Raw genomic sequence first — 115,343 nt, 5'->3', positions numbered from 1 at the left:
GTGGGGGAGTGGGTAAATTTGTTAAGAAATAAATATGGGGTAAGCAAATTTTGAGTAAAAGACATAATTTTTTAACTTTTAAAAAAATATTGACAATTAATACTGATATCAATAATATTATTTTTAAGGACATGCAAAAGTTCATATTGACAGGCAAAGGCGCCTTGTTTGCAGAGTTTTTCCATCTCTGCGCAAGGTGCTTTTTTGTTTTCAAAAGGAGGTGGAACTTAAGTGATTGGGGATCCGATTCGTGCAAAAGTATTAGCAAGTCGAGTTATTCCTAACATAGACGAGGGATTAGCTAAGAAACTCAATATTGCCCCTCATGTTAGAAGCCTAGCTTTAGTGACATTAACAATTGACGATGTTGGATACACAGCGCTTGATGAAGCAACTAAAAAAGCGGCTGTAGAAGTAGTATACGCAAAGTCGTTTTATGCAGGTTCTGCTCATGCATCAGGACCCCTTTCAGGTGAGTTTATTGGCATTTTAGGTGGAGAGAGTCCTTCTGATGTAAAAAGTGGATTAGAAGCCGTTTTCGAAACGATTGAAAGTGGGCCATGTTTTTATTCACTAAACGAGGACGGCAGCCATGCATATTATGCGTACACGGTATCGAGAACAGGGAATTATTTGTCAAAGCTTGCTGGTATACAGCCAGGCGAACCATTGGCCTACTTAATTGCCCCTCCTCTTGAAGCGATGTATGGATTGGATGCTGCATTAAAGGCTTCCAACGTGAGAATTTGTGAACTATATGCCCCACCAACAGAAACAAATTTTGGAGGAGGATTATTGACAGGAAGCCAGTCTGCATGTACCGCTGCTGCACAAGCATTTGCAGAAGCCGTTCAGAATGTTGCAAGGAACCCTCACAAATCTTTTTAGAAAAGAGGGAGCGAGACAATGAAATATCATTACGCACTTGGCATGATTGAAACAATTGGACTAACTTCGCTAATCGCCGCCGCTGATGAAGCAATAAAAACAGCAGATGTTCGAATCATTACATATGAAAAGCCAGATGCAGGGATCGTAACTGTTTATTTTGTAGGTGATGTAGCAGCTGTACAGGAAGCTGTTGCAGCAGGAACTAAAAAAGCAAAGGAATTAGGGGAATATCGTTCCTCGAATGTAATACCCCGGCTTGATAAAAACGTCCTTAATCACTTAACATCTAATCCTTTCAAAAAAAGAGAAAGAAAGAGAACGGTGAAACAAGAGCATACGGAAAAAAAACTGGGACTAAATCATGACCAAGGAAGTGAACAGTAATCCATGATATTAGATTTTGACTTATTATCCGTCCAAGAAGCGAGAAATCTCCTTCAAAAAGCAAAAGAGGCACAAAAAAAGTTAGTGAAGCTAAATCAAGAACAGGTCGATCGAATTGTAAAAAATATGGCGCTAAAAGCTGAGAAAGATGCACGTCGCTTAGCTAAAATAGCTACTGAAGAAACAGGATTTGGAAATGAGTTTGATAAAATGACAAAAAACCTTTTCGCAGCGAAAGAAGTATACGAAGCGATTAAAGATATGAAAACAGTTGGAATCATCAATATTGATGATCAAAAGCAAGTTTGGGAGATAGCGGAACCAGTAGGTATAATAGCTGGGATCGTTCCTTCAACAAATCCAACTTCTACTATTATTTTTAAATCTCTTATTGCCATAAAATCACGAAACGCTATCGTTTTCAGTCCACATCCTTCAGCACTTAAATGTTCATTAGAAGCAGCAAAAATAATGGCGAAAGCTGCGGAAGAAGCAGGGGCACCAGCAAACGTTATTCAGTGCATGGAACATCCTTCATTACCAGGAACAAATGAATTGATGTCACATAGCATAACAGATTTAATTCTAGCTACAGGTGGACCTGGAATGGTAAAAGCAGCTTATAGCTGCGGAAAGCCTGCATATGGGGTTGGTCCTGGAAATGTTCCTGTGTATGTCCATGAGAGTGCAAACTTAGAATCGGCTGCTCAATCTATTGTTAAAAGTAAATCGTTTGATTACGGAACAATTTGTGCTTCTGAACAAGCAGTGATCGTAGATAAGAAAATTAAACAAGCTTTTATCCATCAGCTTCAAAAACATGGAGCGTACTTATTATCGGAAACGGAAAAGGCAAAAGTAGCTTCTGTGATATTGAGAGGAGGCTCTTTAAATTCTCGAATTGTAGGAAAGTCACCACGAGCTATAGGCGAGATGGTAGGATTATCTTTTCCAGAAAACATAAAAGTTTTAATCGGAGAAGAAAAAGAAATAGGAAAAAACATTCCTTTTGCCGTTGAAAAGCTTTCCCCAATATTAGCGTTGTATACTGTAGAAAACTGGGAAGAAGGATGTGATGTGAGCATTCAGCTATTGGAAGTAGGGGGGCTTGGTCATACATTAGGCATCCACTCTCAAGATCGTGAAGTAATCAAAGCGTTTGCTTTAAAAAAACCAGCTTCCAGAATCATTGTAAATTCTGGAACAACATTTGGCGGAATCGGAGCAACAACAGGAATTTTTCCATCCCTAACGCTCGGTTGTGGTTCTTATGGAAACAATATTACTTCCGATAATATTGGGCCGCAACACTTATTGAATATTAAACGGGTAGCGTTTGGTATAAGAGAAATGAATGCTGAGCATGTGCAACCATCTAAGACAATTGAGGAAGAAAACAAAATCTTATCCAATATAGCTATTAATCAAGAAGAAATTGTTAAAATCGTTAAACGAATTCTTGAAGAAATAAAATAAATGAGATGATGGAGGTTATCTGTTATGGCAAGAGAGTTTTCTGCGTTAGGAATGATCGAAACAAAAGGATTAGTTGGAGCGATTGAAGCGGCTGATGCAATGGTAAAAGCAGCAGATGTGAAGTTGATTGGCAAAGTCCAAGTCGGTGGAGGATTGGTAACGGTCTTAGTAAGAGGAGATGTCGGCGCGGTAAAAGCGGCAACTGACGCTGGGGCTGCAGCAGCAGAAAAAGTAGGAGAACTAATTTCTGTTCATGTCATCCCTCGACCTCATGCTGATATTGAACTCCTTCTACCAAAAGCAGGAGAGTAGGGAAAAGATAAATGGCAGTAATTACCGAATCGCATTTAAGAACAGAAATGCTGAAAGGAACCTTGTCAAATCCCTATTTTGTTTCGAACAACCATCGGTTAACACCCGCTGCATATGATTTTTTGCGGGATCGGGGGATACGTGTAAAAAAACTAGATAATCATTTAATAGAACAAGGCGTTCAGAAACAAGCACTGAGTATTCCTGTAGGGGTTTCGAATCGGCATGTTCATTTATCGAGCGATCATGTGGAAGTATTGTTCGGAAAAGGTTATAAATTGACCCCATACCGATCGCTTTCACAGCCTGGTCAATTTGCTGCTGAGGAAACGGTGGTGCTTGTCGGGCCTAAAGGTTCCTTGTCAAGAGTAAGAGTTCTAGGCCCAGCGCGTGATCTTACACAAATAGAAATATCTCGTTCAGATGGCTTCATTGTCGGAATTCATCCTCCGGTTCGACTTTCGGGAGCAATTGATGGGACGCCTGGCATCACGATTGTTGGAAATGTTGGTTCTATTACCGTTTCGCAGGGGGTAATTATCGCTAAAAATCATGTTCATATGTCACCAAATGATGCTCGACAGTTCGAAGTAAAGGATGGGGATTGCTTGATTGTTCAAGCTACTACCGATCGACCAGTGATCTTCTCAGAGGTTGTCGTTCGAGTGAATGAGCGATTTTCCTTGGACTTTCATATTGATATTGACGAAGCGAATGCCGCAAATTTAAAAACAGGAGATTTGGTAAAAGTTATAGGGAAAAATGGAAAGTTATTTGGCTGAAATGTTTAGAGGTGATGAAATGGGTCACGATATCAACCGAGAAGCAGAATTAAGCAAATTGGTAGAAGCGATTGTACGTGATCTTTTAGCAAACGCTACAAAGGAAAAAAAAGAATGCAAGAAAGTTTTATTCATTTTTTGTGATAGTTCAGCGCATGAACGATATACAGATTCATTAATACAACTGAGAAACGAGGGAATAGATTACGATTTTTTGTTTTTAGACGGAGAAACGTCTGGATGGCTTGGTCTTCATAAAATTGAATCAACAAACGGTACAAAAGTATTAGCAGAGGATGAATTTGCTCCTGCCCCGTTAGAACTTCCAAAAGAATATGAGGCAATAGTAATTCCAGAAATTGACTTAGATAACATCGCAAGGATATCGCTTGGATTAAAAGGATCGATTAAAGCGGAAATTGTATTTGCTGCATTAGTCCTAGAAAAGTCCGTTATTATAGGCGAAGATGTTCCGGGAATCAAACGCTCGGACAGAAGAACATTAAAAAGGGTAGCGTTACCACCTGCTTATCAAAAACTTTTTATCCAATATAAGGAAGAATTAAAGAGAATGGGAATTACTTTTATAAAACAAGAGATGCTGCACGAAGCCGTTTTAGAAAAAATTAAAGGCATTTCAGTAGTATCGCGGTCTATAAATAAAGAAAAACATTTTCACGGCAATGTGTTAACTGCGGGATGGGTTGATTCACAATTGAAAAGAAACGATTTACTAATAATGAAAAAAACAGCATTAATTACCCCGAAAGCAAAGGATATGTTACTGGAAAAACAGATCGAGGTCAAATATGTATAGAGGTGATCCTCTTTGTTTCTTGGGCGAGTAATAGGAAGTGTCTGGGCCACTCAAAAAGAGTCAGGGATGGAAAACTTAAAACTTTTACTTGTTCAACCTATTCATGCTGACGGCACAGATGCAGGCGCACAAGTTATATGTGCAGATAGGATAGGAGCAGGTCAAGGAGAAACAGTCATTGTTTCACGCGGGAGTTCTGCTAGGGTGCTAATTAACAAAGACTCTCCTGTTGATGCAGTTATTGTGGGAATTGTAGATTCTTTTGAATATCGTCACTAGAGGGAGGGAAGGGATGGAAAAAAAAGAGCGTGTAATTCAGGAGTATGTGCCAGGAAAGCAATTGAACTTGGCTCATATCATTGCAAACCCTGATGAGTCGTTGTATACCCGTCTCGGGATAAATGATGCTGGAGCCATCGGGATTTTAACGGTTACCCCTACAGAGACAGCTATTATTGCTGCCGACATTGCTACGAAATCAGCAAATGTAGAAATAGGTTATTTAGATCGTTTCACAGGCTCTTTAGTGATTGTCGGGAGTGTTGCTAATGTGGAAACAGCCATTCAAAATATTAATGAATTTTTTGTTAAAACTTTAAAATTTTCAACTGCGGAGATTACACGATCATGAAGAAAGGAAAAGTACTAGTTATTGGCCCAATTGGATCAGGAAAATCGACGTTAATAAAAATATTACTCGGTATTAAGGAGCGACCTGTAACAAAAACGCAAGCTCTTGAGTATGCAAATTGGATTATCGATTCTCCAGGAGAGTACAGTCAAAACCCTATGTATTATCGAACTTTAATGGCAACAGCTTTGGAGGCGAAAGTATTACTAATTATTCAAGATTCTACACGAAAAGACGTTGTGTTACCACCAAATTTTGCATCTGGGTTCCCATTAGTACCTATTGGTGTAGTAACGAAAATTGATCATCCTAACGCAGATATACAAACAGCGACCCAGTTGTTAAGAACAATATTGCCTGTGGGAGAAATTTATTATACTTCTTCTGTGACATTTGCAGGGATAGAAGAACTGAAAAGGCGAATTTTGTCGTATCTTTAGTGAATATTGTCTAATAAGTTTTCTTTACTATATAGTGTATTAAATGAAAAAATAAAGATACGAAATTAATTGAAGGGGAGTTGAAAATTGTTGATAAATGTATCTGCGTTAGCATGTTTTTTAAGAAAAGAAGATGTCAACATTATCGAAGAAATGTCGAAATATTTGCCGTTGTTTGCTAATTTATCGCAAGCAGATGTGTTTATTGACTGCTTATTACCTGGGGGAGAGGAAGCTATTGTTGTCGCTGAGGCACATCCGACAACAGGTAAATCACTCTATATTGAACCTGTTGTAGGGAAAGTTGCTTATAAAGAAAATGAGCCGGGGGTGTTCTTTTGTTTTAAAACGGGGAAGCCTGTAATTGGATCGCGCGGAGTTTCCCAAGAAAATGTGATGATGCAACAAAACGTAATTCCTATCCGAAATGAATTAGGGCAAATCATAGGTGTATTAATTATGGAACAAGACATTACTGAAAAAATACAGCAAGAAAAAAATGTAGAAATATTAATGGAAACAACTGAGCAATTAAGCGAGACTCTTTATCATGTGGCTATGTCAGAATCTACAATTCCAGATCTCATGCATGAAGGATTGTTATTGTTTGATCGTGATTACTATATAACATTTGCCAATGATCGTGCAGAGGAAATGTTTGCAGACAGTGGTTCGTTAATTGGTCAGAAAATAGACTTTTTGCCGTTTGGTTTAATTATCAAGGAGGAGATAGAGTCAAAAAAAGGGGTGTTTTTTCATGAATTCGAATTAGGAAAACATTTTCTTCAGCTAAAAGCTGTTTCGATTCAGCGAAATAACCGTACAGTAGGGGGAGTACTACTTTTGCGAGATTTATCCGAATTAAAAGAAAAAGAAAAACAGTTAACGATCAAATCAGCTGTTATCCGCGAAATACACCATCGTGTGAAAAATAACCTACAAACTATAGCAAGCCTACTACGGCTACAAATGAGACGAATCGAATCTCACGAAGTGGAAAAAATTTTTCGTGAGATCATCAATCGGATTACGAGCATCTCCATTATCCATGAAGTTCTCTCCTTAGAGGGAACTGATATGATTGAATGTAAAGAAGTAATTGAACTTGTGTCGAACGCCATTATTTCTTCGATGAAACAATCAGAGCAGAAGATTAGTATTCAAGTTGATGGAAATTTGCTTTATTTACCTTCCCAAAAAGCGAGCTCCTTAGCTCTTGTTGTTAACGAGTTAGTACAAAATGCAATTAACCATGCGTTTGTCGACCGAGAAGAAGGAACGATACGAATTTATTTAAAAGAGCAAAACCAAATTGTAAGTATTATTTTAACGGATGATGGTGTAGGGTTTGATCATGAAAAAGCACAGCAAAGAGGTCATCTAGGATTGCAAATATGTAATACGTTAGTCTCCGAAGACTTAGAAGGAATTTTAGAATTTGAAAACAATTGCCTAGGCACGAAAATTATCATTACTTTTCCACTTCCGAAAGAGGGGATTATGGCATGAATAAATTAAAAATTATCGTTGTTGACGACGATCCAATCACACGAATGGACATAAAAGAAATGCTCATTCAAGCTGGCTACGAGGTAATGGGTGATGGGAAAAACGGGGAGGAAGCTATAGAATTAGCACACCGGTTTAGGCCGGATATTGTAATAATGGATATAAAAATGCCGAAACTAGATGGTATAAAGGCAGCTAATATTATCAGAAAATTCAAACACACTCCTGTTATTTTGTTAACGGCATATAGTCAACGTGAACTTATAAACGATGCGAAAGAAGCAGGAGTAGTTGGTTACTTAGTAAAGCCTGTTTCAGAGGAAGATTTAATTCCAGCTATCGAGATTGCGAGAAGTCAACAAGAGCAATTCCAATTATTAGAAAGAGATATTCAGATCTTAAAAAAATCTATAGAAGAGAGGAAAATTATTGAACAAGCAAAAGGAAAAATAATGACAAGATTTTCTTGTACGGAGGAAAAAGCTTATGAGTGGATGAGAAAAAAGAGCATGGAATACCGGATTTCAATGTTTAAATTAGCGGAAAAGATTCTTGAAAAATATGAGACTGTCACAAATAACTAAAGATTTTTTAGGATGTGAAACGATTGGAAGATCGCCCAATTATTAGTGTAGGAATAGATATTGGAACAAGTACAACTAAATTTATCGTTAGTCATTTAAAATATGCCAAAGTATCTAATCGTTTTTCTTTACCCCGTTATGAAATTGTTGAGCGAAAGATCGTATATGAAAGCCCGATGTACCCAACGCCACTAAGAGAAAAGCGTAACGAAATTAACTTGGAAGTTCTTAAAACGTGGCTAGAGGAACAATATGAAGAAGCAGGGATAAATGTATCAGACATAAAATCAGGTGCTGTAATTATAACTGGTGAAACTGCCACGAAAAAAAATGCACAAAATATAGTTCATTATTTGGCTGAAAAAGCGGGAGATTTCGTTGTCGCTGTCGCCGGTGCTAGTTTAGAAGGGGTGCTTGCTGGTAAAGGATCTGGTGCTTTTTCACGATCTCGAGAAGTAAGAGAGATAATTGCTAACATTGATATCGGTGGCGGAACTGCGAATGTAGCCATTTTTCATAGAGGGAAAGTATTAGGAACGATCACTTATCACGTCGGAGGAAGGTTGATTGAGTTAAATCGAGATGGAGAGATTACATTCATATCTCCGTCTATTGAGCCTTGGTTACGTTCAAAAAATTACCTATTATCTGTAAAACAAAAACTTGATTTTAGACATATCCAACAAATAGCTCGAGAAATGTGCAATGATATGTTAAATTCGCTCACAGGTCAGAAGCCAATTTCTGTAGATGATCCATTAATTCACAGTGCAAGCATGCAAATGATTCCTGACATTGATGAAGTAATGATCTCCGGAGGAATAGGTTTGTTGCTGGAAAAAGAAGCGCCGAAGACAATCAATGATGTTACAATCTACGGAGATGTTGGTCCGCTACTTGCGCATGAACTAATAACCCAACTTAAAAAGTTCCCATTTATAAAATTAAACAAAGCATTGCAAACATCTCGTGCAACAGTGATTGGAGCGGGAATGCAAAGTACAGAAATTAGCGGAGCCACTATATGTGTTACTTCGTCGCGTCTTCCTCTTCGCAATCTTCCTATTATGATACTTGAACTGAACAATGAACAACTAAGAAATAGAGAGTACATGTATAAGCAAATTACGGACTCACTGACTGAATGGAGCAACTATTTTCTAGAAGAACAAGAAACTCCCTTCGCAGTCCATATTCGCGGAATTGCGAGTTGCTCTTATGCAGAGTTAAAAGAATTGGCTCAGTCACTATTTTTTTGTTATAAACAATATTTTCCACACAACTCTTTTTTAGTAGTGATTTGTGAAAACGATATTGCGAAAGCGCTAGGACAATTGCTAATGCTTCAATCTAACAATAAAGTAGATATTATTTCAATCGATCAAATTACAGTAGAACAAGGGGATTACATTGATATAGGTGAAGTGATTAACCAAAGTGTGGTGCCTGTAATCGTTAAAACATTAGCTTTTATGAAAAACTAGGGAGGTGATTGGATGTGAAAACAAGTGTTAGATTGATGGGAAAAACATATCAATTTCAAAGTTTAAAAGAAATTATGGCAAAAGCGAATGAGGAGAAATCTGGGGATCAATTAGCAGGAATACATGCGCAAGATACACAAGAACGTATTGCGGCAAGACATGTTTTATCGGAGCTTACGTTGGCTGATATTCGTAACAATCCACTTCTACCACCGGAAGAAGATGAAGTGTCACGCGTGATCGAAGAAGGAGTAAATGAAAAAATTTATGCGTCGATCCGAAATTGGACGGTTGCAGAACTTCGTGAATATCTTTTATCGCCGAATGTAACTAACAATGAAATTTCCCATATTCGCAGAGGTTTGACAAGTGAAATGATTGCAGCTGTAACAAAGATTATGACAAACTTAGATTTAATTCAAGCCGCGTCCAAAATTACAGTGGAAACCCGTTGTAATACAACGATTGGACAAAAAGGCAGGCTGGCAGGTAGAGCACAACCAAACCATCCTAATGACTCTCTTCAAGGGATAAAAGCAGCTATTTTCGAAGCGCTTAGTTATGGGGTCGGAGATGCCGTTATTGGAATAAACCCTGTTATTGATACGGTAGAGAGTGTGAAAGCTATTTTAAACATGACAAAAGAGTTAATGGATAAATGGGACATCCCGACACAAAATTGCGTCTTAGCTCACGTCACAACGCAAATGAGAGCGATTAAGCAAGGAGGAACAGCGGATTTATTGTTTCAAAGTTTAGCAGGAACAGAACTTGGGAACAAGGCGTTTGGTATCAGCGTTGATTTATTAGACGAAGCGAACGAACTAATTCTCAAAGAAGGGACAGCAGCAGGGCCAAATGTATGGTATTTCGAAACAGGACAGGGATCGGAATTATCAGCAGATGCCCATCATGGGATCGATCAATTAACGCTAGAATCAAGATGTTATGGGTTAGCAAAACGTTATAACCCATTTATGGTAAATACCGTTGTTGGATTTATTGGACCGGAGTACTTATATAACAGTAAACAAGTGATTCGGGCAGGACTAGAAGATCACTTTATGGGGAAATTACATGGATTGCCTATGGGAGTGGACGTTTGTTATACCAATCATATGAAAGCCGATCAGAACGATATGGAAAATTTAGCAGTTTTGTTAGCGGCAGCAGGAGTCAATTTTTTAATTGGTGTAGCGATGGCAGATGATTGTATGTTGAATTACCAGTCTACGAGTTTTCATGATATCGCAACATTAAGAGAAGTCTTAAGTTTACGTCCGGCTCCTGAGTTTGAGAAATGGCTTGAAAAAATGGGCATTATGGAACATGGAAAGCTAACATCGATTGCCGGAGATCCTACGTTTTTCTTATAGACAACAGCATGGAGGGGGATGTGCATGAGTGAGGTAGATATCCAACGTATTGTTGAAAAAGTTTTGGTGGAGTTGCGGAATAGAATGGAAGAAAAGCAACAACTCGAGGAACAACATGAGAGAGAAGTTGAATCTGAAAACGAACAACTTTTTAGCTATGACGTAATGGACTGGGTCACAAATGTTCCAACCCCTAAATTTCCTAAGGGGATTGAAGAACTCAGAAAAGCAACGCCAGCCCGTATAGGAGTATGGAGAACAGGAACACGCCCTCTTACGAAAACCATTTTAAAATTACAGCTCGATCATGCGGCAGCAGTAGATGCGGTTAGCGGGGAAGTTTTAGATAGTTTACTTAAGGAATTTAATTTATTTACTGTTGAAACTTGCTATGAAAATAAAGAAGTTTATTTAAAAAGACCGGATAAGGGACGAATTCTTACAGAAGAGGCAGTGAAAACAATTAAGGAAAGATGTATAAAAAACCCTCAAGTACAAATTGTTGTTTCTGATGGATTAAGCGCGAGTGCGATTGAGGCTAATCTTAGAGATATTTATCCTTCATTGCTTGATTCATTAAAGGTTAATGGACTTACTCAAGGAACGCCGTTTTTTGTAAAAGGTGGAAGAGTAGCATGTATGGATCATATCGGCGAAATTTTGCAGCCGGAGGTACTTGTTCTTTTGATCGGAGAAAGACCAGGTCTTGTTTCTGCGAACTCAATGAGTGCTTATATGTGTTATAGGCCAAGAAAAGGGATTGTAGAGTCAGAGCGAACAGTAATTTCTAATATTCATTCAGGAGGCACCTCTCCTATTGAAGCAGGCGCACATATCGGAACAATTTTAAGGAAGATGATTGAGCAAAAAGCTAGCGGGGTGCATTTAGAACTTTAATAACAAACGGAGGATAGAGCGTATGGAGAATAAAACTCACCATTTACAAAAAGCATTAAAGCCGATTCATTTATGGGGGATTGCTGTAGGGATGGTAATCTCGGGGCAATATTTTGGTTGGAATTACGGATTTGAACAAGGAGGGACAATAGGGTTAGCTATTGCGTCGATCATTGTTACGATTTTCTATACTACATTCATATTTAGCTATTCAGAACTTTCTACGTCAATTCCACATGCTGGAGGACCGTCTGCCTATGCAAGGAAGGCGATGGGACCGTACATGGGGTTCATGACAGGGTTAGCTTGTTTATTGGAGTTTGTTTTCGCACCTCCTGCAATTGCTGTTGCAACGGGTGCTTACATTAATTTTTTAATTCCAAGTATTAATGCTGTGTATGCAACAGTGGCTGTATTTATATTTTTTATTTTAATTAACCTAATTGGGGTAAAGGGAGCAGCTGTTATTGAGCTTATTGCTACTATTTTAGCGTTAATTGGTTTAAGTATTTATTATGTAGCTGGATTACCACATATAAAGAGCGAAGCGATATTTAACGATATGTCCTTTTTAAATGGTTGGACGGGTGTGTTTGCTTCTATTCCTTTTGCTATTTGGTTTTTCCTTGCTATTGAAGGGGGAGCAATGGCAGCAGAAGAAGTACGTAACCCAAAAAAGGATATACCAAAAGGGTTCATTTCAGGTATCTTAACGTTAGCCGTTGCAACCGTCCTCACACTCCTTGTTACAGCGGGGCTAGGTGGAGGAGAAGGAAAACCAGCTGACTATCCGCTGCCACAAGCGCTTGCTAGCGTATACGGAGATAATCATATACTTCCTATCACGGTGGCCATTATTGGATTATTCGGATTGATCGCCAGCTTACATGGGATTATTATCGGATATTCTCGCCAAACGTTCGCATTGGCGAGGGCTGGGTATTTACCAAAATTCCTTTCTAACTTATCGAGAAGAGGAGTACCGCATTGGGGGTTAATTGTCCCAGGAATTATCGGAGTAATCAGCGCTGGTTCAGCGAGCTTTGCTAATGCCTTAATTATTCTATCTGTATTTGGTGCTATTACAATGTATTGTTTAAGCCTCTTATCACTATTTGTTTTACGAAAAAAAGAACCTCATATGGAACGACCTTTTAAAGTTAGCTATCCTGTCATTCCTGGTATTGCTCTTTTGCTTGGTGTCATCTCATTCTTTTGTGTATTAAAATATAGTGTGCTTACAACTAGCTTACCTCTTTTCGGAATAGAAATTCCACTGATTGTTGTTATTTTATTTGTATTTGGTGTTGGAAGTATCTACTATTTCTTGGTTGGAGTAAAAAATCTACGCCCGATTACTGAGGAATTTGTGTCGATTGAAGATATAACGTCTAGTCACAGTGATATTAGTTTGTGATTATTGGAAAAAAGACTGGTTTTAAGGCTATTCTACGTCTATAGACCAGTCTTTTTATGTGAAGAAGGGAAAATTAAAATATATCTCGTGTGAAAAATGCTCACTTCGTCCCCAGCGCTGGTTTGTCAACGTCGGTCACGCGGTGGCGATGACCGGCATCCCCTGACGTATAAAAATCGTAATAGTGAACGTGCACCCCGTTCCCGACCGGAATGACTGGTCCTGAATAGGCGCGATAATAATGAGTATGGCCGTCTTCGTACAATACGTAACCCCCGATATAATGAATATGACTTCCATCCTCCGTAGGAATCGGTGGGGATGTGACATCTAAACATTGATGGACATGCCCACCTTCAACGGATGTGTAATCGACCGATCCGTGATTATGATTTGGAACAAACCCGGAAACAAAATCGTCCTTTCCGGTTTTCTTCATTAAGAAGGTTTCCCCATTCGAGAAATATAGTCACATTACTATATGAAAGATCGAAACAAATGATGGTATCTCACAATTTTGTTGTATATTTTCCTCTTTTTGTTAAAAAATAAGGAAGACATTTTTAAGACGAGGGAGGAAGAAATGACAACAACGGAAAAACGACTACTACTCTTCTCGTTCCTTGCAATCGCTCTGTTTGTGTCGCCGTATTTCATTTTAGGCGAGAATGCGCATATGCGCGTGCACGATAACTTAGACTCCAATATTGCGTGGTACAAAGTGTTAGCAAAAAGCGGAGAGTTGTTCGGCCCTCTTCATGCGGTCATTCCGCAAATCATTAATGGATTGCCGAGAAATGCGTTCGGAACAGAGTTTAGCGGCATCGTTTGGCTTCATGCGCTTCTACCGTCCATTTACGCTTACGGAGCCAGCCAAGCGATAACGCGGGTATTTGCGTTTATCGGAATGTATTTATTATTGAAAAAACATGTCATTCAAGCATCGGAGTGGGTGTGGATCCGCATCGGAGTATCGCTCGCTTTTGCGTTAACCCCGTTTTGGCCATCCGGGATGTTGAGCACGCTCGGCATGCCGCTGGCGTTATGGGCGTTTTTAAACATTCGTGCCGGAGAGCGTTCATGGGTGAACTACGTTGCGCTGACGTTGTTGCCGTTCTATTCAAGTCTTGTGCTCGGCTTTTTCTTTTTTCTCAGCGCGATGGGCATATGGTGGCTTGTCGATGCCATTCGCCAAAAAAGATGGAATATCCGTTTTTTATTGGCGATTGTGTACATGACGTCGATCTATATCGTCATCGAGTATCGCCTTGTCCATTCGCTTTTATTTTCGGAAGAGCCGACGAGCCGCGATGAATATTTTCATGCTCGTTTATCGCTTTGGCGTGCCGTTCGGCTAACGTTTAAAAACTATATTCTCGGTCATACGCATGTGATGACCGTACACGGGCTTGTCATTTTGCCAGTGACGTTGCTGGCGCTGTATATCGTTTGGAAAAAGAAATGGTGGAGGCAAGAAAAAACATTTTTGTTTCTTCACGTTTTAAACTTCGCTCTTTCCACGTGGTATGCGTTCTGGTTTTATAAAGGCTGGCTTCCATTGACCGAGCGGTTTGACCTTCTCGACAAATTTAATTTCGCTCGCTACCACTTTTTGCGCCCGATGGTCATTTACGTCTTGTTTGCCCTTTCGTTAAAAATCATATGGAAGCAAGGAAAAACATGGCGAACCATCGACTTCATCGCACTGGCGGCGCAAATCATTGTATTGACAGCGTTTAACGAAGAAATCATCTATCGAAACAAACCGTCGTTTCAACAATTTTATGCGGAAAAACAATTTGCGGAAATTAAACGGTATATCGGGCTTCCGGTCGATACATACCGCGTCGCCAGCATCGGCATCCACCCTGCGATTGCCCAATATAACGGGTTTTATACGTTAGATACGTACAATAACTTTTATCCGCTTGCGTATAAACACCAATTTCGCCAAATCATTGCGCACGAACTGGCGAAAAATCCAACATTGCGCGAGTACTTTGATGAATGGGGCGGGCGTTGCTACATATTTGTCGACGAGCTTGGCAAGCATTATATGTTTAAAAAAGATTCAAAGAAAAAAATTAAGCATTTACAGCTCAACACAGATGTCTTCCGCGAAATGGGAGGGCGCTATATCTTTTCCACGATTCCGATTGAAAATGCGTCAAGCAATCAATTAAAACTTGAAAAAGTATTTCATTCGAAACAATCCGTATGGAACATTTACTTATATAAAGTGATACCTTAAGGAGGCAAACATCATGAATGAACCCGTTCTGACCATTGTCGTCCCATGTTATAACGAACAAGAAGTGCTCCCCGAAACGATTCGGCAGTTGCGCCAACTGCGCGAACAGCTCATTGCACAACAGCTCATATCGGGACGAAGCGCCCTGTTGTTTGTCGATGACGGAAGCCGCGATGCGACGTGGACGATCATTTATAAAGCCAGTTTGCGCTACCCGGAAGTCAAAGGAGTAAAACTCGCCCGCAATGCCGGTCACCAAAACGCCTTGTTAGCCGGGATTTTTTCCGCGAAAACGCGTTCAGATTGCATCGTTTCCATTGATGCCGATTTGCAAGACGATCTGTCGGTTATTCGTGAATTTGTGAAAAAATTTCACGAAGGATACGAAATTGTGTACGGAGTACGGAACAGAAGAGATACGGACCCATTTTTTAAGCGCCACACTGCTCAAGGATTTTACAAATTAATGAAAGTGATGGGCGTTCATCTCGTCTACAACCATGCCGATTACCGCCTCATGAGCAGGCGCGCGGTGGAAGAGTTGGAACGGTTTGAGGAAGCGAATTTGTTTTTGCGCGGCATCGTCCCATTGCTCGGATTCCGTTCGACGACTGTTTCCTATGACCGAAAAGAACGGTTAGCCGGCGAAACAAAATATCCGCTCAAAAAAATGGTCGCTTTTGCACTTGATGGCATTACCTCTTTCAGTATTACGCCCATTCGGCTTATTTCGCTTGTTGGCTTTCTCTCTTTTTTTGTCAGCATACTATTCGGGGCGTATTTTCTCTTTTTAAAATTTACTGGTCATGCGCAAACAGGCTGGACATCGCTCATTACTTCCATTTGGCTGTTAGGCGGTTTGCAGCTGATCGCCTTCGGTTTAATAGGAGAATATATCGGAAAAATTTACAAAGAAACAAAACGGCGGCCACGCTATATTATTGATTTAGATTTATTTAACTTGCCTATCCCAGTTTCGTTTTTTGGCGAAGAAGTGAAAATGACAGATCAAAAGAAGCGAGTGTAACGATTTTTCGCTTGCATTCTTTTTCAAGAAGGGGTAGACTGTGCTTGTAAATAATATGTAAGCGGGAGCCTGTGGAATCAGGCTGAGAGTACGGCTAATCCGCCGTTGACCGTTTGAACCTGTTGGGTAATGCCAGCGCAGGGAAAGTGGAAAAAGAAAAAGGTGCACTTTGCCTATTGCGCAAAGTGCCTTTTTATTTACAAGCACATAAATAAGGGAGAGGATGAAGAGGATGGACATGCAACGTGTCGCAGAACTGCTAGACAAGGTGCGAAAGGCGAATCCGCTCGTCCACAACATTACCAACGTCGTAGTGACGAATTTTACGGCCAACGGCTTGCTTGCGTTAGGTGCTTCGCCGGTTATGGCCTATGCGAAAGAAGAAGTGGCGGATATGGCCAAAATAGCGGGAGCGCTTGTGTTAAATATTGGCACATTAAACGAAACGGAAATCGAAGCGATGCTCATTGCCGGAAAGTCAGCAAACGAACACGGAGTTCCGGTTATTTTTGATCCGGTTGGAGCTGGTGCGACATGTTATCGGACTGAAACCGCGCGAAAAATCATCCGCGAATTAAACGTTTCAATCATTCGTGGCAACGCGGCAGAAATCGCGAACGTCATTGGAGAACATTGGACGATTAAAGGCGTCGATGCAGGGGAAGGAAACGGAGATGTAGTAGCATTAGCAAAAAAAGCGGCGCAACAACTTGGAACGGTCGTGGCGATTACCGGCAAAGACGATGTCGTCACGAACGGAAGCACAACTTATATCATTCACAACGGCCATCCGCTTTTAACGAAAGTAACGGGAACGGGATGCCTTGTCACATCCGTCATCGGGGCGTTTGCCGCGGTCGAAAAAAACTTTGTACACGCAGCAACATCCGCGCTTATAAGCTACGGAGTGGCAGCGGAAATGGCGGCGAACGAAGTGGGAGAACAGGGGCCTGGAAGCTTTCAAATCGCCTTTTTAAATCAGCTCGCGAAAATCGGAACAGATGACATTGTTCGCTACGGTTCTATGGAAAATATCGAATAAAAGGAAGTGGAAAGATGAACGTGTATAAAGCGTTGACCATTGCCGGATCTGATAGCGGTGGAGGAGCCGGCATTCAGGCAGATTTAAAAACGTTTCAAGAATTGCAAGTGTTTGGAATGTCCGCGATCACAGCGGTGACAGCGCAAAATACGCTTGGCGTGCAAGGAGTGTATCCGCTTCCAGTGGAAGCGATTGAAAAGCAAATTGAATCTGTCGGAACGGATTTAGGAGCGGACGCCGTCAAAACAGGAATGTTGTTCAGCGCCGACATTATTCAAGCCGTTGCAAACAAAGTGAAACAGTTTGGCTGGAGCCGGCTCGTCGTCGACCCGGTGATGATCGCGAAAGGCGGCGCACCGCTTTTACAAGAAGAAGCCGTTCAAGCGTTAAAAACGTATTTGCTTCCGCTGGCGATGGTTGTCACACCGAATATTCCAGAAGCAGAAGTGTTGACAGGTATGACGATCCACACGTTAAACGACCGTCGTGAAGCAGCGAAACGCCTCCATGACCTTGGTGTTCAATATGTAGTCATCAAAGGTGGCCATGACGATGATGGAGAAGAAGCGGTTGATTTGTTGTATGACGGTGATGAATTTTCGTATTTTACAAGCAAGCGAATTGAAACAAAGCATACGCACGGAACAGGCTGCACGTTTGCCGCGGCGGTGACAGCCGAACTTGCAAAAGGCCGCACCGTCAAAGAAGCTGTTGAAACAGCGAAAGCATTTATTCAAGCCGCGATCGAAGAGGAATTAGGCATTGGTCACGGGCACGGACCGACGAACCATTGGGCGTATCGCAGGAAATTTTTTGAATAGGTGATGGACAGTGGCACGAATTTCAACGAAACAGCTGCAAGAAAAGTTGCGTGTATATTTTATTATGGGAAGCAATAATTGCCAAAAAGATCCTTTTGCTGTGCTGACAGAAGCGATCGAAGGCGGCATTACTCTTTTTCAATTTCGCGAAAAAGGACAAGGGGCTTTGTCGGGAAAAGAAAAATACGACTTCGCAAAAGAACTGCAAGCAATTTGTCGAAAGCACCGCATTCCGTTTATCGTCAATGATGACGTCGAATTAGCGCTTGAACTTGATGCGGACGGTGTACATATCGGGCAAGAGGATGAGCGAGCAGATCTTGTGCGCAAAAAAATCGGCGATAAAATTCTTGGCGTTTCTGCCCACAACCTTGAAGAAGCGAGACGCGCGATCAAGCAGGGGGCAGACTACCTTGGCGTCGGCCCGATTTTTCCAACTAGCACGAAAGAAGATGCAAAAGAAGCGCAAGGGGTGGCGGTACTTCGCACATTGCGAGAACATGGCCTTTCGATTCCAATCGTTGGAATTGGCGGCATCACTCCGCATAATACGAAAGAAGTCATCGTTGCCGGAGCTGACGGAGTTTCAGTCATTAGCGCCATCAGCTTAGCCGCTTCTCCTAGAGAAAATGCGCGGATGCTTGCAAAAGCCGTTCGTGAAGCATTGAATAAGGATGTCTGACGAACGATCAACAAGAAAAAATGGCTCCTTACGTTCGTCTATGATATAATGATAAGGGAAATAGACGATAAAACGAACGTATGGAGTGAATGATATGAACATCGGATTTGGCGAAATTGCACTGATCGTGTTTTTTGCCCTTTTGATTTTTGGACCGAAAAAATTGCCTGAACTTGGACAGGCTGCGGGAAAAACGCTTCGCGAATTTAAAAATGCCACAAAAGGAATTATTGACGACGAAGAACAAAAAACGAAAAAACAAGATTAATCAACTGCTTGGTATCGTGCCAAGCTGTTTTTTTATGGACGAAGGCAGACAAGTCCTGTTCAACTCTCCATATATTAGTATAAAGCGAAAAAAATCGAGGTGGCCATCATGGTAAAAAAAGCCGCGGCAATCGGAGTGGGGAGTTTTTTGTTAGCTATAGGCATTAACGTTTTTTTAGTGCCGCATCATTTATTAGATGGAGGAATCATTGGTATTGGTCTTATTGTTAAATACATATGGAACATTAAAGTAGGCGCCACAATCATTTGCTTAAGCGTGCCGCTTTATATCATTGCGTGGTTTTATTACCGCCCATTTTTTTACAACAGTTTGCATGGGTTGTTGTTTTCATCGTTGATGATTGATATTGGTTCTGTGCTTCGCGGCATTGTCAAATTAGATTCGCTCACGAGTTCGATTATCGGAGGAATGTTCGTCGGTGCAGGCATCGGTATCATGTTACGCGAAGATACGAGCACAGGCGGAACAGACTTACTCGCTCAATTTATTGCGAAGCTTACCAATTGGAATGTTGGGATTATCATTTTTGTGATTGATATGGTGGTCATCGCGATCGGGAGTCAAGTTGTTCCAACTGCATCCTTTGTTCATTCTCTCATCGTTGTCACCGTCGTCGGAACGGTCACCACGATGTTGACCTATATGAATCATGAAAAAAAGGATTTACGGATATGAATCGTGAATCCTTTATGATGCTTATGAGTCATTTGTACAAGCTTTTTCGACAGCCACAACACGAATTCTAGTTCAATTGTGATACCGCCGATTAAGCCGAAGAGAATAATACTTAAAAGATAGCCAATCAACGATCGATACGTTACGATAAAAAAGAAGGAGGAAGCGGAAATTGAAGAAATACATATTTTGTTTTCTTTCTGTTCTTGTCACTTTTATTTTGGCCGGATGCCAGCCATCGTCTTCTAAAATTCCAGCTGTCGTTGAGCGAGTCGTTGATGGCGACACATTAAAAGTGAAAATCGGAAAGAGGGAGGAAACGGTACGCTTGTTGCTCATCGATACGCCAGAATCGGTCCATCCGACAAAGCCGGTGCAGCCGTTTGGGCTTGAAGCAAGCCGCTATGTCAAAAAATTATTGCCGCCGGGAACGAAGATCGAGCTCGAACTCGATGTGCGCGAGAGGGATCAATACGGTCGTTTGCTTGCGTATGTGTGGCTTGGTCATCAGATGGTCAATGAATTGTTATTGGAAAAAGGCTATGCCCGTGTCGCATATGTATTTGAACCGAATACGAAATATGTAGATAAATTTCGACAAATTCAAGAGAAGGCGAGAAAAAAGCGGCTCAACATTTGGTCAATTGAAGATTATGCAACAGACCATGGATTTCGTGATGAAGTGGGCCGTAAATCAGAGTCAGAAAAAAGTCAATCGTGCGCAAAACCAATGATTAAGGGCAATGTTTCGAAAAACGGGGAAAAAATTTATCACGTTCCCGGCAGTCCGCAATATGACGTGACAAAAGCAGAAGTGATGTTTTGTAGCGAAAAAGAAGCACAAGCAGCTGGATTTCGCAAACCGCTGCGTTAAATAACTCTCTCCTAAACAGGGAGAGAGTTTCTTTTTTCGTGAGGCAATGAAATAAAAAACGAAGTAATGCGTTCGTCAGACGTACACGTAATTTGTCCACCGTGGTCTTCAATAATTTTTTTGCATACATATAACCCGATTCCAGTTCCGAGCTTTTTTGTTGTGAAAAATGGCTCAAAAATGGCTTGAACGGTTTCAGGTGGGATCATCGGTCCGTTATTGGAAATTTCAATGAGAACCTCTTCATGGCGGGACAATGCTTGAATATGGATGTGACGAGGTTTCTCTTTTTCTTTTACCGCTTCAATCGAGTTTAAGAGAATATTCATGAACACTTGTTTCAATTGGTCTTTATATGCGAAAACGCGCGCTTTTGGATCGATAGTTGTGGAAACATCAACATCTCCATCAACAAAGCTTGGATATAAAAACGACACAGTTTCTTGAAATAGTTGTTCAAGGAAAATGGGTTCTTTCTCTCTTTCTTCCATTTCTTTTCTTGAAATGTGAAGAAATTGAGAAATACGGAATTTTAGTTGTTGCAATTCATGATCGATAATATCTAAATATTTTAAGTTCGGATGTTCAAATTTTAGCAATTGCACGAACCCCATAATCGCGGTTAACGGGTTGCGAAATTCATGGACGAAACTGGAAGACATTTGTCCAAGCAGCGTAAGCCGGTCTTTATGAGATTGCGAGATAAATGAATTTTTTTCTTGAATTTCGGCGTTTTTGAGCTCTGTATATTTCGTCACCGCATAAAACAAAAATTGATCAAACAAACCATTAATGTTATCAATTAACGGCTGAAGCTCTTCGATCGAAAGTCCTGATTTGAGCGCATATCGAATGATTAAGCTTCGCCCGAGATTTGTATTATACACAAATTCGCCGATGTTAATATTCGCTTCCGCCCGTTCTTTCGCAATTTTTTCTGCTAGCGCTTGAATGTCATTTAAGCAAAGATGTCGGCTTAACGTTTTTTTCACTAGCTGAAAGACAGATAGTCCGTTATGTTCAACACGATCGATGTATTTATCGTTATCGGCAATATACATATGTTTTCGCCAATATGTAAGAAAATCCGATAAGTGTTCTTCTAAAAATGCAATCAGTTTTTCCCTTGAAGACTTCAAATCGATTCACCTCGTTTATCCGTTCACCATCGCATGATATTATTATAAAAGGAAACAACTAAAATACGAAAGGGGTATATTGCTAAAAATGTTATTTTAGCATAAAAGAGTACATGGATACGAAAAAATTTGAACATTTTTTACAAGTTTATGGCTCTTCACCAAAAGTTGTGCTTGATTTTGAATAAAAGCTGATTTGATATTTTTTATACATAACTGCAAATAAAAGTTAAATAAATAGTAAGCGGTATCCTTCGCTTCACAACATTACTTGCTTGTCAAGTACATTTTGTGGTGATGAACCCGTTTATCACAATATTTACTTAACAATGTTTAGGGTAGAAAAGAGTGATATCTCCAACCTTTTCTATATGTTTTATGAGTTCATCATAAATGAAAATGTGTGCAACGATATAAGAGATTCAAGTATGAAATGTTGAAAGAAAATCTTGAAAGCTCTATAATCAATAGAGAATCATTGGACAAAGGTTGGCGATGTTTGTGAAACGATACGACTCTATTTTAGATTTAATCGGCAATACGCCGGTTGTGAAATTAAACCGAATTCCTGACCCTAACGGAGCGGAAGTGTATATCAAACTGGAATCGTTTAATCCAGGAGGAAGCGTGAAAGACCGCGCTGCATTTCAAATGATTCGCCGCGCCGAAGAGGAAGGAAAGATTACACCGGGAAAAAGCACGATCATTGAGCCGACTTCAGGCAATACCGGAATCGGCTTAGCGATGGTATGTGCGGCTAAAGGTTATCGCTGCATCATTACGATGCCTGATAATGCAACGATTGAGCGGGTGAAGATTTTAAAAGCATATGGGGCGGAGGTGCATTTAACTCCAGCTTCGCTTCGCATGCAAGGAGCGATTGATGAAGCGAATCGGCTTGCCGCGGAAATTCCTCATAGCTTTATCCCGATGCAATTTGAAAACAAAGCGAACCCAGATGCCCATCGCCATAGTACGGCGATTGAAATTTTAGAGGCGTTTGATGGACAGCTTGATGCCTTTGTGTTAACGGCCGGAACAGGCGGAACGGTGACAGGAACAGGGGAAGAGTTAAAAAAACACATTCCTCACTTGCGAATTTATGTCGTCGAACCATATGGATCGCCTGTGTTGTCAGGTGGAAAACCAGGTCCTCATAAAATTCCAGGAACGGGTCCCGGGTTTATTCCGAAAATATTGAATCGCGACATTTACGATGAGATTTTGTTAATTAAAGATGAGGATGCGCAGATGATGGCGCGTCGTTTGGCCGCAGAAGAAGGCATTTTCGTCGGCGCTTCAGCCGGTGCCGCTGCCCATTATGCTGTGGAAATAGCGAAACGTATGCCGCCATCCGCCCGTGTTCTCTGCATAGCTCCAGATTCCGGCGAGCGATATTTGTCGTCCGATTTGTTTGAAGGTTAATCACGAAAAACGGCTACTATTTAAAAAAGGTAGCCGTTTTGTGATATTTATCCATATCGTTTTTGTCGTTTTTTGCTAAACACTCACGTTTGAGGGGCAATCACTATATAAGCTTGAAAGAAAAAATGCACGGTTTTTCGTGCATTTTTTCTTTGAAAACGAACGGCTCTTCTCTAAAATAAAACATAGGTAGGTGAGCAACATTGTTGAAAAAACGAAAAACATTGCCAGAGATCGTCGAGGAATGGAAGAAAAATGAACATGTCGTTCATTGGCATACAATTCCGGAAAGGGAAGCTAAAACCGTTCCGTTTCCCGAGTCGCTTCATCCGCGCTTAAAGCACGCATTACAAAAGCGAGGCATTTCTTCTTTATATACACATCAAAAAGAAGCATACGAAGCGGTAGAAGCAGGAAAAAACGTTGTAGCCGTCACGCCGACGGCATCGGGAAAAACGTTGTGCTACAATTTGCCCGTTTTACAAACGATGCTTCATCGTCCGGAAGCGCGGGCGCTTTATTTATTTCCGACAAAAGCGCTCGCACAGGATCAAAAAAGCGCCTTAAATGAGATCATTGGGGAAATGGAGACGATGATTTATTGCGATACGTACGACGGAGATACGTCGCCGACCATTCGTCAAAAGATAAGGAAAGCAGGCAATATTGTCATTACCAATCCGGATATGCTACATTCAGGGATTTTACCGCATCACACGAAATGGGTTGCCTTGTTTGAAAATTTGCAGTTTGTTGTCATCGATGAACTTCATACGTACCGCGGGGTGTTTGGCAGCCATGTTGCCAACGTCATTCGCCGGTTAAAACGAATTTGCCGGTTTTACGGAAGCGAACCGCAATTTATTTGCACATCGGCCACGATTGCCAATCCGAAGGAACTAGCGGAAACGCTAACCGGAAACAAAATGGTGTTGATTGACCGAAACGGCGCCCCGTCCGGAAAAAAACATTTCGTCTTTTATAACCCGCCGGTTGTTAACCGAGCGTTGAACATTCGAAAAAGTGCCACATTGGAAGTGAAGAAACTCGCTAGCGAACTGTTAAAACATCATATTCAAACGATCGTATTTGCCAAAAGCCGTGTTCGGGTCGAAATTTTGCTTTCGTATTTAAAACAGTTAGTGAAATATGAGCTTGGAGAAACGTCCATCCGCGCCTATCGCGGCGGCTATTTGCCGAGCGAGCGCCGAGCGATTGAAAAAGGGTTGCGAAACGGGGAAATTCGTGGGGTCGTAAGCACGAACGCGCTCGAGTTAGGCGTCGATATCGGGCAATTACAAGCGTGCATCATCACGGGCTACCCCGGCACGATCGCTAGCACATGGCAGCAAGCAGGGCGCGCCGGGCGGCGGCAAGAAGAGTCGATCGTTGTCATCGTCGCAAGTTCAAGCCCATTGGATCAATATATCATTCAGCACCCTTCATATTTTCTCGAAAGAAGCCCGGAAACGGCCCGTTTAAATCCGGATAACCTCGTGATTTTAGTAGACCACATGAAATGTGCAGCGTTCGAGCTGCCGTTTCGTCAAGGCGAAACGTTCGATGGCGTCGACGTAGAAGAGATTTTGGAATTTTTAACGGACGAGCGCGTGCTTTATCGGAAAGGAGAAAAATGGTACTGGATGAGTGACTCCTTCCCAGCCCATACGATTAGCTTACGCTCTGCTTCGCAAGAAAATGTCGTCATTATCGATATTTCCGAAACAGGAGCGCATCGCGTGATTGGTGAAATGGATCGCTTTAGTGCGATGACGCTTCTCCATGAAGAAGCGATTTATTTGCATCAAGGCGTGCAATATCAAGTCGAAAAGCTCGATTGGGAAGAGAAAAAAGCGTATGTTCGGCAAGTTGATGTCGAATATTTTACCGATGCGAATCTCGCGGTCGAGCTCAAAGTATTGGAAGAAGACCGCAAGCGAGAAACAACCGCTGCCGAAATCGGATTTGGCGATGTGATGGTGCTAGCGAAAGCAACGATTTTTAAAAAAATAAAATTAGAAACACACGAAAATATCGGATCAGGGCCGATTTATTTACCGGAAGAAGAATTGCATACAAACGCTACATGGATCAGTCTCAAACGGGAATCACTGAACCATTGGAACGACGAGCGCATTGAACAAGGATTGTTAGGTGTTGCCCACATCCTTCAATGTGTTGCGCCGTTGTTTGTCATGTGTGACCCGTCTGATTTGCATGTCGTCGCCCAAGTGAAAGCGGTGCATAACGAACAACCGACGATTTTCTTTTATGACCGCTATCCGGGCGGCATCGGGTTGAGCGATGCGCTATATCACGTGATGGAACAAGTGCTAGAGGAAGCGAAACAAATCATCGAGCGGTGTCCGTGTGAATCCGGATGCCCATCTTGCATCGGCACAGATGTAGGAACCTATCACGCGAAAAGCGATGCGCTTCGTTTAATGGGGATGTTCACTGATGGAAGGATTGAACAAGATGACAATTAAACAAAAACTCGCAAGGCTAAAAGGTCATATATCCACCCATCCATCGATTTGCGAACGCGAAGAAGAAACAGATATTCCTTATTTAGAGCGATGGCGTGATCTGAACGCTGAGCCATTCTTTTTTGACGGTGACTATTGCTTCGTTCGCGAAGTGGTTTATTCGCTAGACGACCGTCACGGCATGTACCGGTTTGGCGAATTGCATGTCATTCACGAAATGTGGCAGCGCACGAACCTTTCTCATCCGCTTTCAAGCAAAGGACATGACGTAAGTGATCTGTTTTTCTTTGACACAGAAACGACAGGATTAGGCAGTGGGGCAGGAAATACTATTTTTTTGCTTGGCCATGCCCGCGTATATGATGACCGCGTAGTCGTACGGCAGCACTTTTTACCCCATCCAGGCGCGGAAGTGGCGCTTTATCAAAGTTTTTTGTCGGAAGTTGATTACACGACGCTCGTCACCTATAACGGAAAAGCGTTCGATTGGCCGGTAGTCAAAACACGCCACACGCTTATTCGCGACACTGTACCGAAACTGCCTTCGTTCGGACACTTTGACTTGTATCATGCCGCGCGAAGAATATGGAAATATCGGCTCGAGTCCGTCCGGTTAGCTCACGTGGAAAAAGAGATTCTCGGGGTGGAACGGACGGAAGATATTCCTGGCTTTTTAGCACCGATGATGTATTTTGATTTTCTTTCATCCAAACATCCAGATGGGATTGCTGGAGTATTGAAGCACAATGAAATGGATGTGCTGTCGCTCATTGTGTTATACATTCATCTTTCAAAGCAAATTTTACAGGCTCAAGAAATCGACCACACCACTGATCAGTTCGAAATGGCGCGCTGGTTTGCTTCCATCGGAGAAGTAGGCGAAGCGAAAAAAGTATACAAACAAGTAGCCGAGGGCAATGAGCAGGAAGCGGCGAAAGCTAAATGGAATCTTTCGCTCATTTACAAAAAAGAAAAAAAATACGACGAAGCGATTGCAATTTGGCAAGAATTACTGCAAAGTGGCCATGACGGATGGAACGTCAAAGCGGCCATCGAATTAGCGAAAATATATGAACATCTTTTCCGGCAGCCGGAACGGGCGTATCAATACGCGCAGACAGCGTATCGTGCGTGGAAAGGGATCGCTCGCACCCATCGGTCCAACGAATCGCCGCACGAATTGCTGAAACGGCTCGAAAGGCTTGAACGGAAAATAAAGAAATAACTATTTCCTTGGAAAGCGCAAAATACGACAGAAAATACAGAAAATTTATTTTTTCGAAGCGAAACTTGTAGAAAAAGCGAAGAATGTGTACAATTATATATTGTGAGTGGAACGCATAAAAAGCGATGGATGGGGAGACAAGCCGTGAAAAGCATGTATAAAAAAATTTTATATTTGTTTTTTGTCGTTGTCGGTTTAACGATGGTTTTGTTTACAAACTTAACATAATGGATCGCAACAGTAGAAAAATGGGTTTCTGCACTAGTACGTGTCCGCTCCTTTCATCATAGGCTAGTATTGTCAAACAGCTTATGACAAAAGGAGAGATGTATATGCATTGCAGACCACATGTCGTGGCACCAATTGTTCATCCGCCAAAATGCTGTGTACAACATCATTTACACGCAACGATTGTGCCACATATCCATCCGTCCCATACGACTCATGTAAATCATCATCTTTACCAACATCAACACTATTTCCCGCACACCGAATCGGTAGTGAATGAAGTAGCGAACCAGCAACTCTTTTGCGGCGGCCCTGCCCCGATGCCGTGGGGCTATTAAGTGGTGAGAAAACAGGAACTGAATCTCAGTTCCTGTTTTCTTGTAAGGAGGAAAAGGCGTTGTTAAAAGTGTTGGCGGTGACAGGTTATAAACCGCATGAACTGAATATTTTTACAAACGATCATCCGGCGGTTGCTTATATCAAAAAAGCGATCGAAAAACGCCTTATTGCGCTTTTAGAGGAAGGATTGGAGTGGGTTGTGATTAGCGGTCAATTAGGGGTAGAGCTGTGGGCGGCGGAAGTGGTGTATGAATTGCAGGAAGTGTACCCTCATTTGCAGTTGGCGGTGTTAGCGCCATTTTTGCATCAAGAAGAGCGGTGGAAGGAAGAAAATCGCGAATATTACGAACTCATCGTTTCCCAAGCCGATTTTTTTGACTATATTACGAAGCGGCCATACGAAAACTCCGCACAGTTTCGGCTGAAAAACGAGTTCATCCTTACCAAAAGTGATGGGCTGTTAATCGTTTATGACGAAGAAAGAGAAGGCACGCCGAAATTTATGCTCCATATGGCCAAGAAAAAAGAACATTACCCGATTTTTTCGATTTCGTTTGCCGATTTGCAAGCGATCGTAGAAGAGGAACAATGGTAAATTGACAATCGCTCGACTTTCTGAAAAAATAAAGAAAAGGATAGCGGATTGGAATAGGGGTGAAAACGATGTTGGCAGGTCGTGTGAAATTAACAGCGAAAGACATTTTGGAAAAGGAATTTAAAGTAAGTATGCGCGGGTATAACCAAGACGAAGTCGATCAATTTTTAGACATGATTATTAAAGACTACGAAGTGTTCCATCAGGAAATTGAAGAGTTACAACAAGAAAATATGCGGTTGAAACGCCAAGTAGAGGAACTGCAAAAGCGACAAGCAATGCCGGCGGGCACAACGAACTTTGACATTTTACAACGTTTGTCTAATTTAGAAAAGCACGTATTCGGAAACAAACTGTACGAATAATGTACATAAAGAAAAAAATTCCCATTGCAGCGAGCAGAAAAATCGACTATACTACATTATGCAAAGATGAAGGCATTAATAATGTTCGGGTAATCGCTGCGACACTTTGGTCGTAGAGGAAAGTCCATGCTCGCACGGTGCTGAGATGCCCGTAGTGTTCGTGCCTAGCGAAACAATAAGCTAGGGCAGTCTGGCGCAAGGCTGGGCTGACGGCGGGGAAAGAACCTACGTCCTTATGGATATGGTTCGATTACCCTGAAAGTGCCACAGTGACGGAGCTCTAAGGGAAACCTTAGGGGTGGAACGCGGTAAACCCCACGAGCGAGAAACCCAAATAATGGTAGGGGCACCTTCCCGAAGGAAATGAACGGAGGGAAGGACAGATGAACTTTCATCTGTAGATAGATGATTACCGCCGGAGTACGAGGCGAAAAGCCGCTTGCAGTACGAAGGAACAAAACATGGCTTACAGAACATTATTAATGCCGAAAGAAAAGGGCTCTCGGTTTATAGAGAGTCTTTTTTTTTGTCAAAAACGTGTCACAAAATATCGCTTGAATGAAAGAGAAAAGAAATAGTATAAAAATGATATAAGCATCTTATTTATGATGCTTTATTTTGAAGCGATTATCGTTTTTCACACGGTGAAGCCGAAGAGGAGATGAAGTGGCATGGGGAATGATTGCTCGAAGCTATTACAGCAAACCATATTTATAAACATTGCCAACAAGGTTATGAAACATATCAATGAAGGGATTATGGTCACAGATCGGGAAGGAAGTATTATATGGGTGAATCCGGCTTTTGAGATCGTAACCGGTTATCATCAAGAAGAAATCATCGGCCAAAATCCGCGGTTTTTACAATCTGGGTTGCATGATAAAGCGTTTTATAAAAGTATGTGGAAAGAGATTATTGAGAACGGTGTTTGGAAAGGAGAAATATGGAATAAAAGAAAGGACGGAGAGTTGTTTTTAGAATGGCTGACCGTCATTTCGATTCGGGACAGGAAGGGGAATATTACCAATTATTTAGCGATTTTTTCCGATATTACTGTACAAAAAAGAAATATTGAACAGCTAAAGAAACTTGCGCATTACGACATGTTGACGGGCGTGCCAAACCGCTATTTGTTTACGAAAAGATTGGAGGATTTGATTGAAACATCCCACCGGCACCGGCAACTATTTGCTGTGATGTTTTTAGACTTAGATCGGTTTAAATATGTGAATGACACGCTAGGTCACCATGCTGGAGATTCGTTGTTACAGAAAGTTGCTCAGCGATTAAAGGGGATTTTGCAAAAAAAAGATACGCTCGCGAGGTTTGGAGGAGATGAATTTGTCATTATTCTTCCTAATCTCAAACATATTCGTGAGGCCGCTCGAATAGCGAAAACGATCATTGACGTGCTAAAAGCTCCGTTTTCTATAGAAGGCCAAGATATATATGTCACAGCAAGTATAGGAGTCAGTTTTTACCCCCATAATGGCGAAAATGTTGAAGTGCTCATCCGCAATGCTGATCGCGCGATGCATAGCGCAAAAAAGAAAGGAAAAAACCGTTTTGAATTATATAACAGTCACGAGCATGGCCGCGATGAGCAAGATTTGGTGTTAGAAAACGACCTTCACAAAGCGTTGGAGTGTGGGGAGTTGCTATTGTACTATCAACCTCAGCTCGATCTCCGTACCAATCAAATTTCCGGAGTTGAAGCGTTAGTGCGCTGGAAACATCCTGAGCGCGGACTTGTTTCTCCTGTTGCCTTTATTCCGCTTGCCGAAGAAACCGGTCTCATTATACCAATGAGCGAATGGGTGCTAGAAGAAGCATGTCGGCAGTTAAAACAGTTACATCTTGCGTATCCAAAGTTAAAAATGAGCGTCAATATTTCAGCTGTTCATTTTCTACAAAATGAATTAGTTGAAACAATTGATCGTATCCTTCAAAAAACAGCTGTTGATCCGCGTTATCTTGAGTTAGAATTGACAGAAAGCACGCTAATGCCGAATGCGCCATTCGCCATTGAGTGGCTTGTTCAAATGAAGCAACGACAAATCAAAATCGCGATTGATGATTTCGGAACAGGATTTTCGTCGCTAAGCTACTTGCATCGTTTTCCGATTGACACATTAAAAATTGACAAAAGCTTCATTCGTCATTTATCTTCGTATCGTGGAGAAGCATCAATCGTCAAAGCGATCATTGAGATGGGACGTAGTTTGAATGTTTCGGTAGTGGCTGAAGGGGTGGAAACGGAAAAGCAATATAAATTTTTAAAAGAACAAAGGTGTGACTACGCGCAAGGATATTATATTTCCAAGCCGCTTCTGTTTGATGAGTTGCAGCAATTTTTACGGGAATGGAATACAGAATAGGAGATGTCAATATGAGCAAACTTACGATTATCGCCACAGCGGCGATGGGCATTGAATCGATCGTCGCCGATGAAGTGCGGAGTCTCGGCTATGAATGTACCGTAGATAATGGTAAAGTCACGTTTGAGGCGGACGAATTGGCGGTTTGCCGCGCTAATTTATGGCTGCGCACCGCAGACCGCATCAAGCTCAAAATCGGAGAGTTTAAAGCGACGACATTTGAGGAGTTGTTTGAGCAAACGAAAACGCTTCCATGGGCGGATTACATTCCGGTTCATGCGGAGTTTCCTGTGATCGGAAAATCGGTGAAGTCGCAGTTGTTCAGCGTTTCAGATTGTCAAGCGATCGTAAAAAAAGCGGTCGTTGAAAGCTTAAAGCAGCATTATCGCGTGTCATGGTTCGAGGAAACAGGCCCTCTCTACCGCATCGAAGTCGCGCTCCATAAAGATATCGCGACATTAACGATCGACACAAGCGGTGCAGGCCTGCATAAGCGCGGCTATCGCGTGGCACAAGGCGAAGCTCCGCTCAAAGAAACGTTAGCTGCCGCACTCATTCAATTGACGAACTGGACGCCGGATCGGCCGTTTGTCGATCCGTTTTGCGGTTCGGGAACGATTCCGATTGAAGCGGCGCTTATCGGTCAAAATATCGCTCCCGGATTCAACCGCGATTTCGTGTCAGAACAGTGGGAATGGATTGGAAAACATAAGTGGGAACGGGCGCGTGAAGAAGCGGAAGATGTGGCGAACTACGATCAGCCGCTTGATATTTCTGGCTTTGATATCAACCACCGCATGGTTCAAGTCGCCAAAGAAAATGCGCTCGAAGCAGGGCTTGGCGATCTCATTACCTTTAAGCAAATGCAAGCGAAAGATTTTACGACGAAAAAACAATACGGGGTCATCGTCGGCAATCCGCCGTACGGAGAGCGGCTTGGCGAGCGGAAAGAAGTTGAAAAAATGTATAAGGAAATGGGAAAAACGTTTGCCGCATTGGATACATGGTCGGTTTACATATTAACGGCAAATAAAGAATTTGAAAAATATTACGGCAAACCTGCAACAAAGCGCCGGAAGCTGTTTAACGGTTTTATCGAAACGCATTACTATCAATATTGGGGCTTGCGGCCGCCGAAAAAATGTTGAAGTATCAAGGGTTTGAACGATTTTTTGTAAAGTGGCTTGTAAAAAAGAATTTGGCTTAAATATGCGTCACACTTTCTTTTCAGATATTGAAAAGGAGGTGTGGTTTTTTTGTTATTAAAATATGCCATTAAAGATTTTCCTGAAGATCGGGAATTTAAAAACCTATCTAAACACACAATCGAAAGTTACATACATACGCTGAAAGAAACTCAAGAGTTTTGTGAAAAGAGCTTTTTGCGATGTTGATTTTTTCAAGGAACATTGTACAACTCGATGCTTCTCTTCCTATGCTCATCCAGTATTCCTTTCGTCTTTTTCCTATATAAATGCAATTTGGAACTTTAACGTTTTCGTCTTTTATGGAGTAATCGGTATGTTTCGACTGTCGGGTGACCAAACAACACCGCTTCCAGACAAATGCATTTGTCTGTGAAGCGGTTGGGTGTTCGGTCCTCTGTCACGCGAAGGCGTGACGAAGGCAAGTCACAGACTTGCCTCCGACAGTCGAAAAAATGCAGAAAAGATTGTGTTCAGCCATATGATTCTATGTTTTTTAGTAAAATAATGGATAATCAACACTCATGCATTTTCATAGGAGATTAGCGATATATTGATGCAAATTAAATGAATTTTGTGGTATAATCTCCTTAAAATAAGCATATACTAACCTCTTAAGGGAGGTGTAGTGTATGTGTGATAAGGAGGAGAAGGATATGGCGATTGCTCAAAGAAATGATAGTGAAAAATTATCATTTATGGACGACATAAAATCGATCATTCGAACGAATATGAAGAAAAGGGGTTTAACGCCTGCTGAAGCGAGGAAGTCTTTAGGCATTAAAAAGTATGAAAAGAAACAACGTTAAAACAGAGGTTCTTGATACAAATATTTTTATTGCGGCTTGGTTCGAAGAATCTATATCATGCGAAAAAATATTGGAATTAGTAAAAAATAAAAAGATAAGGCTTCTCTTCGCTCAGGATACTATTGGGGAATTGATTTATTTGGTTAAAAATTTTGCTCGTCATAACATTGATTGTGTGTCTGATAGGATTATATTGTTAAAAAGTATTGCAGAACTTTTTTATCATTCATTATCAGTTAATACGATGAATGTTGAAATTGAAAAATCTAACGATAAATATGATGATATGTTTTTGAAATGCGCCATTGCAGGTAATGCAGATTATTTAATAACTGACGATATGAAACATGGTTTGCATGAAAGAGAATTTGATCATTTAAAAGTATATACATCAGAAAATTTTATAAAACAATATGAAGAAGAACATGGAGAGATAAAAATTCAATCGTCTTAAGATGGTTTTTTATTTTTGTGTTTATATAAGTATATGATTATATATTTATATAATGTATTGTATGGTGGTAAGTAGTATAGGTGGGAAATGAGTGCAAACCTGCGGACAAATGTAGACATATTAAAAAGGAAAAATAGGATATTTTGTAGAATGAAAAGGAAAAATCTAAATGAGGAAGAGGGAAAAATGATGGAAAAATTAGGTGTGTTGATGAACCAATAAAAACAAGTTGACATCGCGCTATTCCCAGTTTTTCTTCTGTGTAATTCTGTGTTTTTTTGTAAAATAATAGATAATCAACACTCGTGTGGAAAAATATCTAGGCAGTACACGATCACGTTGCACGTTCAAAAGGAATTTTTGTAAAAAATCCGACAGATGCAATGATGAAGGCACAAGAAAGTAGCACACTTAATATTGACATGAATGAATTATTATTAGAAATAATTGGTAGTGAATTAGAAGTTGTCGATGAAAGAATGAATCACTGCCTTTTGGCATACAAATACAAAAGGGGTGATGAGCATTGAAACCAATTGATTTATTCAAAATTTCGCAAGCGCTCGATAATACGTATATGATGTTAGAAGCGCACGAGGCCGAAGGATTGGAACGGATCGAAACAGCGAAACACGAATGGAAGCAGGCAGTTGTATACATGCTCTCTAGTGTGTTTCGCGCATAGTAAAAAACGCTCCGGCTTTTCCCCTCCTCATTGACTTCTTTCATCATATAGGGGATAATATTAGTTTGTTACTGTTATTATGTTGGAGGGTTTGGAACGATGAGCCGTGAGCGATATCCTTTTTCATTAGAGAAAAATGAAAGTTTTTTTGATAAATTGGGCGAGTGGATTGGCGATGTGTTTTACGATATTTTGCCAGAGGCCGGATTTGAATTGCGTGACGAGCAAGTATATATGGCGTTTCAGCTCGAACGTGCTTTTAAAGAAAAAAAAGTGATGTTTGCGGAAGCGGGGGTAGGAACGGGAAAAACGATCGTGTATTTGCTGTATGCGATTTGTTATGCCCGCTATACGGGAAAGCCGGCGATCATTGCCTGTGCGGACGAAACACTCATCGAGCAGCTCGTTAAAAAAGAAGGCGATATCGCCAAAATCTCACAAGTACTTGATTTACATATTGATGTGCGTCTTGCTAAATCGCAAGACCAATATTTATGTTTGAATAAATTGGATCAAGTGTTAATGACCAATGAAGATGACATCGAACTTTATGAGCAAATTTTTGATGAGCTCCCGGAGTTTGTTCATGACCATCGGACATTGCAATCGTTTTATCACTACGGTGACCGAAAAGAATATGCCCATTTAAGCGATGAACAGTGGCAAAAAATTGCGTGGGACCCGTTTCAGGATTGTTTTGCATGTGAAAAGCGCCATCGTTGCGGGCAAACGTTATCGCGCGAACATTACCGGAAAGCCGCCGATTTAATCGTCTGTTCGCACGATTTTTATATGGAACATGTTTGGACATATGAGGCACGCAAACGAGAAGGGCAACTGCCGCTTTTGCCAGAGGCGAGCTGTGTTGTCTTTGACGAAGGGCATTTATTAGAATTTGCCGCACAAAAAGCGTTGACATACCGCATGAAAGAAACGACGCTCGAAACGTTGTTAACTCGTTTATTAGAAAATGACATTCGCGAGGAATTAGCTTATTTAATTGAAGAAACTCTCCAAGTGAGCGATCGTTTTTTCGCTGAATTGACGCTGTGTTCGACGGAAGTAGTTGGCTCGAACCGCCAAGAAATCGCGTTTTCTCCTCAGCTTGTTCGTCTAGCGAAAGAATTGCGTGGAAAAATCGGCGAAATCGGTAACGAACTCGTTTTTGAAAGCGAGACGTATACGATCGACCATTATCAATTAAATATTGTCGATGAGTATTTAGACCAAATGGAGTATTCGTTGCATCTATTCATCCATAATCGTGAAGCGATTACGTGGTTAGAAGCGTCGAAGGAAGGAAAAACACTTGTCATTATGCCGCGCACGGTACAAGAAGTGTTGCGCGAAAAAGTGTTTAACAAAAAAATGCCGTTCATTTTTTCGTCGGCAACGTTATCAAACCGCAAATCGTTTGACTATATCGCCGCAAGTTTAGGGATCGATGACTACTTATCGTTCAGCGTCGATTCACCGTTTGACTATAACGAGCAAATGACGATTTATATGCCGACCTTTACGAACGATGATACGCTATTTGCGCAAAAATACCGCTATGCGTTGCAAAAAATTCGTGAAACGGAGGGGCGGGCACTCGTTTTATTCCCTTCGAAACAAGAATTACAGCAGTTTAAGCAGGTAGCTGAAAAAGAATATGAATTTTCCTTTTTGTTTGAAGGGGACCGGGAAATTAGCGAGTTAGTCGCTGCGTTCCAAAGAGAAGAAGAGACGGTTTTATGCGCGGAACATTTATGGGAAGGATTAGATATTCCAGGACCATCGTTATCGAACGTCATCATTTGGTCGCTTCCTTATCCGCCGAACGATCCGGTGTTTCAAGCGAAACGGAAAGCTTATGCTGATCCGTTTTGGCAAGTCGATGTTCCGTATATGCTCTTGCGTTTGCGCCAAGGAGTTGGTCGCCTCATTCGCACGCATGAAGACCACGGCATCGTATCGATTTTTGTAACCAATGACGAAAACAAAAACGTGATCGAAGCGATCAAAGGTGTATTGCCTATTGATGTAAGGGAAGAATAATTTCTAGGGAAGAATAATTTCTTCCCTATTTTTCTCATAAAAAGAGGAGATTTTTCATTTGAATGGAAATATATATGGGCAAGCAAAGTAATAGGGGGATTGACATGTTCAAAGACATCGAACAACAATTTTTACGTTATGTTAAAAAAATGATGAGCTACAATGAAGCCATTCAAGTCATGTATTGGGATATGCGGACCGGGGCACCGGAAAAAGGGCTGGAGCAACGTTCAGAAGTGATTGGCGTTCTTTCTCAAGAAGTGTTTAAAATGTCGATATCAGAAGAGATGGCCGCATATATTGCGAAGCTTTCGCCAAGCGATGTACAAGAACAATTATCTGACGTAGCGCGTCATACATTGGCGGAATGTAAAAAAGGGTATGAGCGAAATAAAAAAATTCCAGAAGAGGAATATAGAGAATACGTCGTGTTACAATCGAAAGCTGAAAACGTATGGGAAAAAGCGAGAGAGGCATCCGACTTTAACATGTTTCGTCCATATTTAGAGAAGCTTGTTGCGTTTAACAAAAAATTTATTGACTATTGGGGCTATGACGGCAATCCGTACAATACGCTACTTGATTTATACGAACCGGGAATGACTGTCGAGGTGTTAGACGACGTATTTGCTAAGCTGCGCGAACGCATCGTCCCGCTCGTTCAAGCGGTCGTTTCATCCCGCCATCAACCCGACACATCGTTTTTGTTTCACCCGTTTCCGAAAGAAAAGCAGCGTGCCTTCAGTTTAGAACTGCTGCGTGAGCTTGGCTACGATTTTTCAGCAGGGCGGTTAGATGAAACGGTTCACCCGTTTGCGATCGGTTTAAACCCTGGCGACGTCCGCATTACGACGCGATACGATGAACGCGATTTTCGCACGGCGCTATTTGGAACGATTCACGAATGCGGCCATGCGCTGTATGAACAGAACATTTCAAAAGAACTGATCGGCACACCGTTATGCACAGGCACATCGATGGGAATTCATGAATCGCAATCGCTGTTTTATGAAAACTTCATCGGCCGTCATTATTGCTACTGGAAGCGCAACTATCCACTTCTTCAGCAATATGCGCCAGAGCAATTCGCCAACGTATCGCTTGATGAGTTTTACCGGGCGATTAACGAAGCGAAACCGTCTTTGATTCGCATTGAGGCAGATGAATTAACGTATTCTTTACATATTATGATCCGCTATGAAATTGAAAAAGGATTGTTCAACGGAACGATCGCGGTAAAAGATTTGCCAGATATTTGGAACGATAAATATGAAGAATATCTCGGCATTCGTCCACATTGCGATGCGGTTGGGGTGTTGCAAGACGTGCATTGGTCGGGAGGAAGTTTTGGCTATTTTCCTTCTTACGCGCTCGGCTATATGTATGCGGCGCAATTGAAGCAGGCGATGCTGAAAGACCTTCCATATTTCGATGAACTGCTCGAAACAGGAGAACTTCTTCCAATTCGAAACTGGCTGACGGAAAAAGTTCATCGTTTCGGAAAAACGAAAAAGCCGCTTGATATTTTACACGAAGCGACAGGAGAAGGATTGAATGCCGGTTATTTGATTCGGTATTTAGAGGAAAAATATAAAGCGATTTATCAACTATAAAAACGAAGGTGGCCCATTTTCGGACCACCTTCGTTTTTTTACCACAGTTTGTAACCTTTCGAACCCGGCGGTGCGTTTTGAATCATATCGATAAACGGAATCGTATAAGCGATTAAAATCAGTGCAACCGTAATGCTGATCAAAAGTTTCCAGTTTTCCATTGCAAGCGGTGTGCGCTCTGCAGTTTCAGCCACTTCGCCGACAGGGAATTCGGTTTCTCCTTTTGGTGCGAAGAACGCTAAGTTTGTGACGATGACAAGCACTAAAATAATGCCGATGAACAGAATCGTTCCACCAACCGCTTGGGCGATTTGATATGGAATCCACTCAAGCGCCTGTGGCGAGTTGCCGTACGTTGAAAACGCTGAGCGGCGTGGTGCGCCAAGCAATCCTGCAAAGTGCATCGAACCAGACATAAATGCCATCCCGATGGCCCAGACGATCGTTTGAATAATTGCTAAACGGTTCATTGCTTTCGTCATCACACGTCCGCTTAAATGCGGAATGAGCCAGTAAGCGGCACCGAAAAATGTAAGAACGACGGTTGTTGCCAATGTTAAATGGAAGTGCCCTGTAACCCAAATCGTATTATGCACAACTTGGTTTAATTGGTGGGAAGCGTTCACAAGCCCACCAGCTCCCGCAGGAATGAAAAAGAGCATTCCGACAAACGGCGCAAAGAAACGTGCATCTCCCCAAGGAAGTTTGCGCAACCATCCGAAAAGCCCTGTTGCTCCTTTTGAGCGTCCATACATTTCAAATGTTGCAAACATCGCAAACGCAGTCATTAACGATGGAATTGCCACCATAAACGTTAACACAACTTGCACGTATTTCCAGAATGGCTCAACTCCTGGTTCCATTAATTGATGGTGAAAACCAACCGGAATGGAGAAAAATAAGAATAAGATAAAGGACAGACGCGCTAACGAATCCGAGAAAATTTTTCCACCAATAATTTTTGGAATGATCGCATACCAAATCATATAAGCCGGTAATAACCAGAAATAAACGAGCGGATGGCCAAAATACCAGAATAGCGTTCGGCTCACTAATACGTTAATGCGATCGACAAGCCCTAATGACCAAGGCAGCAATTGAATCAATACAGTTGCGGCAACTCCTAGTGAGCAAACAAGCCATAACACCATGTTCACAACCGCCATAAAGGTGAGAAGAGGACTCACTTGGCTTGGATGTTCTTTTTTCCAACGTGCATAATGTGCGAAAATCGCAAATCCGCTAATCCAGCTGCCGACGACAACGAGCGTCAAACCGAGATAAAAGCCTGGATGCGCTTGCAATGGCGCATAAAACGTATAAAGGACAGATGCTTCGCCAATTAAAATAAAGAACGCGGTCATAGCTGTACCGATCGTCATTAACCAAAAGCCAATCCAGCCCCAAAAACGAACGCGGTCAGAAAACGTTCCGGCTGTGCGGCTCACAGCTGCAAATTGAAAACCGATAATAAAAAACGTAGTTAATACAAGTCCGAGCAATACCCCATGAGTTGTTAAAATCGTATAATAGCTAATATTGGCTGGAAGAGTAAACTTTCCGGAACGCACTAACGTTTGCAATAATCCGGCTAATCCACCTAATGCTAACGCGATAAAAGCGACATAAATATGGGCGAGTGCCAATTTCGCATCGCGGCGATCCACTTTTAATGTTTCGTTCATCTTAATCCACCACCTTAATTCGTGCCGTCATCATATGGTGTCCGGCACCGCAATATTCGTTGCATAAAATCGTATATTCTCCGGTTTTATCAAATGTCTTTGTGAATGAGTTCACATAACCGGGTTCAACCATCATATTAATATTCGTTCCGACAACTTCAAAACCGTGAATGACGTCTTTCGTCGTAACGTTAATCGTTACTTTTGCCCCTTTTGGAATTTCCACTTGGGCTGGTGTATAGCTAAATGCCGAAGCAACCATGTTGAGTTGGTATTCGTTATCTCCTGTTTTGACTAATCCTGGTTTGTTAAATGGAGGCGTTTGATCTACCTTTTCGGGATCAATCGTTGTTAAGCCACTTGGCGGCTGGTTGCCTTTTGCAAACGCACTTACACCAACAATCGTTAAAAATATGAATAAAGAACCAATTCCGAAAATAAGCCAAATTTTTTCATATTTGTGTATGTGCATACCGTCTGTTCTCTCCTTTCTTTTATAGACGTTCTAAAAATAAAAAATATACGCTAACCCACGTGAAAATAAGGAAAAAACCTAACAAAAAAACTGAAGCAAGCGTTCCTTTTAAATTGCTATTCTCCGTTGCTTTCCCTTTTATTTTTTCATTTGCCATCCTCCCATACCTCCTTTCTTTCATCCCCAAAACGAATCATTACACTTTCATAATACAAAACAAACAATAATTTGGTAGGGGATTTTCACCATTTCACAAATTGTTCATTACTTACTTTATCACTATAATAACAGTAAGAAATTGATGTGACAGTGATTTTTGTCACATCAAGCCGTTCGAATTTGTGAAAAAAATGTGAACGAACAATCCCAAAAAAGGAATTGAAAGCGTTTTAATTTTAGTATAGCAATGGTTTCATGGGGAATAGTATGAATAACACGTTCGATCATCGAGGTGGAAGTATGCCAGCGATTCTTTCAGTCGGGACAGCGTCACTGCCTTATAAAGTAAAGCAGGAAGAAGTATGTCGATACGTTAAACAATTATTTGAACATTCATTTCCCCATATCGATCGGTTGCTAACAATCTTTGATAACGGTGAAATTCAATCACGGTTTTTTGCTCAACCGCTTGATTGGTATCAAAAAGACCACAGTTTTTCTGAAAAAAATGATGTATATATTGAAAGTGCGGTTCATTATGGATGCGAAGCGATTCAAAACTGTTTGCAAAATGATTTGTTTTTAGAAAAACCGATTGCTTACGAGGAAGTAGAAGCGATTTTTTACATATCAACGACCGGCATTGCCACACCAAGTGTGGAAGCGCGAATCATGAACCGGCTTCCTTTTTCTCCTTATACGAAGCGCATACCGATCTGGGGATTAGGATGTGCGGGAGGAGTAGCGGGATTGGCACGCGCCTATGAATATTGCTTAGCGTTTCCGAATGCAACAGTGCTTGTGATTGCGGCGGAATTTTGCAGTTTAACGTTTCAACCGCACGACCGTTCGAAAAGTAATATGATCGGCACATCGTTGTTCGCTGATGGAGTGGCATGCCTTTGTGTCGCAGGAGATGGAACGATTGATGCGCGCATTCGTCCGCGTATCGTCGCGACACAATCTATATTCATGCCTCATTCCGAAGAGGTGATGGGATGGGACATTCGCGATGAAGGACTCTTTGTTATTTTCTCAAAAAACATTCCTTCGCTCATTCAGGCGTGGCTTCAACCGAATGTCGAAGCGTTTTTGCAAAAAAACGGCCTTGCGATGAACGATATTCGTCATTTCATTGCCCATCCAGGCGGCAAAAAAGTGATCATGGCCTACCAAGAAGCACTAAAAATCGGCGAACAAAAAACGAAAATTTCATTTGATATTTTACGGAATTTCGGAAATATGTCGTCGGCAACGGTCTACTTTGTCCTTGAGCAATTTATGAAACAACCTATTCCAAAAGGGGATTACGGATTAATGGTCGCCCTCGGTCCGGGATTTAGCGCAGAGTTTACTTTATTGCATTGGGAGTGAGCGAATTGAAGTTTTATGCGTTCTTTTTTTCCGTTGTTGGCATGCGGATGGCTGAACTCATAATCGCCAAACGAAATGAACGGGCATTAAAGGCGATGGGGGCAAAAGAATTCGGCAAGCTGCACTATCGGTGGATGGTGATCATGCATGTGCTTTTTTTGCTTTCTTTTTTGCTTGAAGCATTATACAAAGGAGCGCGGCTTTCACGATGGTGGTCGCTTTTTTTACCCATGTTTCTCATTGTTCAAGTGCTGCGCATCTGGACCATTTTTTCATTAGGGACGTTTTGGAATACAAAAATTCTCGTCTTGCCAAACGTACCTGTCGTTGTTAAAGGACCGTATCGCTTTTTGCGTCATCCGAACTATCTCGTTGTCACGTTGGAAATTATACTTATTCCTTTGTTGTTTCAAGCGTATGGGACGGCGGTGGTGTTTTCGATTTTGAACGCATACACGTTATCGATCCGCATTTCCCTTGAAGAAAAAACGCTGATGTCGATGACGAATTATGGACATGCTTTTCAAAAGAGGCCGCGCTTTTTTCCATTTTTCCCCGCCAGATAGATGGCGGGATTTTTTTGCAATTTTTTGTATTGGGAAATGTGCGTAAATACAGTAAAATAGGTATATATCATGCAAACGTAAGGGGTTTTGGTATATGGTGCAAGTGACACAACATTCATCATTGCGTCTGTGGTGTGAAAAGTTAGCGTATCTTCACGACGAATGGATGAGCAAAGGGGATGAAGAAAACGCAAAAAAAGCGCAACAGCTGTTGCAAAAAGTGGCGAATGAAGAATTTACAATCGCTTTTTGCGGCCATTTTTCAGCAGGGAAATCGAGCCTGATTAATGAGTTGCTCGGGGAGCCGCTGTTGCCGTCGAGTCCGATTCCGACAAGCGCCAATCTTGTCAAAGTCAAAGCGGGAAGAGAATATGCGCGCGTCTTTTATAAGCACGAGCCGCCGATCGAATATGCGGCGCCGTATGATTATGAACAAATTCGTTCGTATTGCAAAAACGGCGATGAAATTGAAGCGATCGAAATTAGCCGTCAGACGACGCACATTCCGGAGGGAGTGGCAATCATGGATACGCCGGGCATCGACTCAACGGACGATGCGCATCGGCTCGCTACTGAATCGGCGCTTCATTTGGCCGACGTCGTGTTTTATATGATGGATTATAATCATGTTCAGTCTGAATTAAATTTTCAATTTACGAAAGAATTAACGAGTTACGGAAAATCGCTGTATCTCATCGTGAATCAAATCGATAAACATCGCGACGGAGAATTGCCGTTTCCCGAGTTTCAGCAGTCGGTATGGCAGGCATTCCGCAATTGGAACGTCCAGGTTGCGCGCATCTTTTTTACATCGCTAAAAGAACGGCAACATCCGTTTAATGAATTGAACGAGCTCATTCATTTTTTACAGTTGTTGTTTGCCGAGAAAGAAACGCGGCTCGCAAAAGGAGTGGAAGTGGCGGCAAAGCAGCTTGTGAACGACCACCTCGCTTATTTAGAAAGCAATGACGCCAAAGAGGAAGAAGCGATTCGCGCTCGATTGGCTCATCTGCCAAAAACAGCCGCACAAGATGCCGGCGATCTTCAGCAAAAGCTACAAACGATTGCGGCACTTGTTGCGGAAACGGAAACAACATTTCAAAAAGAATTGGACAATTTATTAGAGCATGCATACGTGATGCCGTTTGAAACGCGCGAATTGGCGCAAGCGTATTTGCAGTCCGTGCAGCCGGATTTTAAAGTCGGTTTTCTTTTTAGCAAATCGAAAACAGAACAAGAGCGAAAAGCGCGATTAGAGGCGTTTTATCAAAACTTAAAAGAAAAAGCGACATCACAAATTGAATGGCATGTTCGCGAACATCTCATCCGCTTTTTAAAGGAACACGGCATTCAAGATGCTCGATTGATGAGCGAATGCCAACAGCTGTCGGTATCATGGGATGAACGATTGTTAGCCGATCTTGTGAAAAAAGGGGCCGGCGTCACCGGAGAATATGTGTTAAACTATACGAACGATGTCGCAACAGAATTAAAAAAGCGATACCGGAATGAAGCGATGCGTGTGTTTGCCGCCATTTTTGCAAAATGGCAGGAAACGATGCAGCAAGAACGCCAACAGCTTATAGCCGAACTTGAAACCGAACTTGAAAAGCAACGGCTCATTCATGAACTGAACGAACGGAAGCAGCGCCGCGAAATCATTTATGCGCAGCAACTTTTTATGATAGAAACAGACGAACGGCTTCAAAACGTAAGCGATGAACGAATTGATGCGCTTATCCATGGCGTGGTGCCTGTTCGAATTGAAACTGCTCGTTCTCATCCAAAAAGTGAACAGCAAGCCGAATCACCGCGGCCAAAAAGCGAAGAAAAACGAAGCGAGCCCGCTTCTTCTAGCGATCAAGTTGGACAAAAAGCGGCAAAAACGATCGTCCATTTGCACAAAGCAGCGCAACTTGCAGCTGGGATTCCGGGAATGAACCGCTTTGTTCAAGAACTGACTGAAAAAGCAAAACGGCTCGAAAACCGCATCTTTACTGTTGCATTGTTTGGAGCGTTCAGCGCAGGGAAATCATCGTTTGCTAACGCCTTAATGGGAGAGCGTGTGCTCCCGTCGTCACCGAATCCGACGACTGCAACGATTAACAAAATCGTGCCGCCAACAACGGACAGGCCGCACGGCACGGTGATCATACAGATGAAAACAGCCGGGCAATTGCTGAAAGATGTGCAAAGTTCGCTTCGTTATTTTCATATGAAAGCGGAAACGTTAGAAGAGGCGCTCGCGGTGAGTGAAAAAGCGCTCTCAATCGAAACGGTCGATGCAAAAGAAAAACCGCACTATTCCTTTCTTCAAGCGGTTGTTCGCGGCTACGAACAAGTAAAGGATGTGCTCGGTACAACGCTACAAATCGACCTTGACCAGTTTCCGTCGTACGTGGCGGATGAAACGAAAGCATGCTTTGTCGAATGGATGGAACTTTATTACGACTGTGCGCTCACTCGACAAGGAATTGTGCTCGTCGATACGCCAGGAGCTGATTCGATCAATGCCCGCCATACAGGAGTGGCGTTTGAATATATAAAAAATGCGGATGCGGTTTTATTTGTGACATATTATAACCATGCGTTTTCGAAAGCGGATCGCGAATTTCTCATTCAGCTAGGGCGCGTCAAAGATACATTTAGCATGGATAAAATGTTTTTCATTATCAACGCCGCCGATTTAGCCAATTCGCACGAAGAACTTGAAACGGTTGTTGCGTACGTCGAAGAACAGCTTATGCAATTTGGCATTCGTTTTCCGCGCCTTTATGCCTTATCGAGCCGATTCGCGCTCGATGAAAAAATGGGAACTAGTATGCAAAACGGATATGGTGTTTTAACACAATCCGGTATTCAAGCGTTTGAAGCGGATTTTGCGCAGTTTATTATGGGAGAATTAACGAACGTAGCAATAGCGGAGGCATATGCGGAAATAAAGCGCATGCGCACGACGTTGCGCGATTATATTCATCAAGCGGAACAAAGCAATGAAGAAAAGGCGGCCAAATTAGACAAATTATCCAATGAACAAACACTCATTCGCCAGCAGTTGCAGTTGCTTGCCGTCGATGCTGATGTGCAAGCGCTCAAACAAGAAATTTCCGAATTGGTATATTATGTGAAGCAGCGCATTTCGTTCCGGATGAACGATTGGTTTAAAGAATCGTTTAACCCTGCTTCGTTGCGCGATGATGGGCGCAATATCCAACAAGCGCTTTCCGCTTGCTTACAAGAATTGATTCAGTCTGTCGGCTTTGATTTAGCACAGGAAATGAGAGCAACAAGCTTGCGTGTCGAGCGTTTTCTCATGATGAAAATACAAGATCGTTTTCGCGTGTTAGCAAATGAAATGGAGCGCATCCACCAAGGCATTCCGCTTTCGGAAGTGAAGCCGCTACCGTTTGTAACGCCTGAATTTGCGCTTGGGCTGGAACATATCGATGAATCGCGGTTTAAAAAAGCGCTGGCGCTGTATAAAAACGCTAAATCGTTTTTTGAACGGGATGAAAAACGGTTCATGAAAGAAGAAATTGAAAAACAGCTGCAACAACCGATCAGCGAATATGTTTCCGAAAACGAACAACATCTCTTTTCTTTCTATACGACGGAATACGAGAAGCAAATAAAACATTTGATCGATTCGTTACAAGAACAAATCGATGAATATTTTGCTGGTCTTGTGACGGCGCTAACCGAGCGAATGGACATCGAGCGATTGCGCGATGCCGAAACACAATTGGCAACTTTATTGACAGAGCAGCTGTGATGCCTTTACGTTCACTTTTTTGTTATGATATGTTAGAGCGAACGTGCGATTTTGGCATGCGATGAGGGGGAAAACCGATGACTCGATTTCACGCTTGTGCGACGTGCATTCATTATCGGATGAAAAAAACCGAACAAGGAACGTATCGGTATTGCCAGAGGCTTGGCTATGAAACGAAGCCTCATTATCAATTTCGCTGCTGGACGCCAAAGCCGCACGTTCAAGCATTAATGGAAAAAGAACGAAAACGAGAGGAGAAGGAACATGAGTGAAGTTCACCACGCCATCACGGCTCATTCGAACAAACAGCATGCGCTGATTAGGCAATTTTTGCAGTTAGATGCGCAAAGAGAGCGCTATATTGAAGAAGCTGTCATGCTTTGCCGGAACGGGCAGTCGTTTACCGTCGAAAACATTAACGCCGTGACAAAGCAAATCAACGAACTCGCAAAACACGGTATCGTTCCCCAACGAAAATATGTCACGCCTGATATGGTGAATGAATATGTCAAACGGTTGGAGAAAGGGGAAAACAAATGAAACATATCGTTTCACCGCAATGGCTTGTTGACCGTTTATACGATGATCATGTGCGTATCATCGATTGCCGCTTCTATTTAGGGAATCCATCGCGCGGGATAAACGAGTACATACATGACCATATTCCCTGCGCGTTCTATTTTGACTTAGAAAAAGATTTATCAGGACCGGTGCAAACACATGGGGGAAGACACCCGCTTCCACCTTTCAATGAATTTGTAGCGAAATTATCAGCAGCGGGGATTGATGAGAAAACAACGGTCGTAGCTTACGATGACCAAGATGGAGCGATGGCGGCCCGGTTTTGGTGGCTGCTCCGCTATTTAGGACATTCGCACGTATACGTGTTGGATGGCGGCTATACGAAATGGAAAGAGGCTGGTTATCCAACGACAGAAGAAATCGTGACCGTCGAAGAACGCACATTTGTCCCGGTATATCAACCGTCGCTTCTTGCGACTGTGGAAGATGTGAGACAAGCGGTTGAACAGGCGACCGCGGTTTTAATTGATTCGCGCGAACACAAGCGCTATTTAGGGGTTGAAGAGCCGATCGACCGAGTGGCTGGGCATATTCCAAGCGCGAAAAATATGTTTTGGAAAGACAGTTTAACGGCCGCAGGATATTGGAAGCAACCGCGCGAGCAAGAAAAACGTTTTGCTTCCATTCCAAAACAAGAGCGAATCATCGTTTATTGCGGATCGGGCGTCACGGCTTGTCCGAATGTATTAGCGCTATTAGAAGCTGGTTATACAAACGTGCAGCTGTATGTCGGCAGTTGGAGCGACTGGATTTCTTATCGAGAGCATCCGATTGCGACAGGAGAAAATTAACAACATCATTTTTCGGTGATTCACGCATACTATCGATGTACGATTTTTCAAAGGGAGTGAATCATATGGGCCGCACGAAATTAGGAAATGCGAACGCACAGCGCAACAACAATGCGAAACAGAAAAACGGGTTTAACAATGAATTCGCTTCTTATGCGGAAGTTGAAGCGAAAAAGATGAAAAACGATCATAAAAACATTCGTTAACGACGGGCTTGCCATACGGTAGCCCTTTTTCTTTTTTTTCTTTTATGGTTAAATGATGGTGGGAGGGAAAAACAATGAAAAAAGTTGTTGCCATTATTTTGCTTCTCGGTTTGACCGGATACGGAATTTGGCAGGCGTTAGCAGCGGCACAAAGCAAAGAAGTCGGTCTTTCAGTGGGAGATACCGCACCAGACTTTGCGTTAAAGACGTTAGATGATGAGCAAATCCGTTTATCTCAATTGCGTGGGAAACCGGTAATGATTAATTTTTGGGCGACGTGGTGTCCGCCATGCCGACAAGAAATTCCAGAATTGGAGAAATTTTATGAAGCTCATAAACAACATGTGGAGTTGCTGTCGGTTCATTTAACCTCACAAGACCGTCGCGACAGAGTAGGTCCCTTTATCCAACAATACGGTTTAACATTTCCGGTCGTGTTAGACGAAAAAGGAAAAATACTAAAACTATACAATATCCAAACGATTCCGACGACGTACATTCTCGATGGAAATGGCGTCATCCGCAAAAAGGTGATCGGACCGATGACGTACAAACAAATGCAAGAGATTATGGACCAGATTCGTTAAGAAGCATCCTTCAGACGAAGGTGCCTCTTTTTATTTTTTTCGAAAATTTGTAATAAATTTCACTTATTTAGGGAATTATAAAAATTATAATAAATAATGAGAGAGGGAGGGAGCGAATATGAGAAAAAGTCGAAAATTCACGTTTGAGCAACTAGTGATCGAAAATAAACGTCAGTTGTTAAACGATCAAAAGGCAATGGAAAAAATCGAGAAAAAATTAGAAGAACGCATTTTGAAAAAAGCAGAGTAAGCAATGCATAACTGAAAAATAAACGGAGCACACTAGATGGTGAGGAGGCGAGAGTATGAGCAATCAAAAAGGAACTAACGAGCATTTTGCCCCAAACCATCTAGGCACTCAACCTCGTGCTGCAGGAGGAAACAAAGGGAAGAAAATGCAGGATCAATCAGGGCAGCATGCTCAAGTGATCCAGACAAAGGGAGAATAATTTTTGTTAACATAACATAATTATCGAAAACTTTTTTTATCATTTTCATCAAGGAGGAACGAGGATGGCATATGAACGCCCGAACCCAGATGACCGCAGCGATAATGTAAAAAAATTGCAAGACATGGTACAAAATACGATTGAAAACATCGAAAAAGCGCACGAAACAATGCAATTTTCTTCACCGGAAGAGCGAGAAAAAATTCAAGCAAAAAACGAACGACGTGAAGAAGCGATTGCGGCGATGCGCGAAGAAATTAAAGACGAAGCTGCAGCACGTGAAAATGGATATCGATAACCATTACAGAGCGATCCGAATCAACATTGGATCGCTTTCGATTTGTTTGTGGGACAATTTCCCATTCGTATGATAAGATAAAAGAAACAACGAATGAATGGGGGAACAAAATGAAAATTGCCGAAAAACAAATTGAAGTGCGCTATGCGGAAACGGATCAAATGGGAGTTGTGTATCACGCCAATTATCTTGTTTGGATGGAAGTAGGGCGCGCAGAACTAATCAATCAGCTAGGATTTCGTTATACGGATATGGAAAAAGAAGGGGTTATCGCACCGGTGACGGACTTGCAAATTTCCTATAAAAAGCCGCTTCGTTACGGTGAAACAGCAACAGTAAGAACGTGGATTGATGCCTATGATGGAATTCGGGTGACATATGCTTACGAAATTTTGACACCAGATGGCGAGCTGGCGGCTATAGGAAAAACACAGCACGTTTGCGTTAAACGTGATTCATTTCGTCCAATTTTAATAAGGAAATATTTTCCTTCTTGGCATGAAGCTTACGAGCGGGCGAAAAAGTAAGGAGATACATATGGCATTTGGCATTCAAAGGCAGGAATTAGAAGAGTGGAAGAAGAAAGTAAAAAATGGGGAAATCGCTTTTCTTACTCATTTTTGGTACGATGCGCGTTTTCCAAACTATACGACGGTAACGAAAGTCGGGTGCAGCGACCTTGAAAAACTGCTCGCTTGGGGGACAAAATATAACCTTCGTCCCGAATGGATTCACAAGCGCGACTCGTTTCCGCATTTTGATTTATTAGGGGAAAAGCAAAAAGAAATTTTACAACAGGAAGGGCTTATCGACCATTTAAAAAGATTTCGTTTGTAGAGAGGATTGGGATGATGGACATAAGAGAAGTATGCAAAGGAACATTGATTGAAACGCTCGGCATTGAAATTACTGAAATAGGACAAGGACGTGTAGTGGCAACGATGCCAGTCGACCATCGTACCCATCAGCCGTTCGGCCTTCTTCACGGGGGAGCGTCTGTGGCGTTAGCGGAAACGGTTGCAAGTATCGGCGCATATGCGCTCGTCGACCACGAAACGGAAAGTGTTGTCGGTCTTGAAATTAACGCTAATCATATTCGTGCGGTCCGCAGCGGTATGGTGACCGCCACAGGAACGGTTCTCCATCACGGGAAAACAACGATGGTATGGGACATTAAAATCACTGATGAACAGCAGCGCCTCGTCTCTGTGTCCCGCTGCACGATCGCGGTCATGAAAAAAAGCTAGCTTCTTTCAACAAGCTATTATAGATGTGTTTTCGTCTTTTATGGAGTAATCGGTATGTGTCGACTGTCGGGTGACCGAACAACACCGCTTCCAGACAAACGCATTTGTCTGTGAAGCGGATGGCTGTTCGACAGTGGAAAAATAGGGGGGTCTGCTTTATAAGTTAAACCCCAATTGTATTTATATAGCTCTTTTTCCTATTGGATACAAAACATCGGTTCGTCCGCTTGTTCGTTAAAATCAACCACCAAGTTATGCCCGTCGAAATACCATAAATCGCGGTCTTCGATAAAGAATGTTACTCCATTCATCGTCGTTTGCGCTTTTGGATCAAAAGGTGTTTCTTTATCGATACCGAGCGAAAATCCTTCTTGTACGGTGCTGCATCCGCCATAGCGCGGGAAAAAGCGAACAAAATCACCTTCACGTAAATTTAACTCTTCTTTGTACCATTCAAGCGCTTTCGGTTTGATTATAATTTCCATACGCAAAACCTCCTATGCTTTATTATAAAGCATTCCCTCCTTAATCAGTCAAAAAAGTATTAAACATTTCGTGACGCTGACTAATTTCACCGGTTATTACATAAAGTAAACATAGCAATAACGAAAGGAGAAATGCACAAATGGATAAAAAATCCCCAACGTTTTCCTTAAGTTATGAATCCGATAGAGTGATGGGGAAACGCTCAACGAAGAAACATTCGACACCAAAAAAAGAAACGAAAGAGTTTTTTAACACGACACCATTAAGTGAGTAAAAGTAGCCCGAATCGGCTGCTTTTTTGCTTGAAAAAATTACTATACAAATAATGATTTCAACGCTATTATTAATAAGGACAGAAATTTTTGGAGAAGGGGTGACGTTTTCGTATATGAGTAGTCGAAGTTCAAACGAACCTGAACCGGAATATAACGGGGAAGTACTGTCTTTTTCTTCTCAAATGAACGAGCTACTCACGATTCGAAAACGAGCTCCATTTGAAAGGAAAAGATGCTTCCTCGTTTTTAAAAGGAGGAAGTGTACGTATGATGAAAATGTATTTATCGAATGCCAACGGAAAAATCGAAGAAATTCATGAACTCAAAAACGGCTGCTGGATTAACTTAGTCGCACCGACGGAAGAAGAAATTCGCTACATTGCCAACCATTTGGATATTCCGATCGATTCGATTAAGGATGCCCTCGACGATGAAGAGCGTTCACGCGTCGAAAAAGAAGACAACCATGTGTTGATTATCGTTGATATTCCAATCATTACCCATGATGAAGTGGACGGACCGATTTATGAAACGATTCCAATCGGCATGATTATTACGAATACGTGTTTTATTACCGTTTGTCTCCAAGAAAACCCGATTTTTGAGGAGTTTGCGAATAATAAAATCAAAAACTTCTACACATTTATGAAAACGCGATTTGCCTTGCAAATGCTTTATATGATTTCTACTTACTATTTGCGCTATTTAAAACAAATCAACCGCCGGACGAGCGAAATTGAAAAAGAGTTGCATCAATCGATGAAAAATCAAGAATTGTTCTCATTATTAAGCATGGAAAAAAGCTTAGTGTATTTCATGACGTCGTTGAAGGCGAACAATATTGTCATGGAGCGGTTGATGCGTCTCAACTATTTGCGCATGTATGATGACGATCAAGAATTGCTTGAAGATGTCATTATTGAAAACAAACAGGCGATTGAAATGGCTGAAGTATACAGCAGCATTTTAAGCGGAATGATGGACGCCTTTGCTTCTGTCATCTCCAATAACTTAAACATCGTGATGAAATTCTTAACTGCGATTACGATTGTCATTTCGCTGCCAACGATGGTTGCCAGTTTCTACGGAATGAATGTGCCGATTCCGTATCAACATTCTCCGTATGCGTTTATGGTGGCGATGTTCATCGCTGCTTTACTTTCAAGCATTACTGCTTTTGTTTTCTGGAAAAAACGATATTTTTAAACAAAAAGGGCTCTCCCGCTATTGGGAAGGCCCTTTAGTTTTAGCCGATGTCATTCCTCCAGAAAGAACGAACTTCATCGCTTCTTCCGGTTTTACATCCATCACTTCGATTTGCGCTTTCGGGACTAACACGGTAATTCCAGCCATTTGAAACGTCTGCGGAATATAAACCGCTACATGGTCTTTAAGAGGGTGAAAGAGCGTTTCGACTTCTTCGGATGTAATAAAGCCAATGCATTTCATGCCCGTTTGCGGCCATTCGACGAGCACCACTTTTGAGAACGAGCGTTTTTCCCCGACGAAAGAGGCGATTGTATCTTTTAAAACTGAATAGACTGTTTTCATAAACGGAATACTTTCTAATAAACGATCGATCAGTTTAATGACCTGCCCGCTAATATATTGCGTCGACAGCCAGCCTAAAACGGTAATCAAGGCGATTGTGCCTAAAATGCCGATCCCAGGTATGTAAGCGTCATGAAGGTATGGTTTAACATATTTTCCTAACAACCCATCAAAAAAGGTAAACACTTTCACAAACACATATATGGCTAAAATAATCGGCACAATCGTAAGCACGCCGTTAATAAAATTTTTAACAAAAAATTTCACATTCCCACTTCCTTTCTTTTTCGCGTCCTCTATCACCTTATCAAGTTTCGCTTGAAAATACAAGTTTAGAAAAATACGAACATTAACAAATGATATAAGCAAAAAAGTTCGTTTTTATAGTTGACGCTATAGCGGATCCTTGTTATAGTTACAAATGGAAAAAATGATGTGTTGGAGGATTTTGTTATGAAATCGCATTATGACGTCATCGTTGTCGGTGCTGGGCCAGCAGGAATTTTTACTTGTTATGAATTAACGTTGAAGCTAAAAGGAGCAAACGTTCTTCTGATCGATAAAGGCCATGATATTTATAAACGCCACTGTCCTATTTTGCAAAAAAAGATTGAAAAATGTCCGCCTCCCGCGGGTAAAAAAGAATATGCCGGCTGTGTGCCAGCTTGCTCGATCACGAATGGATTTGGCGGTGCGGGGGCGTATTCTGACGGGAAATTTAATATTACGAGCGAATTTGGCGGCTGGATGACCGATTATTTGCCATCTTCTACCGTTCTTGAGCTTATCCGTTATGTTGATGCGATCAACTTGAAGCACGGGGCAACGGAATCGATTACTGATCCGACGACAGAAAAAGTGAAAGAAATTGAGCGGCGCGCCTATGCGGCAGGATTAAAATTGTTGCGGGCGAACGTTCGGCATTTAGGAACGGAACAAAACTTAGAAATTTTAAAAAGCATTTACGAATATTTGTGCAAACATATTGATATGGCGTTTCAAACAGAAGTGGAAGACGTGCTTACCGAAAAACAAGGTCATACCCATGCCGTCAAAGGAATCGTGTTAAAAAACGGCGATGTCATAACCGCTGAAAAAGTGGTAATTGCGCCGGGACGCGACGGTTCGGCATGGCTCACAAAAATTTTGAAAAAGCGACGCCTTCGCATGATCAATAATCAAGTTGATATCGGCGTGCGCGTCGAAACATCGAACATTGTGATGGAAGAAATTAATGAACACTTATACGAAGGAAAATTTATTTTTAACACATCGGTCGGCACACAAGTGCGGACGTTTTGTAGCAATCCGTCCGGACATGTCGTTGTCGAAAACCATTCCGGTATTATGTTAGCGAACGGCCACGCGTACAAAGATCCGAAGCTCGGTAGCAACAATACGAACTTTGCGCTATTAGTATCGCATAAATTTTCTGATCCGTTCGACAAGCCGAACGAATATGCGCACGAAATTTCGCGGTTGGCTAATGCGCTATCTAATGGCGGCATTATTGTACAAAAATATGGTGATATTTTAAAGGGAAGACGTTCGACGGAAAAACGCATGAAAGAAGGATTTATTGAACCGACGTTAAAGGAAGCCGTTCCGGGCGATTTAGGCCTTGTACTTCCGTATAACACGATGAAAAGTTTAATTGAAATGACAGAAGCGTTAAACCATATTACGCCGGGACTCGCTTCCGAACATACACTATTTTACGGAGTGGAGGCCAAATTTTATTCCGCCCGTCCGAAACTAAACGATCGGTTTGAAACAGAAATTTCCGGATTGTATGTAGGCGGTGATGGCGCTGGCATTACGCGTGGCTTGGCGCAAGCAAGTGCATGCGGCGTCTGGATCGCCCGTGATATCGTAGAAAAACTAACGAAATAAAAGGAGAGAATTATAGTAAACTTATTTTTTAAAAAGGTTGACAATTCATTATGCCTTGCCATACGATAAATGTAATCACACGTGCGGAGACGGGGAGTCGAAGGACGAAAGTGATGAAAAAATATGTTGACACGAGGGGGAGAGGCATGATGTCAGATTGGTTAGCATTAGCCGACCGTGTTCTTGCAGGAGAAGAAATTACAAACGAAGAAGCGGAGGCGATTTTAGATTGTCCAGATGACGAGCTGCTTCTATTGATGCAAGGGGCTTATAACATTCGCCGAGCGTACTTCGGCAACAAAGTGAAGTTAAACATGATTATTAACGCTAAATCAGGGCTATGTCCCGAAAACTGTGGTTATTGTTCGCAGTCATCCATTTCAACAGCGTCTGTTAAAACGTATAAAATGGTGGATAAAGACACGCTTATTCGCGGGGCGGAAGAGGCGTATCGCCTGCAAGTTGGCACATACTGTATTGTCGCCAGCGGCCGCGGTCCGAGCGAGAAAGAAATTGACACCGTCGTTTCAGCAGTGAAAGAAATTAAAGAACGGTTCGGATTAAAAGTATGCGCATGTTTAGGCATTTTAAAACCGGAACAAGCTGCTCGCTTAAAAGAAGCCGGCGTCGACCGTTACAACCATAATATTAATACATCAAAAGAACACCACCCGACCATTACGACATCGCATACATATGATGACCGCGTCCGAACAGTCGAAACGGTCAAGCAGGCGGGCATTTCTCCGTGTTCGGGCGTCATTATCGGCATGAAAGAAACGAAGCAAGATGTCATCAATATGGCACGCAGCTTAAAAGTGCTCGATGCCGATTCCATTCCGGTCAACTTTTTGCATGCGATCGACGGCACGCCGCTTGCGGGCACAAATGAACTCGATCCGCGCTACTGTTTAAAAGTGTTGGCATTGTTCCGCTACATTAATCCGACAAAAGAAATTCGCATTTCCGGCGGACGCGAAGTGAATTTGCGCTCGCTTCAGCCGCTCGGTTTATATGCGGCGAATTCGATTTTCGTCGGCGACTACTTAACAACGGCCGGCCAAGAAAAATCTGAAGATTACCGGATGCTTGAGGATCTCGGCTTTGAAATTGATTTCGCTCATCCACAACCGGTTTGTTAGGCAACTAAAACTGTCTCCGATTCACTGGAGGCAGTTTTTTGTTTTATGAATCAAAATTGAAGCGATGAACGACAATAAAAAAGAACGATATGATGAAGGAAGTGGAAAGATGGAAGTCTATGAATGCATTATTGTTGGGGGCGGAATTGCCGGGCTGCAAGCAGCCATTCAGCTCGGCCGCTATCGTCATCGCATTCTTGTCATCGATGCAAATGACGGCCGTTCGACGCTTTGCCGCGCCTATCATAATTTGCTTGGCTGGTCGGATGGAGTGAGCGGGGAAACGTTGCGGGCGTGCGGGAGACAACAAGCGGAGAAACTAAACGTTCGCTTTATCCATGATGAAGTAGTAGCCGTCTGCAAAAAAGAAGAACAGTTTCAACTTACGGGAAAAAGTGGACAAACGTATGAAGCGAAACGAATTTTATTGGCAACCGGCGTGAAAGACCGCATTCCGTCCATCGAAAATCTCATTCCGTGTTTAGGAATAAGCATTTATGTTTGTCCGGATTGTGATGGGTACGAAGTGACGAACAAAAAAGTGATTGTGCTTGGAGCAGGAAAAACAGGAGCGAATATGGCGCTGACGCTATTATATTGGACAAACGATATTACGTACGTCAACCACGACGGTGAAGAATTGCATGCCGGTATGATGCAGCAATTACGAGAGCGAGGTATTCGTTATATACGCCAACCGATTGAATCGGTGTTAGTCAAGGAAGAGTCGCTTTTTTGCGGCGTTCGCTTACAAAGCGGAACGGTCATTACTGGAGAACGAGGATTTATTGCGTTTGGACATAATCAAGTGAACACTGATTTAGCAAAACAACTCGGTGTCGAGCGGCTTGAAAATAAACATATTCCGACCGATGCGAGAACGAAACAAACGAACATAACGAACGTATGGGCCGCCGGCGACATCGGCGTTCATTCCGAACAAGTTGCCATCGCGATGGGAGAAGGGGCACAAGCGGCTATTTGGATTCATAAAAGCATTATGGCAGAAAAAGCGAACCTATTGGACTAGGCTCGCTTTTTTGTTAACGAAGGAAGTGCGGTTTCTTTTCATGAAAAAGTTTTTTCGCGCATACTATCTCAATACAGAGAAAGAAAAGGAGGGAAGCGGCGAATGGCGCACACATATCTCATTAAACCGCATCTTCACCGCACGTATCCGACTGTCAAATTCGCTAAAGGAATATATGTATATGATACGAACGGAAAAAAATATGTTGACGGCTGTTCCGGAGCGGTAACCGCCAATCTCGGTCATGGCGTCCAAGAAGTGATCAAGGCGATGAGCAAACAAGCGTCTAAAGTGGCGTTCGTCTATCGCTCCCAGTTTACAAATGAAGCGGCGGAAATGCTGGCAGAAACGTTAAGCCAGCGAATCGATCGTGACACTCAGTATTGGACATTTTTTGTCAATAGCGGCTCTGAAGCAACGGAAACAGCGATGAAAATCGCCATTCAATATTGGCAAGAGCAAGGCAGAAAAGGAAAAAATAAAATTTTATCGCGATGGTTAAGTTACCACGGCATTACGCTCGGGGCGCTGTCAATGTCCGGCCATCCGGCAAGAAGGGCGCGGTTCGTTCCCTTGCTCGAAGATTTCCCAATTGTTTCTCCGCCTTATTGCTTTCGTTGTCCATATCATTTGACGTTTCCATCTTGCCAGTGGCGCTGCGCTGACGAACTAGAAGAGGCGATTGTCCGCATCGGTGCTGAGCATATTGCCGCTTTTATTGCCGAACCGATTATCGGAGCAGCAGGGGCAGCGATGACACCACCGGACGGATATTATGAGCGCATTCGCGACATTTGCCGGCGGCATGAGATTTTATTGATTGCCGATGAAATAATGACCGGACTTGGCCGGACAGGGAAAATGATGGGGCTTGACCATTGGAATGTACAGGCCGACATCGTCACGCTCGGAAAAGGATTAGGAGCAGGCTATACACCGATTGCGGCGACGCTGGCGAGCGAGCGCGTCATGGAACCGATTTTAAACGGTTCAGGAGTGATCATGAGCGGGCATACATTAAGCGCAAATCCTCTCTCAGCAGCCGTAGCGTTAGCGGTGCTTCAATACATTGACAAACATAACCTTGTTCAACACGCTCACGAAATGGGAAGCTATTTATTTACGAAACTGCAAGCTTTACAAAAGAAGTTTGCTTGGATTGGAGATGTGCGCGGCAAAGGGTTGCTGCTAGGTATCGAATTTGTGACTCCGAACACGAAAGCGATGATTCCGAGCGATCTTGCGTTTACGGATACCGTCGTCGCAACAGCGCAAGAACATGGATTGCTCGTCTATCCATCCGCCTCAGGAAACGGAAAAGATGGGGCGGCGATTATCATCGCTCCACCGCTCACCATTGAGCGTGCTCAAATCGACGAATTAGCGGAACTGCTTGAACGCACGTTTTCGCGCATTGAACAACATCTTCCGAATGAGATGAAAAGGAATGATCGCCATGACAAAAGTCAGAAATGAATACGGAAAAATCATTTCCATCGAACAAGCGGTTGAAAAAATTACGGACGGCTGTTCATTGATGGTCGGAGGATTTGGTGGTGTCGGTTCTCCGCCGTCTCTTTTGCAAGCGATTTTCGATAAAGGCGTGCAACAGTTGACGCTTATTTGCAATGACACGGCTTTCCCTCATATTGGTGTCGGACCGTTAGTCAGCCAAGGGAGAGTAAAAAAAGCGATCGTGTCCCATATCGGATCCAATCCGATTGCAGGCAAGCGATTACACGAAGGAACGCTCGAGGTGGAATTTTGCCCGCAAGGTGTTCTTGTTGAGCGGATTCGTGCAGGCGGAGCCGGATTAGGAGGCATTCTTGTCGATATTGGTGTCAACCATGAATGGCTGGCGAAAGGGAAACAGACGATCGAAGTAGATGGAAAGCGTTTTCTTTTGGAACTCCCGCTTACCGCAGATATTTCCCTTGTATATGCGAAAAAAGCCGATCCGTTCGGCAATTTAATTTATGACAAAAGCGCCCGCAACACGAACCCGCTTGTCGCGATGGCAGGGGTGATGACGATTGCGGAAGTGGAAGAAATCGTGCCGCTTGGCGAGCTCGATCCGGAAGAAATTGTTACGCCGGGTGTGTTTGTCCACTATATTGTGCAAAGTTATGGGGTGAATTGGAAATGGATTTGGGAGTAAGAGAACGGATCGCGAAACGTGCAGCACAAGAGTTAATAGACGGAATGATTGTCAATCTTGGCATCGGCATTCCGTCACTTATTCCGAATTTTTTGCGCAACAGGCGTATTTTGTTTCAAGCAGAAAATGGCGTCCTTGGAATCGGAAAAAGTCCAGCAAAAGGGGAAGAAGATGCGAACCTTTGCAATGCAGCCGGTTATCCGGTCACGGTCGTAAGCGGTGCTTCCTATTTTGACAGCGCCACCGCTTTTGCAATGATTCGCAAAGGGTTGATCGATGTCACGGTACTTGGAGGATTACAAGTAAGCGAACAAGGGGATTTGGCTAATTGGCTAGTTCCGGGAAAACGCGTACCGGGAGTCGGCGGCGGGATGGAGCTGGCGCAAAAAACAAAAAAAGTCATTGTCGTGATGAGCCATGTTAACAAAGACGGCGAACCGAAAATCGTCTCCACATGTTCTCTGCCGTTAACGGCTAGCCGTTGCGTTGATTTGATCATCACCGATCGGGCGGTTATGGAAGTGACAGACGAAGGGCTTTTATTAACGGAGATCATGGTTCCGTATGATGTGAAAGATGTTATTTCCCATACTGCCGCGCCGTTACGTATCTCCAACATGTTAAAGTGCATCGAATAGAAGGGGGGAACGAGTTGGAACACATTCAAAATAAACTTCATCTTTGGCTTGTAAAGCAGAAAAAAGCGTGCATTGAACTGTTAAGACGACTTGTCCAAGAGGCAAGCACCCAAGTAAACGAAGCGACAGCACAGGCGATTATCGTTGAAAAATGCCGCCAGTTGCGATTGCAGCTTGATATATGGGAACCGGAAATCGAGAAGCTGAAAGAGCATCCGTATTTTGTTTCGACACGCATGACATTTCACAATAGCCCGAATGTTGTCGCAGTATGGAAAGGGACAGGAGGAGGCCGCTCGCTTATTTTGAACAGCCATATTGATGTCGTTCCAGAAGGGGATGTTAAACAGTGGGAGGCCGACCCATACAGCGGCATGGTCAAAGACGGGAAACTATATGGCCGCGGCGCTTCGGATATGAAAGGGGGAACGGTATCGCTTCTTTTAGCGATCGAGGCGCTGCAGTCGCTCGGCATTCGTTTAAAAGGAGATGTTATTTTTCAAAGTGTGATTGAAGAAGAAAGCGGCGGTGCCGGCACACTAGCGGCCATTTTACGGGGATATCGGGCAGACGGTGCGATCATCCCGGAGCCGACCGATATGAAACTATTTCCGAAGCAGCAAGGTTCTCTTTGGTTTCGCCTTACTGTTTACGGAAAATCAGCGCACGGCGGTACCCGCTATGAAGGAGTAAGTGCCATCGAAAAGGCATGGATCGTGTTTGAACGCATTCAACAATTGGAAACAGAACGAAACAAGCGGATAGACGATCTGTTATACCAGCATGTTCCGATCCCGATTCCGATCAATGTCGGAACGATTCGCGGAGGAACGTGGCCTTCGTCCGTGCCGGATTGTGTCATTTTAGAAGGAAGAATGGGCGTGGCTCCAAACGAAACGATCGAGCAGGCGAAACGAGAAATGGAAGAAGTGGTTCGCTCCCTCCATGAACGCGACGAATGGTTTCGGACAAATACGATCGAACTTGAATGGTTTGGCGCGCAATGGCTGCCGAGTTCTGTCGAAACAACCCATCCGCTGCTGTATGCTCTCACCCAGGCATATCGCCAAGTAAAAGGAGTGGATCCGATCATCGAGGCCGCTCCTTGGGGAACGGATGGCGGGCTTCTTACGCGAGTTGGAGCAATTCCAACTGTTGTGTTTGGGCCGGGAACGACCGCAGTGGCCCATTATCCAAATGAATATATCGAAATTGACCGTGTGTTAGAAGCGGCAGAAATGATTGCGTTAATGATGATGGATTGGTGTGGAATTGACAATTGAACGATACGTAGAGCAGAAGGAGCCTAACGAAGGGGTTAGGCTTTTCTTCTCTGTAGTGAGGAGGAAAAGAAATGGACCAGTTTATTCACGAAGAACGATTTGTTGCTTCCGTTATTTTTGATGATTTTAATGAGCGGCTGCGGGTCGAAGATTACCGAGGACATGTGCCGGCGTTTATTGATTATATCAAACATACTGCTCAACAAAAGGGATATACGAAGCTAATCATTAAAGCAAGATACGAACATTTGTCATTATTCATTGAAAGAGGATTTCAATATGAAGGATGGATTCAAGGCTATTTCAACGGAAGCGATGCCCATTTTCTTACGTGTTATTTTCAACCAGAACGAAAGACGAGTCAAAATGTGTGCATGGAAGATCAAATGATCGCCTTGGTTCAAATGAAGCCGCGAATCTTTTCTTTGCCTCCGCTTCCGGCGGGATATGATATGAGAAAAGCGCAAAAAGCCGATGCGGCTGCGTTAGTGAATCTCTACCGTTCGATCTTTGCGGTTTATCCTTCACCGTTGTACGACCTTTCATACGTAGAAAGCATATTAAAAAAAGGAGCGATGTTTTATGTGATCGAGTATGACGGTCAAATTGTTAGCGCTGCCTCTGCGGAAGTGAACGAAACATACTATAACGCGGAATTGACCGATTGCGTGACATTGCCTGCTCATCGCCAACACGGACTGATGAAATATTTACTGCGCCATCTAGAACAAGAGTTAAAGAGACAAGGGGTTTTTTGTGTGTACTCCCTTGCCCGCGCTCAATCGTATGGGATGAATACTGCTTTTTATCAGCTCGGCTACCGTTATAGCGGCAGGTTGACGAATAACTGCTATATTTTTAGTGATTTAGAAGATATGAATATATGGGTAAAAGATTTATCGAGTGCATGATGCCTTTTTTGCCATTTTGAATAAATATGGTAATAACACTGCTAGATATGTTGATAAAACGATATTCGTCCATCTATAAATGTTTTGTCTGCATATATTGTAAAGAAAGGGGATTTGCTGTATATGAGTGTATATCGTCCAAAACGTCATTGGAAGGAAATTGAACTTTGGAAAGACGTTACAGCGGAGCAATGGAACGACTGGTTTTGGCAGTTAACGAACACGATTCGAACGTTAGATGATTTAAAAAAGGTCATTCATTTAACACCGGAAGAAGAAGAAGGAGTCAAGTTATCGGCGAAAACGATCCCGCTCAATATCACTCCGTATTACGCTTCATTAATGAATCCTGATGATCCTCGTTGCCCGATCCGCATGCAGTCTGTACCAGTTGCGAAAGAACAATATAAAACGAAATACGATTTAGAAGATCCGCTCCATGAAGACGAAGATTCGCCCGTTCCAGGGTTGACCCACCGCTATCCTGACCGTGTGCTTTTTTTAATTACGAATCAATGCTCGATGTATTGCCGCTACTGTACGAGAAGACGTTTTTCCGGGCAAGTTGGGATGGGAGTGCCTAAAAAACAGCTCGATGCAGCAATTGAATACATTGCGCAAACTCCGCAAGTGCGCGACGTTTTATTATCGGGCGGGGACGCGTTATTAGTGAACGATCAAATTTTAGAATATATTTTGAAAAAATTGCGCGCTATTCCTCATGTAGAAATTATTCGCATCGGCACGAGAGCTCCTGTTGTTTTTCCTCAGCGGATTACGGAAAATTTGTGCAACATTTTGAAAAAGTATCATCCGATTTGGCTCAACACTCACTTTAATACGTCGATTGAAATTACGGAAGAGTCGAAGCGGGCGTGCGAGATGCTCGTCAATGCCGGCGTTCCGGTCGGAAATCAAGCGGTGATTTTAGCTGGAATTAACGACAGTGTCCCGATCATGAAAAAGCTGATGCACGATTTAGTGAAAATGCGCGTCCGCCCGTATTATATTTATCAGTGTGACTTATCCGAAGGCATTAGCCATTTCCGCGCCCCTGTGTCGAAAGGGCTAGAAATTATTGAAGGGTTGCGCGGACATACGTCTGGCTATGCAATCCCAACGTTTGTCGTCGATGCCCCAAGAGGCGGAGGGAAAATAGCGCTGCAGCCAAACTATTTGATTTCGCAAACACCGGAAAAAGTCATTTTACGCAATTTCGAAGGTGTGATTACGTTTTATCCGGAGCCAAAAGATTATGTCCCGAATCGTGCGGAAGCGTATTTTAAAGAAATTTTCCCAGATTTTGATCAAAAACAATCAACAATCGGAATCGCTGCGATTGCTAATGAAACGAAGTTCGCGATTGTCCCGGAAGGGCTCGACCGCATCGAACGGCGAAAAATGTACGAAGCGGATCCGAACCATAAATCGTTGAAAGATTTGCGTGAAAAACGAGATGAATGGAAAGAGAAAAAATATCAAGCCATGTTGAAAAAAATCGATGGAACGGAGATGAAGAGCGAATGACAACATGTTTTTGGTGCGACTCTCCACAAGTGACAGTCACACGACAAACCGTTTATTGGGAGCTTCCTGATGGGCTTCGCGCCATTAAAATTACTGGTACACCAAGTATTTCATGCGCTGAATGCGGCATGGTGTATCAGGAGGAAGCGGTCGCCGAAGCAATTGAAGATCAGCTCTTTCTCATTGATACAACACATTTAGCGAAAACGATCACGTACGAAGAACTGATGAACGAGCCGCGTCGATTAAAGCGAAACTACTTTAGGTAAATACCCCTTCACAAACATTAAAAAACGGATTAAAATGACAAACAACAGAGAATGACAAAAAGGATGGGGAAGAAATGATGCGTTCGTTTTATCACTATTTGCTTAAGTTTCGTGATGGTAAAAAAGACGATCCGTTTGTCCGATTTGCCAATAGTGTTTATCATGATCATAGCTTTCCGAAAAGTTCAGCTGATTATGACGAAATTAGCCGTTATTTAGAAATGAATGGCGATTATTTAGAAAACATGTCGATCTTTGATGAGGTATGGGAGCGTTTTTTGCAAGAAGCGTAAGCGTTCAAGCGAGAACGCTCTCTCTTTTTTGAAAGCGCTAACATAAGATTTGCGCACATTCATCCAACAACCGGTGTCCACTTGTTTTGATTTGCATATAATTTACTAACCAATATTTGAAAGGAGGGGAAAAAGAGATGAAAGGGCCAAAATTTTCGCTCGGTGATGTGGTGGTCAACACGCTGTATGGAACGGTCGGAACAATTACAGATATTCAACATGTTGACGGCATGTTTTTGTATGAAATCAATCATAGTCAAAGCTTATTTATGGAACATTCGTTGGTGTTATTATCTGAATTTTCTGGAGATGTATGGATTACGGAAGAAATTGAAATCGAATTTCCATTTTTTCTTGGTGAGCTTGTTCGAGTGAAAAACTATGAAAACGATGTTTTTAAAATTATTGGGGTGCGGACAGAAATATACCGCTATCATGATGAGGGATGGGAAGAAATTGTTTATGAGTTAAAGCGGTTAACGGACGGATTAGAAATTGAGGCGAATGTCGAGGACGTCATTTCCATCGCGTCTTCTGAAGAAACGTCGGTCATTGTTTTGCAAGATGTTGCATTGTTAAGGTATATCGGTAAACATGAGCCGTTCTCTCTTCTGCAGTTGCTTCCTGCTCCACCGATAGATGATGAATCGATTGATCGGTTACTAGATATGTATAACGATTATCAACGATTATATGAGTGGTTCGGCGATGAGCAATACAAGCAAATGATGGAAATGACATTAATAAATTTGCAGAAGCTTGTCCATAAGAAAAACTTACCATCGTAAAAACTGCACTAACAAATAGAAAAAATAAGGTATTCCAAGGAAAACAATGATGATGAACATAATGTTAGTAACTGATTCCATTACGTTGTCGATGCTTTCATCGACTTTATTCATGGCCATCCCCCCTTGTTTCGTTATTTCTAATGTATGAACGGTTCTTTTTTTGCATACATACGAATGAAAAAATTCTTTTGACATAAATCGGTTGCATAGCACATAAAACAATTACAAAGGGGGCGATATGATGAAAGAAATCGAAGTCGTCATTGATACGGAAGAAATTGCAGAATTTTTTTACTTTGAACTTATTCGCCGCGGTTTTGTTCCGTCGCGAATCGAACTTGAGGAGATTGCGGATATTACATTCGATTACTTAATCGAAAAATGCATTATTGACGAAGAACTCGAGGGCGAGGAATAAGGAAGGCTGGAACGACGAGAGTTGCTCGTCGTTTTTTAATTGGTGACTGACGCGATTGCGCGCAATGTTTCTAAATTTCGCTCATAATGGCGGGTCATATCAGGATTCGTCATAAAAGGAATCGTTTCGATTTCCTGCACGATCGACATGTCGCAAAACCAATCGCGCCGGTCAGGAAAGCGATGAATGATTGCAGGCCAAGCGTCGTAAAGCCGCGGACTGTATAGGTGCATTCCTTCATTTGTTTTTTCCGTTGAAAAAACGTGCGGCCAAAAATCAGCGCGCGATCCGCTATGTTTCGTTTGTCGCGCAAAGTGGTAGACGTGCCGAAAAAGCGGTTTTCGATAAAACAACATGCCGTAAAGTGCTTTGCCAACTTCTATACGGTGCGAAACGTCGGCAAAATCACGGACGGTAATGCCGGTTAAGTGAATGTGGCGGCCGCTTTTATAAGGAATAAGCACATCATTAAACCCGAGCCATTGTTGGCATAAAAACGGAAAGGTCGCGATGACATGTTGCTGGAAAAAAGGATCTTTGACGACGTTTTGCTGAATGTATTGCTGTTCATTTATGATGAGCGCTACCGTCAATAATGGCGCATCGTTTGTTTCATAAAAAAGCTCCCAAAACGGCTTCATAAACGAAGAAACCGAAAAACAAGGCAACAAATCAAATAATTTTTTCTTTCGCCGTTTACTTTCTTCGTATAAAAGAAGCTGTGGATAGGCGTCATGAAAAATGAGGACATTGGCCCGTTCTAAAAATAAAAACAACGGTTGGATTTGTTCACTCGCTATGATCGATGGAATAAGGCTTCCTTTTAAGTCCGTCATATTCCAGCCGCCGTTGCGTGACACAAGATGCGCCAAAAACGCCCAATGCACTTCCGGACAGCGTTGAAAAAAGGAGAAGTAAGCCTCTGTACGCGTGACGTTATCGCGGTTGAACTGTTCGGTTTGTTGTTGAATGGAAGCAACAATGCGCCGTTCTTCAGCTGTCAGTAGTTGTTTTCGTTCGTGGTGTTCCCATTGTCGGCATAGCTGTTTTAACGTAGATGGCGAAACGATCGGAATCGAGTGGCGGTACAGCCAATACCGATAGAACGACTGAATCGGATGGGAAAGCTGAAATAGAAGACGGTCAAAAATGGTCATAAATGAATGTCTCCTTAAAAAATTTTTGAAACCCTAATCATCCTTTTACGTATATATTAAGTAATTAATCACAAAAGGAGCGATGAACATGTTAAAAAAAATTATAAAGGCGATTATAAAAGAAAACCTCTCGCGCCACCGTTATCATAAACCGCATTACACGAGCAGCGACCATTACTCAAAGTATTCTAAACACGTTCATCCTTCGCATTACGGTCACGGACATTATAAAAAGAAACATCATAGAAGTAGCTTTTTTTCAAGCTTTTTCGGTAGTTAACGATGCGTTTTTCTTATTTTTGTCCAGTCATTGAGCACTTATTCGAGCGACGCTGTAAAAAAGGCACAATTTTGCACGGCTACTATCAAATTTTGTATGAACTTGGCATAGGAAGCTATGGAATTACGTATTTGGCCACTGATTTGCGGACAAATAAGCAAGTTGTTGTCAAACAAATGCGAAAAATGAAGCGAAAAAAAAGGATGGAGTCGTTCGAACGAGAGGCGAACATTTTGAAGCAGCTCGAACATCCGCAAATCCCTGCGCTATATGAAACATTTACGGAACACGGCGTGCCTCACCTCGTCATGGAATACATCGACGGCGATACAGTCGAGTCGCTGATTTTTGAAAAAGGAAAAACGTATACTGAAAAAGAAGCATTTCAGCTGCTAAAAGACGTATTAGCTGTTGTCGAATATATTCACAAAAAGGGAATTGTTCATCGGGATTTGCGCATTCCGAATATTTTGCTGAGAGATGGCCGTGTATATGTCATCGATTTTGGATTAGCCCGCTTTCTCCACGAACAAGTCCCACATCTTGAAACGTACGTGCTTGAAAAAAAGCTGCGCCGTCAAATTGATGTAAAAAGTGACCTGTATGCGTTAGGGCATTTTCTGCTGTTTTTGCTGTATTCTTCGTATGAACCAAAAACAGACGAAGAGAGAAGCTGGGAAGAAGAACTGAGCATTTCTGACGAGGCTCGTTCGATCTTGCAGAAAATGCTGCAAATCACCTCGCCGTATCACGATGTTGACGAGTTGATGAGAGATGTCGATCACATGCTTGAAAAGAAGGGGATGAAAAAAGATGTCGTTGTTTCATAAAATGTTGGCAAGCATCGGAATCGGTGCTGCTAAAGTAGATGCCAAACTCGTATCTGAGCGGTTGATGGCCGGCGATGAAGTTGAAGGGGTCATCGAAATCACCGGTGGGCATATTGAGCAAGAAATTGACCATATTTACGTGTCGCTGTATGCAACGTATACGGTGGAAGTCGATGATCGAAAAACGACAGGCCATGCACTCATTGGAAAATGGAAAGTGACGGACAAGTTGACGATCAGTGTTCATGAAAAAAAGCGGATCCCGTTTCGGTTTATGCTCCCGATTGATACGCCGATTTCCGTTGGAAAAACAAAAGTGTGGCTTCATACCGGGTTAGATATTAAACAAGCGCTCGACCCGACGGATCAAGATTATATCCGGGTCGAACCGACTCCTGTGATGAACGCCGTGCTGGCGGCAATGGAAACGCTCGGTTTTCGCCTTCATGAAGCAGAATGCAAAAAGGCTTCATGGCATCACCGCCTTCCATTTGTGCAAGAGTTTGAGTATGTGCCAAAAAGAGGCCTGTTTCGTGGAAAGCTCGATGAAGTGGAAATCGTGTTTCTCCCGGTTTCTAAAGAAGAAGTGGACGTTTTTATGCAAATCGACCGCCGCGCCCGCGGTTTAAGCAGCTTATTAGCAGAAGCGCTCGATTTGGACGAATCGCACATTCGTTTTCGTATCACAAGCGCAGACATTCCGCAGTTGTCGCAAAAGCTTTCCGGTCTCATTCAATCATACTGCTAAAGATTGGGGATTTTCCCAATCTTTTTTTGTTCGACAAAACAACTGTGATTTTGCTAAAGGAATCGACATCGAAAAACGCTAATATGTTGTAAAAAACGATTAAAAGGAGAGGATGTCGATGGCTTATCTTTTCGTGAAAAAAATGCTAAAAACAAAGCAGACGTATGATGTCACCTTATTTCAAACTCCAATGTTTGGACAGGTGAAAGGATATGAACAAGTGTATCGGTTAACGATGGCGGCTTCTATGCATGACGAAGTGTTATCTACAATTTACCGCATGTTTAACGTGGCTGATTTGCGTCCAAAAGATTATAAAGCACGCTATGTCAGCACAGGAGACATCGTGCTGATCGATGAAGGAGTGCACGGACAAACGTATTACAAACTATGTTCCGAAGGATGGAAAAAAATCAATCGCCTCCACATTCGTTAATAAAAAATTAGAAAATTCAAAATAATTTATTTTGTTTATTAGAAGAGTATGATACAATGAAGAAAAAATCGAATAGTTTCGGGCGCACAAGGGAATGGATAGAAAGAGAAAGGGGGCGAGCATTTGCAAAAACAACATGAATTTCCAACCATTGCGCCAGGAATTGATGATGATGAAGAATTAAATCAAAAGGCGTCGAAAGAAGAAATCGCTCGCGGAGAGTATACGAAAGTAGTTACATTATCGTTCGATGAAGTCGATTCATCGTCATAAAAACAAACCCTTGTTGAAACAAGGGTTTGTTGCGTATCAATGCTGATTGCTTTACTGCGCTTCGACTAGTTTTCTGTATTGTCGTGATGTCCCGGTCCGTTTTTTCGCCCTGTTGCGGAATATTCTTTCGCATGAGCAGCATCTTCCGAAAGCAGCGCTTCTTTTGGAATATGATTATTCTTTTTCTGGCTATTAACGCGGTTGCGATGTTTTTTGCCCATCGTTCGTTCCTCCTTCATAATTTATCGTTAGTTAGTATGCGCCATTTGCATTCCGTTATCGATGAGTATTTTTGGGATATTCCAATCAAGAAAGGGGTTATCGACCATGACGGCATTGATTGTTTCTACGTTTCTTGGAGTGGTGTTAACGGTAGCTTCATTGTATGCAAAAGCAGAAATCGAGCGAAGATTCAATCGTCGCAGAAAAATTCCGGTTTTGCATGCCGTCAATGTGTTGGCAATTGCCGCAATCATCGCCGTTTCCTATTATATGCTTGCCAACATCTCGCTTTATGGAAAGCAACTCTTTTATGTATATTTTGGAGCCATCCAGCTTTTGCTGCCGGTCTATGCGTTAGTGAGTGTATGGATTGCTAAACGAGAGAAAAAAGCGAAAAAATATACAACAAGCGCAGATAAGAAAGTGTTATATATTAAACAAAAATATTTAGCCTCACGGCGGGATGATCATTATCATTCCAAAACTTCTTAAAAGGGAGAGCGATTCTCCCTTAAAATTTTTGTTTTTCCTTTTTCGAACTTGCCGGCTGTTGAGTTGTGCGAGATGACGGGGTGGTTTTATTGGCGTATTCAACCGTTTGTTCCAGCATGTGCTTCACGATGTCCCTCTAAGTATTGTCTCCTTTGTTTAAACATTTAACCCATTGTATATAAACGATAAAGAGAGTACAATGAGAAAGGGAATCCACACTGTGAAATAAGATTGGAGGACTGTTGATGAGCATTCATATCGAAGCGAAAGAGCATGAGATTGCCAATAAAATTTTATTGCCAGGCGATCCGCTCCGGGCTCAATATATTGCAGAAACGTTTTTAGAAGGGGCGACTTGCTATAATCGCGTGCGCGGTATGCTAGGATTTACCGGTACATATAAAGGGCAGCGAATTTCTGTCCAAGGAACAGGAATGGGAGTTCCATCAATTTCAATTTATGTCAATGAATTAATACAAAGCTATAACGTACAAACGTTGATTCGTGTCGGTACGTGCGGCGCCATTCAAAAAGACGTGAAAGTGCGTGATGTCATTTTAGCAATGAGCGCTTCCACCGACTCACAAATGAACCGCCTCACATTTGGGGGAGTTGATTACGCGCCAACAGCAAATTTTGATTTATTGCGGACAGCTTATGAAGTCGGCGTTGAAAAAGAGTTGCAATTAAAGGTAGGAAACGTATTTACTGCAGATATGTTCTACAATGAAAATGCCGAATTTGAAAAATGGGCGCGCTACGGTGTACTGGCGGTGGAAATGGAAACGGCAGCTCTCTACACATTAGCCGCAAAATTTGGCCGTAAAGCGCTTTCGGTGTTAACGGTAAGCGATCATATTTTAACAGGAGAAGAAACGACAGCCCAAGAGCGGCAAACGACGTTTAACGAGATGATCGAAGTCGCTTTAGAAGCTGCGATTCGCGTGTAAAAACAAAAACACCCTTGGGGAAGCCAAGGGTGTTTAAAGTAAGGTGAACATGATGAAACGCACATTTCTAACGATCGCCACGTTCTACCTCGTTGCCGGCTGCGCGCCCATTCAAGAAAATTTGCAGCCTCAAAAGCCGTTAACAGTGCAAAGACAAACCGAACGATCTAATGAACAAACGGAAACGAAGCAACTGACTGAGCAGCCGAACGTTGTCCAAAACCCGAACAACGAGCCGAGAACGGAAGCGGCGGTTGATTCGGATTTGCTGTTGGAATCGAAATATTGGAACGTTGTTGAAGTGCAAAATGGAATAAAAGTGATTATGAATCCAGCGAATATTTTAGCGCTTGTCAATAAGGAACAAAACTTGCCGGCAACTTATAAACCGAGCGATTTAGTCGTTCCGAACGTACCGTTTTCGTTTTCCGAAACGAATGTCGAAAAACGGTATATGCGCCTAGAAGCAGCTAAAGCGCTTGAGCAATTGTTTGCCTCTGCCCGTCAAGTCGGCATTCAGTTAGTCGCCGTGTCAGGATATCGGTCGTACGAACGGCAAAAAGAGTTGTTTGATGAAGAAGTGAAAAAAAGTGGAAAAGAAAAAGCGATTCATGTTGTTGCGATTCCAGGGCAGAGCGAACATCAAACGGGGTTAGCTGTCGACATTTCAAGTCCAAGTGCTAAAAATGGTCTTACAGCCGCATTTGGTGATACAAAAGAAGGAAAATGGGTAGCGGCTCACGCTTATGAATACGGCTTTATCATTCGCTACCCGAAAGGAAAAGAAGCAATCACCGGCTACCAATACGAGCCATGGCATTTACGGTATGTCGGCAAAAAAGCGGCAAAAGTGATTTTTGAAAAAGGCATTACGCTTGAAGAATATTTCCAAATCGTAAAAAAAATATGAAGTCATCGGTGGCTAGCAAAAAAGCTGGCCACCTTTTTACCAAAATAATCCGATTAATGTAATTCCGATAATTGCTGCGAGTGCAATCCCGTAGCCGAAGCGCCATCCGATGTAGCCGTAACCGAATCCACCAAGTTTTTTCTGACCGACAGGCACAATATATACTCGGTTTGGTGTGACGTGTGTAATCCGGCCTATATGCACGTTGCCAAAACGATCGTGAATGCGGACGATTTGACCATGGTAACGGCAACAAACATCGTACCATCGTTGCGACATGTATGTCCCTCCTTTTTCTTTGCTATATGTATAGCGTATGTGTCGAAAAAAAAAGAGGTTTGTACCGATGTCTACTTTTTACATGAAAATATGCAATAACCGAGCTGTTTTCCGTATCGTTTTTTCATATATTCATGTCTGTTCAAAATCGCTAACATTTCTTCGGAAAGAGTCGAAGTAATCGTAAATGGCGTTTGTGAAACGGGACGTTGTTTTGTAGAACAATAAGCGATTTCAATCCCATGAAATCCATGATTGGATAAATGGGCACTCCATTCTTTCGGTGTCAGCAGCTGGCGGAATCGATAAAAAGAAGCAATTTCTTTCTTTTCGTTTTCTGTTAATTGCGAATATGCGGCTTCTATGCCAATGAGTTTTCCATGCGGTTTTAACACGCGATATATTTCTTGTAAAGCTTTTGGCAAGATGACAAAGGATAAAACGGATTCACATAATATCGCATCAAATTGTTCAGCTGGAAATGGCAACGATTCAACCGAGGCATTGTGCAGATGAACAGGGCGGGATAACGAAGAGAATCGAGCTCTCGCTTTCTCAAGCATTTTCGGATGAATATCAATGGCTGTTACGTTTGCACCGTATTTTTCAGAGATATAAGTAGCTGTCTGCCCAGTACCACAACCAACGTCAAGAAGATGGGTTGTTTGTTTTATTTTTAGTTTACGTAATATATATTTTGTTAACAAAAATCCCCCTGGGTGGGCACCATCGATCCCTAATTCCGCTAATACATCAAGATATGTGGTCAATTTTCTGTCCTCCAATTTTTCCTTTTCCATAATTTATGCAAGCGGGTTTCGTTTTGCCCTTAGGCAATAAAGTTCCGTTAATAAGAAAAATTTTGTCTGATTCTATAGTCGTTCCATATGTCAACTTTGTTGCTATAGACCCACACGATGATATGCTGATAAACTAATACATGCAAACCGGTAAAGTAAGGGTCAATAACCCAACGACTCAAGTCGTGGGCTTGAATGCCCCATGTTGACCAGACCAAGGTTGGAAACAGAACGCGCGTTTAGATGTCATGACACATATTCGTCTCATTCAACGATTGGATGGATACACGTATCGAAAGGAGGGAATGAAACTTGCGTAAGGTGCAAGGCGCAATTCCTCCCACTCTTTCGGCAGGGGCTACCTTGCGCGAGTTTCGTGAAATGAATGAAACCAGAAATAGGGGCTTGGGTGAGTATCGCCAGCTATATTAGCTTAGCGATTATAAAACTAATCATTGGTTATATGGCAAATTCGGATGGGGTGACAGCTGACGGATGGAACAACTTCAGTGATATCGTTGCCTCAGTGGCGATTTTATTCGGGATCAAAATTGCCCAAAAGCCGAGAGATCATAATCATCCGTATGGCCATTCACGCGCCGAAAATATTTCATCGCTCATCGCCGCCTTTATTATGATGTCGATCGGGTTAGATGTTGTTGGAAAAGGAGCGTTGTCGCTCTTTAACGGTGAACGTGATGAAGCGCCGCAATGGGTCGCGGCATGGGCTGGGGTGTTTTCTGCATTTATGATGTTAGGGGTATATTGGTTTAATAAACGGCTTTCCGAGCGTGTGAACAGCCAAGCGCTTGCGGCGGCGGCGAAAGACCATTTATCCGATGCGCTTGTCAGCATCGGGACTGTCATCGGCGTTGTAGGTGCACAATTGCATATTTTTTGGCTTGATCCGTTAGCAGCGTTTCTCATTGGCATTATGATTTGCAAAACAGCTTGGCATATTTTTTCGGAAACGTCGCATATGTTAACGGATGGATTTGATGAACAGGCCTTGACTACATATGAGCAGGAAATCGCAGCGATCGAAGGAGTAAAACACGTATCAGATGTAAAGGCGCGAATGGTAGGAAATCAAGTGATTCTCGATGTCACCATCTGCGTCGATGCGGATTTAACCGTCGCAAAAAGCCATGAAATTGCTGATGAAGTAGAGCGAATGATGAAACAACAACATCATGTCGAAACGACGCATGTCCATATTGAACCGGACCAAAACCTTAATCGCTCATAAACGATTGAGGTTTTTTTCATACTATAGATAAATAGTGATGAGAGAAAGGAAATAGTGGATGTTAACACAAACAAAAATTCGCTGGATTCATTTTACGGAACAAACAAAAAATGAACTGCAGTCGCTTATCGAACAAATACAGCTTCACCCGTTAGCCAAAGACGCGCTTTTGTCCGAGAATGATTTTCCAAAAATTGATGTGTATGATGAGTGTGTGTTCGTTTCGCTTGCTTTTATTCGCGATGATTGGCAAACAGGCCGTCTGCAATTGATCATAACTGCACAACAAGTCATTAGTTATACGAAAGAAGAGGAACGGATTATTGAGGATATTAGGGAGAAGCTGAACCATCACCCAGAACATGCTTCCCATCCTAGCTTTATCTTGTATCAATTTTTAAATGTAATCACTTTCCACTTTTTACATATCGTTGATGACATAGCCAATCATATTCAAACACTTGAAAAACAAGTGTTTCAAACACCGTTTGAAAATGACATCGGCCATAGCGTATATCGATGGAAAGTAAAAATTCATGAACTGCGGCAAATCGCCGAAGCGCAAGAAGAAATGATGAAATCGGTTCATCATCCTGAATTTCCGTATATGACTGAAGATGTCCGCCTGTACATTCAAGATATTACAAGCCGTTTTTCCCGAATTACCGCGGCACTCGATACGTTTAAAGAAACGTTATCCAGCATTTTTGACTTGCAGCTTTCACTTAAATCCGACCATATGAATGTCATTATGAAAACATTAACGTTAGTAAGCGTCATTTTTATGCCGATGACATTTGTCGCTGGAGTGTACGGAATGAATTTTGAAATCATGCCCGAACTGACATGGACATATGGATATGCGTACGCACTAGGATTAATGGCGGGATTAGGGATTTCCGTTGCGCTTTATTTTAAGAAAAAAGGGTGGTGGGGGAAATAGAAACGAACGCCAAGTATAAAAAAGGAAACGACTGTTTTTTTCAACATGTGTTTTTTCTTGGAAAAGCAGCAAAAACGTTTTATAATGAAACTACTGCAATTTGGAAAACAAAGGGGATACAGACATGAAAGGACATGACGAAAAAATAGGTGTCATCTACACCGTCGTCGCTTATTTAATATGGGGAATTTTGCCGCTGTATTGGAAATTGCTAGATCACCACACGGCTGCTGAAATTTTGGCGCATCGCATCGTTTGGTCGTTTGTTTTTATGATCGTGTTGTTAGCCATGACTAAGCAAACACAACTATGTCGAGAACAGCTTCTTGAGATGGTCAAACATCCAAAGTTAGCGGGTGGCGTTATTGCTTCTGCCTGTTTAATTAGCGTCAACTGGTTTATTTACATATGGGCCGTGAATCACGGGCATATCGTCGAGGCGAGTTTAGGTTATTACATTAACCCTTTAATTAGCGTTGTTTTAGGAATGATTGTGTTGAAAGAGCGTTTAAACATATGGCAGTGGATTTCGTTTCTGTTAGCTTTTTTAGGCGTTTTGATCATCACGTTTCAATATGGAAAGTTTCCTTGGATCGCCTTATCGCTGGCGCTGTCGTTCGGTTTTTATGGCTTAACGAAAAAGCTGGCATCATTTGACTCAGCGATCGGCCTTACATTGGAAACGATGATCGTCACACCATTATCGCTTGTTTATCTTATTTTTTTATATAGTCATTATTCCGCGACCCTTTCACTTTCTATATGGCAAGCGCTCCTTTTGATCGGTGCAGGCCCAGCAACTGCTTTGCCACTATTATATTTTGCGAAAGGAACGAAGCGAATTTCGTTAACGATGCTCGGGTTTCTGCAATACATTTCTCCGACGTTAAGCTTAGTGTTAGGGGTATTTCTTTTTCGCGAAACATTTACGAAAGCGCATTTTTATGCTTTTAGCTTCATTTGGTGTGCTCTAATTATTTTTTCATTTTCTAAAACAAAACGAATGCAAGGATGGCATCATAAACTCATGCAACGCAACACATTTGGAGCAAGATAACAGGCTCTTGTTCGGGGGCGATGACAAAAAGTTAAAGACTATCTTAATTAAGTTTGTTATATAACAGTAAAATATATAGATCACCAACATCCATGACAAAATGATGGACCTTCGATTTGGAAGGTCCATTTTTTTGTGAAAATAACGATCCGTGTGTGAATATTTTCATGCTTGGGTGGCGAGCAAAGCTTGTTCATGAACGTTTTGTTCAACAAATACCTATTTTTTTCAAAATACCTAACCATTTCCCCCCTAGATGAATAGTCTACTAGTACAAAAGTGAAGGAGGTGCTCAAGATGGGTGCAGCTTATGGCGGTGGCTTTGCGTTAATCGTTGTTTTGTTCATTCTGTTAATTATTGTTGGTGCAGCATTTGTTGGTGGTTGGATGTATTAATAATCAAACCATGACAAAAACAGAAATAAAGGAGGGGTATAGAATGCCATTTGGATATGGATATGGCTTGGGATATGGTGGTTATGGCTACGGCTATGGCTATGGCGGATACGGCCACGGACGTGGTTTCGTGCTGATTGTCGTCTTATTCATCTTGTTAATTATCGTTGGTGCAGCATGGTGCTAATGTAAACAAACAAGATGGAAGATGGAAAAAGAACGGAAGAAGATCAGCAGGCTTCTTCCGTCTTTTTTTCATGATGCTCGTATTTCTTTTGAACGAGAAACAATCGGATCGAAAGAAAAAGAGCACCGGCAGCTAAGCCGGCAATCAGCCCAATCCAGTATCCGAACGCTTGGGCGGATGTAAAATTAGCTAAGATGTATCCAAACGGCAAACCAACCGCCCAATATGATAATAGAGCGGCAACAAAGGCGGCGTTGACATCTTTATATCCCCGTAAAGCCCCTTGAATCGGAGCAGCGATCGCATCAGAAAACTGGAAAAAGATCGCGTATAACAAAAAATGTTTTGTTAACAATAGCACATCTTGGTCATTCGTATACATAGCGGCTACTTCGCCGCGAAACAAATAAAGAAATAAAGAGGTAGCAATAGCTGTGCCAACCGCCATTCCGATGCCAAGAAAACTATATTGTTTTGCATCTCGATAGCGTCTTGCTCCCACTTCAAATCCGACTGCAATCGTTAAGGCCATCGAAACGCTTAATGGAATCATATAGAGAAGCGAGGCGAAATTGATGGCGCTTTGATGAGCCGCAATCGTTGTCGTATTAAATTGGCTCATCAACAACGTAACAGCAGCAAAAATGCTCGTTTCAAAGAAAATCGCCAATCCAATCGGAATTCCTATTTTCAACAATTCTTTCCATGCTGAAAGCGAAAGGCGATAAAAGCGGCGAAAGAGTCCATATTTGGAAAACGGCCGGAATCGCCGGACAACCCATAAAGAAAGAACACAACAAAACCAGTACGTAATCGTTGTCGCATATCCAGCGCCGACACCGCCTAATTTCGGAAAACCGAACTGTCCATAAATGAGCAAATAGTTAAAAACGATATTGACAGGCAAAGCAGCTAATGTAATGAACATCGTGACTTTTGTTTGTCCGAGCGCGTCGATAAAGCAGCGAAGCACGTGATAAATAAATAGCGGAATGATTCCGTATGAAAGGGCGACTAAATAATTGAAAGCAATGTTTCGCACGCTTTCTTCTAGTTTCATTTTTGCTAATAAGTCGTGTAGTCCGAGTGCACCAAACAAAAGAATGGATAAGGCAATGGCGACCGCTAAATAAATGGCTTGGATGATGTGATACGGAATTTGCTCATATCGGTTGGCACCGAGATGATGAGCCACGACCGGTGTCAGAGCGAATAATATTCCGCTGATTCCTGTAAACACAGGAACCCAGATGCTCGAACCGATCGCCACACCAGCTAAATCTTGGGCGCTCGCATGACCAGACATCGTGACATCAGCAAAATTCATTGCATAAAGCCCTACTTGTGTAACAAAAACAGGAAAAAGAATATGAAATAATTGCATCAGTTTTTCCTTCAAAGTAAATGTCTGCTGCATAAAAAGCTCCTTCCTTTATCAACCAAACGCATCGCTATTACTATAGATTACGAGAAAAACAGGAAATAAACAACTAAAAAATAAAAACAAATAAAACATTGTTCTAAATACACAATAAAAATAAGAAGCCACCTCATCAAGAGGCAGATTCTTGCTTGTTAACAGGTAGTTCAATGATAAAGCTCGTTCCTTCGGCGCTACTTTGAACTTTCATCGTTCCTTTATGCAATTCAATAATTTTGCGTGATAGCGATAATCCAAGTCCTGTTCCCGTTTCTTTTGTTGAGAAGAATGGGTCAAAAATATGATCAATAATCGTCAGAGGAATTCCCGGTCCGTCATCACAAAAGTAAATTTGTACGATGTTGTTGTATAACTTGCTAGAAATCGAAACGCGCATCGTTTTTTTGACTTTCGCCTCGACAGCGTTATGGAATAGGTTCAAAAACACTTGTAACAGCTGATTTTTATCTGCTTCTACGTCATAAACATTTAACCGTTCATCCAAATTGTAATGAACTTCAATGTTATGAAGCAATGCTTCGCTATGCAATAAAATACCTAAATCTTCAGTGATAAATTGATTGATGTTCATTTTTTCTGCTTTCACTTCGGCGGGTTTTGCGATGTTTAAAAAGTCTGTAATAATGCCGTTTGCTCGATCTAATTCGGGAATAAGCAATTTATCGATAAGCGAAACGATTCGGTCAGGAAGATCGGTTTTAAAAAACTGCAAATATCCGCGAACGGTTGTGAGCGGATTGCGGATTTCATGGGCAATACCTGCAGCAATGCGACCGGCTACAGCTAGCTTTTCCGTTTCTTTCATCAGATTGAGCGATTGAAACATGCTAATGACGCGTTTAATCGAGCCGTCTTCGTTACGAATAAAACGCGTATTAATAATCCCATAATAGCGGTCGAGCACTTCTTGATTATAAATCGGCTCATTCATTTCGATCGATTTTAGCGTCATAATCAATTCATCAGGCAGCTTCAATAGTTCACGTATATGTTTTCCGATCATCGAATCGCGATCAACACCCGTATCGTTTGCCGCCTGTAAGTTGCAAAGCGTAATGATTCCATTGCCATCTACAAAGACGATGTGGTGAGGTACAAGATCAAGAATCGGTGCTAAGAATGTCTCGATTTGCTCAAACGGTAAGTCCGTGCTCGGGTCAATATCAAGATGAAGATCAACGTCATCTTGGCCATTGGCAACGATGGAATGGATCTCCGGTTCGTGTTGCCCCCGTTTTTTCTTCATGACCATTCCTAACGAGTAGTCTGTAAATTGAAAAGGGAAAGGCAATTGCTTGACAAATCGCTTATATAGCTGCAATTCTTGTTCTAATTCCACCATTCGTTTTTCCAAATTGTCACTCATAACCATCGGTCACTACTCCTTATCCAAAAACAAGGTTCGTTAGTAGTGTATCGGAAAATTGCTGATTCGACCAGAGAAATTTAACATTAAAAACAAACATTCATCGCATGATTAAACTTTAATTACTTTTTATAAAACTATGTTCTAAATAATCATATTCACTTTATTATATAGACATCTAACGAACAATGTTCAAAAGGGAAGCAAAGAAGCGCTTCCCTTACAAAATGGTATGTTGAATTCTTTTTTGTTTATAGACAAATAAATAGTAACAGGAAAGAGCGAAAACAGATAGGATGATCCCAAATATATATGGAAGATCGATCGTGATCGTAAACAACCATCCGGCAACCGGAGGGCCAATAATGCGGCCGAGCGAATCAAACGACGAAAGAAAACCCGTTGCGCTTCCTTGTCCACCGACTGTCTGCTTTGTAATCAGTGACGAAAGACATGGACGAATGACACCATTTCCGACGCCAAAAATTGATAAATAAAGGGCAGCGGTCCAAAAATTGTGAACGAGTAAAATGAGCGCAAAACCGATGGCGGAAACAACGATTCCTCCTTGGATAACCTTTCCTTCGCCAAAAGACCGAATGAGTTTGCCGATCAATCCGCCTTGAATGAAGGCGCTTGCAAGTCCCATGATCATAAAAATATAGCCTAGTTCGGCTGAATGGAGCCCTGCTCGTTTCGCTGCGTAGTAGGCAAACGTTGCTTCTAAGCCAGATAGCGAAAATGAAATAAACCATTGAAGAATATATAAAAACACAATCGGTCCTTTTAATATTTGCCAAAGCGAAGGACGTTCATTAGTTCCGAGCATTCTCTCTTCCTTTGCCAAGGACTCTTTTAAGAAAAGCAGCACTAACAACGATGTAGCCAACGAAAGAAATCCTGCAATTAAAAACGGGGTATGTAAGTTCGTCTTTGAAAAGATTCCGCCAATGGCCGGGCCGAAAATAAATCCAAGCCCGATTGCGGCACCGATCGCTCCCATTCCTTTGCCGCGCTCTTCTGGAGTTGTGACATCGGCTACATACGCCATGGCAGTAGGCATGGTAGCAGAAGAAAGAACCCCTCCGACAATGCGTGCGACAAATAACATTGGCAGTGTTTTGGCAATAGCGAACAAAAAGAAAGAAAGAGACAGCCCAATAATTCCGATAAATAAAATCGGCTTTCGCCCATATCGGTCGGAGATGCGGCCCCAGATAGGTGCGAATAAAAGTTGCATCAATGAATAAATGGCCATTAACAAGCCTAATTCGGTCGGTGTGGCTCCTACTTTTTCTGCAAAAAACGGAAGAACAGGAATAATGATGCCAAAGCCACACATCACGAAAAACATGACCGCAAATAAAAGAGAAAGATATGTTTTCAACATAATTACCTCCATTATAGAGATATTACTTTCTTTAATCATAATGGAGAGAATCGTTATTTTCAAAATATAAAGATTACATGAAGTGTGTCGGAAAGTGATAAAATTATTCGGCTTCCTTGTGGTACTAAGATATTGACGGTTTCCGTTGCCTCTCATTCGTTGGAAGATAAAAAGTAGCATGTAGAATCACGAGTGTTGATTATCCATTTACTAAAAAACATAGAATTATATGGCTGAACACAAGCTTTTCTGCCACATCCCTCGAACAAGAACGCCGGCGGGCAAATGTCATTTGCCCGCAAAGCGTTCATTGTTCGAGGAGGGCATGCTAACACTCCCAGTCGGCAAACGGTACGTTTGTCGACAACGGCAGAAAAGCTAGGAATTGAGCACAACTGGTTTTTATTGGTTAATCAACACGCCTGATGTAGAATATAGTTTGTAGATTCGATATAATGGCAATGCAAACGTTTAACACGACAAATAGTTAGGTGATGAAAAAATGTTAACGCTCAACGATGTTTTACAAGCAAGAGAAAAAATGAAAAGGGTCGTTCACCAAACACCTCTTGAACATTCACAAACGTTCAGCCAATTTTCCCATAACGAAGTGTATATGAAATTGGAGAATTTGCAGAAAACAGGTTCCTTTAAAGTGCGCGGCTCGTTCAACAAGATTATGTCATTAAGCGAAGAAGAGCGGAAGCGCGGAGTCGTCGCCGCATCGGCGGGGAATCATGCGCAAGGAGTAGCATACTCGAGCACGATGATCGGCATCCCTTGTACGATTGTGATGCCCAAGGGTGCGCCGTTAAGCAAAGTGCAAGCAACGAAAGGATACGGAGCGGAAGTGATTTTGCATGGGGACGTTTTTGATGAATCGCTTGAATATGCGTTAGAACTGCAAAGACAGCGCCAAGCAACGTTCATTCATCCGTTTGACGATTTAGCGGTAATGGCTGGGCAAGGGACAATCGGATTAGAAATTTTAGAACAGCTTCCGGATGCCGAAGTTGTGTTATGTCCGGTTGGCGGAGGCGGGCTGCTTGCTGGATTGGCCTTTACGTTAAAGCAGTTAAAACCGTCCATTCAAGTGTATGGGGTTGAATCATCGGCATGCCCGGGCATGACGGCTGCTCTTCGCCATAAAAAGCCGGTGACGATCACTTCTTCCGATACGATCGCAGACGGAATCGCGGTAAAAAAACCGGGCAACATAACGTATAAATATATTGAAAAATATGTCGATGGAGTCGTTTGCGTCGAAGAAGCGGAAATTTCGCGGACGATGCTATATTTACTCGAGCGAAATAAGCTGTTAGTCGAAGGATCAGGGGCGTGTTCGCTAGCTGCCCTGTTATATCATAAACTGCCGTTTACCGGCAAAAAAGTAGTCGCTGTGTTAAGCGGGGGGAATGTGGATGTCACACTCATCTCCCGTATTATTGAGCGTGGTTTGGTCGAGTCGGGCAGATTCGTCACGTTTACGACAGTTATTTCCGACAAGCCGGGACAACTCAATAAACTATTGCGCATTATTGCCGAGTTGGAAGCGAACGTAATGTCGATTCACCATCAACGAATCGGCGCAAAAGTGCTGCCAGGTCAAGCGGAAATTCATTTTTCTCTCGAAACAAAAAACCAAGACCATATTCACCACATTCACCAAATGTTAATCAAAGAAGGATACGACGTCGAATTTTTCCAATAAAAAAGGATGACTTATCACGTCATCCTTCTTTTACATGATAAGAAAGTGTAAATAGGCGTAGCGAAAATTTAGATGTCGCGTTTTCGGACAAGATCGATGAGTTGATTATAATCATCTGCAGCTTCCGTAAATTCGCCTAGTTCGTGGCGTTTGTCATAATCGGCTGAATGAAAAAAATTCTTATATTCATCTGCGTATGTGTAATACTTTGCAACATCATATTTGTTCGATATTTCCGTTTTCTCGCGAACTTATATGAATTGGTAATATCTTTGTCATTCGATCGATCACTTTCTATATAAATGCAATTTGGAACTTTAACGTTTTCGTCTTTCATGGAGTAATCGGTATGTTTCGACTGTCGGGTGACCGAACAACACCGCTTCCAGACAAATGCATTTGTCTGTGAAGCGGTTGGTTGTTCGGTCCTCTGTCACGCGAAGGCGTGACGAAGGCCAGTCACAGACTTGCCTCCGACAGTCGAAAAAATAGGGAGGTCTACTTTTTCGTCCGCCATAAGTTAAACCTCCCAGTTGTATTTATATAGTTTCATCCATATTTATTATAAAATGATGATTGACATTTCGCATATCCATTCCGTATGTTATAAATAGCAACAACAAAAATATTTAACTTTTCTAAAAATTATGTTAATATGAGAGAAAAGGAGATTGTTCATGGCAGAAAAAACGTTAAAAGAACGGATTATCGATACAGCACTGCGCCTTTTTGAACAATATGGCTATCACGGGGTGACCGTAGATCGGATTGTTACAGAGAGCAACGCATCAAAAGGCGGATTTTACCATAATTTTAAATCGAAAGATGAACTTCTTTATCATATTCACGATGTGTTTATTACGTATGTATTAAATAAAGCACAAGATGCATATAAAAACTATCATACTCCTACCGAGCGATTGTGTGCCATTATCCAGTCATTTGTAAAAGTGTTCCATTTATATAAACCGCACATCACGGTGTTCTATCAAGAGAGCACGTATTTAAAACCGGAATACTCGCAAAAAATTAACGAAAAACGCGATGAATTTAAACAAGTCATTTTTCAAGTCATCCGCGAAGGAATCATAGCAGGGGAGTTTCGACCGGAACTTTCCGTCGAAATTACAGGCATGAGCATTATCGGGATGGTGAACTGGACATATAAATGGTATAAACCAGATGGCCCGATGACGATTGAACAGATCGCTGCCCATTTTATCGATTTTATCTTGCATTCGATTTTAACAGAAGAAGCAAAACAAAAAGCAGAAAATAGCTTGTTTTTTCTTGAAACACAAACAAATGTTATTTAAGTAAATATATGGATAAAAAATAATGTGTTGTTTGTTGTTGATTAATTAAAACAAACCAACTAGTCGGTCTTAACATATTTTAAAACCGACTAGTCGGTTTTAAAATAAAATATGATTCATGGGGGAGAGAGCATGAATTTTGAACTCACAAAAGAACAACAAATGATTAAAGAAATGGTGCGAGAATTTGCCGAGAAGGAAATTGCACCAAACGCGGCGAAATGGGATGAAGAAGCGTATTTTCCTGTCGAAGTATTCAAAAAGATGGGCGAGTTAGGACTTTTAGGTATCCCATTCCCAGAGCAATACGGAGGATCAGGGGGCGATACGATCTCCTATGCAGTCGCCGTGGAAGAAATCGGTCGCGCATGCGGAGGGACAGGATTGAGCTATGCTGCTGCTGTTTCCCTAGGCGCAAGCCCGATCTATTATTTCGGCACCGAAGAACAAAAGCAAAAATGGCTCGTTCCGATGGCGAAAGGAGAAACGTTAGGTGCGTTTGGATTAACGGAGCCAAACGCAGGGTCCGATGCCGGAGGAACGAGGACAAAAGCGGTTCTCGATGGCGATGAATATGTCATCAACGGAGAAAAATGCTGGATCACGAATGCAGGACATGCAAGACAAGTGATTGTGACAGCGGTGACGGGGAAAGATGAAAAAGGAAAAAATATCATCTCTGCGCTTATCGTTCCGACAGACGCTCCTGGATTTACAATTCGTTGCCATTACGACAAAATGGGTGTCCGCGCATCCAACACATGTGAACTCGTATTTGAGAATGTACGCGTGCCAAAAGAAAACGTATTAGGTGATCCAACGAAAGGGTTTAAACAATTTTTATACACGCTTGACGGCGGCCGCATTTCCATCGCCGCACTTGCTGTTGGAATTGCGCAAGCCGCTTTTGAGAAAGCGCTTCAATACGCAAAAGAACGCACCCAATTTGGCCAATCGATTTCTAAATTCCAAGCAATCCAATTCAAGCTTGCGGATATGGCGATGGAAATTGAGCTAGCTCGCAATATGGTATATAAAGCCGCTTGGTTAAAAGATCAAGGGAAACCGTTTACAAAAGAAGCAGCCTTCGCGAAACTTTTTGCTTCTGAAGCCGGTTTTCGCGCCTGCAATCAAGCGATTCAAATTCATGGCGGATATGGATATATGAAAGAGTATGGGGTTGAGCGCCATTTGCGCGATATTAAACTGATGGAAATCGGCGAAGGTACATCGGAAATTCAAAGGCTCGTCATCGCCCGTCAACTTGGATGCTAAACGATAGGAAAACCGCATATATTGAAATAGATTTAGGCAAGGGGGCATTTTATGGTTAGTATGTTAAACATCACTGTTGGGAAGTTGTTAGAAGAAAAAGCAAAGGCACATCCTGAACATGAAGCCGTTGTGTATGCAGATCGTGGATTAAGAATGACGTATAAACAGTTTGATGAATATTGCCGTCTTGTTGCCCGCGGATTGATGAAACTAGGGATCGAAGCAGGTGAACATATTGCCATTTGGGCAACGAACACGCCGGAATGGCTTGCTTGCCAGTTTGCAACAGGAAAAATGGGGGCTGTTCTTGTTACGGTCAACACGAATTACCGTACAGCTGAATTAGAGTATTTATTAAAACAATCAGATTCAACGACTCTGCTTTTAATTGAGCAATATCGCGATTCTTCATATATTGATATGATTTACGAAATTGCCCCGGAATTGCGTGAATGCAAGCCAGGACAACTGCAAGCGAAACGGCTTCCGAAGCTAAAAAATGTCATCGTTCTTAGCGACAATCGTTATCCGGGCACGTATTCATGGAATGATATTCTTGCGATGTCCTACGATGTAATCGAAGAAGAACTAGACGAAAGAATGAACTCCCTTGACCCGCATGACGTCATTAACATGCAATACACCTCAGGAACGACGGGATTTCCAAAAGGGGTTATGCTGACCCACTACAATATTGTCAACAACGCCTACAACATCGCGCAATGCATGAAACTCACCAAAGATGATCGCTTATGTATTCCAGTTCCATTTTTCCACTGCTTCGGCTGTGTGCTCGGTACACTAGCATGCGTTTCGGTCGGAGCGACGATGGTGCCGCTTCAAGAATTTAATGCTAAACAAGTGCTGCAAACGGTCCAAGACGAAAAATGCACTGCTTTGCACGGTGTCCCGACCATGTTTATTGCTGAATTAAACGATCCTGACTTTGAAAAATACGATTTATCCTCTTTACGCACCGGAATTATGGCCGGCTCCAACTGCCCGATTGAAGTGATGAAGGCGGTCATTGAAAAAATGGGAGCAAAAGAAATTACGATTGCCTACGGTCAGACGGAATCTTCACCGGTGATTACGCAAACGAGAACCGATGATCCGATCCATTTGCGCGTTGAAACGGTCGGCCGTGCTCTTCCAAACGTCGAAGTAAAAATTGTTGAGCCGGGAACGAACAAAGAAGTGCCTCGCGGCGTACAAGGAGAGCTATGCACGCGCGGCTATCACGTCATGAAAGGATATTACAACAACCCAGAAGCAACGAAAGAAGCGATTGACGAAGATGGTTGGCTCCATACAGGGGATTTAGCGGTCATGGATGAAAACGGTTACTGCCGCATTACAGGGCGATTAAAAGATATGATTATTCGCGGCGGCGAAAATATTTATCCGCGTGAAATCGAAGAATTTTTATATAAACATCCGAAAATTTTAGACGTTCAAGTCGTCGGTGTCCCGGATGAAAAATACGGAGAAGAAGTGATGGCATGGATTATTTTAAAAGAAGGCCAAACGGCCACTGCGGAAGAGATTCGTGAATTTTGCCGCGGAAAGATTTCTCGCCATAAAATTCCACGCTACATCGAGTTTACAGATGCCTATCCGATGACAGCGTCAGGAAAAATTCAAAAGTTCAAATTGCGTGAACAAGCGAAAAAACGTCTTGGACTTGTGACAGAATAAGGGGGATTATATGTTTTCCAAAATTTTAATTGCCAATCGCGGAGAAATTGCGGTTCGAGTTATTCGTACATGTAAAAAACTAGGAATTCAAACAGTAGCGGTGTACTCAGAGGCAGATGCGGATTCACTCCATGTCAAATGGGCCGACGAAGCGTATTTAATCGGCAAACCGCGCGTGAGCGAAAGTTATTTAAATATCGAAAAAATCATCGAAGTGGCGAAAGAAACAAAAGCGGAAGCGATTCATCCGGGATATGGATTGTTATCAGAAAATCCGATGTTTGCCCGTCGCTGCGAAGAAGAAGGAATCGTGTTTATCGGCCCAACCGCAGACATCATCGCAAGCATGGGAAGCAAAATTGAATCGCGAAAAACGATGGTAGAAGCAGGCGTCCCGATCGTTCCAGGCATTTCGTTTCCGCTGCAAGACGTTGAAGAAGCGGTCAAAACAGCGGAAACGATCGGCTATCCGATCATGTTAAAAGCTTCTGCCGGCGGCGGCGGCATCGGGATGCAAATCGTCAAAAATGAAGAAGAATTGCGCAAATCGTTTGAAGGAAATCAAAAGCGGGCGGCTTCTTTTTTCGGCGACGGTGCAATGTATCTTGAAAAATATATTGAAAACCCTCGGCATATCGAAATTCAACTTCTCGCTGACCATCACGGAAACTACGTGTACTTATGGGAGCGCGAATGTTCGATTCAACGCCGCCATCAAAAAGTGATCGAAGAAGCGCCATCGCCATTTTTGGATGAAGAAACGCGCCGAAAAATGGGAGAAACAGCGGTGCAGGCCGCGAAACACATCGGCTATACAAACGCGGGAACAATCGAGTTTCTTGTCGATGAACAAAAAAACTTTTATTTTCTTGAAATGAACACAAGACTTCAAGTCGAGCACCCAGTGACAGAAGAAATTACCGGGCTTGATCTCGTCGAAGAACAATTACGCATCGCTGCAGGCGAGCGGCTTCGTTATACCCAGAAAGACATTCAGCGGAGCGGTCACGCCATCGAAGTACGAATTTATGCGGAAGATCCAAAAACATTTTTTCCATCACCCGGCACGATCACCGTTTTTCAATTGCCGGAAGGGGAACATGTTCGCAATGAAACCGCTGTTACAAACGGAATGGCAGTGACTCCATTTTACGATCCGATGATTGCGAAGCTGATTACAAAAGGTGAGAACCGTCAAGAAGCGATTTCCCGCATGTTACAGGCGCTTGATCACTATCAAATTGAAGGAATTAAAACGAACATTCCGATGCTGAAAGAAGTGTTATCGCATCCCGAGTTTCAAGCCGGACATACAACGACTCATTTTGTTAATACTCATTTATATAAATCTCTTGAAAAATAGATAACCTGTGGTGCTCGTTGAATGTCATAATCTTGTTACTTTCAAGCGTTTTCCGTATTTGCTGTGTAATTACGACCTGTGGAAAATACATGATCAATTAGCGTCCATCGTCATCTAGCAGATAATTTTGTAAAATATATGTCTTCCACTTTCCATGCAAAAAGTGGAAGACCGTTTATCTTAATGATCGAGAAATGGAGGAAAAGGTGAAATGAATCATGTAGTTGCAACGATGGCAGGGAATGTATGGAAAATTGTAGTTTCCGTTGGCGAGCAAGTAGAAGAGGGACAAGACGTCGTGATTTTAGAATCGATGAAAATGGAGATTCCGATCGCCGCGGAAGCAAGCGGAACGGTCAAAGAAATTCATGTGCAAGAAGGCGATTTCGTCAACGAAGGAGATGTATTACTTGATCTTGAATAAGAGGTGAAGCGCATGAAATGGCCTGAACGTGTCATGATCAAAGAAGTCGGCCCTCGCGATGGCTTGCAAAACGAGCCGGTCTCAATTGCGACCGAAGATAAAATTGCTTGGATCAACCAGCTGTCGAAAACAGGGCTTGCGTATATTGAAATTACTTCGTTTGTCCATCCGAAATGGATTCCACAATTGGCAGACGCTTTCGACGTCGCAACGAGCATTGAGCGAGTTCCGGGCGTTACATATGCTGCGCTTGTTCCGAATCAAAAAGGGCTAGAAAAAGCGCTCGCATCCAAAATAGATGAAGTGTCTGTCTTTATGTCGGCGAGTGAGACGCACAATCGCAAAAATATTAATAAATCGATCGCTGAAACGTTCCCTGTGTTAGCCGAAGTGGTTCGCGAAGCGAAAGCCGCACAAAAAACGGTACGCGGCTACGTATCAACCGTGTTCGGCTGTCCGTATGAAGGCGCTGTTTCCGTTGAACAAGTCATCCGCGTGGCAGAGAAATTGTTTGACATGGGAATTGACGAACTGTCGTTAGGCGACACGATTGGCGTGGCCAACCCTCGCCAAGTCGAAGAAGTGCTCGGGGTTTTATTGAAGCGGTTCCCAAAAGAAAAAATAGCGATGCATTTCCACGATACGCGCGGCACAGCATTAGCGAACGTGCTCATGTCATTACAAATGGGAATGACCACATTTGATAGCTCGCTTGGCGGTTTAGGAGGTTGTCCATATGCTCCAGGGGCGTCCGGAAATGTCGCGACAGACGATTTGTTATATATGCTGAACGGCATGAACATTTCTACCGGCATCGACCTCGAACGTTTAACGGAAGCAGCCTTATTTATTCAACATAAAATCGGTCGAGCGCTCAATAGCCACTATTTGCAAGCAATGGCTTCGTGTCGCGCTTAATCGAAAGGGGGATGGTGGATGGAGTCGGTTCTTTATGCAGTAGAAAACGGAATTGCGTTTATTACACTAAATCGTCCGCAAGCAGCCAATGCCTTATCCGTAGCGTTGCTCAACGAGCTACAACAAGTGTTGTACGAGTTAAAATTCGCACGGACGATTCGTGCCGTCATTATCACAGGAAGCGGAGAAAAAGTGTTTTGTGCAGGGGCGGATTTAAAAGAACGCGCGGGAATGAATGAAATGGAAGTACGCCAAACAGTTGCGCTCATTCGCGACACGATCAACGAGTTTGAGCAGCTTCCACAGCCGGTCATTTGTGCGTTGAACGGTTCTGCATTTGGCGGTGGATTGGAATTGGCATTGGCGTGCGATATCCGCATCGCAGCCGATCACGCGCTGCTCGGTTTAACCGAAACATCACTCGCCATTATTCCAGGGGCTGGCGGAACGCAAAGGTTGCCCCGCTTAGTCGGTAAAGGAAAAGCGAAAGAATTAATTTTCACCGCTAAGCGCATTCCAGCAACTGAAGCGCTGCAAATTGGGCTTGTGGAAGATGTCGTGCCACGCGAACAGTTGCTTGCGAAAGCAAGCGAACTCGCCCAGAAAATTGCGGAAAACGGACCGATTGCTGTTGCCCAGGCGAAACTCGCCATCAACCGCGGGCTGGAAGTAGATTTATATACCGGTTTAAAAATCGAGCAAATGGCTTACGAGATCACGATTCCGACAAAAGACCGTTTAGAGGGGCTGCAATCCTTTAAAGAAAAACGAAAACCGGTCTACAAAGGAGAGTAGGGGGCTATCATGAACGGAAAAACGTTAACAGAAACATTAGTGGAACGAACAAAGCAAATTGAACAAGGCGGAGAACAAAAATACCATCGAAAAAATGCGGAACAAGGGAAGTTGTTCGTCCGTGACCGCTTGAAGCTATTATTTGATGACGGCATGCAGTTTGAAGACGCATTGTTTGCCAACTGTCTTGCCGAGGGCCTTCCAGCCGATGGCGTCGTCACAGGGGTTGGCAAAATCAACGGACAAACGGTATGTGTTATGGCCAACGATTCAACTGTCAAAGCGGGGTCGTGGGGGGCGCGCACCGTTGAAAAAATTATTCGCGTTCAAGAAACAGCGGAAAAGCTTCGCTGTCCGATTTTGTATTTAGTTGACTCCGCGGGGGCCCGCATTACGGACCAAATTGAGATGTTCCCGGGCCGCCGCGGGGCAGGGCGCATTTTTTACAATCAAGTAAAATTGTCCGGAAAAGTGCCGCAAATTTGCTTATTATTCGGACCATCCGCAGCAGGCGGCGCCTACATTCCCGCTTTTTGCGACATCGTCATCATGGTTGAAGGGAATGCATCCATGTATTTAGGATCACCGCGGATGGCGGAAATGGTCATTGGCGAAAAAGTAACGCTTGAAGAAATGGGCGGAGCGCGCATGCACTGCACGGTATCGGGCTGCGGCGATGTACTTGTCAAAACGGAAGAAGAAGCGATTCAGTTTGCGCGTAAATATTTATCGTATTTTCCGGCAAACTTTAGCGAAAAACCGCCTATCAGTGAAGCGAAACCGCCGAAAACGTTCGAAAAATCGATTGAAGACATTTTGCCGGTCAACCAAAACGCTCCGTTTAACATGTATGATTTAATTGAGCGTTTGATTGACGAAGATTCGTTTTGCGAAATTAAAAAATTGTTTGCGCCTGAACTGATTACAGGGCTTGCCCGCCTGAACGGTCAACCGGTCGGCATTATTGCCAATCAACCGCGTGTGAAAGGCGGTGTGCTGTTCCATGACTCGGCGGATAAAGCGGCGAAATTTATTACGCTTTGCGATGCGTTCAATATCCCACTTTTATTTTTAGCCGATATTCCGGGATTTATGATCGGCACAAAAGTCGAACGGGCGGGCATTATCCGCCACGGTGCGAAAATGATTTCCGCGATGTCGGAAGCAACTGTTCCGAAAATTTCGGTCATCGTCCGCAAAGCGTACGGGGCCGGTCTTTATGCGATGGCAGGACCGGCGTTTGAACCGGACTGTTGCTTAGCGTTTCCCAATGCGCAAATTGCTGTCATGGGTCCGGAAGCGGCTGTTAACGCAGTGTATGCCAACAAAATTGCCGAGCTACCGGAAGAAGAGCGTGCTTCCTTTATCGAGCAAAAACGCGAAGAATACCGGCGTGACATCGACATTTACCGTCTGGCTTCGGAAATGGTGATTGATGGCATTATTGCACCGAACTCGCTCCGCGAAGAACTCATTCGCCGTTTGGATGCATACATGTCGAAATATATGACGTTTTCTGAACGAAAACATGGGGTTTATCCAGTGTAATCGACAGACTTGCCAAAATGAAAAAGATTATGTATGATAATAATCACCTGCTGCGTTGTACGTGAACGAATGAAGTTTCAACCGATGGCTGTAAAGAGGGAGTTCTACATCGAAACGGGAATGTCATGCCTCCATGAATCGTGTGAAGAGGACGACAAGAACGTTTCTGCGAACACCCACCTAGTGAAGTGTGGTTGAGAAACTCCATTCAACAAACGGCAAATCGCGGCGTTTATGAAAAACCCGATCTCTCATAGAGATCGGTTTTTTAGTTGCTTTTTCCTATTAACATGATATAATCATAATTCGTATACAAATAGTTCGCATTGAAACTATTTTAATTCGAATGACAGGAGGGAGTATATGGAAAAATTAGGGCGAGAAATTATGTACTCGATTTTTCGCATTCGAAAAGCGCTATACAAGCTGATTCGCGAAGATGCAACAAGGGCAGGGATTACCGAATTGCAACTCATCATCCTTTATACGTTAGCTAAAAAAGATAATATCCGATTAAATGATCTAGCGGAAAAACTTAACATGAGCAACAGCACGATCAGCGGTACAGTGGATCGGCTTGTAAGCGCCGGATTGGTCGTTCGGGAAACGTCAAAAGAAGATCGGCGCGCGGTGACGCTTCGGCTTGCAGAAAAAGGGAAAGAAAAATTACAAGAAGCATTCAATGACGAATCGATCCTTATTCAACGATTGCAAAAAGTAGAGACAACGCTCACAAAAGAGGAGATAGAAACATTACTATCGCTACAACAAAAAGTAAAAACGATTTTATTAGGGGAGGAATAAACCGGTGAGCATGAAGCGTTTAATTACGTTAAATATCATTGTGTTGCTTTTATTAGTAGCAGGGGGATTTGCGGCTTATTATTACATCAACGAAACAACGAATTACATTAAGACAGACAACGCTCGCATTGATGGGCAGGCAGTTTCGATTGTGGCGCCGGTGGCAGGAAAGTTAGTCAGTTGGTCTGGCGATATCGGAAAAACATTTGACAGCGGTGACCAAATCGGTGCAGTATCTGACGGAAAGAATACGTTTCCGATCACCGTTCCACATCATATGACGGTCGTTCAGCAAAGCGCTGTCACGAACTCGCTCGTTGCGCCAACCGTTCCGTTAGCGCGGGGATATGATTTATCCCGTTTATGGGTAACGGCTAATATCGAAGAAACAAAAATGGAAGATATCAAAACAGGACAAGATGTTGATATTTATGTCGATGCCTATCCAGACCGGAAATTTACAGGGAAAGTGGAGAAACTGGGGTTTGCTACTGCCAATACATTTAGCTTACTGCCAAGTTCCAATACGACGGGCAATTATACAAAAGTGACACAAGTCATTCCAATTACGATTTCGATCGATGACTATAACGGAGCGGGACTAGTACCAGGAATGAACGTCACCGTTCGCATTCATAAGTAGGTGATCATGATGTCAACGTTTTTAACGGGGTACATCTTATTTTCGCTTCTTGTGCTAGGGTTGTTTAATTATATGTTGAGAAAACAAAAAGACGTACAAGAAGAGGAAACAGTGGTGGAAAAAGAACTTGCTCCTCAAGCTGCAAGAGAAATGGCGTTAGGAGCGAGCCGGGCGAAAGTCGTAGCCACTATTATGCTTGGGGCGTTTGTTGCCATTTTAAACCAGACATTAATTAACGTAGCACTTCCGCATATGATGAGCGATTTCAACGTTGAAACATCAACGATCCAGTGGCTTGTTACGGGATATATGCTAGTCAATGGTGTACTTATTCCCATCAGCCCATTTTTAATTGCGAAATTCCCGACGAAAAAACTATTTCTTTCGGGCATGACGTTTTTTGCCGTCGGAGCGCTCATTTGTTCATTCGCCCCGTCGTTTGCTGTGATTTTAACCGGTCGGTTAATTCAAGCGGTCGGCGCGGGAATTATTATGCAGCTCATGATAGTTGTGATGTTAACGATTTTCCCGCCAGAAAAACGAGGGGTAGCGATGGGAACGGTTGGGATTGCGATGATGTTTGCACCAGCGATTGGCCCGACGTTGTCCGGTTGGTTAGTAGAACATTATTCGTGGCGACTTCTTTTTGATATCGTCTTGCCGATTGCCATTATCGATATCGTTTTAGCGTTTATTTGGCTGAAAAATACGCCAAAGACGGCCAATCCAACATTAGATGTCCGCGGCGCTGTCTATTCTACCCTTGGCTTTGGCGGCGTGTTGTATGGATTTAGTGAAGCAGGAAGCAACGGGTGGGGGAGTACAGAAGTAGCGATTTCGATTGTTATTGGTGTCTTTTTCCTTATTTTGTTTACTTGGCGTTGTTTTACTGCCGAACACCCGATTTTAAATTTGCGTGTCTTTAAATATAGTGTATTTACGCTTACGACCATTATTGGCTGTGTGCTAAATATGGCGTTATTTGCCGCAATGGTGTTGTTGCCTGTCTATTTGCAAAACATTCGCGGCTTTACTCCGCTTGATTCCGGATTGCTCCTTTTGCCTGGAGCGATTGTGATGGCGATTATGTCGCCGATTTCAGGGATGATTTTTGACCGGATTGGCGTGAGGGCGTTAGCGATTGTTGGGCTTATCATTACCGTTGTGACGACATGGGAATTTAGCCAACTGACGCTAGATACACCGTACCGGCATATTTTATGGCTGTATATTTTCCGGATGCTCGGCATGTCGATGTTATCGATGACGATTATGACGGCGGGATTAAATGTGTTGCCGCGCCATTTGTATAGCCATGGAACGGCAACCGCTAATACGTTGCGCCAAGTCGCTTCTTCGTTAGGAACAGCGTTTCTCGTGACAGTGATGTCTAACCGGGCGAAGTTTCATGCGGAAAATTACCGCAACGAGCTGACGCTTAATAACCCAACAGCAGTCGACCTCGTATCGCAATTGAAACGGCTCATTCCGAGCGATGAAGCGGTCACGCAATTACTATACGGGTTAGTACAGCAACGTTCCGCAGTAGAAGGCATTAACGACGCGTTTATTGTCGCAACAGGGTTAGCGTTGTTAGCGCTCGTTTTATCCTTTTTCTTAAAAGGAAAAAAGAAAGAACCAGTTCAAGAAGGCTGATTGGCGAAAAGCCAGTCAGCTTTTTTCATATTCGTTCTAGTTTTCTCATACATATAAGACAAGCAAAAGAAAGGGGGGAGTAGTGTAGTGGCGTATTTCGGATCAAAAGGTTGGCTTGTGGAGCAATTAAAAAAGAATGGAATTTATCGTCATCCTGTCGAGCGTAAAAAGCTCGAAACGTATAAAGCAGCAATTTTGTATGGGCTATACGAAAAATATGTGAAAAAAGGACGTATTGCCCAATGAAGAAAAGATCGCTACAATAGAAGGAGCAACGGATGATGAAAGGAGTAGGAAGATGATCCATCATACTTGGCTGAACCGTCCGACGATGAAGAAAGTGAAATGTGTACATACGAATGCGGAAAAATACGTCGTGAACCGCGTATTGACCCCAGGCAAAACGTATGACGTTAAAAACGAAACAGAAGAGTTTTACTTTATCGTCGATAATACAGGAAAAGTAGGCGGATTTTATAAAGATTATTTTGAAGAAGTTCGATAATTTACAAACGGTTCTTGCGTCATATTGCCTTTGGCGTAAGAACCGTTTCGATTTATAGTACGCTATGGAACTGTTGCGTACCACATAACTCTTCACAATATACAACAATGGCTGTTATTGTTGGAATAATTGAAAAATACATGTTTCTTTTGGCGTTATTTGATACAATTAAAAAGAAATTGGAATAAAGAGAGGGGAAAAGTATGTTGTTTGAAAATGATCAACCAAATGCTTGCTTCTAAGACGGGGCAAGCCATCGAGGGTGCGCGCTCCGTCTTGCAAGAAAAAATATTTGCAAAAGACGGAGGGTTATAGAACATGAAGAAAACGTTTTTAGGATCGCTGTATTTATCGCTAGCGGCAAGCATTTGGGGCGGAATGTACGTCGTCAGCAAATACGTACTCGATTATATTCCACCGTTTACGCTCGTATGGCTTCGATATGCGATTGCCTTTGCCGTTTTATTTTTAGTTTTGAAAGTTCAACGAGTGCGAATTTCCACCGAAAAGCGCGATTGGCTGCTAGTGGGATGGATTGGCGTGATCGGGTATGTTATTTCCATCTCTTTGCAGTTTATCGGCACAAAATGGTCCGATGCGCACACGGGAGCTCTCATTACATCGGCTACTCCTGCTTTTATTGTGCTGTTTGCCAGATGGATGTTAAATGAATTGATCACAGCAAGAAAGCTGATCGCACTTTTGTTGGCGACAGCAGGCGTTGTGGTGGTGGTCGGTTTAGATTATGACGGAAAATCATCATTGTTTGGAAATCTGATGTTAGTCGGGGCGGCGTTGACGTGGGCGTTATTGTCCGTTTTCGTAAAGGTTGCTTCAGCTCGACTTCCGATTTTAGTCATTACGACGTATGCGATTTTCGTTGCACTCGTATGTACGACGCCTGTCATGATGTGGGAAATATCCGAATACCGTGTCATTCACTTTAATCCGTCCATTCTATTCGGAATTTTTTACCTCGGTGTTGTGTCGACGGCGGGAGCGTTTTTCCTTTGGAACAAAGGAATGGAAATGATGGATGCGGGGATTGGCTCGTTATTTTTCTTTTTTCAGCCGCTTGTTGGTTCGTTGTTCGGCTGGATGTTTTTACAAGAACAACTGAATGAACCTTTTTGGATCGGAGGGTCGCTCATCGTAATAGGAGTCGTTATTGCCGTTCTCAATCAAAAACAATAGTTGAAGCAATCTAAGGGGGGAGAGAAACAATGTCGAGTCGTGCCAAAGGATTAGTCATGGTTGTGACTGGTGCGGCGCTTTGGGGATTATCAGGAACGGCAGCGCAAGTGTTGTTTCAAGAAAAGCAAGTGACCGCCGAATGGCTTGTGGCGGTGCGAATGGTGCTAGCTGGGGTTGCTTTGCTTGTTGTGAGCTCCTTTAAAGGACTCGAACCACTTTCGATTTGGAAAGAGAAACAGAGTATGTGGAACTTATTATGGTTTGGCATTGTCGGCATGCTCGGTGTGCAATACACATATTTTGCTTCCATCGCCACAGGAAATGCGGCGACAGCAACGCTTTTGCAATATTTAGCGCCGATTTATATTGTGCTATATTCCGTGGTGAAAGAAAAACAAAAACCGTCCAAAAAAATGGGTATGGCGGTCTTGCTCGCATTAACAGGTACGTTTTTATTAATGACGAACGGTGCAACCGATCGATTTACCGTTTCGCTCGTTTCTGTCGGCTGGGGGATTCTTTCCGGCATTGCCTTAGCTTTTTATACGCTATCTTCTGCACAACTATTGAAAAAGTGGAACACAATGATTGTTGTTGGTTGGGGGATGGTCATCGGTGGAGTTGCTATGTGCTGGATCATTCCTTCCCTTTTCCCATCCAACATTATTTTTGGAATCGATACGTGGTTGTTAATTTTATTTGTCATTATATTCGGAACATTAGTTGCCTTTTTATTATTTGTCGAAAGTATCCGCCATTTATCGCCGACGGAATCCAGTCTGTTATCAAGCGTGGAACCGTTATCGGCAGTCTTTGCGTCAATCGCTTTTTTGCACGTTTCGTTTGGATTGTTTCAAGCGGTTGGAGCGGCATTCATTATTTTGACTGTTCTTCTTTTGTCACAGCCATCCAAAAAACAAATGTACCGCAACATGGAAACAGGGATGTAAGTTTGTTACATCCCTGTTTTTGGCTAGCTAAGAAAATTTTGAACCGCTGTCTAGCTTCGGCTCCGCCTTTCTTGCTTCAGGGAATGTGACAGTAATAGTCGTTCCTTTATGGACCTCGCTTTCAATATGCCATGTCCCTTTCATCGTTTCGATCAATTTCACTGCAACCATTGCCCCAAGTCCGGTTCCTTTTTCTTTCGTGCTGAAATAAGGCTCGCCAAACCGATTGATTTGATCGCTCGTCATGCCGATACCGTTGTCTTTAATTGTAATGATAACGTCTTTTCCGCGAGCAGAAGAAGAAACAGTGACAGTTCCGCCAGACGGCATCGCTTCAATACTTTTAAAAAACATTGGCGGAAATGTTGCGCATTTCCGATGATCGTTCCCGGCTGCAATTCTTTCCGTATTTGAATATTGTGCATGCGGGCAAGCGGCTCTAGCATATGAGCGACCATCTGCAACTCTTGATCGACCATCAACGGCTCTACTTTATTTGGTGACGGCATCGCAAATGTTAAATAATCGTTAATAATCGTTTCCGCTCGGTTAATCTCTTCAAGAGCGATGTGAATATATTGTTCTTGTATTTCTTTCGGAACGGACTGTGATTTCATTAATTGAATAAATCCTTTAACCACCGTTAACGGATTTCGCACTTCATGAGAGATGCTCGCAGCTAATTGGCTTACAATCTCCATTTTTTCGACTTTTACTAGTTTAGAACGTGCTACCATTGCTTCTTTTAATGTTTCTATAATATAGACAACAAACAACATTCCGATCGGAGGGATTAAAATAAAATCAAAAATATATGAATCGATCACTTGAAAATCGAAAAATACAATCGCAATTACCGTTACCAAAACAGCAAGAAAAAGCGTCAACCAAACAGATGTAAATAATTTATCCGTTCGACTGAGCTGTCGAAAGGTAGGAGAAACGAGAGCAGCAATAATAAACATCGTAATGTAGACGACTACTGTGATGAGCTGAAATCCGTAAAAGAAAAAACGAACCGCTAGCAAAATAAAAAGTAATGCGCCTCCAACAACCCATCCACCGTATAACGTACCGATTAAAAATGGAATTTGCCGCAAGTCGTGAACACAATTATCCGCAATGTAAATTGGGAACATCATGCACAATAATAGCGGGACTCCTGTACAAATAATCAAAAGCAGCTGTTTATAACGAATATTTGTTTTTCACCATTTCCCGTAATCATAAACAAAATAGTATACAAAAATGCTCGATAAAATATAAAACAAATTATTTAAAAGGTTTTGATTAATATATGTTCCCATACTTGATCTCCTAATCAACGAACATTCAACAATACTAATTATACGAAAAGATAGTGGATTGAAAATAGGTTTTTCTGATATGGAGATAGGGAACATGAAACGGTTGCTTTTGTGAATTAACTGTATTATAATAATTAGTACAGTTGGTACACTTTGATATGGAAGGAGGAGGGGGAATGTTTGAGCTTGATATTCGCAGCCGGCAGCCGATTTATGAACAATTAGTTGAAAAAATGAAAGAGTTGATCATTCACGAAGTGTGGAAGCCGAATGAACAATTGCCATCAGTTCGGCTTTTAGCAAAAGAATTAACGATTAATCCGAATACGATTCAAAAAGCTTACCGAGAGCTTGAACACCAAGGTTACATTTATTCCATCCTAGGAAAAGGAAGCTTTGTCGCACCGCAATCCCCGTCCGTCAATCATGAAAAAGCGGAAACGATCAAACAGCAAATTTTCAAACTTTTGTGCGAAGCGCTCTATATCGGGATGGCAAAAGAAGATCTGTTAGCATTAGTCGAGAAAGCGGAACAAACCGTAAAGGGGGAAGAAAAACGATGATCGACGTTCGTCACGTCCGGAAAGAGTTTGCCGATGTGGAAGCGGTGAAAGATGTCAGCCTCCATATTCAGCGCGGCTCGATTTATGGCCTGCTTGGATCGAACGGAGCAGGAAAAACGACGTTACTAAAAATGATGGCTGGTATTTACAAACAAGATAGCGGTGAGATTTTCGTCGGCGGAGAGCCGATCTTTGAAAATACCACGATGAAACAAAAACTTATTTTTTTGCCGGATGCGCTTTACTTTTTTCCGCAAACGACCATTTGGCAAATGGCACAGTTTTATAAAGATGTGTATCCTTCTTGGAATGAAGAGAGGTTTTGGCGGCTGCAAGACGTTTTTCCGATCGATGTTCATAAAAAAATTCACCGCATGTCGAAAGGAATGCAGCGGCAAGCGGCGTTTTGGCTCGCTTTTTCCGCCATGCCAGAAGTGTTGATTCTCGATGAGCCGCTCGACGGATTAGATGCGGTCATGAGGCAAAAAGTGAAAAATTTGCTTGTGCAAGATGTCGCAGAGCGAAACATGACGGTCGTGATTTCTTCGCACAACTTGCGTGAAGTCGAAGATCTTTGTGATCATATCGGTATTTTGCATAAAGGCGAAATCATCGTCGAAAAAGAGTTGGACGACTTGAAAGCGGACGTGCATAAAATTCAAGTGGCGTTCCGTGGCGGCGTTCCCACTGCGTTTCTTACCGGCCTGCATGTCGTGTATCAAGAACAGCGCGGTAGTGTCCTTCTTTGCATCGTTCGCGGTCAAAAAGAACGAGTGGAATCGTATATTCACCAGTTTGAACCGGTAATTTTTGATGTACTGCCACTAACGTTAGAAGAAATTTTTGTGTATGAAATGGGAGGAATCGGATATGCCATCGAAAATATTGTCGTATAATCGTTCCATTTTCGTGCAAAATTTGCGAAACGTCGGCTGGATCGGAATTGTCCATCTTCTTGTTTTGTTAGCAGTAATACCGTTACGAATCGTGATGGCGTATACAAATAGAAAATGGAATTATTCCCCTAATTGGAATAACGTTTTTGAAATTTCTCACGTTTTTCAAGGGATGGTCGTCTTTACGATTCCTGTTTTGTTGGCAATCTTTTTATTTCGCTACATGCAAGTAAAAAGATCAGCCGATTATATGCATAGTTTGCCGCTTCGGCGTGAGAGTCTGTTTTTTCAGCATATGGTGTTTGGGATATTGATGCTTATAGTTCCGATCGCGTTCACTGCTCTTTTAACAGCAGTGTTATGCAACATGTTGCCGCTTGACAACATCCTTTTTTCAACCGCTGATGTCATCCGCTGGACAGCAGAAATGTTTTTGATGGAATTATTCGTGTTTTCCGCAAGTGTATGGGTCGGTATGTTCACAGGAATATCGGTGCTGCAAGGGGCGTTTGCTTACATCTTATTTTTGTTTCCAGCTGGGATTTCCGTTCTTGTTTTAATGAATATGAAATATTTGTTGTCCGGCTTTGCTGCTGATTACTACTTGAGCGCAAATTTAGAACGGATTGTTCCGTTTTTTCGCTTTATCGAATTAGCACAGAGGTCACTGACCATACAAGAAATCATCAGTTATGCCGCTTTTATCGTTTTATGTTGTGGCTTATCTATTTGGTTGTATAAAAAACGGCATAGCGAAGCGGCAAATCAAGCGCTTGCTTTTTCTGTATTGCAGCCGGTGTTTTTATTTGGTGTCGCTTTTTGTTTTATGTTGCTTGGCGGGTTATATTTTGGAGAAACGCAACGAAGCATCGGTTGGATTTTGTTTGGTTATGTAGCGTTTTCATTGATCGGATTTTACGTTGCGGAAGCGATTATCGAAAAAACGTGGCGCGTCTTCCACAAATGGAAAGGCTATGTCGCTTTTGTTGCTGTGATGCTTATTGTTGGGGGTCTCCTCCATTTAGACGTTACTGGATATGAAAAGCGGCAGCCTGCTTTAGGCGACATTCAGCGCGTTTATTTTGGCGAATCGGTGTATGGATTCGAGCAGCAGGACAAGCGTGGATATGTTGCGTACGTTCAGCCTGATCAATTTTTACAAACGAAAAGTAACATAAAAAACGTCTATTTGTTCCATCGCCAGCTCATTGAAGACCGCCCGATGATGGTTGTTCCAAGCACCGATACACGTCAAGTCGTCATCGGCTATGAATTGAAAAACGGTGAAAAGCTTATTCGCACCTATTCGATTCCGTTCCAACCGTATAAACATTTCTATCAATCTATTATGGAGTCGACGGAGTATAAGAAAAATTACTATCTTTTGCTTCATGACAGAGGCGTTTCACCGATTCGTCAAGTGACGATCCGGACACGTTATCCGTTTGAAAAAACAGTGGTGATAGCCGATTCAAAACAAATTGAGGCGTTTGTTTCGGTTCTAAAAACAGAATTAGAACGTGAAACGGTTGATGAGATGATGGGACCGACAAACGAGTGGGGAAGTATCGAACTGTTGCAAAGCGATGGCGACCAAATTCAGCTTTCGTGGAAAAAATCGTATTCCCAGTTAGAAATATGGCTTAACCAACAAGGATTGCTTTCCAAAGCAAGGGTAACCGCCGACGATATTCAATATGCCATCATCGTTAAAAATGAAGAGCGAAAACCGTTACACGAACTAACAAGTGATTCTCAATTTCAACAACAACTGCCAACAAGAACAGACGTATTGCGCATTACCGATAAAAAGCAATTGGAAGAATGTTTGCAAAAAACCACACCTTCTAAAGATACGTCCTTATACATTATCGCTTTTTATCGCACCGATCAATCTGCACCGGCTTGGAGCGTATTCGAAGAAAATCATCTCCCTTCGTTTATTCGCAACCAGCTCCCGTAGCGATCAAAAAAGAGATGGGCGTCTGATATGTCCATCTCTTTTTTAATACAAACATTCAAATATTCATTTGAATATATTGACACGCATCGTTATGTTCACATATACTATATTCAAATGAATGTTTGAATGAGGTGAGATGATGGTCCGTGATACGTGCGAAGTATTTTGCTTTGATGAAGAAAAGGTGAATGCAGTCAAACAGCGCCTCGAGGAGATTAGGGGGGTTGAACAGCTATTTAAAGCATTATCCGATGCCACACGGTTAAAAATCGCCTATGCGCTTACGCTCGAAGAAGAGTTATGCGTTTGTGATGTGGCCAACATTATCGGCTCGACCGTTGCGACCGCTTCCCATCATTTGCGCTTTCTTCGCGATATGGGGCTAGCGAAACATCGGAAAGAAGGAAAACTCGTGTTTTATTCGTTAAAAGATGAACACGTGCATCAATTAGTATCGATTGCTCTTGTACATGCGAAGGAGATGGAAAATCGTGGAGAATAAACAAGTGTATCGCCTTCAAGGTCTTTCTTGTGCAAATTGTGCCGCTCAATTTGAAAAAAACGTCAAAGCGATTAAAACCGTCCAAGATGCGCACGTAAACTTTGGAGCAGCAAAATTAACGGTCGTCGGCGCAGCTACGCTAGAGCAGCTTGCAAAAGCCGGTGCTTTTGATGGCATTCAAGTGATTCCTGAAAAACAACGGAAAGAGATTCCAAACGTTCCGTTTTGGAAAAAGCGCGCGAACATCTTTGCTTTTATTTCAGCATTTTTTCTCGTCATAGGATATGTTGGTTCGGTGATGAAAGGAGAAGCGGACGTCTTTGTGATGGGGGCGTTTATCTTGTCAATTGCTGTCGGCGGGTACGATTTATTTCGGGCTGGGTTGGCTAATTTATGGCGCTTTCGTTTTGATATGAAAACACTCATGACAATTGCCATTATCGGCGCAGCGCTTATCGGAGAATGGAAAGAAGGAGCGGTTGTTGTATTTTTATTCGCGGTGAGTGAAGCGCTCGAACGGTATTCGATGGAGCGGGCCCGCCGTTCGATTCAGCACTTGATGGATCTCGCGCCGAAAAAAGCGCTCGTTCGCAGAGGAAATAGCGAGTATGAAATCGATGTGGATGATTTAGAGGTGAACGACATCATTGTAGTGAAACCAGGGCAAAAAATTGCGGCTGATGGCGTTGTCTTGCACGGTACATCATCGGTCAATGAGGCTGCGATTACAGGTGAATCGATTCCCGTTTATAAAACGGCCGGCGATGAAGTATATGCAGGAACGCTCAATGAAGAAGGAGCGCTTGATGTACGTGTCACCAAACGAGTCGAAGATTCGACGATTGCGAAAATTATTCATCTTGTTGAAGAAGCGCAAGCCGAGCGAGCGCCTTCACAGCAGTTTGTCGACCGGTTCGCCCGCTATTATACGCCGGCAATTATGGCGATTGCAGCGCTTGTTGCCATTTTGCCACCATTATTGTTTTCAGAGGATTGGAAAACGTGGATTTATCGTGGGTTAGCGGTATTAGTAGTCGGTTGTCCGTGTGCGCTCGTCATTAGCACACCGGTTGCGATTGTGACCGCAATTGGTCAGGCTGCCCGTCGGGGAGTGCTTATCAAAGGCGGTGTGTATTTAGAAGAATTAGGACAGCTTAAAGCGGTCGCTTTTGATAAAACAGGAACGTTGACAAAAGGAACGCCAGAAGTAACAGACATTCGCACATTTAACGATCACAGTGAAGAAGAATTATTACGAATCGCTGCGCACATCGAAAAATATTCGCAACATCCGCTTGCAGCGGCGATCGTGCGGGAAGCGCAACAACAAGGTCTTTTACTAGATGATTCGCAAGTGACTGACTTTCGCTCGATCACGGGCAAAGGGGCGTCGGCAGCTGTCAACGGAATGACGTATTATATCGGAAGCCCTGCCTTATTTTCGGAGCGCCTGCTATCGGAGGAAGTCCGCGACACAATCCGAGCGCTTCAGCAAGCTGGAAAAACCGTCGTAGGAGTAGGTAACGCGGAACAATTTTTAGGGATTATTGCTCTTTCTGACCAGCCGCGCGAACATGCAGCTTCTGTTTTGCAACAACTGCGCATATCTGGGATTCAAAAAATTGTGATGGTCACTGGAGACAATCAAGCAACGGGCGAGGCGATTGGCAGTGCTGTCGGTGCCACAGAAATAAAGGCAGAACTGCTTCCTGATGACAAACTCTCCATCATCAAAGAAATAAGAAACACATATGGCCGGATTGCGATGGTAGGAGATGGAGTGAACGATGCTCCTGCCTTAGCAGCCGCAAACGTCGGCATTGCGATGGGAAAAGCCGGGACAGATGTCGCTCTAGAGACGGCGGATATTGTGTTGATGGCCGATGATCTTCAGCAATTGCCGTATGCGATTCAATTAAGCCGCAAAACATTGCGGATCATTAAAGAAAACATCTCGTTTGCTTTCTTGCTCAAGCTTTTAGCCTTAATTTTGATCGTTCCTGGGTGGCTTACTCTATGGATGGCGATTTTTGCTGATATGGGTGCAACGTTAATTGTTCTTTTTAACTCGCTTCGGTTGATGCGCGTATAGACCTCCTGCTATGCAGGAGGTTTTTTTATTGCTCTGATTTTCTTTGAATAAATAGGACAAACATCTCGATCGCCCACAGTCCAAACAGTATCCCGATCTCGATCGGCTCCATCACTTTGAAAGGATTAAGAATCCCCATAACAGAACGATATAGGTTCATTCCTAATAAACGATTCATGCTGATCGCGATTCCTGCTAACAACATTGAAATGAGGAGAGAAATAACGACTAATTTCATGTTGCCCACTCCCTCTTATTTACCTCTTTTTTGTAGCTTCTTCCTTATGCTGTTTTTCATACATCGTTGTAATGGATCTGTTATAAAAGCGGAATAGCTCAGCAATAAGCCTATGTTAGCCAATTAAAATAAAATGAGGATAGTTCACGCTTTTTTACTGACTATGACAGAAAAGTGTACAGTTGGTTTTCATTGGTTAATTAACACTTTCTGAATAGTTTATTCAGTTATTGCTTATCATAATGAATAAGTCATCGGAATGTGGAGGGGAAGAGATGCTGTTTCAATGGAAGGTAAGCAAACGAAAAAACACGATAAATGAACAAAGTGGGCAAGCACAAACGGTTCCGTCGGGAGAGATCGACAACCGACTTGATGCGAATATCGAAACGATTCGACGAACTACAGGAAACAGCACAGATGTTGTTATTCGGCGATTTATGCTAGGAAAAGAGAAGAATATTCAAGCTGCAATCATCTTTTTGAGCGGAATCGTCGATGAATCTATGATCTATCAATTTTTGCTTGAGTCAGTGGTCCAAATCGACTTCCCATCCTCTTGTTTGCCAAATGAAGCTTTGTTATATGTAGAGCAAAAAATAGCGGCAGCGGGCAAAATGAGACGAATGAAACAATGGAACCATCTATTTTTGTCGCTTATGTCTGGAGAAACCCTCCTTTTTGTTGACGGTGTTTCAGAGGCATTAAGCATAGATACAAAAGGTGGAGAACATCGGGCGATTGAAGAGCCGAGCACACAACTCGCCATTCGCGGGCCACGGGAAGGATTCACAGAATCACTCGGGACAAATATAGCGATGATTCGCCGGCGTATAAAAAACCCTAATCTATGGGTAGAAGCGATAACAATCGGTGAAGTAACGCAAACGAATGTGTCGCTCATGTATATAAAAGGAATCGCTAACGATGAAATTGTAGAAGAAGTACGAACCCGATTGCGACGCATTCATATTGACGCAATTCTTGAATCTGGATATATCGAACAGCTAATTGAAGACCAAACGTTCACAACATTCCCTACGATTTACCATACTGAACGACCGGATATTGTAGCAGCGAACCTTTTGGAAGGTCGCATCGCCATCTTAGTGGAAGGGACACCGTTTGTTCTAGTCGCACCGGCTGTATTTATTCAGTTTTTCCAAGCGGTCGAAGACTATTATGCACGTTTTGATATTGCGACCGCACTTCGCCTTTTGCGAGTGCTCATTTTCTTTCTTTCATTAATTGCTCCAGCGTTGTATATTGCACTAACGACATTTCATCAAGAGATGATTCCAACTCAGCTAGTCATTGCCATCGCTGCTCAACGTGAGTCCGTGCCATTTCCTGCATTTGTCGAAGCGCTTATGATGGAAGTAACATTTGAAATTTTACGGGAAGCAGGAGTGCGCCTGCCGCGTGCGATTGGTCAAGCCGTTTCAATTGTTGGAGCGCTCGTCATTGGTCAAGCTGCAGTGGAAGCTGGAATTGTTTCTTCAACGATGGTGATTATCGTATCGATTACCGCCATTGCTAGTTTTGCAACACCGTCATTTGCGATTGCGATTTCTGCTCGATTAATTCGTTTTTTGTTAATGTTTTTGGCGACATTATTTGGGCTTTACGGAATTATGATCGGTGTCATTTTTATGACGCTTCATTTATGCAGTCTTCGTTCCTTCGGTGTCCCGTATATGTCACCGCTTGCGCCATTAATCCCGACAAACATTGGCGACACGCTGTTTCGTTTTCCGATATGGGCATTAAAAGAACGACCTCGTTTGATTAACGAAACGAATATGATTCGCCAAGGAAAACAGCAACGTCCTATGCCACCTAACGAATCGAAGAAAGAAGGGGATGACCATTAAGCGTTGGTGTCTTTTTCTTGTTGTTTTACTCATTCATATCACGATTCTTTCTGGATGTTGGAGCAAAAATGAGTTAACTGATTTAGCATTTGTCATTGCGGTAGGACTTGATAAAACAGAAGACGGAAAATATGTGGAAACATTTCAAGTCGTGAACCCAGGAAACGTCGCGGGGGCAACACAAAGAGGCGGGGGAAGCGGCGGCATTCCTGTCACTTTATATACTGCAACAGGCGACAACTTAGTAGAGGCAAGCCGAAAAGGTTCGAAAAAAATATCTCGCCTTGTATATTATGCCCATACGAATCTTGTAGTGATTGGAGAGGAATTAGCAAAGGAAGGAATTATGGACGTGTTTGATGCCATTGAGCGAAATCCACAATTTCGAACGACTGCCACTGTCGTTGTTGCTCGTAAACAAACGGCAGAAGAATTGTTGTCGGTGCTTACTCCGATCGATAAAATCCCAGCAAGTCAAATCATTAAAACATTGCAAATGACGGAAAAAATATGGGGGGAAAACCTCGATGTTCATGCAGGAGAAATAATCGAAGCTCTTTCTCTAACAGGAAAAGAAGTGGTGATGAGCAGTTTTCGTTTAGAGGGAAATAAAAACACAGGAAAACAACAAAAAAATGTACAATCGATCGAGCCATATGCAAAACTTCACGCAGATGAGCTGGCCGTCTTTAAAAAAGGAAAACTCATTGGCTGGATTTCGGGAGAAGACGCGCGCGGTGTTTTATGGGTTTTAAATAAAATTCGGCAAACGGCGCTTAGTGTTGATTGGGAACAAAAAAAAGAAGCGGTCGTGTATAAGGTGATGCGGGCAAAAACGAAAGTCATCGCTCAGATGAACAAAGGAACTCCTGTTATTTCCGTATTTATTGAAGCGGAAGGAGATGTAGGAGAAACACTCGTTCCATTCGATTTAACAAACCCAACACAAATTGCCAAACTTGAGGAAAAAATAGAAAAAGAAATACAAAAAGAAGTCCAAAAAGCGATTCAACGCGTTCAACAGGAAAAAAGTGATATTTTTGGATTTGGAGAAGTCATCCATCGTTCGTACCCTGACGAATGGAAACAAATGAAAAAAACATGGAACGAACGTTATTTTCCACGTCTTCAAGTGAAAGTAAAAGTAGATGCTTTTGTTCGCCGGACAGGATTGCGGAACAAATCATATCTTAAGTAAAAAGGCGGTGAAACGGTATGGAACGAGTTCAATTAAGTGCTAGGCAACTGTTTATGTTAGCGATTTTATTCGAACATGGCAGCGCTATTGTCATTCCTCTTGGAGTAGACGCCAAACAAGATGTCTGGCTTGCGATTTTATGCGGCATGGCGCTCGGGTCACTCCTTTTTCTTGTTTATTACCGTCTTTTTACGTACTATCCAACGGTACCGTTCACTTCTTACAGTCAGCAAATTGTTGGCACTTTTTTTGGAAAAGGAATCGCTCTTGTATATGTATTGTATTTTTTATATATCGCCGCGCGTGTTTTGCGAGATTTTGGTGAGTTGTTATTAACGTTTGCTTATCCTGAAACACCGCTATTTGTTTTAAATGCGGTGATGATGTTGACGATTATGTATGCTGCATATAAAGGGATCGAAGTTTTGGCGAGAGCGGGAGAATTATTTTTTGCTTTTCTTTATCTTATCGCTGTTTTAGGGTTCGTTCTTGTGATCGTTGTAGGGGTAATTGATATTCATCGATTACAGCCTGTTCTTGAAGAAGGATGGAAACGGGTTTTCAAAGTGGTGTTTACGCAAACGCTATATGTTCCGTTTGGAGAAATGATCGTGTTTACGATGCTTTTTCCATATGTTAATGAGCGGAAAAAAGTGAAAATAGCAGGATGGCTTGCGATATGGCTCAGCGGGATTAACTTGGCGCTGACGATGGCGATGAATATTGCTGTGATTGGGGCGGACGCCGTCTCCCGTTCAACGTTTCCGCTTTTAAATACGATTCAAGAAATCCGCATAGCGAACTTTTTAGAGCGGCTAGATGTATTATTTATGATCGCATTAGTCATTGGCGGTTTTTTTAAGATCAGCGTCTTTTTTTATGCTGGTGTGATCGGTGCCGCAGATTTGTTTCAGATAAAAGAACATCAGCGGCTTATTTATCCGCTTGGCCTTGCCGTATTATTATTGTCGATCGCTATTGCCAATAACTTTGCTGAACATATTAAAGAAGGATTAAACATTGTAACGATATATATGCATATTCCATTGCAAGTAGTCATCCCGGTATTGTTATTGATCATCGCTGCCATTCGGAATCGTCATATGTAGATTTCAGTAACAATAGACAGTTATTATGCCACTACTGTTGATTATCCATTATTTTACTAAAAAATATAGAATCATATGGCTGAACATAAGCTTTTCTGCCTTTTCCTCGAACAAGAACGCCAGCGGGCAAATGTCATTTGGGGGGGTTAACTTATCGCTGACGAAAAAGCTGACTCCCTATTTTTTCGACTGTCGGTGGCGTTCACGCGACAGTCGTTACAGCTGTATCAAAACCGGCATTTGAATCAGCTTATAAATCTCTCCGCCGTGGTGGAGCGTGCGTTCTTGTCGGATTGCTGCCAGAAGAAATGCCAATTCCGATTTTTGATACGGTATTGAACGGTATCAAAGTGATCGTTTCGATCGTCGGGACAAGAAAAGACTTGCAGGAAGCGCTTCAATTCGCAGCGGAAGGAAAAGTCAAAACGATCGTGGAAGTGCAACCGCTTGAACAAATTAACGACGTATTTGACCGCATGTTAAAAGGACAAGTTAATGGCCGTGTCGTATTAACATTAGAATAATCGATAAAAAGAAAGCGGGCGAAAGGCTCGCTTTCTTTTTTGACCGTTTTGTTGAATATCAAAAAATTGTAAAACACTCTTCACGCGATGTACAATAAAAGACATAAGTGAAGGGTGGGAAGAGAACAATGCGGCATGTGTTATCATATTTAAAGCCGTATATGAAATGGATGATTTTTGCTTGGGCGCTCATGCTTGTGGAACTGTTAGTAGAGCTATGGCATCCGTTATTAATGGAAAAAATCATTGACGACGGAGTGATGAAAAACGATTTACACGTCATCTGGAAATGGGGAGCGATCATGATCGCGACATCGTTTCTTGCTTTTGCGTCCGGCATCGCCAATTCTTTTGTTGCGGCCTACGTCGGTCAACAGTATGGGTTTGATTTACGAAAACATTTGTTTGAAAAAATTCAATCGTTTTCGCTTTTTAATTTTGGGCAATTTTCAACTGCTTCTCTTATTACGCGAATGACGAATGACGTAACACAAATGCAAAATATGGTGTTTATGAGTTTACGAATTATGCTGCGGGCGCCATTGCTGATTATTTTCGGCATGGTGATGGCATTGTTCGTTCATGTTAAACTCGCTCTCATTTTAGTTATTGCAGTACCGTTGCTTTTAGTTTTCTTGATTTGGATGATGAATAAGGCGGCAACATTGTTTTCTCGCGTTCAACAAATGCTTGACCGCGTTAACAGCATCATGAGAGAAAATATAGCCGGCATGAGGCTCATTAAAGCATGGGTGCGCAGTACATACGAACAACAGCGGTTTACGGAAACGAACGAATCATTGATGACGCGAACCATGACGGTATTACGATTCGTTGAAACGATCACTCCTGTCTTGTTGTTTGTCATGAATGTGGCCATCATTATGATCCTGTTCATCGGGCGAAACGAAATTCATGCAGGAAGCGCTAAAGCAGGGGAAGTTGTTGCTGTTATCAATTATGCGACGCGAATGACTGCTGCTTTATCCATTTTCACCTTTATTACGATGGCTTTTTCGAGAGCGAGAGCATCGGCCCAGCGGATTGCGGAAGTATTAATTACAACGGTTGATATCATCGATGAGGAACAAGCAGAAGGAACAACTATCCAAAAAGGTGAAATTCAATTTGATTGCGTTTCCTTCCGCTATCCTGAAAGCGAGGCACTTGCATTGCAAGACGTTTCATTTTCCGTTCAGGCGCACGAAACGGTGGCGATTTTAGGAGAAACAGGATCGGGAAAATCTTCTCTATTGCAACTCATTCCGCGCCTATATGACGTAACAGAAGGAACAATAAAGATTGACGGAATCGATATTCGTCATCTGAAACAAGAACATTTACGTGCAGCGATCGGCTTTGTTCCGCAAGATCTTTTACTGTTTTCCGGAACGATCCGAGACAACATTTGTTTTGGGATGGAAACTATATCGAGCGAAGAAATGATCCAAGCAGCAAAAGATGCACAAATTCATGATACGATTATGAATTTTTCACAAGGATATGACACTGTTGTTGGTCAAAAAGGGGTCACGTTATCAGGAGGACAAAAACAACGAATTTCCATTGCACGGGCGCTTGTCCGTAAACCGAAAATTCTTTTATTAGACGATAGTACAAGCGCGCTCGATGTCAAGACAGAAGCGAACCTGCTGCAAGCATTAAAAACATATTCATGTACGACTTTCATTGTCACACAAAAAATATCGACCGCTATGGAAGCTGATGTCATCTTACTTTTAAAAGACGGGCAATTGCTTGCAAAAGGAACACACAAAGAGTTATTAAAAACGAACGAGTTGTATCGCAAAATTGTTCAATCACAGCTTGGAAAAAAGGGGCTTGATGATGTTGAAACATCGGCACAATATGATTATATTGAAAGAAAATAAACGAACCGTCAAAGAAAACATCCAAACATTAAAACGGATATGGAGATTTCTTTCCGGTCAAAAAGGCCGATTGGCGGTTGTCATATGGATGGTAATGATCAGTTCTTGTTTAAGTCTTCTCGGTCCTTATGTTGTTGGAAAAGCGGTTGATACATATATCGTTACAAAACAAACAGAAGGTTTTGTTTCACTCGTCGCTACTCTTTTATTTATTTATCTTGCTCTTTCGCTTTCTACCTTTCTGCAAAACTATTGGATGATCGGCATTGCACAAAAAACGATTTATTCGATTCGGACACAGCTGTTTCGTCAGTTTCACCAGCTCCCTATTTCTTTTTTCGATCAGCGAAAATCTGGTGAACTCATGAGCCGGCTTACGAACGATATCGAAAATATGAGCCAAACGTTCAATAGTACTGTCATTCAAGTCATCTCGAGCACGCTTACTCTTATAGGAGCGATATTTGTGATGCTTTCATTAAGTCCGCTTCTCACAGCTGTGACATTATTGATTGTGCCGATGATGTTCGGAGGAATGAGATGGATTACGAACCGAACACAAAAGCGATTTAAAGAACAGCAGCAAAACTTAGGCGAATTAAACGGATTAATTGAAGAAGTCATCTCAGGGCAAAAAGTAATCAAACTATTTTCACAAGAAAAAACGGTGATATCCCAATTTTTAATAAAAAATGAACAATTAAAACAATCAGGATTTTGGGCGCAAACATATTCGGGGTTTATTCCGAAATTGATGAACGTTTTAAACAATCTAAGCTTTGCTTTGATTGCAGGGGTCGGCGGGATTTTTGCCTTCAAAGGAATGATTTCGATCGGGGTGATTGTTATTTTCACCGAATACGCAAGACAGTTTACTCGCCCCTTGAACGATCTTGCGAACCAATGGAATACATTATTGTCCGCTTTAGCAGGGGCGGAGCGAGTGTTTGAAATATTAGACAAAGAAAAAGAAGAGGACGATGAAGCAGAAGCGCTTGACTTGCCTGTTGTTCGCGGTGAAGTGGAATTCCGTCACGTTTCTTTTTCGTATGATAAAAAACAAGAAGCGCTTCGAGATGTTAGTTTCTTAACCTCTCCAGGAGAAACAGTGGCGCTCGTCGGTCCGACAGGTGTTGGAAAAACGACGATCATTCAATTATTGATGCGATTTTACGATCCAGATCGCGGACATATTTTGATTGACGGATACGACGTTCGCCAAATCAAGCGATTCAGTCTTCGGCAACATATGGCGTTTGTTTTGCAAGATGTTTTTCTTTTTCAAGGAACAATTCTTGAAAATATTCGGTACGGCAGGCTTGATGCAACTGATGAAGAAGTGATAGAAGCAGCTAAATGGGCCAATGCGCATTCCTTTATTATGAAGCTGCCAAACGGTTATGACACCGTTTTACAACAAGACGGCAGCGGCATTAGTCAAGGACAGAAACAATTGCTCGCGATTGCAAGAGCGATGATTGCCCGTCCGTCTATTTTGATTTTAGATGAAGCGACAAGCAACATTGATACGATGACAGAACTAGCTATTCAAGAGGCGCTAGCGCGGCTCATGAACAACCGGACATGCTTTGTCATTGCTCACCGATTAAATACGATTCAAAACGCGGACCGCATTCTTGTCCTTCGCGAAGGAACGGTCGTAGAACAAGGAACGCACGCTTCCTTGTTGAAAGAAAAAGGGTTTTATTACGAGCTGTACCATCGACAGTTCAAAAAAGAAATTATCTAAAGAGGCTGTCTCAAAAGGTCGGCTTTCTTCAAGGAAGATACAATAATATAGTTACGTATATATGGTGAAAAGAAAGGGTGCCCCGTTACTTTTGGGACACCCTCTTCTTATTGTTTAATTCGCTTCATAAACGAGCGGCGCCAATCTTCTGATAAAGCCGGTTCGGCAACAATTTCTTTCATGGCCGCTACATTCGTTTTATCAACATAATAAATATGATTAATATAACGAATAGATAAAGGACGCGCGCTGCGCTCGGCTAATGTTAACGAATCGCCACGCTGCACGCTTCCTTCCTTTAGTACTCGGAAATAAAACCCGGTGTATCCGGTTTCTTGCACTTTTAACGAAAGATCTTTTAATCCGTGCCGTTTGGCTAATTTAAAACAAGGCTGGCGCGGCTGGGATACTTGAACAACCGCTGTTCCGACTTCAAATATATCGCCAACGCAAACATCTTCTTCCAGCAATCCGGAAAGGGTAACATTTTCTCCGAAAGCTCCTGCGGTAAATGGCTGATGATACAGGCGTTCCCATGCGGCAAAATGTTCAGACGGATAAGCACAAACGGCTTTATCTGGTCCGCCGTGATGAACAAGGTCGGCTTGTCCGTCGCCAGTAAAATTCGTTTTTGTAAGCCAAAGCGGAGTATCGACCGGCTGTTTGTAAATGCCGGTTGTCACTTCCATTCCATCCATGTTGACAATTGCCGGTTGACCAACATTCAGTGAAACAATATACGCCTTTTTTTCCACCAAAATCCCCCTCGTGATTATCGTGTTACCAATGATTGTAGCCGCAAAACGTGAAAAAATCCACCACGTTGTCTATAATGGACATGAGAAGAAAAAATGAAAGGGTGTGAATGTATGCCGGCTGTTGAATCAACGATGTTCCCGCTAGGAAAACAAGCTCCGTTATTTGAACTTGTGAATGTCGTAGATGGAAAAACGGTTCGTTTAGAAGAAATAAAATCTGATATCGCAACCGTCATTATGTTTATTTGCAATCATTGCCCGTTTGTCAAACATGTTCAACATGAACTCGTTCGTCTTGCTAACGATTATCAGCCAAAAGGAGTAGCATTTATTGCGATTAACTCAAACGATGTAGAAAAATATCCGGACGACTCCCCAGAAAACATGAAAAAAGTAGCGGAAGAATTAGGTTATCCATTCCCATATTTGTTTGATGAAACACAAGAAGTAGCAAAAGCGTACCAAGCGGCTTGCACGCCGGACTTTTACGTATTTGACCGCGATTTAAAATGTGTATACCGCGGGCAACTGGACGATTCTAGACCAAATAACGGCATTCCGGTCACCGGTCAATCCATTCGTGCCGCTTTGGATGCGTTATTAAGCGGCAACCCTGTACCACAACAGCAAAAACCGAGCATCGGCTGCAGCATTAAGTGGAAAGAATAAGATTTATGAGCTGGCGCAAACCGTCAGCTCATTTTTATTTTTCATGTTAGGCTGTTGGTAGGTACATTATTTTTACCGGATACGTATAAATACAATATGAATACCCCTTATGGACAAAAAAACAAGGAGGAGTGTTATATGTATGAAAATTCCATGTCTGCTCAACGAAACGATGAATTTAAGTCGTTAATTGGGAAAACAGTCACCGTTTATCGTGGAGGACCCGAATCAAAAACAGGAAAACTTCTTGATGTTCAATCAGACTATCTTGCTCTTTTTATAGAAAATGAAGCTTCTATCATTTATTATTTTTTACATCATGTTCAAAGTATTAGTGAAAACGCAAAAGCGAATTCCATTCCATCATCCTCTGCGAGTCATGCAGCTATTGAATCGGTTCAATCGAGCTGTTTTCACGAACTATTAAAAGAGCTCGTTTATAACAACATCAAAGTAAATCAAGGAGGACCCGAATCAAAACAAGGGACATTATTAGATGTCAACAACGATCATATCGTCTTATTAACAGAAGATGATGGAGTCGTGTTTTATCATATCCATCATATTAAAAGCATTCGTGTGCAAATGAAGAATGAAGAAACAGCAGTAACGGAAGCAATAAACGAAACGCCTGAAGAAATGACAGAAGAAGCAGTAGAGGAGCCAATCTCGCAAATAAGCTATGTGAATGCGCAAAATTTTGATGATTTATTTCATCATCTAACGCATACGTGGGTTTCGATTAACCGCGGAGGCCTAGAAGCGGTCGAAGGCATTCTTGTTCAAGGAAGCGGTAACTATTATACAATAGTGAACCAAGATGAAATCATTCGAATGAACTTAGATCATATTAAAAGCGTAAGCTGTGGGCCAAAAGGAGCGTTCCAAACAACGAATACAGAAGAAAAGAACGAGAATCAAGCTGAACATACACAAAACAAAGAGAAAGAAAAAGCTGAAAAGAACGAAGCGACACGCAATGAGAAAAAAGACAAAGACGAGAAGAAAAAAGATGATGACAAGGATGAAAAAAAGAGAAAGGACGAAGAAAAAGACAAAGGCGAGAAGAAGAAAAAAGAAGAGAAAAAGGACGAAGAAAAGGACAAAGATGAGAAGAAAAAAGATGATGACAAGGATGAAAAAAAGAAAAAGGACGAAGAAAAAGACAAAGACGAGAAGAAGAAAAAAGAAGAGAAAAAAGACGAAGAAAAGGACAAAGATGAGAAGAAAAAAGATGATGACAAGGATGAAAAAAAGAAAAAGGACGAAGAAAAAGACAAAGACGAGAAGAAGAAA

123 protein-coding genes, 2 other RNA genes, 2 pseudogenes and 1 riboswitch (1 of these 128 cut by a window edge) are annotated in these 115,343 nt (G+C 42.4%); of the genes and pseudogenes, 109 read left to right on the top strand and 18 right to left on the bottom strand.

Annotated features, from left to right (window positions below; translation table 11 throughout):
- From HNQ34_RS00825 to eat, 16 genes are all read left to right on the top strand, one after another.
- Positions 1–54, top strand: partial view of an HAD family hydrolase gene (locus HNQ34_RS00825; RefSeq protein WP_183250877.1) — the final stretch only. It extends 786 nt beyond the left edge of the window; only the last 54 of its 840 coding nucleotides appear in the window; the start codon falls outside the window, past its left edge; it ends in the stop codon at positions 52–54.
- Between the two features lie 180 nt (positions 55–234).
- A complete protein-coding gene (gene eutL / locus HNQ34_RS00820) occupies positions 235–888 on the top strand; it encodes an ethanolamine utilization microcompartment protein EutL (RefSeq protein WP_183251285.1) in 654 nt (217 codons plus the stop codon).
- Positions 889–906: 18 nt separating this feature from the next.
- Positions 907–1,275: a BMC domain-containing protein gene (locus HNQ34_RS00815; RefSeq protein ID WP_183250876.1), complete on the top strand. Its 369-nt coding sequence runs from the start codon at positions 907–909 to the stop codon at positions 1,273–1,275.
- Positions 1,276–1,278: 3 nt separating this feature from the next.
- Positions 1,279–2,751, top strand: coding sequence for an acetaldehyde dehydrogenase (acetylating) (locus tag HNQ34_RS00810; RefSeq protein ID WP_183250875.1), 1,473 nt, complete (start codon positions 1,279–1,281; stop codon positions 2,749–2,751).
- A 24-nt stretch (positions 2,752–2,775) separates the two neighbouring features.
- Positions 2,776–3,063: a BMC domain-containing protein gene (locus HNQ34_RS00805; protein ID WP_183250874.1), complete on the top strand. Its 288-nt coding sequence runs from the start codon at positions 2,776–2,778 to the stop codon at positions 3,061–3,063.
- Positions 3,064–3,074: 11 nt separating this feature from the next.
- Complete coding sequence (pduL, locus tag HNQ34_RS00800) at positions 3,075–3,845, top strand: phosphate propanoyltransferase (RefSeq protein ID WP_183250873.1); 771 nt, start codon at positions 3,075–3,077, stop codon at positions 3,843–3,845.
- A gap of 1 nt (position 3,846) precedes the next feature.
- The gene (locus HNQ34_RS00795; RefSeq protein WP_246363708.1) at positions 3,847–4,662 is read left to right on the top strand and encodes a hypothetical protein; all 816 of its coding nucleotides are present in this window, start codon (positions 3,847–3,849) and stop codon (positions 4,660–4,662) included.
- 12 nt (positions 4,663–4,674) lie between these two features.
- Entirely contained in the window at positions 4,675–4,941 is a 267-nt protein-coding gene (locus tag HNQ34_RS00790; protein ID WP_183250872.1) for a EutN/CcmL family microcompartment protein, read from the top strand.
- Between the two features lie 13 nt (positions 4,942–4,954).
- Positions 4,955–5,293, top strand: a complete 339-nt coding sequence (gene eutS, locus HNQ34_RS00785; protein ID WP_183250871.1) for an ethanolamine utilization microcompartment protein EutS — start codon at positions 4,955–4,957, stop codon at positions 5,291–5,293.
- Positions 5,290–5,733 (top strand): EutP/PduV family microcompartment system protein, encoded by a 444-nt coding sequence (locus tag HNQ34_RS00780; RefSeq protein ID WP_183250870.1) that lies wholly within the window; start codon positions 5,290–5,292, stop codon positions 5,731–5,733. The genes eutS and HNQ34_RS00780 overlap by 4 nt, the downstream gene beginning before the upstream one ends.
- Before the next feature lie 87 nt (positions 5,734–5,820).
- Entirely contained in the window at positions 5,821–7,242 is a 1,422-nt protein-coding gene (locus HNQ34_RS00775; protein WP_183250869.1) for a sensor histidine kinase, read from the top strand.
- Positions 7,239–7,826, top strand: a complete 588-nt coding sequence (locus HNQ34_RS00770; protein ID WP_183250868.1) for an ANTAR domain-containing response regulator — start codon at positions 7,239–7,241, stop codon at positions 7,824–7,826. The genes HNQ34_RS00775 and HNQ34_RS00770 overlap by 4 nt, the downstream gene beginning before the upstream one ends.
- A 23-nt stretch (positions 7,827–7,849) precedes the next feature.
- A complete protein-coding gene (locus HNQ34_RS00765; protein ID WP_183250867.1) occupies positions 7,850–9,310 on the top strand; it encodes an ethanolamine ammonia-lyase reactivating factor EutA in 1,461 nt (486 codons plus the stop codon).
- 35 nt (positions 9,311–9,345) lie between these two features.
- Entirely contained in the window at positions 9,346–10,686 is a 1,341-nt protein-coding gene (locus HNQ34_RS00760) for an ethanolamine ammonia-lyase subunit EutB (protein WP_183251282.1), read from the top strand.
- 24 nt (positions 10,687–10,710) lie between these two features.
- Positions 10,711–11,583, top strand: coding sequence for an ethanolamine ammonia-lyase subunit EutC (eutC, locus tag HNQ34_RS00755; protein WP_183250866.1), 873 nt, complete (start codon positions 10,711–10,713; stop codon positions 11,581–11,583).
- Between the two features lie 22 nt (positions 11,584–11,605).
- On the top strand, positions 11,606–13,000 hold the full coding sequence (eat, locus tag HNQ34_RS00750) for an ethanolamine permease (protein WP_183250865.1): 1,395 nt from the start codon (positions 11,606–11,608) through the stop codon (positions 12,998–13,000).
- A gap of 100 nt (positions 13,001–13,100) precedes the next feature.
- On the opposite strand, the gene HNQ34_RS00745 is transcribed toward eat, so the two are convergent.
- Complete coding sequence (locus HNQ34_RS00745) at positions 13,101–13,439, bottom strand: YmaF family protein (protein WP_183250864.1); 339 nt, start codon at positions 13,437–13,439, stop codon at positions 13,101–13,103.
- A gap of 144 nt (positions 13,440–13,583) precedes the next feature.
- On the opposite strand from HNQ34_RS00745, the gene HNQ34_RS00740 reads away from it, so the two are divergent.
- From HNQ34_RS00740 to HNQ34_RS00705, 8 genes are all read left to right on the top strand, one after another.
- Positions 13,584–15,251 (top strand): DUF6044 family protein, encoded by a 1,668-nt coding sequence (locus HNQ34_RS00740; protein ID WP_183250863.1) that lies wholly within the window; start codon positions 13,584–13,586, stop codon positions 15,249–15,251.
- A gap of 13 nt (positions 15,252–15,264) precedes the next feature.
- Positions 15,265–16,278: a glycosyltransferase family 2 protein gene (locus tag HNQ34_RS00735; protein WP_183250862.1), complete on the top strand. Its 1,014-nt coding sequence runs from the start codon at positions 15,265–15,267 to the stop codon at positions 16,276–16,278.
- A 51-nt stretch (positions 16,279–16,329) separates the two neighbouring features.
- Positions 16,330–16,439, top strand: a riboswitch (TPP riboswitch).
- A 71-nt stretch (positions 16,440–16,510) separates the two neighbouring features.
- Complete coding sequence (gene thiM, locus HNQ34_RS00730; protein ID WP_183250861.1) at positions 16,511–17,320, top strand: hydroxyethylthiazole kinase; 810 nt, start codon at positions 16,511–16,513, stop codon at positions 17,318–17,320.
- Positions 17,321–17,334: 14 nt separating this feature from the next.
- Positions 17,335–18,141: a bifunctional hydroxymethylpyrimidine kinase/phosphomethylpyrimidine kinase gene (gene thiD, locus HNQ34_RS00725; RefSeq protein WP_183250860.1), complete on the top strand. Its 807-nt coding sequence runs from the start codon at positions 17,335–17,337 to the stop codon at positions 18,139–18,141.
- 10 nt (positions 18,142–18,151) lie between these two features.
- A complete protein-coding gene (gene thiE / locus HNQ34_RS00720; RefSeq protein ID WP_183250859.1) occupies positions 18,152–18,823 on the top strand; it encodes a thiamine phosphate synthase in 672 nt (223 codons plus the stop codon).
- Between the two features lie 94 nt (positions 18,824–18,917).
- A complete protein-coding gene (locus tag HNQ34_RS00715) occupies positions 18,918–19,091 on the top strand; it encodes a twin-arginine translocase TatA/TatE family subunit (protein WP_183250858.1) in 174 nt (57 codons plus the stop codon).
- A gap of 108 nt (positions 19,092–19,199) precedes the next feature.
- Positions 19,200–19,787 carry a YitT family protein gene (locus HNQ34_RS00710; RefSeq protein WP_183250857.1) on the top strand — a complete coding sequence of 196 codons (588 nt, stop codon included), beginning with the start codon at positions 19,200–19,202 and terminating at the stop codon, positions 19,785–19,787.
- 172 nt (positions 19,788–19,959) lie between these two features.
- A complete protein-coding gene (locus tag HNQ34_RS00705; protein ID WP_183250856.1) occupies positions 19,960–20,661 on the top strand; it encodes a thermonuclease family protein in 702 nt (233 codons plus the stop codon).
- Positions 20,662–20,672: 11 nt separating this feature from the next.
- On the opposite strand, the gene HNQ34_RS00700 is transcribed toward HNQ34_RS00705, so the two are convergent.
- On the bottom strand, positions 20,673–21,800 hold the full coding sequence (locus HNQ34_RS00700; RefSeq protein ID WP_183250855.1) for a histidine kinase N-terminal domain-containing protein: 1,128 nt from the start codon (positions 21,798–21,800) through the stop codon (positions 20,673–20,675).
- A gap of 501 nt (positions 21,801–22,301) precedes the next feature.
- Between HNQ34_RS00700 and cysK the strand changes: the two genes are divergently transcribed.
- From cysK to HNQ34_RS00630, 14 genes are all read left to right on the top strand, one after another.
- Positions 22,302–23,225 (top strand): cysteine synthase A, encoded by a 924-nt coding sequence (cysK, locus tag HNQ34_RS00695; RefSeq protein WP_183250854.1) that lies wholly within the window; start codon positions 22,302–22,304, stop codon positions 23,223–23,225.
- Positions 23,226–23,431: 206 nt separating this feature from the next.
- Positions 23,432–25,714, top strand: coding sequence for a DEAD/DEAH box helicase (locus tag HNQ34_RS00690; protein WP_183250853.1), 2,283 nt, complete (start codon positions 23,432–23,434; stop codon positions 25,712–25,714).
- The gene (locus HNQ34_RS00685; protein WP_183251281.1) at positions 25,704–26,939 is read left to right on the top strand and encodes a ribonuclease H-like domain-containing protein; all 1,236 of its coding nucleotides are present in this window, start codon (positions 25,704–25,706) and stop codon (positions 26,937–26,939) included. The genes HNQ34_RS00690 and HNQ34_RS00685 overlap by 11 nt, the downstream gene beginning before the upstream one ends.
- A 332-nt stretch (positions 26,940–27,271) precedes the next feature.
- Entirely contained in the window at positions 27,272–27,505 is a 234-nt protein-coding gene (locus HNQ34_RS00680; RefSeq protein WP_183250852.1) for a spore coat protein, read from the top strand.
- Positions 27,506–27,564: 59 nt separating this feature from the next.
- A complete protein-coding gene (locus tag HNQ34_RS00675) occupies positions 27,565–28,101 on the top strand; it encodes a DUF1273 domain-containing protein (RefSeq protein WP_183250851.1) in 537 nt (178 codons plus the stop codon).
- Positions 28,102–28,169: 68 nt separating this feature from the next.
- Positions 28,170–28,466, top strand: coding sequence for a cell division regulator GpsB (gene gpsB, locus HNQ34_RS00670; protein WP_183250850.1), 297 nt, complete (start codon positions 28,170–28,172; stop codon positions 28,464–28,466).
- A gap of 81 nt (positions 28,467–28,547) precedes the next feature.
- Positions 28,548–28,940, top strand: an RNA gene (gene rnpB, locus HNQ34_RS00665) — RNase P RNA component class B.
- Between the two features lie 197 nt (positions 28,941–29,137).
- On the top strand, positions 29,138–30,844 hold the full coding sequence (locus HNQ34_RS00660) for a putative bifunctional diguanylate cyclase/phosphodiesterase (RefSeq protein ID WP_183250849.1): 1,707 nt from the start codon (positions 29,138–29,140) through the stop codon (positions 30,842–30,844).
- Between the two features lie 11 nt (positions 30,845–30,855).
- Complete coding sequence (locus HNQ34_RS00655) at positions 30,856–31,992, top strand: THUMP domain-containing class I SAM-dependent RNA methyltransferase (RefSeq protein ID WP_183250848.1); 1,137 nt, start codon at positions 30,856–30,858, stop codon at positions 31,990–31,992.
- Between the two features lie 713 nt (positions 31,993–32,705).
- Positions 32,706–32,858, top strand: coding sequence for a hypothetical protein (locus HNQ34_RS00650; protein ID WP_183250847.1), 153 nt, complete (start codon positions 32,706–32,708; stop codon positions 32,856–32,858).
- A complete protein-coding gene (locus HNQ34_RS00645) occupies positions 32,839–33,312 on the top strand; it encodes a putative toxin-antitoxin system toxin component, PIN family (RefSeq protein WP_183250846.1) in 474 nt (157 codons plus the stop codon). Before HNQ34_RS00650 ends, HNQ34_RS00645 begins: the two co-directional genes overlap by 20 nt.
- Positions 33,313–33,838: 526 nt before the next feature.
- Complete coding sequence (locus tag HNQ34_RS00640) at positions 33,839–33,997, top strand: hypothetical protein (protein ID WP_183251352.1); 159 nt, start codon at positions 33,839–33,841, stop codon at positions 33,995–33,997.
- A 99-nt stretch (positions 33,998–34,096) separates the two neighbouring features.
- Entirely contained in the window at positions 34,097–36,037 is a 1,941-nt protein-coding gene (locus HNQ34_RS00635; protein WP_183250845.1) for an ATP-dependent DNA helicase, read from the top strand.
- A gap of 104 nt (positions 36,038–36,141) precedes the next feature.
- A complete protein-coding gene (locus tag HNQ34_RS00630) occupies positions 36,142–37,650 on the top strand; it encodes a carboxypeptidase M32 (RefSeq protein WP_183250844.1) in 1,509 nt (502 codons plus the stop codon).
- Between the two features lie 38 nt (positions 37,651–37,688).
- Here HNQ34_RS00630 and HNQ34_RS00625 read toward each other — a convergent pair whose 3' ends face one another.
- From HNQ34_RS00625 to HNQ34_RS00615, 3 genes are read right to left on the bottom strand one after another with little or no spacing between them, the layout of a single operon-like run.
- Positions 37,689–39,335 (bottom strand): b(o/a)3-type cytochrome-c oxidase subunit 1, encoded by a 1,647-nt coding sequence (locus HNQ34_RS00625; RefSeq protein WP_183250843.1) that lies wholly within the window; start codon positions 39,333–39,335, stop codon positions 37,689–37,691.
- Between the two features lies 1 nt (position 39,336).
- Positions 39,337–39,807, bottom strand: coding sequence for a cytochrome c oxidase subunit II (locus HNQ34_RS00620; RefSeq protein ID WP_183250842.1), 471 nt, complete (start codon positions 39,805–39,807; stop codon positions 39,337–39,339).
- Positions 39,808–39,829: 22 nt separating this feature from the next.
- Positions 39,830–39,967 (bottom strand): cytochrome c oxidase subunit 2A, encoded by a 138-nt coding sequence (locus HNQ34_RS00615; RefSeq protein WP_183250841.1) that lies wholly within the window; start codon positions 39,965–39,967, stop codon positions 39,830–39,832.
- A gap of 302 nt (positions 39,968–40,269) precedes the next feature.
- Between HNQ34_RS00615 and HNQ34_RS00610 the strand changes: the two genes are divergently transcribed.
- The 14 genes from HNQ34_RS00610 (at position 40,270) to HNQ34_RS00545 (ending at position 49,841) form a co-directional block, all read left to right on the top strand.
- On the top strand, positions 40,270–41,343 hold the full coding sequence (locus HNQ34_RS00610; RefSeq protein ID WP_183251278.1) for a type III polyketide synthase: 1,074 nt from the start codon (positions 40,270–40,272) through the stop codon (positions 41,341–41,343).
- Positions 41,344–41,384: 41 nt separating this feature from the next.
- Complete coding sequence (locus HNQ34_RS00605) at positions 41,385–41,909, top strand: isoprenylcysteine carboxyl methyltransferase family protein (RefSeq protein ID WP_183251279.1); 525 nt, start codon at positions 41,385–41,387, stop codon at positions 41,907–41,909.
- A gap of 94 nt (positions 41,910–42,003) precedes the next feature.
- Complete coding sequence (locus HNQ34_RS00600) at positions 42,004–45,681, top strand: dynamin family protein (RefSeq protein ID WP_183250840.1); 3,678 nt, start codon at positions 42,004–42,006, stop codon at positions 45,679–45,681.
- Between the two features lie 77 nt (positions 45,682–45,758).
- Positions 45,759–45,953, top strand: a complete 195-nt coding sequence (locus HNQ34_RS00595) for a hypothetical protein (RefSeq protein ID WP_183250839.1) — start codon at positions 45,759–45,761, stop codon at positions 45,951–45,953.
- Complete coding sequence (locus tag HNQ34_RS00590; RefSeq protein WP_183250838.1) at positions 45,946–46,221, top strand: YpbS family protein; 276 nt, start codon at positions 45,946–45,948, stop codon at positions 46,219–46,221. The genes HNQ34_RS00595 and HNQ34_RS00590 overlap by 8 nt, the downstream gene beginning before the upstream one ends.
- The gene (locus HNQ34_RS00585) at positions 46,218–47,054 is read left to right on the top strand and encodes a sulfurtransferase (protein ID WP_183250837.1); all 837 of its coding nucleotides are present in this window, start codon (positions 46,218–46,220) and stop codon (positions 47,052–47,054) included. The genes HNQ34_RS00590 and HNQ34_RS00585 overlap by 4 nt, the downstream gene beginning before the upstream one ends.
- A 65-nt stretch (positions 47,055–47,119) precedes the next feature.
- Positions 47,120–47,260, top strand: coding sequence for a hypothetical protein (locus HNQ34_RS00580; protein WP_183250836.1), 141 nt, complete (start codon positions 47,120–47,122; stop codon positions 47,258–47,260).
- A gap of 74 nt (positions 47,261–47,334) precedes the next feature.
- Positions 47,335–47,847 (top strand): TlpA family protein disulfide reductase, encoded by a 513-nt coding sequence (locus tag HNQ34_RS00575; RefSeq protein ID WP_183250835.1) that lies wholly within the window; start codon positions 47,335–47,337, stop codon positions 47,845–47,847.
- Between the two features lie 118 nt (positions 47,848–47,965).
- Positions 47,966–48,097: an FbpB family small basic protein gene (locus HNQ34_RS00570; protein WP_183250834.1), complete on the top strand. Its 132-nt coding sequence runs from the start codon at positions 47,966–47,968 to the stop codon at positions 48,095–48,097.
- Between the two features lie 55 nt (positions 48,098–48,152).
- Complete coding sequence (locus HNQ34_RS00565) at positions 48,153–48,296, top strand: acid-soluble spore protein N (protein WP_183250833.1); 144 nt, start codon at positions 48,153–48,155, stop codon at positions 48,294–48,296.
- A 64-nt stretch (positions 48,297–48,360) separates the two neighbouring features.
- Positions 48,361–48,594: a small acid-soluble spore protein Tlp gene (gene tlp, locus HNQ34_RS00560; RefSeq protein ID WP_183250832.1), complete on the top strand. Its 234-nt coding sequence runs from the start codon at positions 48,361–48,363 to the stop codon at positions 48,592–48,594.
- Between the two features lie 110 nt (positions 48,595–48,704).
- A complete protein-coding gene (locus tag HNQ34_RS00555; RefSeq protein WP_183250831.1) occupies positions 48,705–49,121 on the top strand; it encodes an acyl-CoA thioesterase in 417 nt (138 codons plus the stop codon).
- Between the two features lie 10 nt (positions 49,122–49,131).
- On the top strand, positions 49,132–49,431 hold the full coding sequence (locus HNQ34_RS00550) for a hypothetical protein (RefSeq protein ID WP_183250830.1): 300 nt from the start codon (positions 49,132–49,134) through the stop codon (positions 49,429–49,431).
- Positions 49,432–49,442: 11 nt separating this feature from the next.
- Positions 49,443–49,841, top strand: coding sequence for a hotdog fold thioesterase (locus HNQ34_RS00545; RefSeq protein WP_183250829.1), 399 nt, complete (start codon positions 49,443–49,445; stop codon positions 49,839–49,841).
- Between the two features lie 197 nt (positions 49,842–50,038).
- Here HNQ34_RS00545 and HNQ34_RS00540 read toward each other — a convergent pair whose 3' ends face one another.
- Complete coding sequence (locus HNQ34_RS00540) at positions 50,039–50,326, bottom strand: HesB/YadR/YfhF family protein (RefSeq protein WP_183250828.1); 288 nt, start codon at positions 50,324–50,326, stop codon at positions 50,039–50,041.
- A gap of 140 nt (positions 50,327–50,466) precedes the next feature.
- On the opposite strand from HNQ34_RS00540, the gene HNQ34_RS17660 reads away from it, so the two are divergent.
- Both HNQ34_RS17660 and HNQ34_RS00535 read left to right on the top strand, forming a co-directional pair.
- Complete coding sequence (locus tag HNQ34_RS17660) at positions 50,467–50,601, top strand: hypothetical protein (RefSeq protein WP_281375842.1); 135 nt, start codon at positions 50,467–50,469, stop codon at positions 50,599–50,601.
- Between the two features lie 268 nt (positions 50,602–50,869).
- Positions 50,870–51,808: a magnesium transporter CorA family protein gene (locus tag HNQ34_RS00535; protein ID WP_183250827.1), complete on the top strand. Its 939-nt coding sequence runs from the start codon at positions 50,870–50,872 to the stop codon at positions 51,806–51,808.
- An 18-nt stretch (positions 51,809–51,826) separates the two neighbouring features.
- Here HNQ34_RS00535 and HNQ34_RS00530 read toward each other — a convergent pair whose 3' ends face one another.
- The gene (locus HNQ34_RS00530) at positions 51,827–52,420 is read right to left on the bottom strand and encodes a DUF502 domain-containing protein (protein ID WP_183250826.1); all 594 of its coding nucleotides are present in this window, start codon (positions 52,418–52,420) and stop codon (positions 51,827–51,829) included.
- Positions 52,421–52,606: 186 nt separating this feature from the next.
- Here HNQ34_RS00530 and HNQ34_RS00525 point away from each other — a divergent pair, with 186 nt between their 5' ends.
- From HNQ34_RS00525 to HNQ34_RS00470, 12 genes are all read left to right on the top strand, one after another.
- Positions 52,607–54,046 carry an NAD(P)/FAD-dependent oxidoreductase gene (locus HNQ34_RS00525; RefSeq protein WP_183250825.1) on the top strand — a complete coding sequence of 480 codons (1,440 nt, stop codon included), beginning with the start codon at positions 52,607–52,609 and terminating at the stop codon, positions 54,044–54,046.
- Between the two features lie 149 nt (positions 54,047–54,195).
- Positions 54,196–55,188 (top strand): biotin synthase BioB, encoded by a 993-nt coding sequence (gene bioB / locus HNQ34_RS00520; protein ID WP_183250824.1) that lies wholly within the window; start codon positions 54,196–54,198, stop codon positions 55,186–55,188.
- Positions 55,189–55,297: 109 nt separating this feature from the next.
- Complete coding sequence (locus tag HNQ34_RS00515; RefSeq protein ID WP_183250823.1) at positions 55,298–56,218, top strand: NAD(P)/FAD-dependent oxidoreductase; 921 nt, start codon at positions 55,298–55,300, stop codon at positions 56,216–56,218.
- Between the two features lie 102 nt (positions 56,219–56,320).
- Complete coding sequence (locus tag HNQ34_RS00510) at positions 56,321–57,694, top strand: aspartate aminotransferase family protein (protein ID WP_183250822.1); 1,374 nt, start codon at positions 56,321–56,323, stop codon at positions 57,692–57,694.
- Positions 57,675–58,376: a CoA transferase subunit A gene (locus HNQ34_RS00505; protein WP_183250821.1), complete on the top strand. Its 702-nt coding sequence runs from the start codon at positions 57,675–57,677 to the stop codon at positions 58,374–58,376. Before HNQ34_RS00510 ends, HNQ34_RS00505 begins: the two co-directional genes overlap by 20 nt.
- Positions 58,355–59,014 carry a 3-oxoacid CoA-transferase subunit B gene (locus HNQ34_RS00500; RefSeq protein WP_183250820.1) on the top strand — a complete coding sequence of 220 codons (660 nt, stop codon included), beginning with the start codon at positions 58,355–58,357 and terminating at the stop codon, positions 59,012–59,014. The genes HNQ34_RS00505 and HNQ34_RS00500 overlap by 22 nt, the downstream gene beginning before the upstream one ends.
- 14 nt (positions 59,015–59,028) lie before the next feature.
- Positions 59,029–60,297, top strand: a complete 1,269-nt coding sequence (locus HNQ34_RS00495; RefSeq protein ID WP_183250819.1) for a peptidase — start codon at positions 59,029–59,031, stop codon at positions 60,295–60,297.
- Between the two features lie 71 nt (positions 60,298–60,368).
- On the top strand, positions 60,369–61,208 hold the full coding sequence (gene ablB, locus HNQ34_RS00490) for a putative beta-lysine N-acetyltransferase (RefSeq protein WP_183250818.1): 840 nt from the start codon (positions 60,369–60,371) through the stop codon (positions 61,206–61,208).
- 123 nt (positions 61,209–61,331) lie between these two features.
- Positions 61,332–62,735, top strand: coding sequence for a lysine 2,3-aminomutase (kamA, locus tag HNQ34_RS00485; RefSeq protein WP_409978340.1), 1,404 nt, complete (start codon positions 61,332–61,334; stop codon positions 62,733–62,735).
- Entirely contained in the window at positions 62,732–63,004 is a 273-nt protein-coding gene (locus tag HNQ34_RS00480; protein WP_183250817.1) for a YokU family protein, read from the top strand. Before kamA ends, HNQ34_RS00480 begins: the two co-directional genes overlap by 4 nt.
- 74 nt (positions 63,005–63,078) lie before the next feature.
- Positions 63,079–63,297: a YozE family protein gene (locus HNQ34_RS00475; RefSeq protein WP_183250816.1), complete on the top strand. Its 219-nt coding sequence runs from the start codon at positions 63,079–63,081 to the stop codon at positions 63,295–63,297.
- A 137-nt stretch (positions 63,298–63,434) separates the two neighbouring features.
- Complete coding sequence (locus tag HNQ34_RS00470; RefSeq protein ID WP_183250815.1) at positions 63,435–64,085, top strand: hypothetical protein; 651 nt, start codon at positions 63,435–63,437, stop codon at positions 64,083–64,085.
- Here the strand turns inward: HNQ34_RS00470 and HNQ34_RS17260 are convergent.
- Positions 64,074–64,199, bottom strand: coding sequence for a DUF3930 family protein (locus tag HNQ34_RS17260; protein WP_221277220.1), 126 nt, complete (start codon positions 64,197–64,199; stop codon positions 64,074–64,076). The genes HNQ34_RS00470 and HNQ34_RS17260 overlap by 12 nt on opposite strands.
- 130 nt (positions 64,200–64,329) lie before the next feature.
- Between HNQ34_RS17260 and HNQ34_RS00465 the strand changes: the two genes are divergently transcribed.
- On the top strand, positions 64,330–64,506 hold the full coding sequence (locus HNQ34_RS00465; protein ID WP_183250814.1) for a YozD family protein: 177 nt from the start codon (positions 64,330–64,332) through the stop codon (positions 64,504–64,506).
- 35 nt (positions 64,507–64,541) lie between these two features.
- Here the strand turns inward: HNQ34_RS00465 and HNQ34_RS00460 are convergent, their stop codons facing one another.
- Entirely contained in the window at positions 64,542–65,663 is a 1,122-nt protein-coding gene (locus HNQ34_RS00460; RefSeq protein ID WP_183250813.1) for a DUF2515 family protein, read from the bottom strand.
- 282 nt (positions 65,664–65,945) lie between these two features.
- Here HNQ34_RS00460 and HNQ34_RS00455 point away from each other — a divergent pair, with 282 nt between their 5' ends.
- The 4 genes from HNQ34_RS00455 (at position 65,946) to HNQ34_RS00440 (ending at position 68,230) form a co-directional block, all read left to right on the top strand.
- Complete coding sequence (locus HNQ34_RS00455; RefSeq protein WP_183250812.1) at positions 65,946–66,773, top strand: serine/threonine protein kinase; 828 nt, start codon at positions 65,946–65,948, stop codon at positions 66,771–66,773.
- A complete protein-coding gene (locus HNQ34_RS00450; RefSeq protein ID WP_183250811.1) occupies positions 66,757–67,521 on the top strand; it encodes a sporulation protein in 765 nt (254 codons plus the stop codon). The genes HNQ34_RS00455 and HNQ34_RS00450 overlap by 17 nt, the downstream gene beginning before the upstream one ends.
- Positions 67,522–67,639: 118 nt before the next feature.
- The gene (locus HNQ34_RS00445; protein WP_183250810.1) at positions 67,640–67,957 is read left to right on the top strand and encodes a YodL domain-containing protein; all 318 of its coding nucleotides are present in this window, start codon (positions 67,640–67,642) and stop codon (positions 67,955–67,957) included.
- A gap of 123 nt (positions 67,958–68,080) precedes the next feature.
- On the top strand, positions 68,081–68,230 hold the full coding sequence (locus HNQ34_RS00440; protein ID WP_183250809.1) for a hypothetical protein: 150 nt from the start codon (positions 68,081–68,083) through the stop codon (positions 68,228–68,230).
- 65 nt (positions 68,231–68,295) lie between these two features.
- Here the strand turns inward: HNQ34_RS00440 and HNQ34_RS00435 are convergent, their stop codons facing one another.
- Positions 68,296–68,451: a hypothetical protein gene (locus HNQ34_RS00435; RefSeq protein ID WP_183250808.1), complete on the bottom strand. Its 156-nt coding sequence runs from the start codon at positions 68,449–68,451 to the stop codon at positions 68,296–68,298.
- A gap of 106 nt (positions 68,452–68,557) precedes the next feature.
- On the opposite strand from HNQ34_RS00435, the gene HNQ34_RS00430 reads away from it, so the two are divergent.
- The 3 genes from HNQ34_RS00430 (at position 68,558) to HNQ34_RS00420 (ending at position 70,804) form a co-directional block, all read left to right on the top strand.
- Positions 68,558–68,944, top strand: coding sequence for a hypothetical protein (locus HNQ34_RS00430; RefSeq protein WP_183250807.1), 387 nt, complete (start codon positions 68,558–68,560; stop codon positions 68,942–68,944).
- A gap of 245 nt (positions 68,945–69,189) precedes the next feature.
- Entirely contained in the window at positions 69,190–69,894 is a 705-nt protein-coding gene (deoD, locus tag HNQ34_RS00425; RefSeq protein ID WP_183250806.1) for a purine-nucleoside phosphorylase, read from the top strand.
- 52 nt (positions 69,895–69,946) lie between these two features.
- Positions 69,947–70,804 (top strand): M15 family metallopeptidase, encoded by an 858-nt coding sequence (locus HNQ34_RS00420; RefSeq protein ID WP_281375839.1) that lies wholly within the window; start codon positions 69,947–69,949, stop codon positions 70,802–70,804.
- Between the two features lie 36 nt (positions 70,805–70,840).
- On the opposite strand, the gene HNQ34_RS00415 is transcribed toward HNQ34_RS00420, so the two are convergent.
- Complete coding sequence (locus HNQ34_RS00415) at positions 70,841–71,083, bottom strand: hypothetical protein (RefSeq protein WP_183250805.1); 243 nt, start codon at positions 71,081–71,083, stop codon at positions 70,841–70,843.
- Between the two features lie 71 nt (positions 71,084–71,154).
- On the bottom strand, positions 71,155–71,853 hold the full coding sequence (locus HNQ34_RS00410; protein ID WP_183250804.1) for a class I SAM-dependent methyltransferase: 699 nt from the start codon (positions 71,851–71,853) through the stop codon (positions 71,155–71,157).
- A 415-nt stretch (positions 71,854–72,268) separates the two neighbouring features.
- Between HNQ34_RS00410 and HNQ34_RS00405 the strand changes: the two genes are divergently transcribed.
- The 5 genes from HNQ34_RS00405 to HNQ34_RS00385 all read left to right on the top strand — a co-directional run bounded on the left by HNQ34_RS00405 (position 72,269) and on the right by HNQ34_RS00385 (position 75,715).
- Positions 72,269–73,132, top strand: a complete 864-nt coding sequence (locus HNQ34_RS00405; protein ID WP_183250803.1) for a cation diffusion facilitator family transporter — start codon at positions 72,269–72,271, stop codon at positions 73,130–73,132.
- Positions 73,133–73,190: 58 nt separating this feature from the next.
- Entirely contained in the window at positions 73,191–74,075 is an 885-nt protein-coding gene (locus HNQ34_RS00400) for a magnesium transporter CorA family protein (protein ID WP_183250802.1), read from the top strand.
- A 124-nt stretch (positions 74,076–74,199) separates the two neighbouring features.
- A complete protein-coding gene (rarD, locus tag HNQ34_RS00395) occupies positions 74,200–75,132 on the top strand; it encodes an EamA family transporter RarD (RefSeq protein ID WP_183250801.1) in 933 nt (310 codons plus the stop codon).
- A 297-nt stretch (positions 75,133–75,429) separates the two neighbouring features.
- Positions 75,430–75,528 carry a YjcZ family sporulation protein gene (locus HNQ34_RS00390; RefSeq protein WP_082063809.1) on the top strand — a complete coding sequence of 33 codons (99 nt, stop codon included), beginning with the start codon at positions 75,430–75,432 and terminating at the stop codon, positions 75,526–75,528.
- 43 nt (positions 75,529–75,571) lie between these two features.
- Positions 75,572–75,715, top strand: coding sequence for a YjcZ family sporulation protein (locus HNQ34_RS00385; RefSeq protein WP_183250800.1), 144 nt, complete (start codon positions 75,572–75,574; stop codon positions 75,713–75,715).
- 43 nt (positions 75,716–75,758) lie between these two features.
- Here HNQ34_RS00385 and HNQ34_RS00380 read toward each other — a convergent pair whose 3' ends face one another.
- The 3 genes from HNQ34_RS00380 to HNQ34_RS00370 all read right to left on the bottom strand — a co-directional run bounded on the left by HNQ34_RS00380 (position 75,759) and on the right by HNQ34_RS00370 (position 79,912).
- Positions 75,759–77,132 carry an MATE family efflux transporter gene (locus tag HNQ34_RS00380; protein ID WP_183250799.1) on the bottom strand — a complete coding sequence of 458 codons (1,374 nt, stop codon included), beginning with the start codon at positions 77,130–77,132 and terminating at the stop codon, positions 75,759–75,761.
- Between the two features lie 136 nt (positions 77,133–77,268).
- On the bottom strand, positions 77,269–78,522 hold the full coding sequence (locus tag HNQ34_RS00375) for a two-component system sensor histidine kinase NtrB (protein WP_183251273.1): 1,254 nt from the start codon (positions 78,520–78,522) through the stop codon (positions 77,269–77,271).
- A gap of 220 nt (positions 78,523–78,742) precedes the next feature.
- Positions 78,743–79,912 (bottom strand): MFS transporter, encoded by a 1,170-nt coding sequence (locus HNQ34_RS00370; protein ID WP_246363625.1) that lies wholly within the window; start codon positions 79,910–79,912, stop codon positions 78,743–78,745.
- 502 nt (positions 79,913–80,414) lie between these two features.
- Between HNQ34_RS00370 and ilvA the strand changes: the two genes are divergently transcribed.
- From ilvA to HNQ34_RS00285, 17 genes are all read left to right on the top strand, one after another.
- On the top strand, positions 80,415–81,623 hold the full coding sequence (gene ilvA / locus HNQ34_RS00365) for a threonine ammonia-lyase (protein WP_183250797.1): 1,209 nt from the start codon (positions 80,415–80,417) through the stop codon (positions 81,621–81,623).
- Between the two features lie 677 nt (positions 81,624–82,300).
- A complete protein-coding gene (locus HNQ34_RS00360; RefSeq protein WP_183250796.1) occupies positions 82,301–82,939 on the top strand; it encodes a TetR/AcrR family transcriptional regulator in 639 nt (212 codons plus the stop codon).
- A gap of 132 nt (positions 82,940–83,071) precedes the next feature.
- Positions 83,072–84,214 (top strand): acyl-CoA dehydrogenase, encoded by a 1,143-nt coding sequence (locus HNQ34_RS00355; RefSeq protein ID WP_183250795.1) that lies wholly within the window; start codon positions 83,072–83,074, stop codon positions 84,212–84,214.
- A gap of 51 nt (positions 84,215–84,265) precedes the next feature.
- Entirely contained in the window at positions 84,266–85,912 is a 1,647-nt protein-coding gene (locus HNQ34_RS00350) for an AMP-binding protein (protein WP_281375836.1), read from the top strand.
- Between the two features lie 10 nt (positions 85,913–85,922).
- Positions 85,923–87,275, top strand: coding sequence for an acetyl-CoA carboxylase biotin carboxylase subunit (gene accC / locus HNQ34_RS00345; protein WP_183250794.1), 1,353 nt, complete (start codon positions 85,923–85,925; stop codon positions 87,273–87,275).
- A gap of 211 nt (positions 87,276–87,486) precedes the next feature.
- On the top strand, positions 87,487–87,699 hold the full coding sequence (locus HNQ34_RS00340; protein WP_183250793.1) for an acetyl-CoA carboxylase biotin carboxyl carrier protein subunit: 213 nt from the start codon (positions 87,487–87,489) through the stop codon (positions 87,697–87,699).
- Positions 87,700–87,711: 12 nt separating this feature from the next.
- Positions 87,712–88,617 (top strand): hydroxymethylglutaryl-CoA lyase, encoded by a 906-nt coding sequence (locus tag HNQ34_RS00335; protein WP_183250792.1) that lies wholly within the window; start codon positions 87,712–87,714, stop codon positions 88,615–88,617.
- 18 nt (positions 88,618–88,635) lie between these two features.
- Positions 88,636–89,412 carry an enoyl-CoA hydratase gene (locus tag HNQ34_RS00330; RefSeq protein WP_183250791.1) on the top strand — a complete coding sequence of 259 codons (777 nt, stop codon included), beginning with the start codon at positions 88,636–88,638 and terminating at the stop codon, positions 89,410–89,412.
- A gap of 9 nt (positions 89,413–89,421) precedes the next feature.
- Entirely contained in the window at positions 89,422–90,960 is a 1,539-nt protein-coding gene (locus tag HNQ34_RS00325; protein WP_183250790.1) for an acyl-CoA carboxylase subunit beta, read from the top strand.
- A gap of 44 nt (positions 90,961–91,004) precedes the next feature.
- Positions 91,005–91,196, top strand: a non-coding RNA gene (gene ssrS / locus HNQ34_RS00320) — 6S RNA.
- A gap of 127 nt (positions 91,197–91,323) precedes the next feature.
- On the top strand, positions 91,324–91,764 hold the full coding sequence (locus HNQ34_RS00315) for a MarR family winged helix-turn-helix transcriptional regulator (RefSeq protein ID WP_183250789.1): 441 nt from the start codon (positions 91,324–91,326) through the stop codon (positions 91,762–91,764).
- Between the two features lie 10 nt (positions 91,765–91,774).
- Positions 91,775–92,407, top strand: a complete 633-nt coding sequence (locus tag HNQ34_RS00310) for an HlyD family secretion protein (RefSeq protein ID WP_183251269.1) — start codon at positions 91,775–91,777, stop codon at positions 92,405–92,407.
- A 150-nt stretch (positions 92,408–92,557) separates the two neighbouring features.
- Positions 92,558–94,063 (top strand): DHA2 family efflux MFS transporter permease subunit, encoded by a 1,506-nt coding sequence (locus tag HNQ34_RS00305; RefSeq protein WP_409978344.1) that lies wholly within the window; start codon positions 92,558–92,560, stop codon positions 94,061–94,063.
- 87 nt (positions 94,064–94,150) lie between these two features.
- The gene (locus tag HNQ34_RS00300) at positions 94,151–94,309 is read left to right on the top strand and encodes a DUF2639 domain-containing protein (protein WP_183250787.1); all 159 of its coding nucleotides are present in this window, start codon (positions 94,151–94,153) and stop codon (positions 94,307–94,309) included.
- Between the two features lie 52 nt (positions 94,310–94,361).
- Positions 94,362–94,568, top strand: coding sequence for a DUF6501 family protein (locus HNQ34_RS00295; protein ID WP_183250786.1), 207 nt, complete (start codon positions 94,362–94,364; stop codon positions 94,566–94,568).
- Between the two features lie 318 nt (positions 94,569–94,886).
- On the top strand, positions 94,887–95,762 hold the full coding sequence (locus HNQ34_RS00290; protein WP_183250785.1) for a DMT family transporter: 876 nt from the start codon (positions 94,887–94,889) through the stop codon (positions 95,760–95,762).
- A gap of 29 nt (positions 95,763–95,791) precedes the next feature.
- Entirely contained in the window at positions 95,792–96,712 is a 921-nt protein-coding gene (locus HNQ34_RS00285; RefSeq protein WP_183250784.1) for a DMT family transporter, read from the top strand.
- A gap of 27 nt (positions 96,713–96,739) precedes the next feature.
- Here HNQ34_RS00285 and HNQ34_RS00280 read toward each other — a convergent pair.
- A pseudogene (locus tag HNQ34_RS00280) lies at positions 96,740–98,019 on the bottom strand (ATP-binding protein).
- A gap of 176 nt (positions 98,020–98,195) precedes the next feature.
- On the opposite strand from HNQ34_RS00280, the gene HNQ34_RS00275 reads away from it, so the two are divergent.
- The 5 genes from HNQ34_RS00275 to HNQ34_RS00255 all read left to right on the top strand — a co-directional run bounded on the left by HNQ34_RS00275 (position 98,196) and on the right by HNQ34_RS00255 (position 104,035).
- Positions 98,196–98,582 carry a GntR family transcriptional regulator gene (locus tag HNQ34_RS00275; protein WP_183250783.1) on the top strand — a complete coding sequence of 129 codons (387 nt, stop codon included), beginning with the start codon at positions 98,196–98,198 and terminating at the stop codon, positions 98,580–98,582.
- Positions 98,579–99,478 (top strand): ABC transporter ATP-binding protein, encoded by a 900-nt coding sequence (locus HNQ34_RS00270; RefSeq protein WP_183250782.1) that lies wholly within the window; start codon positions 98,579–98,581, stop codon positions 99,476–99,478. Before HNQ34_RS00275 ends, HNQ34_RS00270 begins: the two co-directional genes overlap by 4 nt.
- Complete coding sequence (locus HNQ34_RS00265) at positions 99,453–101,441, top strand: DUF6449 domain-containing protein (protein ID WP_221277219.1); 1,989 nt, start codon at positions 99,453–99,455, stop codon at positions 101,439–101,441. The genes HNQ34_RS00270 and HNQ34_RS00265 overlap by 26 nt, the downstream gene beginning before the upstream one ends.
- Positions 101,442–101,580: 139 nt before the next feature.
- Positions 101,581–101,943: an ArsR/SmtB family transcription factor gene (locus HNQ34_RS00260; RefSeq protein WP_281375832.1), complete on the top strand. Its 363-nt coding sequence runs from the start codon at positions 101,581–101,583 to the stop codon at positions 101,941–101,943.
- A complete protein-coding gene (locus HNQ34_RS00255; protein WP_183250780.1) occupies positions 101,912–104,035 on the top strand; it encodes a heavy metal translocating P-type ATPase in 2,124 nt (707 codons plus the stop codon). The genes HNQ34_RS00260 and HNQ34_RS00255 overlap by 32 nt, the downstream gene beginning before the upstream one ends.
- Positions 104,036–104,060: 25 nt before the next feature.
- On the opposite strand, the gene HNQ34_RS00250 is transcribed toward HNQ34_RS00255, so the two are convergent.
- Positions 104,061–104,273, bottom strand: a complete 213-nt coding sequence (locus tag HNQ34_RS00250; protein WP_183250779.1) for a hypothetical protein — start codon at positions 104,271–104,273, stop codon at positions 104,061–104,063.
- Positions 104,274–104,548: 275 nt separating this feature from the next.
- Between HNQ34_RS00250 and HNQ34_RS00245 the strand changes: the two genes are divergently transcribed.
- From HNQ34_RS00245 to HNQ34_RS00220, 6 genes and pseudogenes are all read left to right on the top strand, one after another.
- Entirely contained in the window at positions 104,549–106,147 is a 1,599-nt protein-coding gene (locus HNQ34_RS00245) for a spore germination protein (protein WP_183250778.1), read from the top strand.
- Positions 106,143–107,345, top strand: a complete 1,203-nt coding sequence (locus HNQ34_RS00240) for a Ger(x)C family spore germination protein (protein ID WP_409978343.1) — start codon at positions 106,143–106,145, stop codon at positions 107,343–107,345. The genes HNQ34_RS00245 and HNQ34_RS00240 overlap by 5 nt, the downstream gene beginning before the upstream one ends.
- Before the next feature lie 17 nt (positions 107,346–107,362).
- Positions 107,363–108,454, top strand: coding sequence for a GerAB/ArcD/ProY family transporter (locus tag HNQ34_RS00235; RefSeq protein WP_183250776.1), 1,092 nt, complete (start codon positions 107,363–107,365; stop codon positions 108,452–108,454).
- A gap of 191 nt (positions 108,455–108,645) precedes the next feature.
- Positions 108,646–108,978: pseudogene (locus tag HNQ34_RS00230) on the top strand (zinc-binding dehydrogenase); the annotation flags it as partial.
- Positions 108,979–109,106: 128 nt separating this feature from the next.
- Positions 109,107–110,870, top strand: coding sequence for an ABC transporter ATP-binding protein (locus HNQ34_RS00225; RefSeq protein WP_183250775.1), 1,764 nt, complete (start codon positions 109,107–109,109; stop codon positions 110,868–110,870).
- Complete coding sequence (locus tag HNQ34_RS00220; protein ID WP_409978339.1) at positions 110,824–112,620, top strand: ABC transporter ATP-binding protein; 1,797 nt, start codon at positions 110,824–110,826, stop codon at positions 112,618–112,620. The genes HNQ34_RS00225 and HNQ34_RS00220 overlap by 47 nt, the downstream gene beginning before the upstream one ends.
- A 107-nt stretch (positions 112,621–112,727) precedes the next feature.
- On the opposite strand, the gene HNQ34_RS00215 is transcribed toward HNQ34_RS00220, so the two are convergent.
- Complete coding sequence (locus tag HNQ34_RS00215; RefSeq protein ID WP_183251267.1) at positions 112,728–113,318, bottom strand: MOSC domain-containing protein; 591 nt, start codon at positions 113,316–113,318, stop codon at positions 112,728–112,730.
- A gap of 171 nt (positions 113,319–113,489) precedes the next feature.
- Between HNQ34_RS00215 and HNQ34_RS00210 the strand changes: the two genes are divergently transcribed.
- Positions 113,490–114,047, top strand: coding sequence for a thioredoxin family protein (locus tag HNQ34_RS00210; protein WP_183250773.1), 558 nt, complete (start codon positions 113,490–113,492; stop codon positions 114,045–114,047).
- Between the two features lie 138 nt (positions 114,048–114,185).
- A partial coding sequence (locus HNQ34_RS00205; protein ID WP_183250772.1) for a spore coat protein CotH occupies positions 114,186–115,343 on the top strand: 1,158 nt, incomplete at its 3' end.

Source organism: Anoxybacteroides tepidamans (assembly GCF_014201465.1).
Classification (GTDB): Bacteria; Bacillota; Bacilli; order Bacillales; family Anoxybacillaceae; genus Anoxybacteroides; species Anoxybacteroides tepidamans.
This window is presented reverse-complemented; position numbering and strand designations above follow the sequence as displayed.

Excerpts from the sequence above, each read along its gene's own strand:
- HNQ34_RS00455 (WP_183250812.1), top strand. The coding sequence starts at position 65,946 with ATGCGTTTTTCTTATTTTTGTCCAGTCATTGAGCACTTATTCGAGCGA.
- ilvA (WP_183250797.1), top strand. The coding sequence starts at position 80,415 with ATGTTAACGCTCAACGATGTTTTACAAGCAAGAGAAAAAATGAAAAGG.
- gpsB (WP_183250850.1), top strand. The coding sequence starts at position 28,170 with ATGTTGGCAGGTCGTGTGAAATTAACAGCGAAAGACATTTTGGAAAAG.
- HNQ34_RS00235 (WP_183250776.1), top strand. The coding sequence starts at position 107,363 with ATGGAACGAGTTCAATTAAGTGCTAGGCAACTGTTTATGTTAGCGATT.
- HNQ34_RS00660 (WP_183250849.1), top strand. The coding sequence starts at position 29,138 with ATGGGGAATGATTGCTCGAAGCTATTACAGCAAACCATATTTATAAAC.
- bioB (WP_183250824.1), top strand. The coding sequence starts at position 54,196 with ATGTCAGATTGGTTAGCATTAGCCGACCGTGTTCTTGCAGGAGAAGAA.
- HNQ34_RS00565 (WP_183250833.1), top strand. The coding sequence starts at position 48,153 with ATGAGCAATCAAAAAGGAACTAACGAGCATTTTGCCCCAAACCATCTA.
- HNQ34_RS00540 (WP_183250828.1), bottom strand. The coding sequence starts at position 50,326 with ATGGAAATTATAATCAAACCGAAAGCGCTTGAATGGTACAAAGAAGAG.
- HNQ34_RS00435 (WP_183250808.1), bottom strand. The coding sequence starts at position 68,451 with ATGGGCAAAAAACATCGCAACCGCGTTAATAGCCAGAAAAAGAATAAT.
- HNQ34_RS00370 (WP_246363625.1), bottom strand. The coding sequence starts at position 79,912 with ATGTTGAAAACATATCTTTCTCTTTTATTTGCGGTCATGTTTTTCGTG.
- HNQ34_RS00335 (WP_183250792.1), top strand. The coding sequence starts at position 87,712 with ATGAAATGGCCTGAACGTGTCATGATCAAAGAAGTCGGCCCTCGCGAT.
- HNQ34_RS00295 (WP_183250786.1), top strand. The coding sequence starts at position 94,362 with ATGATCCATCATACTTGGCTGAACCGTCCGACGATGAAGAAAGTGAAA.
- HNQ34_RS00380 (WP_183250799.1), bottom strand. The coding sequence starts at position 77,132 with ATGCAGCAGACATTTACTTTGAAGGAAAAACTGATGCAATTATTTCAT.
- tlp (WP_183250832.1), top strand. The coding sequence starts at position 48,361 with ATGGCATATGAACGCCCGAACCCAGATGACCGCAGCGATAATGTAAAA.
- HNQ34_RS00480 (WP_183250817.1), top strand. The coding sequence starts at position 62,732 with ATGACAACATGTTTTTGGTGCGACTCTCCACAAGTGACAGTCACACGA.
- HNQ34_RS00635 (WP_183250845.1), top strand. The coding sequence starts at position 34,097 with ATGAGCCGTGAGCGATATCCTTTTTCATTAGAGAAAAATGAAAGTTTT.
- HNQ34_RS00290 (WP_183250785.1), top strand. The coding sequence starts at position 94,887 with ATGAAGAAAACGTTTTTAGGATCGCTGTATTTATCGCTAGCGGCAAGC.
- eutC (WP_183250866.1), top strand. The coding sequence starts at position 10,711 with ATGAGTGAGGTAGATATCCAACGTATTGTTGAAAAAGTTTTGGTGGAG.
- HNQ34_RS00685 (WP_183251281.1), top strand. The coding sequence starts at position 25,704 with ATGACAATTAAACAAAAACTCGCAAGGCTAAAAGGTCATATATCCACC.
- HNQ34_RS00465 (WP_183250814.1), top strand. The coding sequence starts at position 64,330 with ATGAAAGAAATCGAAGTCGTCATTGATACGGAAGAAATTGCAGAATTT.
- HNQ34_RS00250 (WP_183250779.1), bottom strand. The coding sequence starts at position 104,273 with ATGAAATTAGTCGTTATTTCTCTCCTCATTTCAATGTTGTTAGCAGGA.
- HNQ34_RS00355 (WP_183250795.1), top strand. The coding sequence starts at position 83,072 with ATGAATTTTGAACTCACAAAAGAACAACAAATGATTAAAGAAATGGTG.
- HNQ34_RS00680 (WP_183250852.1), top strand. The coding sequence starts at position 27,272 with ATGCATTGCAGACCACATGTCGTGGCACCAATTGTTCATCCGCCAAAA.
- HNQ34_RS00575 (WP_183250835.1), top strand. The coding sequence starts at position 47,335 with ATGAAAAAAGTTGTTGCCATTATTTTGCTTCTCGGTTTGACCGGATAC.
- deoD (WP_183250806.1), top strand. The coding sequence starts at position 69,190 with ATGAGCATTCATATCGAAGCGAAAGAGCATGAGATTGCCAATAAAATT.
- HNQ34_RS17260 (WP_221277220.1), bottom strand. The coding sequence starts at position 64,199 with ATGAATAAAGTCGATGAAAGCATCGACAACGTAATGGAATCAGTTACT.
- HNQ34_RS00340 (WP_183250793.1), top strand. The coding sequence starts at position 87,487 with ATGAATCATGTAGTTGCAACGATGGCAGGGAATGTATGGAAAATTGTA.
- HNQ34_RS00390 (WP_082063809.1), top strand. The coding sequence starts at position 75,430 with ATGGGTGCAGCTTATGGCGGTGGCTTTGCGTTAATCGTTGTTTTGTTC.
- HNQ34_RS00555 (WP_183250831.1), top strand. The coding sequence starts at position 48,705 with ATGAAAATTGCCGAAAAACAAATTGAAGTGCGCTATGCGGAAACGGAT.
- HNQ34_RS00330 (WP_183250791.1), top strand. The coding sequence starts at position 88,636 with ATGGAGTCGGTTCTTTATGCAGTAGAAAACGGAATTGCGTTTATTACA.
- ablB (WP_183250818.1), top strand. The coding sequence starts at position 60,369 with ATGGACCAGTTTATTCACGAAGAACGATTTGTTGCTTCCGTTATTTTT.
- HNQ34_RS00585 (WP_183250837.1), top strand. The coding sequence starts at position 46,218 with ATGAAACATATCGTTTCACCGCAATGGCTTGTTGACCGTTTATACGAT.
- HNQ34_RS00375 (WP_183251273.1), bottom strand. The coding sequence starts at position 78,522 with ATGAGTGACAATTTGGAAAAACGAATGGTGGAATTAGAACAAGAATTG.
- HNQ34_RS00265 (WP_221277219.1), top strand. The coding sequence starts at position 99,453 with ATGCCATCGAAAATATTGTCGTATAATCGTTCCATTTTCGTGCAAAAT.
- HNQ34_RS00795 (WP_246363708.1), top strand. The coding sequence starts at position 3,847 with ATGTTTAGAGGTGATGAAATGGGTCACGATATCAACCGAGAAGCAGAA.
- HNQ34_RS00780 (WP_183250870.1), top strand. The coding sequence starts at position 5,290 with ATGAAGAAAGGAAAAGTACTAGTTATTGGCCCAATTGGATCAGGAAAA.
- HNQ34_RS00710 (WP_183250857.1), top strand. The coding sequence starts at position 19,200 with ATGGTAAAAAAAGCCGCGGCAATCGGAGTGGGGAGTTTTTTGTTAGCT.
- HNQ34_RS00535 (WP_183250827.1), top strand. The coding sequence starts at position 50,870 with ATGATGAAAATGTATTTATCGAATGCCAACGGAAAAATCGAAGAAATT.
- HNQ34_RS00225 (WP_183250775.1), top strand. The coding sequence starts at position 109,107 with ATGCGGCATGTGTTATCATATTTAAAGCCGTATATGAAATGGATGATT.
- HNQ34_RS00470 (WP_183250815.1), top strand. The coding sequence starts at position 63,435 with ATGAAAGGGCCAAAATTTTCGCTCGGTGATGTGGTGGTCAACACGCTG.
- HNQ34_RS00420 (WP_281375839.1), top strand. The coding sequence starts at position 69,947 with ATGAAACGCACATTTCTAACGATCGCCACGTTCTACCTCGTTGCCGGC.
- HNQ34_RS00615 (WP_183250841.1), bottom strand. The coding sequence starts at position 39,967 with ATGGCAAATGAAAAAATAAAAGGGAAAGCAACGGAGAATAGCAATTTA.
- HNQ34_RS00285 (WP_183250784.1), top strand. The coding sequence starts at position 95,792 with ATGTCGAGTCGTGCCAAAGGATTAGTCATGGTTGTGACTGGTGCGGCG.
- HNQ34_RS00350 (WP_281375836.1), top strand. The coding sequence starts at position 84,266 with ATGGTTAGTATGTTAAACATCACTGTTGGGAAGTTGTTAGAAGAAAAA.
- HNQ34_RS00255 (WP_183250780.1), top strand. The coding sequence starts at position 101,912 with ATGCGAAGGAGATGGAAAATCGTGGAGAATAAACAAGTGTATCGCCTT.
- HNQ34_RS00805 (WP_183250874.1), top strand. The coding sequence starts at position 2,776 with ATGGCAAGAGAGTTTTCTGCGTTAGGAATGATCGAAACAAAAGGATTA.
- HNQ34_RS00590 (WP_183250838.1), top strand. The coding sequence starts at position 45,946 with ATGAGTGAAGTTCACCACGCCATCACGGCTCATTCGAACAAACAGCAT.
- HNQ34_RS00545 (WP_183250829.1), top strand. The coding sequence starts at position 49,443 with ATGATGGACATAAGAGAAGTATGCAAAGGAACATTGATTGAAACGCTC.
- eutS (WP_183250871.1), top strand. The coding sequence starts at position 4,955 with ATGGAAAAAAAAGAGCGTGTAATTCAGGAGTATGTGCCAGGAAAGCAA.
- HNQ34_RS00405 (WP_183250803.1), top strand. The coding sequence starts at position 72,269 with ATGAAACCAGAAATAGGGGCTTGGGTGAGTATCGCCAGCTATATTAGC.
- HNQ34_RS00815 (WP_183250876.1), top strand. The coding sequence starts at position 907 with ATGAAATATCATTACGCACTTGGCATGATTGAAACAATTGGACTAACT.
- HNQ34_RS00505 (WP_183250821.1), top strand. The coding sequence starts at position 57,675 with ATGACAAAAGTCAGAAATGAATACGGAAAAATCATTTCCATCGAACAA.
- HNQ34_RS00270 (WP_183250782.1), top strand. The coding sequence starts at position 98,579 with ATGATCGACGTTCGTCACGTCCGGAAAGAGTTTGCCGATGTGGAAGCG.
- HNQ34_RS00600 (WP_183250840.1), top strand. The coding sequence starts at position 42,004 with ATGGTGCAAGTGACACAACATTCATCATTGCGTCTGTGGTGTGAAAAG.
- HNQ34_RS00515 (WP_183250823.1), top strand. The coding sequence starts at position 55,298 with ATGGAAGTCTATGAATGCATTATTGTTGGGGGCGGAATTGCCGGGCTG.
- HNQ34_RS00570 (WP_183250834.1), top strand. The coding sequence starts at position 47,966 with ATGAGAAAAAGTCGAAAATTCACGTTTGAGCAACTAGTGATCGAAAAT.
- HNQ34_RS00610 (WP_183251278.1), top strand. The coding sequence starts at position 40,270 with ATGCCAGCGATTCTTTCAGTCGGGACAGCGTCACTGCCTTATAAAGTA.
- HNQ34_RS00745 (WP_183250864.1), bottom strand. The coding sequence starts at position 13,439 with ATGAAGAAAACCGGAAAGGACGATTTTGTTTCCGGGTTTGTTCCAAAT.
- HNQ34_RS00735 (WP_183250862.1), top strand. The coding sequence starts at position 15,265 with ATGAATGAACCCGTTCTGACCATTGTCGTCCCATGTTATAACGAACAA.
- HNQ34_RS00770 (WP_183250868.1), top strand. The coding sequence starts at position 7,239 with ATGAATAAATTAAAAATTATCGTTGTTGACGACGATCCAATCACACGA.
- thiD (WP_183250860.1), top strand. The coding sequence starts at position 17,335 with ATGAACGTGTATAAAGCGTTGACCATTGCCGGATCTGATAGCGGTGGA.
- HNQ34_RS00550 (WP_183250830.1), top strand. The coding sequence starts at position 49,132 with ATGGCATTTGGCATTCAAAGGCAGGAATTAGAAGAGTGGAAGAAGAAA.
- HNQ34_RS00460 (WP_183250813.1), bottom strand. The coding sequence starts at position 65,663 with ATGACCATTTTTGACCGTCTTCTATTTCAGCTTTCCCATCCGATTCAG.
- HNQ34_RS00245 (WP_183250778.1), top strand. The coding sequence starts at position 104,549 with ATGCTGTTTCAATGGAAGGTAAGCAAACGAAAAAACACGATAAATGAA.
- HNQ34_RS00760 (WP_183251282.1), top strand. The coding sequence starts at position 9,346 with ATGGGAAAAACATATCAATTTCAAAGTTTAAAAGAAATTATGGCAAAA.
- pduL (WP_183250873.1), top strand. The coding sequence starts at position 3,075 with ATGGCAGTAATTACCGAATCGCATTTAAGAACAGAAATGCTGAAAGGA.
- HNQ34_RS00210 (WP_183250773.1), top strand. The coding sequence starts at position 113,490 with ATGCCGGCTGTTGAATCAACGATGTTCCCGCTAGGAAAACAAGCTCCG.
- HNQ34_RS00400 (WP_183250802.1), top strand. The coding sequence starts at position 73,191 with ATGTTAACACAAACAAAAATTCGCTGGATTCATTTTACGGAACAAACA.
- HNQ34_RS00275 (WP_183250783.1), top strand. The coding sequence starts at position 98,196 with ATGTTTGAGCTTGATATTCGCAGCCGGCAGCCGATTTATGAACAATTA.
- HNQ34_RS00305 (WP_409978344.1), top strand. The coding sequence starts at position 92,558 with ATGGCGTTAGGAGCGAGCCGGGCGAAAGTCGTAGCCACTATTATGCTT.
- HNQ34_RS00630 (WP_183250844.1), top strand. The coding sequence starts at position 36,142 with ATGTTCAAAGACATCGAACAACAATTTTTACGTTATGTTAAAAAAATG.
- HNQ34_RS00510 (WP_183250822.1), top strand. The coding sequence starts at position 56,321 with ATGGCGCACACATATCTCATTAAACCGCATCTTCACCGCACGTATCCG.
- HNQ34_RS00215 (WP_183251267.1), bottom strand. The coding sequence starts at position 113,318 with ATGGATGGAATGGAAGTGACAACCGGCATTTACAAACAGCCGGTCGAT.
- HNQ34_RS00595 (WP_183250839.1), top strand. The coding sequence starts at position 45,759 with ATGACTCGATTTCACGCTTGTGCGACGTGCATTCATTATCGGATGAAA.
- HNQ34_RS00605 (WP_183251279.1), top strand. The coding sequence starts at position 41,385 with ATGCGGATGGCTGAACTCATAATCGCCAAACGAAATGAACGGGCATTA.
- rarD (WP_183250801.1), top strand. The coding sequence starts at position 74,200 with ATGAAAGGACATGACGAAAAAATAGGTGTCATCTACACCGTCGTCGCT.
- HNQ34_RS00310 (WP_183251269.1), top strand. The coding sequence starts at position 91,775 with ATGAAGCGTTTAATTACGTTAAATATCATTGTGTTGCTTTTATTAGTA.
- HNQ34_RS00325 (WP_183250790.1), top strand. The coding sequence starts at position 89,422 with ATGAACGGAAAAACGTTAACAGAAACATTAGTGGAACGAACAAAGCAA.
- eat (WP_183250865.1), top strand. The coding sequence starts at position 11,606 with ATGGAGAATAAAACTCACCATTTACAAAAAGCATTAAAGCCGATTCAT.
- HNQ34_RS00475 (WP_183250816.1), top strand. The coding sequence starts at position 63,079 with ATGATGCGTTCGTTTTATCACTATTTGCTTAAGTTTCGTGATGGTAAA.
- HNQ34_RS00385 (WP_183250800.1), top strand. The coding sequence starts at position 75,572 with ATGCCATTTGGATATGGATATGGCTTGGGATATGGTGGTTATGGCTAC.
- thiM (WP_183250861.1), top strand. The coding sequence starts at position 16,511 with ATGGACATGCAACGTGTCGCAGAACTGCTAGACAAGGTGCGAAAGGCG.
- HNQ34_RS00430 (WP_183250807.1), top strand. The coding sequence starts at position 68,558 with ATGACGGCATTGATTGTTTCTACGTTTCTTGGAGTGGTGTTAACGGTA.
- HNQ34_RS00315 (WP_183250789.1), top strand. The coding sequence starts at position 91,324 with ATGGAAAAATTAGGGCGAGAAATTATGTACTCGATTTTTCGCATTCGA.
- HNQ34_RS00415 (WP_183250805.1), bottom strand. The coding sequence starts at position 71,083 with ATGTCGCAACGATGGTACGATGTTTGTTGCCGTTACCATGGTCAAATC.
- HNQ34_RS00625 (WP_183250843.1), bottom strand. The coding sequence starts at position 39,335 with ATGAACGAAACATTAAAAGTGGATCGCCGCGATGCGAAATTGGCACTC.
- HNQ34_RS00450 (WP_183250811.1), top strand. The coding sequence starts at position 66,757 with ATGTCGTTGTTTCATAAAATGTTGGCAAGCATCGGAATCGGTGCTGCT.
- HNQ34_RS00740 (WP_183250863.1), top strand. The coding sequence starts at position 13,584 with ATGACAACAACGGAAAAACGACTACTACTCTTCTCGTTCCTTGCAATC.
- HNQ34_RS00445 (WP_183250810.1), top strand. The coding sequence starts at position 67,640 with ATGGCTTATCTTTTCGTGAAAAAAATGCTAAAAACAAAGCAGACGTAT.
- HNQ34_RS17660 (WP_281375842.1), top strand. The coding sequence starts at position 50,467 with ATGGATAAAAAATCCCCAACGTTTTCCTTAAGTTATGAATCCGATAGA.
- HNQ34_RS00620 (WP_183250842.1), bottom strand. The coding sequence starts at position 39,807 with ATGCACATACACAAATATGAAAAAATTTGGCTTATTTTCGGAATTGGT.
- HNQ34_RS00220 (WP_409978339.1), top strand. The coding sequence starts at position 110,824 with ATGATGTTGAAACATCGGCACAATATGATTATATTGAAAGAAAATAAA.
- HNQ34_RS00260 (WP_281375832.1), top strand. The coding sequence starts at position 101,581 with ATGGTCCGTGATACGTGCGAAGTATTTTGCTTTGATGAAGAAAAGGTG.
- HNQ34_RS00645 (WP_183250846.1), top strand. The coding sequence starts at position 32,839 with ATGAAAAGAAACAACGTTAAAACAGAGGTTCTTGATACAAATATTTTT.
- HNQ34_RS00650 (WP_183250847.1), top strand. The coding sequence starts at position 32,706 with ATGGCGATTGCTCAAAGAAATGATAGTGAAAAATTATCATTTATGGAC.
- HNQ34_RS00655 (WP_183250848.1), top strand. The coding sequence starts at position 30,856 with ATGAGCAAACTTACGATTATCGCCACAGCGGCGATGGGCATTGAATCG.
- HNQ34_RS00525 (WP_183250825.1), top strand. The coding sequence starts at position 52,607 with ATGAAATCGCATTATGACGTCATCGTTGTCGGTGCTGGGCCAGCAGGA.
- HNQ34_RS00810 (WP_183250875.1), top strand. The coding sequence starts at position 1,279 with ATGATATTAGATTTTGACTTATTATCCGTCCAAGAAGCGAGAAATCTC.
- accC (WP_183250794.1), top strand. The coding sequence starts at position 85,923 with ATGTTTTCCAAAATTTTAATTGCCAATCGCGGAGAAATTGCGGTTCGA.
- HNQ34_RS00360 (WP_183250796.1), top strand. The coding sequence starts at position 82,301 with ATGGCAGAAAAAACGTTAAAAGAACGGATTATCGATACAGCACTGCGC.
- HNQ34_RS00715 (WP_183250858.1), top strand. The coding sequence starts at position 18,918 with ATGAACATCGGATTTGGCGAAATTGCACTGATCGTGTTTTTTGCCCTT.
- kamA (WP_409978340.1), top strand. The coding sequence starts at position 61,332 with ATGAGTGTATATCGTCCAAAACGTCATTGGAAGGAAATTGAACTTTGG.
- HNQ34_RS00580 (WP_183250836.1), top strand. The coding sequence starts at position 47,120 with ATGGGCCGCACGAAATTAGGAAATGCGAACGCACAGCGCAACAACAAT.